General features: G+C 61.8%; 118 protein-coding genes and 2 tRNA genes (1 of these 120 only partly in view). 74 read left to right on the plus strand and 46 right to left on the minus strand.

Features of this window, described 5'->3' with window-relative positions; translation table 11 throughout:
* Positions 1-1,151, minus strand: a 1,151-nt coding sequence (locus tag NKI59_RS16810; protein WP_352705479.1) for an acyl-CoA carboxylase subunit beta, incomplete at its 3' end; no start/stop codon positions are given.
* A 388-nt stretch (positions 1,152-1,539) separates the two neighbouring features.
* Here NKI59_RS16810 and NKI59_RS16815 point away from each other — a divergent pair.
* Positions 1,540-2,958: a DEAD/DEAH box helicase gene (locus NKI59_RS16815; RefSeq protein ID WP_352705481.1), complete on the plus strand. Its 1,419-nt coding sequence runs from the start codon at positions 1,540-1,542 to the stop codon at positions 2,956-2,958.
* 280 nt (positions 2,959-3,238) lie between these two features.
* Here NKI59_RS16815 and NKI59_RS16825 read toward each other — a convergent pair whose 3' ends face one another.
* Positions 3,239-4,060 (minus strand): SDR family oxidoreductase, encoded by an 822-nt coding sequence (locus NKI59_RS16825; protein ID WP_352457508.1) that lies wholly within the window; start codon positions 4,058-4,060, stop codon positions 3,239-3,241.
* A 215-nt stretch (positions 4,061-4,275) separates the two neighbouring features.
* Between NKI59_RS16825 and NKI59_RS16830 the strand changes: the two genes are divergently transcribed.
* The 6 genes from NKI59_RS16830 (at position 4,276) to NKI59_RS16855 (ending at position 9,011) form a co-directional block, all read left to right on the plus strand.
* A complete protein-coding gene (locus tag NKI59_RS16830) occupies positions 4,276-5,310 on the plus strand; it encodes a cysteine synthase A (protein ID WP_352705483.1) in 1,035 nt (344 codons plus the stop codon).
* Positions 5,310-6,053: an alanyl-tRNA editing protein gene (locus NKI59_RS16835; protein ID WP_352705485.1), complete on the plus strand. Its 744-nt coding sequence runs from the start codon at positions 5,310-5,312 to the stop codon at positions 6,051-6,053. The genes NKI59_RS16830 and NKI59_RS16835 overlap by 1 nt, the downstream gene beginning before the upstream one ends.
* 35 nt (positions 6,054-6,088) lie before the next feature.
* Positions 6,089-6,940 carry a 3-mercaptopyruvate sulfurtransferase gene (gene sseA, locus NKI59_RS16840; RefSeq protein WP_352705487.1) on the plus strand — a complete coding sequence of 284 codons (852 nt, stop codon included), beginning with the start codon at positions 6,089-6,091 and terminating at the stop codon, positions 6,938-6,940.
* A 5-nt stretch (positions 6,941-6,945) separates the two neighbouring features.
* A complete protein-coding gene (locus NKI59_RS16845; protein WP_352448953.1) occupies positions 6,946-7,509 on the plus strand; it encodes a GNAT family N-acetyltransferase in 564 nt (187 codons plus the stop codon).
* 150 nt (positions 7,510-7,659) lie between these two features.
* Complete coding sequence (gene dapB, locus NKI59_RS16850) at positions 7,660-8,466, plus strand: 4-hydroxy-tetrahydrodipicolinate reductase (protein WP_352448952.1); 807 nt, start codon at positions 7,660-7,662, stop codon at positions 8,464-8,466.
* A gap of 77 nt (positions 8,467-8,543) precedes the next feature.
* Positions 8,544-9,011: a DUF1203 domain-containing protein gene (locus NKI59_RS16855; RefSeq protein ID WP_352705489.1), complete on the plus strand. Its 468-nt coding sequence runs from the start codon at positions 8,544-8,546 to the stop codon at positions 9,009-9,011.
* 248 nt (positions 9,012-9,259) lie between these two features.
* On the opposite strand, the gene ald is transcribed toward NKI59_RS16855, so the two are convergent.
* On the minus strand, positions 9,260-10,375 hold the full coding sequence (gene ald, locus NKI59_RS16860) for an alanine dehydrogenase (protein WP_352705491.1): 1,116 nt from the start codon (positions 10,373-10,375) through the stop codon (positions 9,260-9,262).
* Between the two features lie 157 nt (positions 10,376-10,532).
* Here ald and NKI59_RS16865 point away from each other — a divergent pair, with 157 nt between their 5' ends.
* Entirely contained in the window at positions 10,533-11,006 is a 474-nt protein-coding gene (locus tag NKI59_RS16865; protein ID WP_023675099.1) for an Lrp/AsnC family transcriptional regulator, read from the plus strand.
* Between the two features lie 13 nt (positions 11,007-11,019).
* On the opposite strand, the gene NKI59_RS16870 is transcribed toward NKI59_RS16865, so the two are convergent.
* Positions 11,020-11,676: a 5-formyltetrahydrofolate cyclo-ligase gene (locus NKI59_RS16870; RefSeq protein WP_352705493.1), complete on the minus strand. Its 657-nt coding sequence runs from the start codon at positions 11,674-11,676 to the stop codon at positions 11,020-11,022.
* Positions 11,677-11,856: 180 nt separating this feature from the next.
* On the opposite strand from NKI59_RS16870, the gene NKI59_RS16875 reads away from it, so the two are divergent.
* The 7 genes from NKI59_RS16875 to NKI59_RS16905 all read left to right on the plus strand — a co-directional run bounded on the left by NKI59_RS16875 (position 11,857) and on the right by NKI59_RS16905 (position 18,449).
* Entirely contained in the window at positions 11,857-13,122 is a 1,266-nt protein-coding gene (locus NKI59_RS16875) for an NAD(P)/FAD-dependent oxidoreductase (protein WP_352705495.1), read from the plus strand.
* Between the two features lie 131 nt (positions 13,123-13,253).
* Positions 13,254-15,233 (plus strand): bifunctional 2',3'-cyclic-nucleotide 2'-phosphodiesterase/3'-nucleotidase, encoded by a 1,980-nt coding sequence (locus NKI59_RS16880; RefSeq protein ID WP_352705497.1) that lies wholly within the window; start codon positions 13,254-13,256, stop codon positions 15,231-15,233.
* 170 nt (positions 15,234-15,403) lie between these two features.
* A complete protein-coding gene (locus NKI59_RS16885) occupies positions 15,404-15,739 on the plus strand; it encodes a hypothetical protein (RefSeq protein WP_352705499.1) in 336 nt (111 codons plus the stop codon).
* Between the two features lie 102 nt (positions 15,740-15,841).
* Complete coding sequence (locus NKI59_RS16890) at positions 15,842-16,129, plus strand: Dabb family protein (protein WP_352577846.1); 288 nt, start codon at positions 15,842-15,844, stop codon at positions 16,127-16,129.
* A 96-nt stretch (positions 16,130-16,225) separates the two neighbouring features.
* On the plus strand, positions 16,226-17,113 hold the full coding sequence (locus NKI59_RS16895) for a VOC family protein (protein ID WP_352705501.1): 888 nt from the start codon (positions 16,226-16,228) through the stop codon (positions 17,111-17,113).
* Positions 17,110-17,961, plus strand: coding sequence for a 3-deoxy-8-phosphooctulonate synthase (gene kdsA, locus NKI59_RS16900; RefSeq protein ID WP_352705503.1), 852 nt, complete (start codon positions 17,110-17,112; stop codon positions 17,959-17,961). The genes NKI59_RS16895 and kdsA overlap by 4 nt, the downstream gene beginning before the upstream one ends.
* 122 nt (positions 17,962-18,083) lie before the next feature.
* Complete coding sequence (locus NKI59_RS16905) at positions 18,084-18,449, plus strand: PRC-barrel domain-containing protein (RefSeq protein ID WP_023675091.1); 366 nt, start codon at positions 18,084-18,086, stop codon at positions 18,447-18,449.
* 77 nt (positions 18,450-18,526) lie between these two features.
* On the opposite strand, the gene NKI59_RS16910 is transcribed toward NKI59_RS16905, so the two are convergent.
* The gene (locus NKI59_RS16910; protein WP_084642452.1) at positions 18,527-18,649 is read right to left on the minus strand and encodes a hypothetical protein; all 123 of its coding nucleotides are present in this window, start codon (positions 18,647-18,649) and stop codon (positions 18,527-18,529) included.
* Positions 18,650-18,851: 202 nt separating this feature from the next.
* Between NKI59_RS16910 and eno the strand changes: the two genes are divergently transcribed.
* The 11 genes from eno (at position 18,852) to NKI59_RS16965 (ending at position 29,069) form a co-directional block, all read left to right on the plus strand.
* Positions 18,852-20,126 (plus strand): phosphopyruvate hydratase, encoded by a 1,275-nt coding sequence (gene eno, locus NKI59_RS16915; protein ID WP_352705505.1) that lies wholly within the window; start codon positions 18,852-18,854, stop codon positions 20,124-20,126.
* 134 nt (positions 20,127-20,260) lie between these two features.
* Entirely contained in the window at positions 20,261-20,581 is a 321-nt protein-coding gene (locus tag NKI59_RS16920) for an FtsB family cell division protein (protein WP_023675088.1), read from the plus strand.
* A gap of 222 nt (positions 20,582-20,803) precedes the next feature.
* Positions 20,804-21,793, plus strand: coding sequence for a pyruvate dehydrogenase (acetyl-transferring) E1 component subunit alpha (pdhA, locus tag NKI59_RS16925; protein WP_245274631.1), 990 nt, complete (start codon positions 20,804-20,806; stop codon positions 21,791-21,793).
* A 15-nt stretch (positions 21,794-21,808) separates the two neighbouring features.
* On the plus strand, positions 21,809-23,212 hold the full coding sequence (locus tag NKI59_RS16930; RefSeq protein ID WP_352705507.1) for a pyruvate dehydrogenase complex E1 component subunit beta: 1,404 nt from the start codon (positions 21,809-21,811) through the stop codon (positions 23,210-23,212).
* 18 nt (positions 23,213-23,230) lie between these two features.
* Complete coding sequence (locus tag NKI59_RS16935; protein ID WP_352705509.1) at positions 23,231-24,607, plus strand: pyruvate dehydrogenase complex dihydrolipoamide acetyltransferase; 1,377 nt, start codon at positions 23,231-23,233, stop codon at positions 24,605-24,607.
* A gap of 17 nt (positions 24,608-24,624) precedes the next feature.
* Positions 24,625-25,044, plus strand: coding sequence for a hypothetical protein (locus NKI59_RS16940; RefSeq protein WP_352705511.1), 420 nt, complete (start codon positions 24,625-24,627; stop codon positions 25,042-25,044).
* Entirely contained in the window at positions 25,041-25,679 is a 639-nt protein-coding gene (locus NKI59_RS16945; protein ID WP_352705513.1) for an SGNH/GDSL hydrolase family protein, read from the plus strand. The genes NKI59_RS16940 and NKI59_RS16945 overlap by 4 nt, the downstream gene beginning before the upstream one ends.
* An 11-nt stretch (positions 25,680-25,690) precedes the next feature.
* Positions 25,691-27,136 (plus strand): dihydrolipoyl dehydrogenase, encoded by a 1,446-nt coding sequence (gene lpdA / locus NKI59_RS16950; protein WP_352507415.1) that lies wholly within the window; start codon positions 25,691-25,693, stop codon positions 27,134-27,136.
* A gap of 98 nt (positions 27,137-27,234) precedes the next feature.
* Positions 27,235-27,492 carry a GlsB/YeaQ/YmgE family stress response membrane protein gene (locus NKI59_RS16955; RefSeq protein ID WP_352448939.1) on the plus strand — a complete coding sequence of 86 codons (258 nt, stop codon included), beginning with the start codon at positions 27,235-27,237 and terminating at the stop codon, positions 27,490-27,492.
* 137 nt (positions 27,493-27,629) lie between these two features.
* Positions 27,630-28,595, plus strand: coding sequence for a lipoyl synthase (lipA, locus tag NKI59_RS16960; protein WP_352705515.1), 966 nt, complete (start codon positions 27,630-27,632; stop codon positions 28,593-28,595).
* Positions 28,596-28,607: 12 nt separating this feature from the next.
* Complete coding sequence (locus NKI59_RS16965; RefSeq protein WP_352457493.1) at positions 28,608-29,069, plus strand: type II toxin-antitoxin system RatA family toxin; 462 nt, start codon at positions 28,608-28,610, stop codon at positions 29,067-29,069.
* Here the strand turns inward: NKI59_RS16965 and NKI59_RS16970 are convergent.
* A complete protein-coding gene (locus NKI59_RS16970; protein WP_352615751.1) occupies positions 29,045-29,554 on the minus strand; it encodes a CinA family protein in 510 nt (169 codons plus the stop codon). The genes NKI59_RS16965 and NKI59_RS16970 overlap by 25 nt on opposite strands.
* A complete protein-coding gene (locus NKI59_RS16975) occupies positions 29,551-30,771 on the minus strand; it encodes a bifunctional 2-C-methyl-D-erythritol 4-phosphate cytidylyltransferase/2-C-methyl-D-erythritol 2,4-cyclodiphosphate synthase (protein ID WP_352615754.1) in 1,221 nt (406 codons plus the stop codon). Before NKI59_RS16975 ends, NKI59_RS16970 begins: the two co-directional genes overlap by 4 nt.
* 180 nt (positions 30,772-30,951) lie before the next feature.
* On the opposite strand from NKI59_RS16975, the gene dusB reads away from it, so the two are divergent.
* From dusB to hflX, 8 genes are all read left to right on the plus strand, one after another.
* A complete protein-coding gene (gene dusB / locus NKI59_RS16980) occupies positions 30,952-31,980 on the plus strand; it encodes a tRNA dihydrouridine synthase DusB (protein ID WP_352705518.1) in 1,029 nt (342 codons plus the stop codon).
* Entirely contained in the window at positions 31,977-33,122 is a 1,146-nt protein-coding gene (locus NKI59_RS16985; protein WP_352705520.1) for a two-component system sensor histidine kinase NtrB, read from the plus strand. The genes dusB and NKI59_RS16985 overlap by 4 nt, the downstream gene beginning before the upstream one ends.
* A complete protein-coding gene (gene ntrC, locus NKI59_RS16990) occupies positions 33,119-34,579 on the plus strand; it encodes a nitrogen regulation protein NR(I) (protein WP_352705522.1) in 1,461 nt (486 codons plus the stop codon). The genes NKI59_RS16985 and ntrC overlap by 4 nt, the downstream gene beginning before the upstream one ends.
* 128 nt (positions 34,580-34,707) lie before the next feature.
* Positions 34,708-36,993 carry a sensor histidine kinase NtrY-like gene (locus NKI59_RS16995; RefSeq protein ID WP_352502927.1) on the plus strand — a complete coding sequence of 762 codons (2,286 nt, stop codon included), beginning with the start codon at positions 34,708-34,710 and terminating at the stop codon, positions 36,991-36,993.
* Positions 36,983-38,344, plus strand: coding sequence for a nitrogen assimilation response regulator NtrX (gene ntrX, locus NKI59_RS17000; protein ID WP_023675072.1), 1,362 nt, complete (start codon positions 36,983-36,985; stop codon positions 38,342-38,344). The genes NKI59_RS16995 and ntrX overlap by 11 nt, the downstream gene beginning before the upstream one ends.
* A gap of 88 nt (positions 38,345-38,432) precedes the next feature.
* Positions 38,433-39,296, plus strand: a complete 864-nt coding sequence (locus NKI59_RS17005; protein WP_352615763.1) for a D-amino-acid transaminase — start codon at positions 38,433-38,435, stop codon at positions 39,294-39,296.
* Positions 39,297-39,441: 145 nt separating this feature from the next.
* Positions 39,442-39,687: an RNA chaperone Hfq gene (hfq, locus tag NKI59_RS17010; protein ID WP_006202172.1), complete on the plus strand. Its 246-nt coding sequence runs from the start codon at positions 39,442-39,444 to the stop codon at positions 39,685-39,687.
* Positions 39,688-41,079 carry a GTPase HflX gene (gene hflX / locus NKI59_RS17015; protein ID WP_352705524.1) on the plus strand — a complete coding sequence of 464 codons (1,392 nt, stop codon included), beginning with the start codon at positions 39,688-39,690 and terminating at the stop codon, positions 41,077-41,079.
* 6 nt (positions 41,080-41,085) lie between these two features.
* Here hflX and mazG read toward each other — a convergent pair whose 3' ends face one another.
* The gene (mazG, locus tag NKI59_RS17020; RefSeq protein WP_352705526.1) at positions 41,086-41,910 is read right to left on the minus strand and encodes a nucleoside triphosphate pyrophosphohydrolase; all 825 of its coding nucleotides are present in this window, start codon (positions 41,908-41,910) and stop codon (positions 41,086-41,088) included.
* Between the two features lie 136 nt (positions 41,911-42,046).
* The gene (locus NKI59_RS17025) at positions 42,047-43,231 is read right to left on the minus strand and encodes an amino acid aminotransferase (protein ID WP_352681275.1); all 1,185 of its coding nucleotides are present in this window, start codon (positions 43,229-43,231) and stop codon (positions 42,047-42,049) included.
* A gap of 218 nt (positions 43,232-43,449) precedes the next feature.
* Here NKI59_RS17025 and NKI59_RS17030 point away from each other — a divergent pair, with 218 nt between their 5' ends.
* Genes NKI59_RS17030 through NKI59_RS17045 form a run of 4 tightly spaced genes read left to right on the plus strand, consistent with a single transcriptional unit; the run spans position 43,450 to position 46,072 of the window.
* Complete coding sequence (locus NKI59_RS17030) at positions 43,450-43,983, plus strand: sigma-70 family RNA polymerase sigma factor (RefSeq protein WP_502901071.1); 534 nt, start codon at positions 43,450-43,452, stop codon at positions 43,981-43,983.
* Positions 43,980-44,753, plus strand: coding sequence for an anti-sigma factor family protein (locus NKI59_RS17035; RefSeq protein WP_352705528.1), 774 nt, complete (start codon positions 43,980-43,982; stop codon positions 44,751-44,753). Before NKI59_RS17030 ends, NKI59_RS17035 begins: the two co-directional genes overlap by 4 nt.
* A 24-nt stretch (positions 44,754-44,777) precedes the next feature.
* Complete coding sequence (locus NKI59_RS17040; RefSeq protein ID WP_352705530.1) at positions 44,778-45,485, plus strand: Bax inhibitor-1/YccA family protein; 708 nt, start codon at positions 44,778-44,780, stop codon at positions 45,483-45,485.
* A gap of 32 nt (positions 45,486-45,517) precedes the next feature.
* Positions 45,518-46,072: a DUF2076 domain-containing protein gene (locus tag NKI59_RS17045; protein WP_352542012.1), complete on the plus strand. Its 555-nt coding sequence runs from the start codon at positions 45,518-45,520 to the stop codon at positions 46,070-46,072.
* A 63-nt stretch (positions 46,073-46,135) separates the two neighbouring features.
* Here the strand turns inward: NKI59_RS17045 and NKI59_RS17050 are convergent, their stop codons facing one another.
* The 9 genes from NKI59_RS17050 to NKI59_RS17090 form a co-directional block, all read right to left on the minus strand.
* A complete protein-coding gene (locus NKI59_RS17050) occupies positions 46,136-46,726 on the minus strand; it encodes a hypothetical protein (protein ID WP_352705533.1) in 591 nt (196 codons plus the stop codon).
* A 203-nt stretch (positions 46,727-46,929) separates the two neighbouring features.
* A complete protein-coding gene (locus NKI59_RS17055; protein ID WP_352705535.1) occupies positions 46,930-47,748 on the minus strand; it encodes an MBL fold metallo-hydrolase in 819 nt (272 codons plus the stop codon).
* 3 nt (positions 47,749-47,751) lie between these two features.
* Positions 47,752-48,546, minus strand: coding sequence for a TatD family hydrolase (locus tag NKI59_RS17060; protein WP_352646059.1), 795 nt, complete (start codon positions 48,544-48,546; stop codon positions 47,752-47,754).
* The gene (gene metG / locus NKI59_RS17065; RefSeq protein ID WP_352705537.1) at positions 48,546-50,096 is read right to left on the minus strand and encodes a methionine--tRNA ligase; all 1,551 of its coding nucleotides are present in this window, start codon (positions 50,094-50,096) and stop codon (positions 48,546-48,548) included. Before metG ends, NKI59_RS17060 begins: the two co-directional genes overlap by 1 nt.
* Positions 50,097-50,249: 153 nt before the next feature.
* Complete coding sequence (locus tag NKI59_RS17070; protein WP_352705539.1) at positions 50,250-51,305, minus strand: DNA polymerase III subunit delta'; 1,056 nt, start codon at positions 51,303-51,305, stop codon at positions 50,250-50,252.
* Complete coding sequence (gene tmk, locus NKI59_RS17075; protein ID WP_352448921.1) at positions 51,302-51,976, minus strand: dTMP kinase; 675 nt, start codon at positions 51,974-51,976, stop codon at positions 51,302-51,304. The genes NKI59_RS17070 and tmk overlap by 4 nt, the downstream gene beginning before the upstream one ends.
* Before the next feature lie 64 nt (positions 51,977-52,040).
* Entirely contained in the window at positions 52,041-53,171 is a 1,131-nt protein-coding gene (locus tag NKI59_RS17080) for a D-alanyl-D-alanine carboxypeptidase family protein (RefSeq protein ID WP_352705675.1), read from the minus strand.
* A gap of 131 nt (positions 53,172-53,302) precedes the next feature.
* A complete protein-coding gene (locus tag NKI59_RS17085) occupies positions 53,303-54,526 on the minus strand; it encodes a septal ring lytic transglycosylase RlpA family protein (protein ID WP_352705541.1) in 1,224 nt (407 codons plus the stop codon).
* Positions 54,527-54,796: 270 nt separating this feature from the next.
* Positions 54,797-55,528: a hypothetical protein gene (locus NKI59_RS17090; RefSeq protein ID WP_352705543.1), complete on the minus strand. Its 732-nt coding sequence runs from the start codon at positions 55,526-55,528 to the stop codon at positions 54,797-54,799.
* Positions 55,529-55,988: 460 nt separating this feature from the next.
* Between NKI59_RS17090 and NKI59_RS17095 the strand changes: the two genes are divergently transcribed.
* The 4 genes from NKI59_RS17095 to rimO all read left to right on the plus strand — a co-directional run bounded on the left by NKI59_RS17095 (position 55,989) and on the right by rimO (position 59,083).
* A tRNA-Ser gene (locus NKI59_RS17095) sits at positions 55,989-56,078 on the plus strand.
* A 282-nt stretch (positions 56,079-56,360) separates the two neighbouring features.
* Positions 56,361-56,768, plus strand: coding sequence for a DUF930 domain-containing protein (locus NKI59_RS17100; RefSeq protein ID WP_352456770.1), 408 nt, complete (start codon positions 56,361-56,363; stop codon positions 56,766-56,768).
* 190 nt (positions 56,769-56,958) lie between these two features.
* Positions 56,959-57,618 (plus strand): TerC family protein, encoded by a 660-nt coding sequence (locus tag NKI59_RS17105; protein ID WP_352705545.1) that lies wholly within the window; start codon positions 56,959-56,961, stop codon positions 57,616-57,618.
* Positions 57,619-57,769: 151 nt separating this feature from the next.
* Positions 57,770-59,083 (plus strand): 30S ribosomal protein S12 methylthiotransferase RimO, encoded by a 1,314-nt coding sequence (gene rimO, locus NKI59_RS17110; protein ID WP_352705547.1) that lies wholly within the window; start codon positions 57,770-57,772, stop codon positions 59,081-59,083.
* A gap of 63 nt (positions 59,084-59,146) precedes the next feature.
* Here rimO and NKI59_RS17115 read toward each other — a convergent pair whose 3' ends face one another.
* The 8 genes from NKI59_RS17115 to NKI59_RS17150 form a co-directional block, all read right to left on the minus strand.
* Positions 59,147-60,214: a BMP family ABC transporter substrate-binding protein gene (locus NKI59_RS17115; RefSeq protein ID WP_352705549.1), complete on the minus strand. Its 1,068-nt coding sequence runs from the start codon at positions 60,212-60,214 to the stop codon at positions 59,147-59,149.
* A 47-nt stretch (positions 60,215-60,261) separates the two neighbouring features.
* Positions 60,262-61,236, minus strand: coding sequence for an ABC transporter permease (locus NKI59_RS17120; RefSeq protein ID WP_352705550.1), 975 nt, complete (start codon positions 61,234-61,236; stop codon positions 60,262-60,264).
* Complete coding sequence (locus NKI59_RS17125) at positions 61,236-62,348, minus strand: ABC transporter permease (protein ID WP_352636755.1); 1,113 nt, start codon at positions 62,346-62,348, stop codon at positions 61,236-61,238. The genes NKI59_RS17120 and NKI59_RS17125 overlap by 1 nt, the downstream gene beginning before the upstream one ends.
* Entirely contained in the window at positions 62,345-63,937 is a 1,593-nt protein-coding gene (locus NKI59_RS17130) for an ABC transporter ATP-binding protein (protein WP_502893792.1), read from the minus strand. The genes NKI59_RS17125 and NKI59_RS17130 overlap by 4 nt, the downstream gene beginning before the upstream one ends.
* A gap of 152 nt (positions 63,938-64,089) precedes the next feature.
* Positions 64,090-65,067, minus strand: a complete 978-nt coding sequence (locus NKI59_RS17135; RefSeq protein ID WP_352448914.1) for a quinone oxidoreductase family protein — start codon at positions 65,065-65,067, stop codon at positions 64,090-64,092.
* 18 nt (positions 65,068-65,085) lie between these two features.
* Positions 65,086-65,862 (minus strand): phosphatidylcholine synthase, encoded by a 777-nt coding sequence (gene pcsA / locus NKI59_RS17140; RefSeq protein ID WP_502896505.1) that lies wholly within the window; start codon positions 65,860-65,862, stop codon positions 65,086-65,088.
* 35 nt (positions 65,863-65,897) lie between these two features.
* The gene (locus tag NKI59_RS17145; RefSeq protein WP_352471871.1) at positions 65,898-66,512 is read right to left on the minus strand and encodes a DUF1326 domain-containing protein; all 615 of its coding nucleotides are present in this window, start codon (positions 66,510-66,512) and stop codon (positions 65,898-65,900) included.
* 13 nt (positions 66,513-66,525) lie between these two features.
* The gene (locus NKI59_RS17150; RefSeq protein WP_352705552.1) at positions 66,526-67,422 is read right to left on the minus strand and encodes a DUF2182 domain-containing protein; all 897 of its coding nucleotides are present in this window, start codon (positions 67,420-67,422) and stop codon (positions 66,526-66,528) included.
* A gap of 103 nt (positions 67,423-67,525) precedes the next feature.
* Here NKI59_RS17150 and NKI59_RS17155 point away from each other — a divergent pair, with 103 nt between their 5' ends.
* Together NKI59_RS17155 and hspQ are read left to right on the plus strand one after the other, a co-directional pair.
* Positions 67,526-68,734 carry a UbiH/UbiF family hydroxylase gene (locus NKI59_RS17155; RefSeq protein ID WP_352705554.1) on the plus strand — a complete coding sequence of 403 codons (1,209 nt, stop codon included), beginning with the start codon at positions 67,526-67,528 and terminating at the stop codon, positions 68,732-68,734.
* Between the two features lie 221 nt (positions 68,735-68,955).
* A complete protein-coding gene (gene hspQ / locus NKI59_RS17160) occupies positions 68,956-69,279 on the plus strand; it encodes a heat shock protein HspQ (RefSeq protein WP_023675043.1) in 324 nt (107 codons plus the stop codon).
* A gap of 125 nt (positions 69,280-69,404) precedes the next feature.
* On the opposite strand, the gene NKI59_RS17165 is transcribed toward hspQ, so the two are convergent.
* Positions 69,405-70,034 (minus strand): invasion associated locus B family protein, encoded by a 630-nt coding sequence (locus tag NKI59_RS17165; RefSeq protein WP_352448908.1) that lies wholly within the window; start codon positions 70,032-70,034, stop codon positions 69,405-69,407.
* 263 nt (positions 70,035-70,297) lie between these two features.
* Between NKI59_RS17165 and NKI59_RS17170 the strand changes: the two genes are divergently transcribed.
* Together NKI59_RS17170 and NKI59_RS17175 are read left to right on the plus strand one after the other, a co-directional pair.
* Positions 70,298-72,085, plus strand: a complete 1,788-nt coding sequence (locus NKI59_RS17170) for an extracellular solute-binding protein (RefSeq protein ID WP_502901074.1) — start codon at positions 70,298-70,300, stop codon at positions 72,083-72,085.
* A gap of 23 nt (positions 72,086-72,108) precedes the next feature.
* The gene (locus tag NKI59_RS17175) at positions 72,109-72,786 is read left to right on the plus strand and encodes a DsbA family oxidoreductase (RefSeq protein ID WP_352471875.1); all 678 of its coding nucleotides are present in this window, start codon (positions 72,109-72,111) and stop codon (positions 72,784-72,786) included.
* 6 nt (positions 72,787-72,792) lie between these two features.
* Here the strand turns inward: NKI59_RS17175 and NKI59_RS17180 are convergent, their stop codons facing one another.
* Positions 72,793-73,227, minus strand: a complete 435-nt coding sequence (locus NKI59_RS17180; protein ID WP_352448905.1) for a hypothetical protein — start codon at positions 73,225-73,227, stop codon at positions 72,793-72,795.
* 629 nt (positions 73,228-73,856) lie between these two features.
* Here NKI59_RS17180 and NKI59_RS17185 point away from each other — a divergent pair.
* Positions 73,857-75,746, plus strand: a complete 1,890-nt coding sequence (locus NKI59_RS17185) for an ABC transporter ATP-binding protein/permease (RefSeq protein WP_352448904.1) — start codon at positions 73,857-73,859, stop codon at positions 75,744-75,746.
* 271 nt (positions 75,747-76,017) lie between these two features.
* Complete coding sequence (mgtE, locus tag NKI59_RS17190; RefSeq protein ID WP_352705558.1) at positions 76,018-77,382, plus strand: magnesium transporter; 1,365 nt, start codon at positions 76,018-76,020, stop codon at positions 77,380-77,382.
* Positions 77,383-77,439: 57 nt separating this feature from the next.
* Here mgtE and gor read toward each other — a convergent pair whose 3' ends face one another.
* From gor to rpiA, 3 genes are all read right to left on the minus strand, one after another.
* Positions 77,440-78,828: a glutathione-disulfide reductase gene (gene gor, locus NKI59_RS17195; protein ID WP_352448902.1), complete on the minus strand. Its 1,389-nt coding sequence runs from the start codon at positions 78,826-78,828 to the stop codon at positions 77,440-77,442.
* A gap of 117 nt (positions 78,829-78,945) precedes the next feature.
* Positions 78,946-79,524 carry a DUF2059 domain-containing protein gene (locus NKI59_RS17200; protein ID WP_352448901.1) on the minus strand — a complete coding sequence of 193 codons (579 nt, stop codon included), beginning with the start codon at positions 79,522-79,524 and terminating at the stop codon, positions 78,946-78,948.
* On the minus strand, positions 79,511-80,242 hold the full coding sequence (gene rpiA, locus NKI59_RS17205) for a ribose-5-phosphate isomerase RpiA (protein WP_352456755.1): 732 nt from the start codon (positions 80,240-80,242) through the stop codon (positions 79,511-79,513). The genes NKI59_RS17200 and rpiA overlap by 14 nt, the downstream gene beginning before the upstream one ends.
* Before the next feature lie 144 nt (positions 80,243-80,386).
* On the opposite strand from rpiA, the gene NKI59_RS17210 reads away from it, so the two are divergent.
* Positions 80,387-81,070, plus strand: coding sequence for a phosphoglycolate phosphatase (locus NKI59_RS17210; protein ID WP_352705561.1), 684 nt, complete (start codon positions 80,387-80,389; stop codon positions 81,068-81,070).
* A gap of 100 nt (positions 81,071-81,170) precedes the next feature.
* Positions 81,171-81,245, plus strand: a tRNA-Val gene (locus NKI59_RS17215).
* A 277-nt stretch (positions 81,246-81,522) separates the two neighbouring features.
* Here NKI59_RS17215 and NKI59_RS17220 read toward each other — a convergent pair.
* Together NKI59_RS17220 and NKI59_RS17225 are read right to left on the minus strand one after the other, a co-directional pair.
* Positions 81,523-82,188 (minus strand): hypothetical protein, encoded by a 666-nt coding sequence (locus NKI59_RS17220; protein ID WP_156948025.1) that lies wholly within the window; start codon positions 82,186-82,188, stop codon positions 81,523-81,525.
* Between the two features lie 175 nt (positions 82,189-82,363).
* Entirely contained in the window at positions 82,364-82,636 is a 273-nt protein-coding gene (locus NKI59_RS17225; protein WP_352705563.1) for a hypothetical protein, read from the minus strand.
* A gap of 199 nt (positions 82,637-82,835) precedes the next feature.
* On the opposite strand from NKI59_RS17225, the gene NKI59_RS17230 reads away from it, so the two are divergent.
* Positions 82,836-83,087, plus strand: coding sequence for a PepSY domain-containing protein (locus NKI59_RS17230; RefSeq protein WP_023675031.1), 252 nt, complete (start codon positions 82,836-82,838; stop codon positions 83,085-83,087).
* A gap of 125 nt (positions 83,088-83,212) precedes the next feature.
* Positions 83,213-83,689, plus strand: a complete 477-nt coding sequence (locus NKI59_RS17235) for a hypothetical protein (RefSeq protein ID WP_352705565.1) — start codon at positions 83,213-83,215, stop codon at positions 83,687-83,689.
* 11 nt (positions 83,690-83,700) lie between these two features.
* Here NKI59_RS17235 and NKI59_RS17240 read toward each other — a convergent pair whose 3' ends face one another.
* Entirely contained in the window at positions 83,701-85,605 is a 1,905-nt protein-coding gene (locus NKI59_RS17240) for a L,D-transpeptidase family protein (RefSeq protein ID WP_352705567.1), read from the minus strand.
* 219 nt (positions 85,606-85,824) lie between these two features.
* A complete protein-coding gene (locus NKI59_RS17245) occupies positions 85,825-86,571 on the minus strand; it encodes a 3-oxoacyl-ACP reductase family protein (protein WP_352705570.1) in 747 nt (248 codons plus the stop codon).
* A 98-nt stretch (positions 86,572-86,669) separates the two neighbouring features.
* Between NKI59_RS17245 and NKI59_RS17250 the strand changes: the two genes are divergently transcribed.
* Positions 86,670-87,284, plus strand: a complete 615-nt coding sequence (locus NKI59_RS17250) for a TetR/AcrR family transcriptional regulator (protein WP_352705572.1) — start codon at positions 86,670-86,672, stop codon at positions 87,282-87,284.
* Positions 87,285-87,316: 32 nt separating this feature from the next.
* Here the strand turns inward: NKI59_RS17250 and NKI59_RS17255 are convergent, their stop codons facing one another.
* A complete protein-coding gene (locus tag NKI59_RS17255; protein ID WP_352456749.1) occupies positions 87,317-88,225 on the minus strand; it encodes an alpha/beta hydrolase in 909 nt (302 codons plus the stop codon).
* Positions 88,226-88,272: 47 nt separating this feature from the next.
* Here NKI59_RS17255 and NKI59_RS17260 point away from each other — a divergent pair, with 47 nt between their 5' ends.
* Positions 88,273-88,725, plus strand: a complete 453-nt coding sequence (locus NKI59_RS17260) for a MarR family winged helix-turn-helix transcriptional regulator (protein WP_352448891.1) — start codon at positions 88,273-88,275, stop codon at positions 88,723-88,725.
* A gap of 27 nt (positions 88,726-88,752) precedes the next feature.
* Here the strand turns inward: NKI59_RS17260 and NKI59_RS17265 are convergent, their stop codons facing one another.
* Positions 88,753-89,364 (minus strand): pyridoxamine 5'-phosphate oxidase family protein, encoded by a 612-nt coding sequence (locus tag NKI59_RS17265; RefSeq protein WP_023675024.1) that lies wholly within the window; start codon positions 89,362-89,364, stop codon positions 88,753-88,755.
* A 159-nt stretch (positions 89,365-89,523) separates the two neighbouring features.
* On the opposite strand from NKI59_RS17265, the gene NKI59_RS17270 reads away from it, so the two are divergent.
* A complete protein-coding gene (locus NKI59_RS17270; protein ID WP_352705574.1) occupies positions 89,524-89,952 on the plus strand; it encodes a nuclear transport factor 2 family protein in 429 nt (142 codons plus the stop codon).
* Positions 89,953-89,975: 23 nt separating this feature from the next.
* On the opposite strand, the gene NKI59_RS17275 is transcribed toward NKI59_RS17270, so the two are convergent.
* Positions 89,976-90,329 (minus strand): gamma-butyrobetaine hydroxylase family protein, encoded by a 354-nt coding sequence (locus NKI59_RS17275; RefSeq protein WP_023717628.1) that lies wholly within the window; start codon positions 90,327-90,329, stop codon positions 89,976-89,978.
* A gap of 198 nt (positions 90,330-90,527) precedes the next feature.
* Here NKI59_RS17275 and moaA point away from each other — a divergent pair, with 198 nt between their 5' ends.
* Positions 90,528-91,523: a GTP 3',8-cyclase MoaA gene (gene moaA / locus NKI59_RS17280; protein ID WP_352705577.1), complete on the plus strand. Its 996-nt coding sequence runs from the start codon at positions 90,528-90,530 to the stop codon at positions 91,521-91,523.
* A 55-nt stretch (positions 91,524-91,578) separates the two neighbouring features.
* A complete protein-coding gene (locus NKI59_RS17285; RefSeq protein ID WP_352705579.1) occupies positions 91,579-92,052 on the plus strand; it encodes a hypothetical protein in 474 nt (157 codons plus the stop codon).
* 51 nt (positions 92,053-92,103) lie between these two features.
* On the opposite strand, the gene NKI59_RS17290 is transcribed toward NKI59_RS17285, so the two are convergent.
* Positions 92,104-92,832 (minus strand): DUF1579 family protein, encoded by a 729-nt coding sequence (locus NKI59_RS17290; protein ID WP_352705582.1) that lies wholly within the window; start codon positions 92,830-92,832, stop codon positions 92,104-92,106.
* A 198-nt stretch (positions 92,833-93,030) separates the two neighbouring features.
* Between NKI59_RS17290 and NKI59_RS17295 the strand changes: the two genes are divergently transcribed.
* The 11 genes from NKI59_RS17295 (at position 93,031) to NKI59_RS17345 (ending at position 101,107) form a co-directional block, all read left to right on the plus strand.
* Positions 93,031-93,387 carry a hypothetical protein gene (locus NKI59_RS17295; protein ID WP_352681218.1) on the plus strand — a complete coding sequence of 119 codons (357 nt, stop codon included), beginning with the start codon at positions 93,031-93,033 and terminating at the stop codon, positions 93,385-93,387.
* A gap of 122 nt (positions 93,388-93,509) precedes the next feature.
* On the plus strand, positions 93,510-94,430 hold the full coding sequence (locus tag NKI59_RS17300) for a DMT family transporter (RefSeq protein ID WP_352681216.1): 921 nt from the start codon (positions 93,510-93,512) through the stop codon (positions 94,428-94,430).
* Positions 94,431-94,488: 58 nt separating this feature from the next.
* A complete protein-coding gene (gene mobA, locus NKI59_RS17305; RefSeq protein ID WP_352705585.1) occupies positions 94,489-95,118 on the plus strand; it encodes a molybdenum cofactor guanylyltransferase MobA in 630 nt (209 codons plus the stop codon).
* A complete protein-coding gene (gene mobB, locus NKI59_RS17310; RefSeq protein WP_352705587.1) occupies positions 95,115-95,624 on the plus strand; it encodes a molybdopterin-guanine dinucleotide biosynthesis protein B in 510 nt (169 codons plus the stop codon). Before mobA ends, mobB begins: the two co-directional genes overlap by 4 nt.
* A 213-nt stretch (positions 95,625-95,837) precedes the next feature.
* The gene (locus NKI59_RS17315) at positions 95,838-96,620 is read left to right on the plus strand and encodes an ABC transporter substrate-binding protein (RefSeq protein ID WP_023717637.1); all 783 of its coding nucleotides are present in this window, start codon (positions 95,838-95,840) and stop codon (positions 96,618-96,620) included.
* A 118-nt stretch (positions 96,621-96,738) separates the two neighbouring features.
* The gene (locus NKI59_RS17320; RefSeq protein WP_023675013.1) at positions 96,739-97,452 is read left to right on the plus strand and encodes an ABC transporter permease; all 714 of its coding nucleotides are present in this window, start codon (positions 96,739-96,741) and stop codon (positions 97,450-97,452) included.
* Complete coding sequence (locus NKI59_RS17325) at positions 97,449-98,276, plus strand: ABC transporter permease (protein ID WP_352456737.1); 828 nt, start codon at positions 97,449-97,451, stop codon at positions 98,274-98,276. The genes NKI59_RS17320 and NKI59_RS17325 overlap by 4 nt, the downstream gene beginning before the upstream one ends.
* Entirely contained in the window at positions 98,237-99,211 is a 975-nt protein-coding gene (locus NKI59_RS17330; RefSeq protein WP_352456736.1) for an NAD(P)-dependent oxidoreductase, read from the plus strand. Before NKI59_RS17325 ends, NKI59_RS17330 begins: the two co-directional genes overlap by 40 nt.
* A gap of 9 nt (positions 99,212-99,220) precedes the next feature.
* Entirely contained in the window at positions 99,221-99,925 is a 705-nt protein-coding gene (locus tag NKI59_RS17335) for a DNA alkylation repair protein (RefSeq protein ID WP_352456735.1), read from the plus strand.
* Positions 99,885-100,466 (plus strand): GNAT family N-acetyltransferase, encoded by a 582-nt coding sequence (locus NKI59_RS17340; RefSeq protein WP_352456734.1) that lies wholly within the window; start codon positions 99,885-99,887, stop codon positions 100,464-100,466. The genes NKI59_RS17335 and NKI59_RS17340 overlap by 41 nt, the downstream gene beginning before the upstream one ends.
* A 68-nt stretch (positions 100,467-100,534) precedes the next feature.
* The gene (locus NKI59_RS17345; protein ID WP_352705591.1) at positions 100,535-101,107 is read left to right on the plus strand and encodes a DUF3299 domain-containing protein; all 573 of its coding nucleotides are present in this window, start codon (positions 100,535-100,537) and stop codon (positions 101,105-101,107) included.
* 11 nt (positions 101,108-101,118) lie between these two features.
* Here NKI59_RS17345 and NKI59_RS17350 read toward each other — a convergent pair whose 3' ends face one another.
* The 4 genes from NKI59_RS17350 to NKI59_RS17365 all read right to left on the minus strand — a co-directional run bounded on the left by NKI59_RS17350 (position 101,119) and on the right by NKI59_RS17365 (position 103,719).
* Entirely contained in the window at positions 101,119-101,610 is a 492-nt protein-coding gene (locus NKI59_RS17350; RefSeq protein ID WP_023675006.1) for an Lrp/AsnC family transcriptional regulator, read from the minus strand.
* Between the two features lie 201 nt (positions 101,611-101,811).
* Positions 101,812-102,429, minus strand: a complete 618-nt coding sequence (locus NKI59_RS17355; RefSeq protein ID WP_502898253.1) for a uracil-DNA glycosylase family protein — start codon at positions 102,427-102,429, stop codon at positions 101,812-101,814.
* Positions 102,430-102,442: 13 nt separating this feature from the next.
* Entirely contained in the window at positions 102,443-103,054 is a 612-nt protein-coding gene (locus NKI59_RS17360; protein WP_352705593.1) for a glutathione S-transferase, read from the minus strand.
* A 41-nt stretch (positions 103,055-103,095) separates the two neighbouring features.
* Complete coding sequence (locus NKI59_RS17365) at positions 103,096-103,719, minus strand: thermonuclease family protein (protein WP_352681210.1); 624 nt, start codon at positions 103,717-103,719, stop codon at positions 103,096-103,098.
* A gap of 75 nt (positions 103,720-103,794) precedes the next feature.
* Here NKI59_RS17365 and NKI59_RS17370 point away from each other — a divergent pair, with 75 nt between their 5' ends.
* On the plus strand, positions 103,795-105,309 hold the full coding sequence (locus NKI59_RS17370; RefSeq protein ID WP_352705596.1) for a sensor histidine kinase: 1,515 nt from the start codon (positions 103,795-103,797) through the stop codon (positions 105,307-105,309).
* Between the two features lie 4 nt (positions 105,310-105,313).
* Here the strand turns inward: NKI59_RS17370 and NKI59_RS17375 are convergent, their stop codons facing one another.
* Entirely contained in the window at positions 105,314-106,312 is a 999-nt protein-coding gene (locus NKI59_RS17375; RefSeq protein WP_352705677.1) for a nicotinate-nucleotide--dimethylbenzimidazole phosphoribosyltransferase, read from the minus strand.
* Positions 106,313-106,509: 197 nt separating this feature from the next.
* Between NKI59_RS17375 and NKI59_RS17380 the strand changes: the two genes are divergently transcribed.
* Together NKI59_RS17380 and NKI59_RS17385 are read left to right on the plus strand one after the other, a co-directional pair.
* Positions 106,510-106,743, plus strand: coding sequence for a DUF1289 domain-containing protein (locus NKI59_RS17380; protein ID WP_031193575.1), 234 nt, complete (start codon positions 106,510-106,512; stop codon positions 106,741-106,743).
* 13 nt (positions 106,744-106,756) lie between these two features.
* The gene (locus NKI59_RS17385) at positions 106,757-107,461 is read left to right on the plus strand and encodes a TIGR02281 family clan AA aspartic protease (RefSeq protein ID WP_352705598.1); all 705 of its coding nucleotides are present in this window, start codon (positions 106,757-106,759) and stop codon (positions 107,459-107,461) included.
* Positions 107,462-107,469: 8 nt separating this feature from the next.
* Here NKI59_RS17385 and dusA read toward each other — a convergent pair whose 3' ends face one another.
* On the minus strand, positions 107,470-108,462 hold the full coding sequence (gene dusA / locus NKI59_RS17390; protein ID WP_352705600.1) for a tRNA dihydrouridine(20/20a) synthase DusA: 993 nt from the start codon (positions 108,460-108,462) through the stop codon (positions 107,470-107,472).
* A 196-nt stretch (positions 108,463-108,658) separates the two neighbouring features.
* Positions 108,659-109,330 carry a GntR family transcriptional regulator gene (locus tag NKI59_RS17395; protein ID WP_352705603.1) on the minus strand — a complete coding sequence of 224 codons (672 nt, stop codon included), beginning with the start codon at positions 109,328-109,330 and terminating at the stop codon, positions 108,659-108,661.
* A gap of 139 nt (positions 109,331-109,469) precedes the next feature.
* On the opposite strand from NKI59_RS17395, the gene NKI59_RS17400 reads away from it, so the two are divergent.
* The 3 genes in view from NKI59_RS17400 to NKI59_RS17410 are tightly spaced (at most 5 nt apart) and all read left to right on the plus strand, a layout consistent with a single transcriptional unit that may run on beyond the window.
* Positions 109,470-110,057 (plus strand): amino acid synthesis family protein, encoded by a 588-nt coding sequence (locus tag NKI59_RS17400; protein ID WP_352448870.1) that lies wholly within the window; start codon positions 109,470-109,472, stop codon positions 110,055-110,057.
* On the plus strand, positions 110,050-111,849 hold the full coding sequence (locus NKI59_RS17405; protein WP_352705605.1) for an alpha/beta fold hydrolase: 1,800 nt from the start codon (positions 110,050-110,052) through the stop codon (positions 111,847-111,849). Before NKI59_RS17400 ends, NKI59_RS17405 begins: the two co-directional genes overlap by 8 nt.
* Before the next feature lie 5 nt (positions 111,850-111,854).
* Positions 111,855-111,897, plus strand: the start of a protein-coding gene (locus NKI59_RS17410; RefSeq protein WP_352705607.1) for an LLM class flavin-dependent oxidoreductase. 1,016 nt of this gene lie beyond the right edge of the window; only the first 43 of its 1,059 coding nucleotides appear in the window; its start codon is at positions 111,855-111,857; its stop codon lies off the right edge, out of view.

Here is a 111,897-nt window from a genome sequence, read left to right on the forward strand (position 1 = left end):
AACATAAGGTTGGCGCCGTGGTTTATCACCCCCCAATATTCCTGCGGGGGGCGGGGCTGTATGCCCGCCACGTCGACGAAGGTGACGATCGGGATCGCGAAGCAGTCGCAGAAGCGCACGAAACGAGCCGCCTTGCGGCTGGCATCCGAATCGAGCACGCCGGCCAGCACCATCGGCTGGTTGGCGACGAAGCCGACGGTGCGGCCCTCGACACGGCCGAAGCCGGTGACGATGTTTTTCGCAAAATTCTGCTGGATCTCGAAGAAGTCACCCTCGTCGGCAACTTTAAGGATCAACTCTTTGATGTCGTAGGGTTTGTTGGCATTGTCGGGGATCAGCCTGTCGAGCGACAGATCGTGATCAGTAACCGACTGGTAGCATTCGATCTCGGGAATTTCCGCCGTGTTGGAGGCGGGCAGCAGATCGACCAGCCGGCGCATCTGCAGCAGCGCCTCGACGTCATTGTCGTAGGCTCCGTCGGCGATCGAGGACCTCGTCGTGTGGACGGAAGCGCCGCCGAGGCTTTCGGCGGTCACCGTCTCGTTGGTGACGGTCTTCACCACATCCGGCCCGGTGACGAACATGTAGGAGGTGTCGCGCACCATGAAGATGAAGTCAGTCATGGCGGGCGAATAGACGTCGCCGCCGGCGCAAGGCCCCATGATCACCGAGATCTGCGGGATGACGCCGGAGGCCAGCACATTACGCTGGAAGATCTCGGCATAGCCACCGAGCGCCGCCACGCCTTCCTGAATACGGGCGCCGCCGGCGTCGTAGAGACCGATGATCGGCGCGCGATTGCGCAGCGCCATCTCCTGGACCTTGACCACCTTTTCGGCATGGGCCTCGGACAGCGAGCCGCCGAACACGGTGAAATCCTTGGCGAAAAGATAGACCGGGCGACCGTTGACGGTGCCCCAGCCGGTAACGATGCCGTCGCCGGCGATCTTGGTTTTCTCCATGCCGAAATCGGTCGAGCGGTGCTCGACATACATGTCGAACTCCTCGAACGAGCCCTCGTCGAGAAAGACGTCTATGCGTTCGCGGGCGGTCAGCTTGCCCTTCTTGTGCTGGGCGTCGATGCGGGCCTGGCCGCCGCCCATGCGGGCGATCTCGCGGCGGCGCTCGAGTTCCTTCAGCACGTCCTTCATGACCGGTCCCCGAAACGGAAAGCTGCATTGTGGTAATCATGCCCGCGAGAGAGCGCAAGCGCCGCTTCCTCATGGCTTTTGCTGCGCTGCAGCATCGGGCCCCTTGCATTTCGATGGGAACTGGGCCATATGCGGCGGCATAGGCGCTTGGGCCGGGATAATCCGGCCTTCTCGACGAATGAGACTGGTTGCGTCTGTTTTCCCTCTTCCCGACAGATCGGCAAGGTGGCGAAAAAGCCCCGTGGCATGATGCCTGCGGGCACGACAGCGCAGCCGTGCGGACGATAATGTCCGCCCGCCTTGTCGTTTCATGACAATTTTCGACGGCAGGTTGCGCCCTGCCGCCCATTGATGTTTGCGGCCAGGAGCCGCATGAAAGAAGAATATTTTGACCAATGAAAACACTTTGACCGGTAAGGACACTGGGGAACTGAACGGTTTCGCCGCACTTGGAATTACCGGCGCACTGCTCAAGGCCACCAATGCCGCCGGCTTTACCGATCCGAAGCCGATCCAGGCCCAGGCGATCCCGCCGCAGCTCGAAGGCCGCGACATTTTCGGCATCGCCCAGACCGGCTCGGGCAAGACGGCGGCGTTCGCGCTGCCGATCCTGTCGAAGATCATCGCACTTGGCACCAAGCGCCGGCCGAAGACGGCCCGCGCGCTGATCCTGGCGCCGACACGTGAACTCGCGGTGCAGATCGAGGAGATGATCAAGCTGCTCGCCAAGGGCGCGCATGTATCGACCGCGCTCGTGCTGGGCGGCGTCTCGCGCTTCAGCCAGGTGAAGAAGGTTGCGCCCGGCGTCGACATCCTGATCGCAACGCCCGGTCGGCTGACCGACCTTGTGCGTGAAGGCGACCTGATGCTTGCCGACACCAAATGGCTGGTGCTCGACGAAGGCGACCGCATGCTCGACATGGGCTTCATCAACGACGTGAAGCGCATCGCCAAGGCAACGGCGCCGGACCGTCAGACGGTGCTGTTCTCGGCGACTATGCCGGCCGAGATCGCCGAACTGGCGAAAGGCCTGCTGAAGAACCCGATCCGCGTCGAAGTCGCTCCTCACAGCACCGCGGCAGCCGAAATCGTGCAGGGTGTCGTCTTTGCCCGCACCAAGCAGAAGCGCCAGGTGCTGGCCAACATGCTTGCCGGTGAGGCGATGAAGTCCGTCATCATCTTCTCGCGCACCAAGCATGGCGCCGACAGGGTGACCAAGGATCTCGAGCGCGACGGCTTCAAGGCCGCTGTCATCCACGGCAACAAGTCGCAGAATGCCCGTCAGAAGGCACTCAACGATTTCCGTGAGGGTTCGGTGCGCATTCTCGTGGCGACCGACATTGCGGCACGCGGCATCGACGTGCCCGGCATCAGCCATGTGGTGAATTTCGACCTGCCGGACGAGGCGGAGAGCTATGTCCACCGGATCGGCCGCACCGGCCGCAACGGCATGGACGGCATCGCCATCACACTCTGCGACCCGTCTGAAAACAGCAAGCTGCGTCAGGTCGAGCGCATCATCCGCACCAAGCTGCCGATCGTTGCCGACCATCTCGGCAGCCCCGATCCGCAGCGCAATCCCGCCGAGAAGAACGAGCGCAGCTTCGAACCGGCCAATGATCGCAACGACCACAATGGCCGTCGCGACGGCAGGCGGCCCAGCGGCGCAAACAACGGCTTCGGCAAGAAGCGGTTCGGCGACAAGCCGGCCTTTGCGGGCGAGCGCAAGCCGGAAGGCGCCAAGCCCTTCAAGGGCAATAACAAGCGCCGCTTCGGCGGCAAGCGGCCAGCAGCGCGGGCCGCATAATCTGACCGTGTTGCGGTCGGCCAAGCCTGGCTTGGTCACACACGATTGAAGAGGGCGACCGGAGCGATGCTTCGGTCGCCCTTGCTTGGGGGCCTTTGGGTCACCTTACCACCGCCTCGATCGACACGACGATCCGCTGCGCGAGGAAAGCCGTGGTCGATGCGACAGCGCGTCGCCGGCAATGAGGTGGTTGTCCGGGTCGCCGGTATCGTCGACCGGCACCAATTCATGTGCGGCGCCCCAGCGACCCGCAAACACGATCGCTCGCCCATCACCGATCCTACTCGACTGGCGGCTTGCGGTCGAAATTCAATGGCCGCGCATTCCAGCGGGTGACCGTGCTGATCACCCATCGGCAGAACGGCCTCGGCAGCATCCTGAGCAACTTCAGCGTCCAACTCAGGCGGCGTGGGAAAGTGACTTCGAAGCCGCCGTATTCGATGCCTTGCGCGATGCGGCGCGAGGCCAGATTGACCGGCATCAAGCCCGGCATCGGCAGGAAGTTCTTTTCGGTCAGCCGCGTGTCGACAAAGCCCGGATTAATCACCTGGATGCGGACGTTCATCTTGTCGAAATCGTATTTCAGCGACTCGGCCAGGATATTGACCGCCGCCTTGGTGCCGCCATAGGCGGCGGTGGTGGGCCAGCCGAAATAGGCGGTGACCGAACCGATCAGCACGACATGGCCGCGCGAGCGCACGCGCATGCGTTCGATGACCGGCAGCAGGCCATTGATGATGCCAAAATAATTGACTTCGAAAGACCGACGGAAATTGCGCGCCACAAGATCCTCGCCCGGCGTTGCGATATAGCTTCCAGCGTTGAACACTGCCAACACGATCGGACCGAGATCTTTCTCGATCGCTGCAACCGTCTTCGCCATGCGTTTTTCGTCGGTCACGTCGCAAGGATAGGCTGCGACACGGCCCGCCATCTGCGCCGTTTCGACGATGAGCGTATCGATCGGATGGTCATCTGGCGCAGTCACCGCGACGACATAGCCCCGAGCGGCAAGATCCTTGGCCAGCGAACGGCCGATACCGCTGCTGCCGCCCGTAATCCAGGCGACGCCATGCTTCGGATTGGCCCGATAGAGTGTCATGTTGCGCCCCGCCGGCTCTTCTTAGCCTGTGCTCTACCGGTGAAGAAATCGAATGAAAAGAGTGCTTTTCGGTACATGGTTGAAATGAATACCGGTCGGGCGCTCCTGGCTGCAGGAATTGCAGTGTGCGAAATGCGACTGGACCAGGCAAATTCTTGCCTTGAAACCGAAGCTTCGGGTTTCTAGGGTTTCGCCGCACCCACAAAGGAATCTCCATGCCCCGTTCTGTGATCGACGTGATCGGCAACACGCCCCTGATCCGCCTCAACAAGGCCTCGGAAGCAACCGGCTGCGAGATCCTGGGCAAGGCCGAATTCATGAATCCCGGGCAGTCGGTAAAGGACCGCGCCGGCCTGTTTATCATCCGCGATGCGGAACAGCGCGGGCTGCTGCGGCCCGGCGGCGTCGTCGTCGAGGGGACGGCTGGCAACACCGGCATCGGATTGACACTGGTTGCCAAGGCGCTCGGCTACCGCACGGTGATCGTCATTCCCGACACCCAGAGCCAGGAGAAGAAGGATACAATCAAACTGCTCGGCGCCGAGCTGATCGAAGTGCCCGCCGTGCCTTACAAGAACCCGAACAATTACGTGAAGCTGTCGGGCCGGCTGGCCGAGCAGATGGCGAAGAGCGAGCCGAACGGCGCGATCTGGGCCAACCAGTTCGACAATGTCGCCAACCGTGACGGCCATATCCGCACCACGGCCGAAGAAATCTGGAACCAGACCGACGGCAAGGTGGATGGTTTCGTGTCGGCGGTCGGTTCCGGCGGCACTCTGGCAGGCGTCGGTTTCGGGCTGAAGGCCAGAAACAACCAGGTCAAGATCGCGCTGGCCGATCCGCTGGGGGCAGCGCTCTATTCCTTCTACACCAGCGGCGAGCTGAAATCCGAGGGCAGTTCGATCACCGAAGGCATCGGGCAGGGGCGGATCACCGCCAACCTCCAAGGCTTTACACCCGATTTTGCCTTCCAGATCCCCGACGAGGACGCGCTGCCGATCGTATTCGACCTGATCCAGGAGGAGGGGCTTTGCGTTGGCGGTTCGACGGGCATCAACATTGCCGGCACCATTCGCCTGGCGCGCGAGCTAGGCCCCGGCCACACCATCGTGACCATGCTTTGCGACTACGGCACGCGCTACCAGTCGAAGCTGTTCAATCCTGAATTCCTGCGCGAAAAGAAGCTGCCGGTGCCGGGCTGGATGGAGCAACAGAGCACGATTTCGGTACCGTTCGAAAGGGTTACGTGATGGCGCACAAGACCGAAGCGCTGTTTCGTGACGACGCCTATCTGGGAACGGCCGACGCCACCGTCGTCGCAGTCAATGATCGCGGCGGCATCATTCTGGACCGGACGGTGTTTTACGCCACATCGGGCGGGCAGCCGGGCGACACCGGCAGCCTCGAACGCGCCGACGGCACCGGCATAGCGATTGCCGCTACGATCACCGGCGAAACCAAGGACGAGATCATCCATGTGCCGGCGCCGGAGCAGGCAGTTCCAAAGGTGGGCGAGCGCATGAGGCTCGCCATCGACTGGCCGCGGCGGCAGTTGCTGATGCGCATGCATTCTGCCTGCCACCTGCTTACCGTCGTCTGTCCGTTCCCGATCACCGGCGCCGCGGTTTCCGAGGACGACAGCCGTATTGATTTCGACATCCCGGACGCCGGCTTTACCAAGGAAGACGTGACGGCCAGACTGATGGAGCTGGTGCGAGCCGACCACCCGATCTTCACCCGGCTCATTTCCGACGAGGAACTGGCATCCAATCCGGGCCTGGTGAAATCCAAGAATGTGCGGCCCCCGGCCGGCACGGGAAGGATCCGATTGGTCTGCATCGGCGAGAACGCTTCGATCGACAGCCAGCCTTGCGGCGGCACCCATGTAAAGAGCACCAGCGAAATCGGCGAGATCCATGTCGGCAAGATCGAGAAGAAGGGCCGCGAGAACCGGCGCTTCCGCATTCGCTTTGGTCCTATGCCGCCAGCCTGATATAGGACTGCGACGGGCGGGACAGGAGAGAAGAGATGGCCGACGACAGTCCTTTCACCATCGATGCCGATTGGTTACAGAAGCGGCTCGGCGAACCCGGCCTGACGATTGTCGACGCGTCTTGGTATCTGCCGGCGCAAAAGCGTGACGCGCGCGCCGAGTACGACGTAGCGCATATTCCAGGCGCCCGCTTCCTCGACCAGGATGCGGTTTCGGACCCCGACGCGGCTCTGCCGCACACGCTGCCGTCGCCGCAGCATTTCGCGCAATATGTCGGCTCGATGGGTATTTCGGCCGATGACACGATTGTTGTCTATGACGGGCCAGGGTTCTTTTCTGCACCGCGCGCCTGGTGGTTGTTTCGCGTCATGGGCGTGTTCCAGGTCTATATACTCGACGGCGGCTTCGATCGTTGGAAAGCCGCCGGACGGCCGGTGACGGCGGAGCCGACGAAGATCGCGCCTTGCGTGTTTTATGCCAACTTCGATGCCGCCCGCGTCGCCAGCCTTGCCGACATGCGCCGGATCGTCGAGACGGGGGAGAGCCAGATCGCCGACGCGCGCTCGCCTGGCCGTTTTGCCGGCACCGAGCCGGAGCCGCGCCCCGGCATCCGCTCGGGCCATATGCCGGGCGCGCACAACGTGCCGTTTTCGGCGCTTTCGGAAAACGGCGAATTGTTGCCGAAGGACAGGCTGCGCAAAGTGATCGAAGGAGCCGGCATCGACCTGTCGAAGCCGGTCGTCACCTCCTGCGGGTCGGGCGTCACCGCGGCAGCCGTCACGCTAGCTTTGGAGACGCTTGGCCATGCCGACAACAGGCTTTATGACGGTTCATGGACCGAATGGGGCGGGCTTTCCGACACGCCCGTCGTGACGGGCAAGGACTGACGGTGATGGAAGACGGATCGCTGGAAGACATCGATGTCACCGTGACGTTTCTCGAAATGCATGTGCCGCCTGCCTATTCGCCGCCGCTGCCGTACAACCGCCAGATCGCGCTGCTCAAGACCAAAGACATTCCCCTGCATTTCTACCGCTATTTGATGGATCGGGTCGGGCGCAAATGGCACTGGGTCAATGTGTTGAGGCTGAGCGACGAGGAGCTTGCGGCGGGCATCCACCGCGAGGACCGCGACATCAGGGTGCTTTATCTGGATGGTGCGCCGGCCGGCTTCTTCGACCTCAAGCCGCATTTGCCGGAGGAAGTGGAACTCGCTTATTTCGGAATGATGGAGCACGCGACCGGGCAAGGCATCGGCCGCTGGTTCCTCGGTGCGGCAATCGCCGCGGCATGGTCGCACGGGCCAAAGCGGGTGACGGTGCAGACCTGCACCCTCGATCACCCAGCAGCACTGCCGCTCTATCAAAAACTCGGCTTTACGCCAGTGGCGCAAAAAAAGGAGGTCGTACATCCGATGTCTTTTGCCGAGCGCGCGGCCAGCGTCATGCGGCCCTGATTTTCAGGCCCGTTCATCCGAGCTTCAGCTTGTCTTTGCAATGTCCCAGAGTCTCTGGATCAACACTCAAAGGCGAGCCTGACTTGAATGAGCTTGGCTCTTTCCATATCGCTATCGTCTAAAAACCGATGGGTGATGGAGGATCGCACGATGGCAATACGCGTGGTAATGGCCGGCGCGACCGGCTGGGTCGGCAAAGCGCTGGTTCCGGCGATCGGGGCGCAAGGCGACATGGCGCTGGCCGGGGCTGTATCACGCAGCGGCGCGGGGCAGGATTCCGGTCTGCTGGTTGGTATGCCGGCTAATGGTATTGCCGTTTCGGCCTCGCTGGCCGAGGCGCTGGAGGCGCCGTCGGACGTGCTGGTCGACTTCACCAAGCCGCATGTCGTGAAAGACCATGTGCTGCTCGCCATCGACAACGGGCGGCACACGGTGATCGGCACGTCGGGACTGGGAGCTGCCGACTATGCCGAGATCGACGCCGCGGCGCGCGCCAATGGCGTCGGCGTTGTTGCCGCCGGCAACTTTTCCATCACCGCCACGCTGATGAAGCGGTTTGCACTTATGGCGGCAAAATACGTGCCGGATGTCGAGGTCATCGATTATGCTAGTGCAAAAAAGCCCGACGCGCCCTCCGGAACCGCACGAGAGCTTGCTGAAGCGCTGGCCGACATCCGCAAGGCCTCAACGGCAAAGCCGGTCTCCGAGGTCTCCGGCGTGCCGGCCACACGCGGTGGTGCGGTCGGCGCAGGCGAGGGGGTGCAAGTGCACGCGCTTCGCCTGCCGTCCTACATCCTGTCCTGCGAGGCGCTGTTCGGTCTGCCAGACGAGCGGCTGACCATACGCCACGACGCCGGCTCGTCCGCGGCGCCTTACGTGGCGGGCACGCTGCTCGCCATCAGACGGGTACAGCAGATCAAAGGTCTGGTTCGTGGTCTCGACGCGCTGATGGATTGATCCATTTCGGCAGGAATCGGGTGGGAAACTCTGTCTTGCGAGCATAATTTCCGGTCGACGACACCGGAGATTTTGCCATGACGCTAAAATTCAAACCCTTGCCAACCAATGCTGTCCGGGCACTTCAGCGCGGCGGGCCGGATGCTTATGGCTTGAAGCCAGAGCGGCAAGTTTCGGATGGCGACGGCGTGCCTTGCCGTCATTGCTTGAAAAATATTGCTGTGGGAGAAGCCTATCTTGTTTTGGCCTATCGGCCTTTTCCGGAGCTGCAGCCTTATGCCGAAACGGGGCCGATCTTTCTGCATGCGAAAGAATGCGAACGCGCCGCCGAGGGGAAAACGCTTCCCGAAATGCTCGAAAGCAGCGATTACATTGTGCGCGGTTATGGCAAGGACGACCGCATCGTTTACGGCAGCGGCGGCGTCATTCCGACCGACGCCATTGCCGCACGGGCAGAGACGTTGTTCGAACGCGACGACATCGCTTACGTCCACATCCGCTCGGCGCGCAACAATTGCTATCAGTGCCGGATCGACCGCGCGTAACCGGACAGGCTGCACCGGCTTGGGGCTGTCGCACTCCCGTCGCATACAAGCGGTAGAAAGACACTGTCGATCGATTTGCCGACCGCGGATGAACCGGCGGGAATTTTCGACAACCGAGGAAGCGGGGCTTTGGCTCCGCTTTTTTGTTGTCCGATTATTCCGCGCGCCCGACACTTTTCAGTCTTTCGACATAAGAAAAAACCCGTCGGACGAATCCGACGGGCACTGGAGAGGCAGATTCGGACAGCTCAGGCGGCGAGAACGGCCTTCGGCTCGACCAGCTCGTAACCGAGCGCGTCGGCCACTGCGCGATTCGTGATCTTGCCCTTGTGGACGTTCAGCCCGTTGCGCAGATGGTGGTCGTCTACCAGCGCCTTGAGGCCCCTGTCGGCGAGCTGCAGGCCATAATGCAGCGTCGCATTATTGAGCGCGTGGGCCGAGGTGACCGGCACCGCACCCGGCATGTTGGCGACGCAATAGTGGATGACGCCGTCGACCTCATAGGTCGGCTCGGCATGGGTGGTGGCGTGCGAGGTCTCGAAGCAGCCGCCCTGGTCGATGGCGACGTCGACCAGCACGGCGCCTTTTTTCATGCCCGACAGCATTTCGCGCGTCACCAGCTTGGGCGCTGCTGCCCCTGGGATCAGCACGGCGCCGACGACGATGTCAGCCGAAAAACATTCTTCCTCCAGCGCCTCGACGGTCGAGTAGCGGGTGTGGACGCGGCCGCCAAAGATGTCGTCGAGCTGACGCAGGCGCGGGATCGAGCGGTCAATGATGGTGACGTCGGCGCCAAGGCCGGCGGCCATCCGTGCAGCATGCAGGCCGACTACGCCGCCGCCGAGCACGGTTACCTTGCCGGGGAGCACGCCGGGCACGCCGCCAAGCAGCACGCCGCGGCCGCCATTGGCCTTTTGCAGCGCCGTTGCGCCCGCCTGGATCGACAGGCGGCCGGCAACTTCCGACATCGGCGCCAAGAGCGGCAGGCCGCCGCGCTCGTCGGTGACGGTCTCGTAAGCTATTGCGGTCACGCCGGAGGCCAGCAGACCCTTGGTCTGCTCCGGATCCGGAGCAAGATGCAGATAGGTATAGAGGATCTGGCCGTCGCGGAGCTGAGCCCATTCGTTGGGCTGCGGCTCTTTGACCTTCACGATCATGTCAGACTTGGCAAAAACGTCGGCGGCCGTTTTGGCAATCGTGGCGCCGGCGGCACGATACGCGTTGTCGTCGGCGCCGATGCCGGCGCCGGCGCCGGTCTCGACCAGCACTTCATGGCCATGCGCGACATATTCACGGACCGAACCCGGTGTCAGGCCGACGCGGTATTCATGGTTCTTGATTTCCCGGGGGCAACCGACGCGCATCTTTTTTCTCCTGATCCGGCCCTTTGGGGCTCGTTCCCTGTCTAGAGATAGTGAACCACGAATCGTTCGGTAAGTGTTTGCGAATGCGCTTGCCAGAGAGGCCACTGTTCGATAATCGTTGCGCAAAACACTAGAATTCTCGCAGGAACCCGCAAAAATGCCGCTCGACAGGATTGATATCGCCATTCTCGAGACGTTGCAGAAAGACGGGCGAATACCCAACGCAGCGCTCGCCGAGAAGGTTGGCCTGTCGCAGTCGGCCTGTTCGCGGCGGCTGGACAATCTGGAGAAATCCGGAACCATCCGCGGCTATCACGCACGGCTGTCCAACGCTGCACTTGGGCACCAGATGACGGCGATCGTGCATATATCGCTGTCCGGGCAATTCGAGAAGACGCTGTCGGATTTCGAGGCAGCGATAAAGCGCTGCCCGAACGTCCTGTCCTGCCATTTGATGTCGGGCGAATATGACTACATCCTGCGCATCGCGGCAAAGGATCTCGTCGACTACGAACGCATCCACAAGGAGTGGCTGTCGGCAATGCCGCATGTGACGAAGATCAATTCGTCTTTTGCCTTGCGCGAAATCGTCGATCGCACGGCTGTGGGAATGAAGCCTGAACTCGCCTAGGCCCCGAACTCGCCTAGGTGTTGACTGCCTCGGTCACCACACGGTCCATCGGAATGTCGTGCGGCTGCGGGTAGATGGTGACGATGCGCTGCAGTTCGTAGCCGACGCCGACGACCAGCGGTTTGAAGGGCATCGCGGCAAGCGTGCGATCGAAGAAGCCGCCGCCATAACCCAGGCGAAACTGCCCGGGATCGATGCCGACGATCGGCGAAATGACGATGTCGGGCAACACCGGATCGCCGTCAGCCGGTATCGGGATATTCCAGACGCCCTTCTCCAGCCGGTCTCCGTGGGTATAGGCGCGAAAGACAAGCGGCCGGTCTTTCTCGACGACGACGGGCAACGCCGTGCGCCCGCCCCGCGCGTTAACGGTTTCCATCCACGGGCGCAGGTCCGGCTCGCCGCGAAACGGCCAGTAGAGGCTGACCATGCGGCCGGCGATGTCGCCGATCACCGCGTCGAGCCCTTCGGCAATGCGCTGCGACATGGCTGCGCGCGTGTCGGCCGAAACGGCAAGGCGGGATACGATCAACCGCTCGCGCTCGGCCTTGCGCCAGCGCCTTACGTCGGTCCAGTCGGATAGCGGCGCTTGGAACTCCGGATCGAGCTCGTGCATAAAACAAGGCGGCGAGGCGTACTGCGCTGGGTCTTCATCTTCATTCCTAGCCATGCTTCACCTACAATATACTGTTCCAACCAAGTCGTATCCGGGACGTAAGCTATATCCGGGAATGAGTCTGCAGCATGCGTATTCACGACATCAAGAGACGAGTCCCAGGCAGTTGCAGCGCAGGCATTGCTGCACTGCACAAGGATACTTACATCAGCCTTGGCGAGAGGGATGAGTGAGATGAACATAGCCAACCATCACGTCGTCGTCGTAGGCGCCGGTTTCGGCGGCCTCGAATTCACCCGCGCACTTGCCGGCGCGCCGGTGCGCATCACCATGATCGACAGGCGCAATCATCACCTCTTTCAGCCGCTGCTCTACCAGGTGGCGACGACGGCCCTGGCCACCTCCGAAGTGGCTTGGCCGATCCGCCATCTCCTGCGCAGGCGCAAGGACGTGACGACGCTGCTTGCCACTGTGACTGGCATCGACCGCACCGGCAAGCGGGTGCTGCTGCAGGACGGCGGCACGGTCGCTTACGACACGCTGGTGCTGGCCACCGGTGCGCGGCACGCCTATTTCGGCCATGACGAATGGGAGCCATTCGCGCCGGGCCTGAAGACGCTGGAGGACGCCACGACCATTCGACGGCGTATTCTTTTGGCTTTCGAGCAGGCCGAGCGGGAAACCGATCCCGCCCAGCGCCAGGCATTGCTGACGCTGGCGATCGTCGGCGGCGGGCCGACCGGCGTGGAATTGGCCGGCACCATTGCCGAACTGGCGCACGACACGCTGCGCGGCGAGTTCCGCAACATCGACACGCGGCAGACGCGTGTGGTGCTGATTGAGGCCGGCGACCGCGTCCTTGCCAATTTTGCGCCGGAACTCTCCGATTATGCAACGAAGGCGCTCGAACGGCTCGGCGTGACCGTCGAACTCGGCCGGGCGGTTACGCGCTGCGATGCCGAGAGTGTCGTCTTCGGCGACACACATTTGCCGGCCAGGACAATCCTGTGGGCGGCGGGCGTCGCCGCTTCGCCGGCCGGCGAATGGCTCGGCGCGGCAGCGGACCGCGCGGGCAGAGTGCTTGTCGAGCCCGACCTCACTGTACCGGGAAACCCGGAGATTTTCGTCATCGGTGACGCAGCGCACGTCCTGCGACCGGATGGCCGGCTGGTGCCGGGCGTCGCGCCCGCCGCCAAGCAGCAGGGACGGCACGTCGCCACGGCGATCAAGGCAAGGCTTGCCGGTGACGCGACACCGCGTCCTTTCAGCTACAGGCATGACGGCGATTTGGCGACGATAGGCAAGCGCGCGGCGGCCATCGATTTTGGCTGGATCAAGCTTACCGGCCGGCTTGCCTGGTGGCTATGGGGCTTGGCGCATATTTACTTCCTGATCGGCTTTCGTAACCGGCTTGCGGTTTCCCTGAGTTGGCTATGGATCTACTTCACCGGTCAGCGCAGCGCGCGGCTGATCACGCAGGGCGACGACGATAAGGGCTGATTGTTCGCTGCCGGACATTCATCGGCGCGTCACCTCCTCTTGATGGAATCGGCTTCTGGACTCGGCTGGATTTCGGCGCGAAGCTTTGCTTCGGGCAGGACTTGTCACGTCGTGGAAGAAAGAGAAAACGAATGTCCCAATTGCGCCACCTCGTCTCACGCCGCGATTTCCTCGCCGGCGTTGCCGCCAGCGGAGCGCTGATCATGCTGCACCCGTTCTCCGCCCGGGCTCAAGCCAATCAGGCGCATCTGAGGATTATGGAGACGACCGACATCCACGTGAATGTGCTGCCTTACGACTACTACGCCGACAAAGCTAACGACACGATGGGGCTGTCGCGAACGGCATCGTTGATTGAAGCCGTGCGCAAGGAAGCAACCAACGCGATGCTGATCGATAATGGCGACCTTCTGCAAGGCAACCCGATGGGCGACTACATCGCCTACGAGAGGGGGATGAAGGATGGCGATCTGCATCCGGTCATGAAGGGCATGAACCTGCTCGGCTACGAATGCTCGACGCTCGGCAATCACGAGTTCAACTACGGCCTGTCGTTCATGGACAAGGTGCTGGCCGGTGCCAATTTCCCGTTTGTCTGCGCGAACCTGATCCGCGGCACGGAGCTCGCCGCGAACCCGCGCGACGACAAGCTTTATCTCAAGCCTTACGTCATCCTCGACAGGCAGATCAAAGACGGGTCGGGCGCCGAGCAACCGATCAGGATCGGCATCATCGGCTTCGTGCCGCCGCAGATCATGGTCTGGGACCTGAAAAATCTCGAGGGCAGCGTCAAGACGCGCGACATCGTCGAGGCGGCCAAAGCGTGGGTGCCGCAAATGAAGGAAGAAGGCGCCGACATCGTCATTGCGCTCTCCCATTCCGGCATCGACGTGAAGCAGGACGACATGATGGAGAATGCCTCCTTCTTCGTTGCTGGTGTCGAAGGTATCGACGCGGTGTTCACCGGCCACCAGCATCTGGTCTTCCCCGGTAAGAAGGACTTTCAGTCGCTGGAAGCCGTCGATACGGCGAAAGGCACGTTGCAAGGCAAGCCCGCCGTCATGGCCGGCTTCTGGGGCTCGCATATGGGGCTGATCGATCTGTTGCTGGAGCGCGACGGATCGACATGGAAAATCGTCTCGGCGACCTCTGAGGCCAGGCCTATCTTTGAGCGGGTCGACAAGACGAACAAGCCGACCGTCGCGGACGACCAGCGCATCGTCGAAGCGCTCAAACAGGACCACGAGGCGACGCTCGCCTATGTGCGTCGGCCGGTCGGCAAAACCTCGGCGCCGCTCTATTCCTATTTTGCGCTGGTCGCCGACGATCCATCGGTGCAGATCGTCAGTCAGGCGCAGACCTGGTACTTGAAGGACATCCTGAAGAACACCGAGTGGAAGGATATGCCGCTGCTGTCGGCGGCGGCACCGTTCAAGGCGGGCGGGCGCAACGGCGCCGACTATTACACCGACGTGCCGGTGGGCGATATCGCCATAAAGAACGTCGCCGACCTCTATCTCTATCCAAACACGGTGCGCGCCGTCGAAATCACCGGGGCAGAGGTGAAGGAATGGCTGGAAATGTCGGCCGGCATCTTCAACCGGATCGAACCGGGCAAAGCCGACCAGGCGCTCATCAACACCGACTTCCCGTCTTATAATTTCGACGTGATCGACGGCGTCACCTACCGGATCGACCTGTCGCAGCCACCGAAATATGATTCGAAGGGCGGGCTGGTGAATGCTGGCTCGACCCGCATCATTGACTTGATGTTCGACGGCAAACCAATTGGTCCCAAGCGGAAATTCGTCGTCGCCACCAACAACTACCGAGCCGGCGGCGGCGGCAATTTCCCGGAGATCAATGCCTCGAAGATCATCTACGAAGCGCCCGACACCAACCGCGACGTGATCGTGCGCTATATCGTCAGCGAAGGCACCATCAACCCGTCGGCGGATGCCAACTGGTCGTTTGCGCCACTACCGGGAACCAGCGTCGTATTCGAGACCGGCGCCAAGGCGAGAGAGTTTATTGCGCAAGTGAAGTCGCTGACGATCGAGCCGGCGGGCGAGGGCGAAGCGGGGTTTTCCAAGTACCGCATCACGCTTTGAGGCAAGGATTTGAGCGTCGGCTCGAAACTGTCTCAGCGTTAAGATACTGTCCCGATACGGCCAATCCGTTTGAGACAGGGGGCCTCTTCAAGCAGGTGGTGCGAAACGCCGCTTGACGGCAGGCATGACCAGATCCACCGCGTCCGTCGAAATCCCACCGGAATAATCGTGTGGCAGTTGGTCGATCGAGGCGGGAAGCGGTCGTCGAAGCCGAGCGGGGTTATCTTTCCAAGCCGCCCTGCAGCGGTAGCGCCATTCTGGCCAGCAAGCATCGCAGCAGACAGACCACAGAGGCCGTTAAAATTCGGGGAGGTTCCCAGCAGGGCCGGAATCACTATGGTTGCAACCACCCATATGCGCTAGTTTTAGCCATGCGTTATGTCATCATCATCACTGCCGTCACCTTTTTCCTGATCTGGGACGGCATTTACAACCAAGGCCGCTACCTCGACAGGACCATCAGGGAGGTGACCCGCGTCGTGCACTATGTAACCAGTATGGTGTAGTTTCTCTTCCTCGCCACGGTTCGCCGACGCGACATCCTGCCGATTGACGGCACGCTCCCGCTGACACAAAAGAACGCCGGTCCAACGGTCCAGGAGGCTGGGTTGATCCGGCATATCGTTTTCTTCAGCGCGCGGCGTAAAGTGGACGTCGAGGCAGTGCGTACGGGTCTGCTGGCGCTCGGCAAGATACCCCACTCGCGCCATTTCGAGGTGATGCTCAACACCAAGGTCGACCCACTCTCGGATGAAATCGATGTGGTCGTCTATGCCGAGTTCGAGGACGAGGCAGCGCTCGCCGCCTACAAGGCGCATCCGCTCTATGCAGAGACGACCAGCCGGGTAAAACCGCTGCGCGAATTGCGTTATTCGGCCGACATCGTTGCAAGTTGACGAGCCGCCGTCCCCTACGCGCTGATGTGGTCTTTCCGCTGAGGCGCCGGCTAGGCCCTTGAACGATTTTCAGGAATGAGGCACATCGCGCGGGACATGACCGAGAACACCCCCGCAAGGCCTCATCCGCTCGATCACCTGGTGCTGCCGACAGTGAGCCTCGATGTTGCGCGGGCGCGCTTGACCCTGCTCGGCTTTACCGTTGCGCCGACAGGTATCCACCCTTTCGGAACCGAAAACTGCTGTGTCTTTCTCACCGACGGCACCTATCTCGAGCCGCTCGCGGTCGCTGACCGGCAGGCCGTGGCAACGGCGATCGCGAACCGCAATGTCTTTGTCGTGCGTGATCGCACGTATCGCGAAGAAAACGGCGATGAAGGATTTTCTGCCGTGGCGCTGGGCACCGAAAGCGCCGCCGCGGACCACGCGCGCTACATGGAAGCCGGTCTGTCGGCGGGAGACGCGCTAAGCTTTTCGCGCGCCTTCACCGATGCGACGGGAAAGAGCGACACCGCATCGTTCAAACTGGCCTTCGCGGCTACAGGCAAGACAGCGGACGCTTTTCTCTTCGCCTGCGAGCGGATCAATGCGCCGAACGTCGACCGCACTGCGTTGCAGGCCCACGCTAATGGCGCAACCGGCATTGTCGAAGTCGTGGCAGTCACTGGCGAACCTTTCGAACAAGGCCATTTGATTTCGATCGCAGCCGGAATCGAGGCGCAGGGCGGCGGCACTGTCTATGAGCTGCCGAATGCCGTCGTGACCGTTCTGGATCCTGCAGCCTATTCGGCACGCTTCGGCATTCCTGCCGGCGCGCCATCTGAACTCCGCTTTGCTGGGATCGTCTTTTCGGTTAGGCACGGCGACACCGTCGCAAAGCTGCTTGCAGCCAATTCCGTCGAACACGACATACGCGGCGGTGATATCATCGTGCCGCCGGCGCCAGGGCAGCGCGCAGCCTTCATCTTCCGGGAGATCGCATGAACAAGCTCAATCCACTGATGCCAAACTCCTCCGTTGCGGTCGGCAAGGTCATTTTCGGCAACAGCACGCCCCTGTCGCTGATCGCCGGTCCATGCCAGCTGGAATCGCGGCAGCACGCTTTCGACATGGCTGGTGCGCTAAAGGAATTGACTGAAAGGCTCGGCATCGGGCTCGTCTACAAGACCAGCTACGACAAGGCCAATCGCACATCGCTTGGCGGCACGCGCGGTGCGGGACTTGAAGCGGCAATGCCGATCTTCGACGACTTGCGCAAGAATTTTTCGCTGCCGATCCTGACCGACATCCACACTGAGGAACAATGCGCGATCGTCGCTCCGCATGCCGATATCCTGCAGATTCCTGCCTTCCTCAGCCGCCAGACCGATTTGCTGATCGCTGCGGCAAGAACCGGCAAGGTGGTGAATGTGAAGAAGGGGCAATTCCTCGCGCCGTGGGACATGAAGAACGTCGTCGCCAAGATCATCGGCTCCGGCAACGCCAATGTCTTGGTCACCGAGCGCGGCGCATCCTTTGGTTACAACACCCTGGTGTCCGACATGCGGGCGCTGCCGATCATGGCCGAGATCGGCGCGCCGGTGATTTTCGATGCCACCCATTCCGTGCAGCAGCCGGGTGGGCAGGGCGGTTCGTCTGGAGGCGACCGGCGCTTTGTCGAGACGCTGGCGCGCGCGGCCGTCGCGGTTGGCGTCGCCGGCGTCTTCATCGAGACGCACCAGGACCCCGACAACGCGCCTTCCGACGGTCCCAACATGGTGCCGCTAAAGGATCTTCCCGCATTGCTTGAACGGCTGATGGCGTTCGATCGCATTGCCAAAAGCGTGGGTTGAACCAGCAGTTGCGCCACAGCAGCGCCGCCAAGAAAACTTTGAAGAATTTCGAACCCGCCTGGAACCTTAGCCCGCGGCCCTCATTGTCAAAATCTAATGTCAACGACGACGAGGAGCACACCATGACGACCCAGACGGGACACACCGAAGCCATCGCCGCTTCGCGGGTTATCGGCACATCGGTCTACAATACGGAAGGCACTCATATCGGCGACATCGAGGACGTCATGCTCGACAAACTGTCGAACGGAATCATGTTTGCCGTGATCGGTTTTGGCGGATTTCTCGGCATCGGCGAGAAATACCACGCCATTCCGTGGGCGAGCCTTGACTATGATGAGAACAAGGGCGGCTATGTCGTGCCGTTCACCAAAGACCAGCTGATGGCCGCTCCTTCCTATTCGATCAACGAGCTGACCGGCGCCGACGGCGAGGCCGCGCGTGACGCCTCATACAACTACTACAAGGTCGAGCCTTACTGGCACTGACCTTACTGGCACTGACTAAGTCTCCTGGAATCAAAAAGGCCCCCGGGAAATCGGGGGCCTTTCGATGTGGCGGGATGCTACTGCGCAATCTGCAGGGCCGGCAAAGGCGACGATCCCTGCGGGGGTTGCTGATTGTCGCACGACGTCAGGAACGCAGCCGCGATCAGGAACAAACTCACAATACCGCTCAACTGGGACATGGCGAAACTCCTCCTGTTTCGCCCCGCGCGACAACAGCCATAAACCAGAAACCGGCATGCCGCGTATGACAAATGATGACAGCGCTTCGTGCTTCGTGAATCCGTAGCGCACGGGCAATATTTGCAAGTGCCCCGATTGCGTTTTGCGGCGCTTTGGCTAAGAGGTGCGCGACGCTTCAATCGATCAATCGGGGACATCGCAATGACGGCCATCATCGACATTGTCGGGCGTGAAATCCTGGACAGCCGCGGAAATCCGACCGTGGAGGTCGACGTCGTGCTCGAAGACGGCTCGATGGGTCGCGCCGCGGTGCCGTCCGGCGCCTCGACCGGCGCGCATGAGGCGGTCGAACTGCGCGATGGCGGCCCCCGCTATCTCGGCAAGGGCGTGCTCACGGCGGTCGAGGCGGTGAACGGCGAGCTGTTCGAGGCGATCGGCGGCATGGAGGCAGAGAATCAGATCCATATCGACCAGACCATGATCGAGCTCGATGGTACGCCCAACAAGAGCCGGCTCGGCGCCAATGCCGTCCTCGGCGTGTCGCTGGCTGTGGCCAAGGCCGCGGCCGAAGCGGCCGACCTGCCGCTCTATCGTTATGTCGGCGGCACCAAGGCCCATGTGCTGCCGGTGCCTATGATGAACATCATCAATGGCGGCGCGCATGCCGACAACCCGATCGATTTCCAGGAATTCATGATCCTGCCGATCGGCGCGCCGACGCTGCGCGACGGCGTGCGCTGGGGCTCGGAGATCTTTCATACGCTGCGAAAGAAGCTGAAGGACGCCGGCCATAACACCAATGTCGGCGACGAGGGCGGCTTTGCCCCCAACCTGAAGAGCGCGCCGGCCGCGCTCGACTTCATCATGGAATCGATCGAGCAGGCTGGCTTCAAGCCCGGCGAGGAGGTTGCGCTAGGCCTCGACTGCGCGGCGACCGAATTCTTCAAGGATGGCAACTACGTCTATGAAGGCGAGAGGAAAACCCGCGACCCGAAGGCGCAGGCCAAATATCTAGCCAAACTCGCTGCCGACTACCCGATCATCACCATTGAGGACGGCCTGGCCGAGGATGACTGGGACGGTTGGAAAACACTGACTGATCTCATCGGCAAGCAAACGCAGCTGGTTGGCGACGATCTGTTCGTCACCAACACGGCGCGGCTGCGCGACGGCATCCGCATGGGTGTCGCCAATTCGATCCTGGTCAAGGTCAACCAGATCGGCTCGCTTACCGAAACGCTCGACGCCGTCGAGACCGCGCACAAGGCCGGCTATACCGCGGTGATGTCGCACCGCTCGGGCGAGACCGAGGATTCGACCATCGCCGACCTCGCCGTTGCCACCAATTGCGGGCAGATCAAGACGGGCTCGCTGTCGCGCTCGGATCGCATGGCCAAGTACAACCAGCTCATCCGCATTGAGGAGGAGCTCGGCAAGCAGGCGCGATATGCCGGCAAGTCGATCGTGAAAAGCTGATTTCGAGAGAAAATCCGTGGCGACGAGGGCGGGGACATTCCCGCCCTTTTTTGCTTCCAGGCTCTGAATCCAACAGGCTGTAACCATCCATTAAGCACAATCGGGCGACAAAGGCGGCGTAGAGGATTCGGACCATGTGGACACGCCAGCACAAGCAAAGAAACACCGGCCGGCTGATCATCCCCTCGCTCTGCGTGGTGTTCCTGACTTATTTCGGTTTCCATGCCTATCATGGCGAGTTCGGCATCTATTCCAAGTATCAGCTCGAAGCTGAGACTGCCGAATTGCAGGGCAGGCTCGATGCCGTCAGGGCGCGCCGGATCGATCTCGAGCGCCGCGTTCAGCTGATGCATGAGGGCACGCTGGAGAAGGACATGCTGGACGAGCAGGCGCGCAAGGCACTTAATCTGTCCCACGCCGACGAGATCACCATCATGCTGCCGGTCGCAAGATAACCTGATCTCAGTTAATCAGCAATATTTGCAATGATTTTAATTGCTTAGATGCATGACAGCCATGCGTTTTCGGCATGGCGAAAGCCTTCCCTGCATGTTAGCCTGCCTCAAATCGGTGGGAGAACTGATCTCCCTCGCTGTCCGCCAAGAGACGCCAACAGGGAGTGATGCATGGCCACCGCCACCAGAAAAGCGCCTGCCAAATCCAAATCAGACGGCAAGATGCCGGGCCTTTCCACCCCGAAGCCTGTTGAATTCACCAAAGACCAGGAGCTTGCCGCCTACCGGCACATGCTGCTCATCCGCCGCTTCGAGGAAAAGGCCGGCCAGCTTTACGGCATGGGCTTCATCGGCGGTTTCTGCCACCTCTACATCGGCCAGGAAGCGGTCGTTACCGGCATGAAGATGGCGCTGATCGACGGCGACCAGATGATCACCGCCTATCGCGACCATGGTCATATGCTGGCCATGGAGTTGTCGCCGCGCGGCGTCATGGCCGAACTGACCGGGCGCCGTAGCGGCCTGTCGAGAGGCAAGGGCGGCTCCATGCACATGTTCTCCAAGGAGAAGCATTTTTACGGCGGCCACGGCATCGTCGGCGCGCAAGTGTCGCTCGGCACCGGCATTGCCTTCGCCAACCGCTATCGCGGCAACAACAATGTGACGCTGACCTATTTCGGCGATGGCGCGGCGAACCAGGGCCAGGTCTACGAAAGCTTCAACATGGCCTCGCTGTGGAAGCTTCCGGTGATCTACATTATCGAGAACAACCGCTACGCCATGGGCACCTCGGTCTCGCGCTCGTCGGCCGAGACGGATTTCTCGCACCGCGGCGCGTCCTTCAAGATTCCAGGCATCCAGGTCGACGGCATGGATGTGCGCGCTGTAAAGGCAGCCGGCGACCTCGCCGCCGAATGGTGCCGCGCCGGCAACGGGCCGCTCATTCTCGAAATGCAGACCTATCGTTACCGCGGCCATTCGATGTCGGATCCGGCAAAATACCGCTCCAAGGAAGAAGTGCAGAAAATGCGCTCCGAACGTGACCCGATCGAGCAGGTCAAAGCGCGGCTGCTCGACAAGAAATGGGCAAGCGAGGACGAACTCAAGGCCATCGACAAGGAAGTCCGCGACGTTGTCGCCGACGCCGCAGAATTTGCCCAGAACGACGCGGAGCCGGATCCGTCCGAGCTCTGGACCGACATCGTACTTTAACGAGAGGGCAAGGACATGCCGATCGAAATTCTCATGCCCGCCCTCTCGCCGACCATGGAAGAGGGTAACGTTTCCAAGTGGTTGAAGAAAGAGGGCGACAAGGTTGCGGCCGGTGACGCCATTGCCGAGATCGAGACCGACAAGGCAACGATGGAAGTCGAAGCCGTGGACGACGGCACGCTTGCCAAGATCGTGGTTCCTGCCGGCACTGAGGGTGTCAAGGTCAACACACTGATCGCTGTGCTGGCCGTCAATGGCGAAGACATCGATGAGGCAGGCGAAGGCATCGGCGAGGAGGCTGTTGAGGCGCAAGCGGAAGCGCCCGCGGCTGCTCCGGCCCCCGCGGCTGCTGCGGCCAAGAGCGAAGCGGCAGCACCTGTTGCCGCTGCGCCCAGGTTGGAAATTGCCGCCGATCCGGACATCCCGGCCGGCACCGAAATGATCTCGACCACAGTGCGTGAAGCCTTGCGCGACGCAATGGCGGAGGAAATGCGCCGCGACGGCGACGTCTTCGTCATGGGCGAGGAAGTCGCCGAGTACCAGGGCGCCTACAAGATCACACAGGGCCTGTTGCAGGAATTCGGTCCGAGACGCGTGGTCGACACGCCGATCACCGAGCACGGCTTTGCCGGCGTTGGTGTTGGCGCGGCGATGGCCGGCCTGAAGCCGATCGTCGAATTCATGACCTTCAACTTCGCCATGCAGGCGATCGACCAGATCATCAATTCAGCCGCCAAGACGCTCTACATGTCCGGCGGCCAGATGGGCGCCCCGATCGTCTTTCGCGGTCCGAACGGCGCTGCTGCCCGCGTCGCCGCGCAGCATTCGCAGTGCTATGCCGCCTGGTACAGCCATATTCCTGGATTGAAGGTGGTGATGCCTTATACCGCCGCCGACGCCAAGGGTCTGCTCAAGGCGGCGATCCGCGATCCGAACCCGGTCATCTTCCTCGAAAACGAAATCCTTTACGGCCACTCCTTCGACGTGCCGAAGATGGACGATTTCGTGTTGCCGATCGGCAAGGCGCGCATTCACAAATCCGGCAAGGACGTGACCATCGTCTCGTTCGGCATCGGCATGACCTACGCGCTCAAGGCGGAGGCGGAGTTGCGCGGCATGGGCATCGATGCCGAGATCATCGACTTGCGCACCATCCGCCCGCTCGACTTCGACACGATCATCGCCTCGGTCAAAAAGACCAATCGCCTCGTGGTGGTCGAGGAAGGCTTTCCGCAGAACTCGGTCGGCGACCATATCGCCAATCAGGTCTCGCAGCGCGCCTTCGATTTCCTCGATGCACCGGTCATTACAATTGCCGGCAAGGACGTGCCGATGCCCTATGCGGCGAACCTCGAAAAGCTGGCGCTGCCCAATGTCGGCGAGGTCGTCGAGGCGGTCAAAGCCGTCACGTATCGCTGAGCAGGGCGGGAGGACAAAATGCCGATCAACATCACCATGCCGGCGCTGTCGCCCACAATGGAAGAGGGCAATCTTTCCAAGTGGCTGGTCAAGGAAGGCGATAAGGTCTCGCCGGGCGACGTGATTGCCGAGATCGAGACCGACAAGGCGACGATGGAAGTCGAAGCCGTCGACGAGGGCACGGTCGCCAAGCTGGTGGTTCCGGCCGGCACAGAAGGCGTCAAGGTCAATGCGCTGATCGCGGTGCTGGCTGCCGAGGGCGAGGATGCTGCTTCTGCCGCCAAAAGCGGTGATGGCGCTGCGCCGGCCAAGGCTGAGGCTCCGAAAGCGGAAGCCCCCAAAGCTGAAACATCAAAGCCCGAAGCGTCGAAGCAGGAGCCTGCCGCACCTGCGCCTAAGGCGGAAGCGGTGCCGGTCGCCAACGGCCACGCAAGCGGTGAGCGCATCTTCGCCTCGCCGCTGGCCCGGCGCATTGCCAGGGAAGCCGGCGTCGATGTCGCGGCGCTGACAGGCTCCGGCCCCCGCGGCCGCGTAGTAAAGGCCGATGTCAATGCCGCAATTTCCAGTGGCGGCGCCAAGGCGGCACCAGCAGCAAAAGCGGCGCCCGCCGGCGCTCCGGCACCTGCGGCCGCAGCACCCAAGGCGATGTCGGACGAGCAGGTGCTCAAACTGTTTGCCGAAGGCTCCTACGAGTTGATCCCGCACGACAATATGCGCAAGACCATTGCGAGGCGGCTGGTCGAAGCCAAGACCACCATCCCGCATTTCTATCTGACGCTCGACTGCGAGCTCGACGCACTTCTGGCCCTGCGCACGCAGATCAATGCGGCCGCGCCGGTGAAGAAGACCGAGAAGGGCGAAACGCCGGCCTACAAGCTGTCGGTCAACGACATGGTCATCAAGGCTCTTGCCATGGCGCTGATGGCGGTTCCGGATGCCAATGCGTCATGGACAGAAAACGCCATGATCAAGCACAAGCACGCCGATGTCGGCGTTGCCGTATCGATCCCCGGCGGCCTGATCACCCCGATCATCCGGCGTGCTGACGAAAAGACGATGTCCGTCATCTCCAACGAGATGAAGGATCTTGCCGGCCGCGCCCGCAGCCGCAAGCTGAAGCCGGAAGAATATCAGGGCGGCACCACGGCGGTGTCCAATCTCGGCATGTTCGGCATCAAGGATTTTTCTGCCGTCATCAACCCGCCGCATGCGACGATCCTGGCGGTCGGCGCCGGCGAGCAACGCGCGGTGGTCAAGAACGGCGAGATCAAGATCGCCACGATCATGTCGGTGACGTTGTCGACCGATCACCGCGCCGTCGACGGTGCGCTCGGCGCCGAGCTGCTCGTCGCCTTCAAACGCATGGTCGAAAACCCGATGGGCATGCTGGTTTAAGAGAGGGGAACAGGGCGGTGCGGAAATTCTTCACCAGCCTTTTCGCCTTTTTTCTTTCCGGTTTGGCGGGCGGATTGGTGGCGCAGTGGCTCGCCGTCGCCACCAATGCCGACGTAGAGTACATCCTTGTCTTCATGATCTCGGCTCTCGTCACCGTCCTCGTGACGGTCGCGTTCTTCATCGCACAATTCATGTCGGACCCACGACGGGCAACAAAGCTGACGGCGACCATAGGGGTAGCGTTTTTTGTGCTCGTTGGAGTTGCCCTGATCGGCTGGACTTTCTCCCAGCCCCCAGGCAAGAGCCAGTGGTCGGGCGATCTTCCCGTAGTCGCAGGTCTCGTCCTGCCAGGCATCGCTACGGTGCTGGTCCAGTGGCTTTTCGTGCGCTGGCGATTGGCGCGCTCGCAACCGGGTTTCGGCGGGGCAGGCACATGAAGACGGTCCTCTGCTACGGCGATTCGCTTACCTGGGGCTATGACGCGGCAAACCTCGGCCGGCATCCGCTGGAAGATCGCTGGCCGAGCGTGCTGCAGGCAGCGTTGGGCAGCGGCGTCGAGGTCATCGCCGAAGGCCTGAATGGCCGAACCACCGCCTTCGACGATCACTTGGCCGGGGCGGACCGCAATGGCGCAAGGCTGTTGCCAACAATCCTGACGACGCACGCACCGATCGACTTGATCGTCATCATGCTCGGCGCCAACGATATGAAGCCGTGGATTCATGGTAATCCGGTCGCGGCCAAGCAAGGCATGCAACGCCTGATCGATATCGTGCGCGGTCACGATTACCCATTCGATTGGCCGGCTCCGCAGATCCTGATCGTCGCGCCGCCCGTAGTCAGCCGCACGGAAAACGCCGAGTTCAAGGAAATGTTCGCCGGCGGCGATGACGCGTCAAAGCGGCTGGCGCCGCAATATTCCGCCCTTGCCGGCGAGGCCGGCTGCGGCTTCTTCGATGCCGGCACGGTGGCCAAAACCACGCCGCTCGACGGCGTCCACCTGGACGCGGAAAACACGCGGAACGTCGGGCAAGCGCTGGCGCCGCTCGTGCGCCTCATGTTGGAATTGTGAAGGAGAAAGCCGTGGCTGAGAACTACGACGTCATCATCATCGGCTCCGGCCCCGGCGGCTATGTCACTGCAGTGCGTTCGGCCCAGCTTGGCTTCAAGACGGCGATCGTCGAGCGCGAGCACTTGGGCGGCATCTGCCTCAACTGGGGCTGCATTCCGACCAAAGCGCTGCTGCGCTCCGCCGAGATCATGCACTATTCGGATCATCTGAAGGACTACGGCCTGAAGATCGATGGCAAGGTCGGCGTCGACACAGCCGCCGTCGTCGATCGCTCGCGAAAGGTCTCGCTGCGGCTCAACGGCGGCGTCGGCTTCCTGATGAAGAAGAACAAGGTCGACGTCATCTGGGGCGAAGCCAAGCTGACGAAACCCGGCGAGATCGTCGTGTCGAAATCGTCGAAGAAGCCGATGGAGCCGCAGCCGCCGGCGCCCAAGGGCGTCAAGGGCGAGGGCACCTATAGCGCCAAGCACATCATCCTGGCGACCGGCGCCAGGCCGCGCGCGCTGCCCGGCATCGAGCCTGACGGCAAGTTGATCTGGACCTATTTCGAGGCGATGGTGCCGAAAGAGATGCCGAAATCGCTGCTGGTGATGGGCTCGGGCGCCATCGGCATCGAGTTCGCCTCGTTCTACCGCACCATGGGCGCCGAGGTGACGGTGGTCGAACTGCTGCCGGCTGTGATGCCGGTCGAGGACGCCGAGGTCTCGAAATTCGCGCAGAAGCAGTTCGAGAAGCAGGGCATGAAGATCATCCTAGAAGCCAAGGTGACCAAGGTCGAGAAGGGCACTAACTCGGTCACCGCGCATGTCGAGATGAAGGACGGCAAGGTCGAGAAGATCACCGCCGATCGCATGATCTCGGCCGTCGGCGTACAAGGCAATATCGAGAACCTCGGCCTCGAGACGCTCGGCGTGAAGACGGACCGCGGTTGCGTCGTCGTCGACGGCTACGGCAAGACCAATGTGCCGGGCGTTTACGCCATCGGCGACGTTGCCGGACCGCCGATGCTCGCCCACAAGGCCGAGCATGAGGGCGTGGTCTGTGTGGAAAAGATCGCCAATTTCCCCGGCGTGCATGCCATCGACAAGCTGAAGATCCCGGGCTGCACCTATTGCAATCCGCAAGTCGCCTCGGTCGGACTGACGGAAGCCAAAGCGAAAGCCGACGGAAAGGACATCCGCGTCGGCCGCTTTCAGTTCGCGGCAAACGGCAAGGCGATTGCGCTCGGCGAGGACCAAGGCTTCGTCAAGACCATTTTCGACAAGAAGACCGGCCAGTTGCTGGGTGCCCATATGGTCGGCGCAGAAGTAACCGAACTGATCCAGGGCTTCGTCGTGGCGATGAATCTGGAGACCACCGAGGAAGAGCTGATGCACACGATCTTCCCGCACCCGACGCTGTCGGAGATGATGAAGGAGAGTGTACTCGACGCCTATGGCCGCGCACTGAATGCATGATAAATTAGTTGGGCGAGTCTCACACGGAAGACACAAAGGAACTCGACGGCAGAGCAATTCGTTTCGCAGGCATCATCCATCATACAAGGAGAGGGCATATGGAAATGAACGGCGTGGGCTGGGTTGCAGCCATCATCATCGGCGGCCTGGCGGGATGGCTCGCCGAAATGTTCATGAAGAGCAACACCGGCATCCTCATGAACATCGTTCTCGGCATTGTCGGCGCAATCGTGTTGAACGCCATCCTGCAGGCCCTGAACATCGGCATCTTCGGCGTCGGCTGGATCGCCTATCTGATCACCGGCTTCATCGGTGCCTGCATTCTGATTGCGGTCGGACGACTGGTGCGCCGCTAACCTCTGTCGGCACTTGCTATGCGAAAAAGGCCACCGCGGCATGCGTGATCGCGGCCTTTTTCTTTTCGCCGAAAAGTCCTAGATGACGTGGGTAGAGCGAGCGCTGGACAAGCGCTTGCCAATGAGCCGGGTTTCACATGGTCACCGTCCTCGACACGATTGCCAATGCGCCGCGCCTGCGGCATCCCGAAAAGGCGCACAAGCCGGATCAGGACGTACTGCGCAAGCCTGACTGGATCCGCGTCAAAGCGCCGATGTCGAAAGGCTATGCCGAGACGCGCGAAATCGTGAAGTCTCACAAACTGGTGACGGTTTGCGAAGAGGCGGGCTGCCCCAATATCGGCGAGTGCTGGGAGAAGAAGCACGCCACCTTCATGATCATGGGCGAGATCTGCACGCGGGCCTGCGCCTTTTGCAATGTCGCCACCGGCATCCCGACCGCACTCGATCCCGACGAGCCGGCGCGTGTCGCGCATGCGGTCAAGCAAATGGGCTTGAGCCATGTCGTCATCACCTCCGTCGATCGCGACGATCTCGCCGATGGCGGGGCCCAGCATTTTGCCGATGTCATCCGTGCGATCAGGGCAGCAACCCCGTCGACGACGATCGAAATCCTGACGCCCGATTTCCTGCGCAAGGACGGTGCGCTGGAGATCGTCGTGGCGGCCAAGCCGGATGTTTTCAACCATAATCTCGAGACCGTTCCGTCGAACTATCTGACTGTTCGGCCGGGTGCGCGCTATTTCCACTCGATCAGGCTCTTGCAGCGGGTCAAGGAACTCGACCCCTCGATCTTCACCAAGTCCGGCATCATGGTCGGCCTTGGCGAGGAGCGGAACGAAATCCTGCAACTGATGGACGATCTGCGTTCGGCCAATGTCGATTTCATGACCATCGGCCAATATCTGCAGCCGTCGAAGAAGCACCATCGGGTTATACGCTTCGTCACGCCGGAGGAATTCAAGTCCTTCGAGACGATCGGCAAGACCAAGGGCTTCCTGCTGGTGGCGTCGAGCCCGCTGACGCGCTCGTCGCACCATGCCGGGGACGATTTCGCCAGACTACGCGCGGCGCGCGAAGCGTTTCTCAGGAAGTCCGCCTAACAAACTGGTTTCATGCCACAATTCGAAGCCCATCGCCGCGTCGCGCATACGCCGGAGCAGATGTTCGCTCTGGTTGCCGATATCGAATCCTATCCGCAATTCCTGCCGCTTTGCGAGGCACTTACGGTTCGTTCGCGCAAGGAACGCAACGGACGCACCCTGCTCATCGCGGACATGAGCATCGGCTACAAGGCGATCCGCGAGACTTTCACCACGCAGGTGCTGCTGAAGCCTGACGAGAACGCCATCGACGTCAAATATATCGACGGCCCGTTCAAATATCTCAGCAATGTCTGGCGCTTCGACCCGGCGGACGGCGGCGGTTGCAACGTCTGTTTCTTTATCGACTATGAGTTCAAGAGCCGCATTCTGGGTGCGCTCATGGGAACCATGTTCGACCGCGCCTTCCGCATGTTCTCCGAGGCGTTCGAGAAACGTGCCGAAATCATCTACGGCGCGCCATCGGCAGCCTGATCCGCGGCGAGCGCGCGCAGACCCAGTTCAAGCGCATGTTGGACCGTCTCCCGGCGAATGAAATCACGGCCCTTGTCGGCGAACAGCTGGCATTCGCTGACCACCGGCCGGCCAGCCACGGCAACGCCGAACCAGACCAGGCCGACAGGTTTCTCCGCCGAGCCGCCGCCCGGACCGGCGATGCCGGTCACCGCGAGCGCGAGCCCGGCCGGCGAATGGGCCAAGGCCCCGGCCGCCATCTCCACCGCAGTCTCGCGCGAGACCGCGCCGTGCGCTTCGAGCGTAGCGGCCGAGACGCCGAGCATTTCGGTCTTGGCCTGGTTGGAATAGGTGATGAAGCCGCGATCGACCACCGTGGAAGAGCCGGCAATGTCGGTCAGCGCGGCGATGATCATGCCGCCGGTGCAGCTCTCCGCCGTCGCCAGCATGATACCGCGCTGCTGGCAGGCCTGAAGCAGGGCATCTGCGAGATCGCTATTGCTCACTCGGGGACATCCCCTGGAAACACAACGCTGGCGGTCGCGATGGCCGCTATGCCTTCCTCACGGCCGACGAAGCCGAGCTTCTCATTGGTTGTCGCCTTGATCGAGATGCGATTGCGCGAAATTCGCAGCATTGCCGAAAGCGCTTCGGTCATTGCCTCGCGATGTGGGCCGACGCGCGGCGCCTCGCAGATCAGGGTGATGTCGGCGTTGGCGATGCGCCCGCCGCGCGCGCGCACCAGCTTGGCCGCGTGTTCGACGAAGATGCGTGAAGCGGCCCCTTTCCACTGTGGGTCGGAGGGCGGGAAATGCGTGCCGATGTCACCGGCGCCGCAGGTGGCCAGCAGGGCGTCGGTCAAGGCATGGAGACCGACATCGGCATCCGAATGGCCGGATAACTTCCTGTCGTGTGGAATGGCGACGCCGCACAGGGTGACATGGTCGCCGGGCTCGAACGCATGCACGTCATAGCCATTGCCGGTTCGGATGTCGGGAAAACGTGGGGCGCTGGAAAGCCGCTGATCCGCCATTGCAATATCCCGTGCCCAGGTCAGTTTGACATTGTCCGGCGAGCCGGGAACGATCTTCACCGGAATATGCGCCCATTCGGCGATAGCCGCATCGTCGGTGAAATCCGCCTTGCCCAGATGATGAGCCTTTTCGTGCGCAGCCAGGATCGGCCAGAAGGGAAAGCCTTGTGGTGTTTGTGCGGCATGGAGCCCGGCCCTGGACACTGTTTCGCCGATCATGCCTTCGGCCGTTTCGCGCTTCAGCGTATCGGCAACGGGCAAAGCAGGCAGCGCTCCCTGGCGCTCTTCAATGGCGGCGATCGTACGGTCTATCAGTTCCGCATCGACAAACGGCCGAGCCGCATCATGGATCAGGACCCGGCCCGGCGCATGGCTTCTCAACGCCAGCAGTCCAAGCCGGACGGACTCCTGGCGTGACGTACCGCCGATCACAGCGACGACACGGTCGGCGTTCGCGCCGGCGGCGCGGCGGAAAAGCGCGTCGTCTTCGGCATGTATAGCAACGACGACAGCTCCAATTTTCGGATGCGTCAGAAAGGCGTCGAGTGTGCGTGCAATAACGGCGCCGCCGCCAATCTGCTGATATTGCTTCGGTCCATTGGCCTGTCCGGCGCGCGCGCCGCGACCGGCAGCAACGATGACCACGGCGACCTTGTCGTCGGCAGCATGCTTTTCGCTCACGTCTCTCATGCCGAGACGCTTAGCGCATGATCCAGAAAAGTGGTATCGCTTTCAGAAGACCCAGGATTGATGCGGTGCGGCGATCCTTTTTTTCCCAAATGCGCCTTAATGTCACGACATTGCGCGTTGCACATTGCCGTCGTTCTGGCTAGAGAATGTGCAGCAACCGAAGGTGCTTGGTTTTTGTGCATGCCTGATGTGACCAAATTGGCTTCGCCGCTGGATGTGGGAGGCGTGAGAATCCGCAACCGCGTGTTTCTCGCGCCGATGTCGGGCATCACCGACGAACCGTTCCGGCAGCGCGCCCATGCGCATGGCGCCGGGCTGGTCGTTTCGGAAATGGTGGCGAGCGGTGAGCTTGCAAAGGGCAGGGCTGGCTCGGGCCTGCGCATCCGTCATTCCGGGCTGCCTGTCCACATGGTCCAGCTTGCCGGCCGCGAGGCGATGCACATGGCCGAGGGCGCGCGAATCGCGGTCGGCGAAGGCGCCGACATCATCGACATCAACATGGGCTGTCCGGCCAAGAAGGTGACGGGCGGCTATGCCGGTTCGGCACTGATGCGAGACCTCGACCACGCGCTGTCGCTGATCGAAGCGGTAGTCGGCGCGGTCGACGTGCCGGTCACGGTCAAGATGCGGCTCGGCTGGGACGAAGGCGCGCTCAACGCGCCGATGCTGGCGCGACGCGCTGAGCAGGCCGGGGTGATGATGGTGACGGTGCACGGCCGCACGCGTTGCCAGTTCTATCAGGGCACGGCCGACTGGCGTGCCATCGCACGCGTCAAGCAGGCCGTCTCGATCCCGGTCGTTGCCAATGGCGATGTCGGCTCGCCGGCAGAGGCCGTGTCGATCCTTGAGCAGTCTGGCGCCGACGCGGTGATGGTCGGCCGCGCGCACTATGGCGCGCCGTGGACTGCCGGCAGCATTGTAGCGACCGCGCTGGCCGAGCCGGTATCTGGCATGCCGGAAAGCCCGCAAGCGCTGTCCGAATACGTCATTGCCCATTACGAAGATATGCTGGCGCTCTATGGCGTGGAAAGCGGAGTGCGCCAGGCGCGCAAGCATCTCGGCTGGTATCTCGACCGCGACGCCGGCGGCACAAGCGACGACCGGCGCAAGGCCATACTCACGTCTTTGGAGCCTGGGCGTGTCATTGCGTTGCTGCGCGACATGTTTTCAACCGCTCCCGAAGCGGCGAACCTGCGGAGTGCGGCATGAACGCCACCGTCGTCACACAGAGCACGGATATGGCGGACGCCGCGCATATTGTGCTCAACACCATTCGTCGGCCGGTGATCATGGTCGATCCGCAAGGCTTCATCACCTTCGCCAATGCCGATGCCGAGGACTTTTTCCGTTCGAGCGCCACGATGCTCGCGCGCAACACGCTGCACAAGCTCATTCCTTTCGGCAGTCCGCTGCTGACGCTTGTCGACCAGGTGCGCGAGCGCCGGGCGCCGGTCAACGAATACCGGGTCGACGTGTCGTCGCCACGTCTCGGCATCGAGAAGGTGGTCGACCTCTACGTCGCACCAGTGACGGAATTTCCAGGCTCGGTCGTGGTGATGTTCCAGGAACGCTCAATGGCCGACAAAATCGACCGGCAGATGACGCATCGCGGCGCGGCACGCTCGGTTACCGGCCTCGCCGCGATGCTTGCCCATGAGATCAAGAACCCGCTGTCCGGCATTCGTGGAGCCGCGCAGCTGCTTGAGCTGTCGGCGTCCGACGAGGATCGCGCACTGACCAGGCTGATCACCGACGAGACCGACCGCATTGTCTCGCTGGTCGACCGCATGGAGGTGTTTTCGGACGAGCGGCCGATCGACCGCTACCCCGTCAACATCCATGTCGTGCTCGACCATGTCAAGGCAATCGCCAAGAACGGTTTTGCCAAGCGGATCAAGATATTGGAGGACTATGATCCATCATTGCCTCCGGTTTTTGCCAATCGCGACCAGCTCATCCAGGTCTTCCTCAATCTGGTAAAAAATGCCGCCGAGGCGATCGGCAGCGATCCACAGGGCGAGATCATGCTATCGACCGCCTTCCGCCCGGGCATTCGCGTTTCTGTGCCGGGAACACAGGACCGCGTGTCGCTGCCATTGGAATTCTGCGTGCGCGACAACGGTTCGGGTGTCTCCGAAGATATCCTGCCGATCCTGTTCGATCCTTTCATCACCACCAAGCCGAACGGCTCCGGTCTCGGTCTGGCGCTGGTCGCAAAGATCGTCGGCGAGCATGGCGGCATCATTGAATGCGAATCGACGCCGCGCGGCACCACTTTCCGCATCCTGATGCCGGCGTGGAAAGAAACCCAGTTTGGCACCGACGACGACGGTGAAGGAGACCGCAAATGACCGTTCGCGGCAATATTCTCGTCGCTGACGACGATGCGGCCATCCGCACAGTTCTCAACCAGGCGCTTTCGCGCGTCGGTCACGACGTGCGCGTCACCTCCAATGCCTCGACGCTGTGGCGCTGGGTGGCGGCGGGCGAGGGCGATCTGGTCATCACCGACGTTGTCATGCCCGACGAGAACGCCTTCGACATGCTACCGCGCATCAAGAAGGCGCGACCGGAACTGCCGGTCATCGTCATGAGTGCGCAGAACACGTTCATGACTGCGATCCGGGCCTCCGAAACCGGAGCCTATGAATATCTGCCGAAACCGTTCGACCTGACGGAGCTGCTCAACATCGTCAACCGCGCGCTTTCCGAGCCGCGGCGGCCCAAGATCGATACGCGTGCCGACGAGCCGCCTGAAACGATGCCGCTGGTCGGCCGCTCGGCGGCCATGCAGGACATCTACCGCATGCTGGCGCGCATGATGCAGACCGACCTGACGGTGATGATCTCGGGCGAATCGGGTACCGGCAAGGAGCTGGTGGCGCGCGCGCTGCATGAATACGGCCGCCGCCGAGGCGGTCCCTTCGTCGCCATCAACATGGCGGCGATCCCGCGCGACCTGATCGAATCGGAGTTGTTCGGGCACGAGAAGGGCGCCTTTACCGGCGCGCAGAACCGATCCACCGGCCGTTTCGAGCAGGCCGAAGGCGGCACGCTCTTCCTCGACGAGATCGGTGATATGCCGATGGAAGCGCAGACGCGGCTGCTGCGTGTGTTGCAGCAGGGCGAATACACCACGGTCGGCGGCCGCACGCCGATCAAGACCGACGTGCGCATCGTCGCTGCCACCAACAAGGACCTGCGCACACTGATCAATCAGGGGCTTTTCCGCGAGGACCTGTTCTACCGCTTGAACGTTGTGCCGCTCAGGCTGCCGGCGCTGCGCGAGCGGTCGGAGGACATTCCGGACCTCGTCCGCCACTTCTTCAAGCTCGGCGCCAGTGAAGGCTTGCAGACCAAGCGCATTTCCACCGGCGGCATCGAGCTGATGAAGCGCTACCCATGGCCCGGCAACGTGCGCGAACTCGAAAACCTCATCCGCAGGCTGGCCGCACTGTATTCGCAGGACGAGATTTCGGCCGAGATCATCGAGGCGGAGTTGAAGACCGGCGAAAGGCCTGTCGTTCCAGGTGGCGGCAACCTCATTCCCGATGACCTTTCCATCGGCCAGGCGGTGGAGCATTTCCTGCAACGCTATTTTGCCTCGTTTGCCGGCGACTTGCCCCCGGCCGGGCTCTATCAGCGAATCCTCTCCGAGGTCGAGTATCCCCTGGTCCTCGCCTCGATGACCGCAACGCGCGGTAACCAGATCAAGGCCGCCGACTTGCTCGGACTCAACCGCAACACGCTGCGCAAGAAGATTCGCGAACTCGGCGTCAACGTCTACAAGTCCTCCAGGCAGGTCTAGACGAACCCCTTTACGAGCGCTTTCCAGGGGATCGATTGCCGAAAGATTTCCGTCTCGGCCACACTTGTTGCATAATCGCCACAATGCGTTGCATACATCCGACGCAATCACTGGCTCTAGACGGCGACATGGCCCTGCACGCACCGACACTGAGCAAATCGCTTTTCAGCAATACGGGCGCGCGAGACGGTCGCCGGCTGCTTGCGCTGCCGGGCGTGATCGCCGTTGCCGGTGCGCTGGTGACGGCGGCGATCTCCTTCGCCATTCTGGTCGGCGCGACGCCGATCACGCCCGACGCGAGGACGACGCTGGCGCTGATTGCGCTTAATGCGGCGTTCGTCCTGTTTCTGATCTTGCTGGTCGGCCGCGAGGTGCATCGCATCCTAATGGCACGACGGCATGGCAAGGCTGCGTCGCGCCTGCATGTGCGCATAGTGGCGATGTTTGCGCTAGTCGCCGCCATCCCCGCGATCATGGTGGCGATCATCGCGTCGATCACGCTCGACATCGGCCTCGACCGCTGGTTCGAGATCCGCACCAAGACGATCGTCAATTCGTCATTGTCGATCGCTGACGCCTATGTGCAGGAAAACGCGCGAAATCTTCAGGGCACGACGTTGTCGATGGCTTACGACCTCGACGCTTCGCGCACGCTTTACGGCCTCGATCGTACCGGTTTTCTCGACCTCATGAACAAGGAGGCGGTGGGACGTTCGCTGGCGCACGCAGCACTCATCAAGCCCGATGGTTCCTTCGTTATGAGCGCCAAGACCGACGCGGACTTTGCCATGCCGGAGCCGCCTGAGGGCGCCGTGGCAAGCGCTGCCGACGGCAAGCCGGTGCTGATAGAACCGCGCACCCGCAACATCATGGGTGCCATCGTCAAGCTGCGCGAGATCGACGGCCTCTATCTCTACACCATCCGCCTCGTCGATCCCGAGGTGATCAAGGCGCGGCAGATCGTCAAATCCAACACCGCCGAATATCGCGGTCTCGAAGACAATCGCCGCACCTCGCAAGTGGCTTTCGCGCTTCCCTATCTGTCGCTGACGCTGATCATCATTCTGTCCGCCATCTGGACCGGCATTGCGGTGGCCGACCGCCTGGTGCGGCCGATTCGTCAGCTCATCGGCGCGGCCGATGAGGTCGCTACCGGCAATCTCGACGTAGCCGTGCCTGTCCGCCCCTCCGACGGTGACGTCGCCTCGCTCGGCGACACCTTCAACAAGATGCTGATGGAGCTGAAATCGCAGCGCAACGAGATCCTGTCGGCCAAGGATTTGATCGACGAGCGGCGGCGCTTTTCGGAGGCGGTGCTTGCCGGCGTCACCGCCGGGGTCATCGGCGTCGATCCATATGGCATCGTCACCATCGTCAACCGTTCGGCCGAAACGATGCTGGCCATATCCGCCACGGCAGCGCTTGGGCAGAACCTTTCCGCCGTGCTGCCGCATGTCGGCCGCGTCTTCGAGATCGGCCGCAAATCGGGCAAGCCGGTCTATCGCGAACAAGTCACCTTCTATCGTGCCGGCACCGAACGGACCTTCAACGTGCAGATCACGATTGAAGCCGGCGACGACGGTTCGGAGGATAAATCCTACGTCGTGACAGTCGACGACATTACCGATCTGGTCCAGGCCCAGCGTTCCTCTGCATGGGCCGACGTGGCGCGGCGCATCGCCCACGAGATCAAGAACCCGTTGACGCCGATCCAGCTTTCGGCCGAGCGCATCAAGCGCCGTTACGGCAAGGTCATCACCGAGGACCGTGAGGTTTTCGATCAATGCACCGACACCATCATCCGGCAAGTAGAGGACATCGGCCGCATGGTCGACGAGTTCTCGGCGTTCGCCCGCATGCCGAAACCGGAAATGAAGGCAATCGATCTGCGCGATTCGTTGCGCGAGGCCTCGTTCCTGGTCGAAGTGAGCCGCGCCGACATCACCTTCGAGCGCGTCTTCGGCAATGAGCCGCTCAAAGGCACGTTCGACAGCCGCCTGATGGCGCAGGCGTTCGGCAACGTCATCAAGAACGCTGCCGAAGCCATCGACGGACTTGATGCAGAGGATCGTCCGCACGGCATAATCCGGATTCAAGCCGGGCGTCAGAATGGCGCGATTCGAATCGACGTCATCGACAACGGCAGGGGCTTGCCGCGCGAAAACCGGCAGCGCTTGCTCGAGCCTTACATGACGACACGCGAGAAAGGCACCGGGCTTGGCCTCGCTATCGTCAAGAAGATCGTGGAGGACCATGGCGGGCGACTCGAATTGCACGATGCACCAGCGGACTTCCACGATGGGCGGGGCGCAATGATCAGCATCATCCTGCCGGTTGCCGCCACCGTTCCGGTACGCGGCGAGGGCAAGACGGAACACGAAAAAGAAACTGAAAAGGTCGGTAATGGCGTCTGATATTCTCATCGTCGATGACGAGGAAGACATCCGCGAACTCGTCGCCGGTATCCTGAGCGACGAAGGTCACGAAACACGCACGGCGTTTGACGCCGACAGCGCGCTTGCGGCGGTTGCCGACCGGGCACCCAGGCTGGTTTTCCTCGACATCTGGCTGCAGGGCTCGCGGCTCGATGGCCTTGCCTTGCTTGACGAGATCAAGACGATGCACCCGAACTTGCCGGTGGTGATGATCTCGGGCCACGGCAATATCGAAACGGCAGTCTCGGCCATCCGCCGCGGCGCCTATGATTTCATCGAAAAGCCATTCAAGGCCGACAGGCTGATCCTCATTGCCGAACGGGCGCTCGAAACCTCCAAATTGAGACGCGAGGTTTCGGATCTCAAGCTGCGCAGCGGCGAGACTTTCGACCTCATCGGCATGTCATCGGCAATGAGCCAATTGCGCCAGACCATCGAGCGCGTCGCGCCGACCAACAGCCGCGTCATGATTATCGGCCCCTCCGGCTCGGGCAAGGAACTGGCGGCGCGCGCCATCCACGCGCTCTCAGCGCGCAAGAGTGCACCGTTTGTGACGCTGAGCGCCGCCAACATCACGCCTGAGCGTATGGAGATCGAGTTGTTCGGCACCGAATCGAACGGCGTCGAACGCAAGGTCGGCGCGCTGGAGGAAGCCCATCGCGGCATTCTCTACATCGATGAAGTGGCCGACATGCCGCGCGAGACGCAAAACAAGATCCTGCGCGTGCTGGTCGAACAGCAGTTCGAGCGGGTAGGGGGCACCAAGCGGGTCAAGGTCGACGTGCGCATCGTCTCGTCGACCTCGCAGAACCTGGAAGCCATGATCGCCGACGGCCGTTTCCGTGAGGACCTTTATCATCGCCTGGCCGTGGTTCCGGTCATGGTGCCGGGACTGGCCGAGCGTCGCGAGGACATTCCTTATCTGGTCGACAATTTCATGAAGCAGATCGCTCGCCAGGCCGGCATCAAGCCGCGCCGCATCGGCGACGACGCGCTGGCGGTGCTGCAGGCGCATAACTGGCCGGGCAACGTTCGCCAGTTGCGCAACAATGTCGAGCGGCTGATGATCCTGGCGCGCGGCGACGATGTCGATGCGCCGATCACCGCCGATCTCCTGCCTGCCGAGATCGGCGACGTCATGCCGCGCACTCCAAACAAATCCGATCAGCACATAATGGCGCTGCCGCTGCGGGAAGCGCGCGAACAATTCGAGAAGGACTATCTGATCGCCCAGATCAACCGTTTTGGCGGCAATATCTCGAAGACGGCAGAGTTTATCGGCATGGAACGCTCTGCATTGCACCGCAAGCTGAAGTCGCTGGGCGTCTGACAGCCAAACCAGTCGTGGCCCACCCAATTATCGGTTACGGCGGTCTTGGAATCGCATAAGAAAGCTGGACTTTTTTCAGGGATTAGCCATGCCGCGCATTGCGTATGTGAACGGGCGCTACGTCGCTCACGCCGAAGCTTCCGTGCATATCGAGGACCGTGGCTATCAATTCGCCGACGGCGTCTACGAGGTCTGCGAGGTGGCACGAGGCTTCATCGTCGACATGCCGCGCCATCTCGCCCGATTGAACCGCTCACTTGCCGAACTCTCGATCGATTGGCCGATCACGCGCGGCGTGCTGCCGCTCGTCATGCGCGAGGTGGTGCGCCGCAACCATGTCGTCGACGGCCTGGTCTATGTCCAGGTGACACGCGGCGTCGCCAGCCGCGAGTTTTTCTTCCCGCCGGCGGACACGAAGCCGTCGCTGGTGGTGACTGCCAAAAAAGCCGATCCTGCAGCTGCCGCGAAGCGGGCCGAGAGCGGGATCCGGGTTATCACGGTGCCGGAGAACCGGTGGGATCGGGTCGATATCAAGTCGGTCGGCCTGCTGCCGAACGTGCTGGCCAAGCAGAAAGCCAAGGAAGCCGGCGCTCAGGAGGCCTGGTTCGTCGATGTCGACGGCACCGTCAAGGAAGGTGGATCGTCGAACGCCTGGATCATCACCGGGGATGGCGTGCTGGTGACGCGGCCGGCCGACCACGGCATCCTGCGCGGCATCACCCGTACGACGCTGTTCGACGTGGCCGCCAAGCTCGGCCTGAAGATCGAGGAGCGCGGTTTTTCGGTGGCTGAAGCCAAGGCCGCGCGCGAGGTTTTCATCAGCTCCGCGACCACGATTGCCATGCCGGTGGTGGCGATCGATGGCGCTCCCGTCGCCAACGGCCACCCGGGCTCGATAACAGTTTCATTACGGCAGGCCTTTTTTGACGTTGCGGAAAAAAGTCCAGCCTGATAACCGCACAGATGGAATGAACATCAATATATCTCGTTCTGCTTGTCGTTACTGACGGCAAGATGGTGTTTGCGTGCTTGACATGTGCCGGCTAATTTGGCGCATTGGCCTGCAAACCGAAGGGGATCGGCGAAAGACAAGAACAATGGCGGAACGATCGCAAAATCTTCAGGACCTGTTCCTGAATTCAGTTCGCAAGAGCAAAAATCCACTCACCATCTTTCTCATCAACGGCGTGAAGCTGACCGGCGTGGTCACTTCGTTCGACAATTTCTGCGTTCTGCTGCGTCGCGACGGCCATTCCCAGCTTGTCTACAAGCACGCTATTTCCACGATCATGCCGAGCCAGCCGGTTCAGATGTTCGATGGTGAGGAAAGCCAGGGCGCCTGATTGGCACGTGAGAAAGACGCGGACCGCAGCGTTCGCGGAAAACCTGCACATCAGACCGGGACAGAGGCCAACGGCCCGACCCGGGCGGTGGTTATCGTGCCGGTGCTTACCCGGCAGCCGCGTGGCGACGACGACACCAACCGCCCCCGCCTGACCCGTTCCGCGGAGGCTCGTCGCGACGAGGCCGTCGGCCTCGCCAGCGCAATCGACCTCGACCTGGTCCACACGGCGGTGGTGACCGTCAACGATCCACGCCCGGCGACCTTGCTCGGCAGCGGCAAGGTGGCGGAGTTCGCTGAGATCGTCAAAGAGGGCCACGCGGAAGTGGTCATTGTCGATCATCCGCTGACCCCGGTACAGCAGCGCAACCTCGAAAAAGAGTTGAACGCCAAGGTGCTCGACCGCACCGGGCTGATCCTGGAGATTTTCGGCGAGCGCGCCCGCACCAAGGAAGGCACGCTGCAGGTCGATCTTGCCCATCTCAACTACCAGAAAGGCCGCCTTGTGCGGAGCTGGACCCACCTCGAGCGCCAGCGTGGCGGCGCCGGCTTTCTCGGCGGCCCTGGCGAGACCCAGATCGAGTCGGATCGGCGTGTGCTGCAGGACAAGATCACCAAGCTGAAGCACGAGCTCGAAACTGTGCGCCGCACCCGCGACCTGCACCGCGCCAAGCGCAAGAAGGTGCCATTTCCGGTGGTGGCGATCGTCGGCTACACCAATGCCGGCAAGTCGACTCTGTTCAACCGGCTGACCGGAGCAGGGGTGCTGGCCGAAGACATGCTGTTTGCCACGCTCGACCCGACGCTGCGCCGCGTGCGTCTGCCGCACGGCACGCCGATCATCCTTTCCGATACGGTCGGCTTCATTTCCGACCTGCCAACGCATCTGGTCGCGGCCTTCAGGGCGACGCTGGAGGAAGTGGTCGAGGCAGACCTCGTCATTCATCTGCGCGACATCTCCGATCTCGATACGGCCGCGCAGGCCGAAGATGTCGAGCGCATCCTTGCCGATCTCGGCGTCGATGCCCGCGATAGCAAGCGCGTCATCGAAGTATGGAACAAGATCGACCGGCTCGACGAGGGCAACCGGGCGCGGCTGCTTGCCGATGGTGCTGACGGCAAGAAGGCACCGCCGATCGCCATATCGGCGGTAACCGGCGAGGGCATCGATGCGCTGAAGGCGATCATCGAGACGATGATGTCGGGCGAACTGGAGACGTTCACCGTCACACTCAAGCCCGACCAACTCGGCGTCGTCGACTGGCTTTACCGCAACGGCGACATCATCTCGCGCGACGACAATGAGGATGGCAGCGTAACCGTCGCGCTCAAGGCTACACACAGCGCTCGGCAGGAGATCGAAAGCCGATTGCGCCGTCAAAACAACGGGTAGAGGCGTTTACTTCGCGCTTTTTGCCTGCTGCCAGAGCGCTTCCATCCCGTCCAGCGTCGCCTCTTCGAGGCTGTTTCCCGACGCTTGCAGCGTCCGCTCGACATAGTGGAAGCGCGATCGGAATTTTTCGTTGGTGCCGCTGAGTGCCGCTTCGGAATCAATTTTGAGGTGCCGGCCGAGATTGACGACCGCAAACAGCATGTCGCCGAACTCATCCTTGATCGGCGCGCTGTCGCCTTTGGCCAGCGCTTCTCGCAATTCGCCGATCTCCTCCTCAATCTTTTCGAGGATCGGTGCCGCCTCGCTCCAGTCGAAGCCGACGCGGGCGGCCTTTTCCTGCAGTTTGAGCGCTCGGGTCAGTGCGGGCAGGGCGACCGGCACGCTGTCGAGAAAGCCCTTGCCATGGTCTTCCGGGTCGAGCCCACGGGTGAGGCGAGCACTGCGCTTCTCCGCCTTTTCCTCTGCCTTGATCTTTTCCCACATGCCCTTGGCCATGCCGGCGCTGCGCGCCTTGTTGTCGCCGAAGACATGGGGGTGGCGGCGGATCATTTTTGTGGTGATGGCCTGGACTACATCGCCGAATGAAAATTCGCCGGCCTCCTCGGCCATTTGCGCGTGGTAGACCACTTGCAGCAGGAGATCGCCAAGTTCATCCCGCAGATCGTCGAGGTCGCCGCGCGCAATGGCGTCCGCCACTTCGTAGGCTTCCTCGATCGTGTATGGCGCGATTGTCGAAAAGTCCTGCTCGATATCCCACGGGCAACCGGTTTCCGGCGCCCGCAGCGCGGCCATGATCTCGATCAGTCGGGAAATGTCTTTCGAGGGTTTCATCTGGGAAACGCTATCCTGTACACGGCTGTGCGGCCAACGGCTTCAGCCGGTGAGGGCGCCTTGTCCACAGATGGGCCGCCAGACCATGATACGAAAGTGGAAGCCGGTTTCCGGAAGATCCTAGTTAGCAAAAGCATCAGTCGAGCACGGAGACTATCGCCTTGGCGAGCGCATCCATGCCGTCCTCGGGCAGGCCGGCAACGTTGATGCGGCTGTCGCCGACCATGTAGATGGCATGCTCGGCGCGCAGCCGCTCGACTTGCGCTTCCGACAGGCCAAGCCGGGAAAACATGCCGCGATGGCTGGCGACGAAATCGAAACGGTCGGAGTTGGACTGCCGCCGCAGCGCCTCGGCGAACTGGACGCGCAGCCGCAGCATGCGCAGCCGCATCTCTTCAAGCTCTGCCTCCCAGTCGGAACGTAATGCGGGGTCTTCAAGCACGATGCGCACCGCCGCCGCGCCGTGGTCCGGCGGCATCGAATACATGGCGCGCGCCGCCGACAGCATCTGGCCCATCGCCAAATCCGCCTGCGCGCCGTCTTTCGCCATGATCAGCGCTGCACCGACTCGGTCGCGATAGACGGCAAAGTTCTTCGAGCAGCTGGAGGCAACGACCATTTCCGGAACTTTTGCCGCCAGAAGGCGCAAGCCGGCGGCATCCGCATCAAGTCCCTCGCCAAAGCCCTGATAGGCGATGTCGACAAAGGGCAGCAGGCCGCGCTCAACGACAAGATCGGCAATGGCAGCCCATTGCGAGATGTCTAGATTGGCGCCTGTCGGGTTATGGCAACAGCCATGCAACAATACGACGTCGCCGGGATTCGCGGTTCTCAATGCATTCAGCATGTCGTCGAAGCGAACCGCACCAGAAGCAGCGTCGAAATAGGGATATTCGCGTGTCTGCAGGCCAGCGCCGCGCATCACCGGCATGTGGTTCGGCCATGTCGGATCCGACAGCCAGACCATCGCGTCGGTGCGGGTCCTTTTCAGCAGCTCTGCAACCAGCCGCAGCGCGCCGGAGCCGCCTGGCGCCTGCGCCGCACGAATGCGCGTCATGTCGGCGGCTGGGCCGAACACCAACCTGGCCATCGCCGCGTTGAAGGCGGTATCGCCGGCAAGGCCGAGATAGGTCTTGGTATCCTGGCCCTGCAGCAGCCGCTTTTCGGCTTCGCGCACCGCGCGCATCACCGGCGTCTTGCCGTCGCGATCCCTATAAACGCCGACCCCAAGATCGACCTTGTCGGGACGCGGGTCGGCGCGATAGAGACCGATCAAGGCCAGGATCTTGTCGGCAGGCGCGGGCTGGAGATTTTCGAACATCGATAAGGTTCCGTTGGCGGCGGAGTGATACGCAAACCGGCCGTACTTTGCCAGCAGTTTCATATGCGCCAACTCGGCGCCGGTTTGCCTCGAGGGCGGCCGATACTATCTGGCGGGCGAGAGCGGGCCCGATATCTCCCAGGACGAGAACGCGGCGAGCCGTAAGAAAATTTCGGGGAGAGCGGGATTAACATCCCGACCTGCTCCGTAAACAGGACATGAAACGGCCGATGCCACGCTTCGATATTCTGGGACAGCTCGGTTCGCTGCGCCGCTATGCACGCTCGCTGACGCGCGACAGCGCCGATGCAGAGGATCTGCTGCATGATGCGCTGGTGCGTGCCTATGAGCGACGCGGCAGCTTCCACTCCGGCGGAAATCTTCGCGTATGGCTGCTGTCGATCGTCCATAATGCATTCATCGACGGTCTGCGGTCCCGCAAATCCGAAGCAATGCGCATCGAACAGGCCGGCTATCTCGCCGAGGCGAATGTCCAGGCTCCGCAGGAACATTCGGTCCGTCTGGCGCAGGTGCGCGAAGCGTTTTTCGAATTGCCGGAGGAGCAGCGTTCGGCGTTGCATCTCGTCGCCATCGAGGGGCTTAGCTACAGCCAGGCCGCTGAGGTGAGTGGCGTGCCGCTTGGCACGCTGATGTCGCGCATCGGCAGGGCGCGTGCGGCCCTGCGCGAGATGGAGGACGCGGTGCCGGCACGCGCGAAAGGCCATCTGAAGATCGTCGGAGGTGGATCATGAACCAACAGCGCGATCCCGTAACCGGCGCCGATCTCGACGCCTATGTCGACGATCAGCTGGACGTGGCTCGTCGCATCGAGGTCGAGGCGTTCCTTTCGGCCCGCCCGGACGCGGCCGCGCGGGTGATGTCCGACTTACGGATGCGTGACGAATTGCGCGTGGCGCTTGCCGGATCGAAAGGCATGGCGCGGCCCGCGACGGCCGATGCTGCACGGCGGCTGGAGCGGGGATTGGCGCGCGGCCGCGTCCTTGGTGCTTTGCAGCGAGTTGCGGCAGTCGCTGTCTTCGTCGCTGCCGGCTGGCTTGCGAACGGGCTCATCGGACCGATATCGGTGACGGAAGTCGTCGCTTCGACCCATCCGCCGGCCTATGTGGAGGACGCGGTCCGGGCGCACCGCACGACGCTCGTGCGCGAGGCGATGTCGTCGCAACCCGAAGCACCCGGCTACAATGCCGACGAAATCCGCGCCGCGACGGCGATCGTGATGCCATCGCTGCCAGCGGACTGGACGGTCCGTGACGTGCAGATCTATCCATCGCAATTCGGACCGAGCGTCGAGATGGCTGTCGAGACGAAAGAGATGGGGCTGGTCTCGTTGTTCGCGATCAGGCCCGGAACATTCGACGTCGTCAAGCCGACCGTCGTTCCCTCAGGCGAAGTTTCCTCGGCTTATTTCCAGATCGGCGAGGTCGCCTACGCGGTCGTCGGACACAGCGATGTCGGCGGTCTCGATCGCACGGCCGAAGCGCTCGCCAAAACGCTTTACTGATCGACCTGCAAGAAGGAGAACCACATGAACAATCTCGGATATATCGGGGCCGGAGCCCGAGCCGGAGCCGTCTACGATGAAGGCCTGCGCCGGCACATGCTGCGCGTCTATAACTATATGGGCCTTGGCCTCGTCGTTACGGGCGTGATCGCGTTCGTGGTGGCTTCCACGCCCGCCCTTTACGTGCCGATCTTCTCCACACCGCTGAAATGGGTGGTGATGCTGGCCCCGCTGGCCTCTGTGCTCTTGTTCTCGTTTCGGATGCAGGCAATGTCGGCAGCCGGCGCCCAGGCGATGTTCTGGGCATTCTGCGCGGTCATGGGCCTGTCGCTGGCTTCCGTGTTCCTGGTCTTTACCGGCACCAGCATCGCACGCACCTTCTTCATCGCCGCCACCATGTTCGGCGCGACCAGCCTTTACGGGTACACGACCAAACGCGACCTGACGCAGTTTTCGTCGTTCCTGATCATGGGCCTGATCGGCGTGGTGATCGCCAGCATCGTCAATATCTTCCTGGGCTCGACCGCGCTCCAATTCGCGATCTCTGTGATCGGCATCGCCGTCTTCATCGGCCTCACCGCCTGGGATACCCAGACGATCAAGGAGCAGTATGCGGAAAACTTCGGCGCGGAATCACAGCAGAAACTCGCTGTCTTCGGTGCATTCTCGCTCTATCTGAACTTCATCAACATCTTCCAACTGCTGTTGAACTTCACCGGCGAGCGCGAATAGCCGGCGTTGAACCAAGACCGGAGTTGGACATCATGGACAGAAACGATCAGCAAGCGATCGGACAGCTCTTCGAGAAGTTGGCAAGCGCCGAGCGCCAGGCGCCGCCGCGCGATGCCGAAGCAGAGCGCTTCATCCAGGACCAGATCACCCAGCAGCCTGGGGCGCCATATTACATGGCCCAGACGATCGTGGTGCAGGAGCAGGCCCTGAACGCAGCTCAGGCGCGCATAGAAGAACTGGAGGAGCAGGCGCGGCAGCCGGCCGGCGGTGGACCGCTCAGCGGCTTCTTCGGCCGCAGCGGCGGCAGGCGCTCAGGCTCGGTTCCGCGGGTAGGGCGCACCGCCTCCGTTGCAACTGAAGGGCCGCAGGACACGCCACAGCGGGCAGGCGGCGGTTTTCTTGCCGGCGCCGCGCAGACCGCGATGGGCGTGGCGGGCGGCGTGCTGCTCGGCAACGCGATCGCCGGCGTGTTTGGCGGCAGCGAAGCGAAGGCAGCTGAACAGCCGACGCCGCAGCCGGACGAAGCCGATCAGGCAGGCGATGCCAGCTCCGACAATGGCGGTGACTTCGGTGATATGGAGTTCTGACGAGCGGGTAAGCATAGGCGAGATGGCGAGGGCAACATCCGGGAAGCGAGCCCTCGCCGGCGGCTAATAACCCAGGCGCTTCAGTTCAGCCTTGACCGCTGCGATCGTCTTGAAGCGGAAGTGCTTCGTTGTGCCGTCGCGCCAATGGCAGTCGCATGTGGCGTCGAACTTCCGGCTCGCTTTCAATTGAGTCAGCGCCTTCTGGCCTGGCTTGGGGCCATCGAAGATGCGAACTTCGTAGAGCGTCCCTTCGACATCGTAGTGCATCTGAGCCCAGGAAAGTATCACGATCAGTTCCTTCGCCGGGTCGTGGTCGGCGTTGGCGAGGCCGAGCGCTATGTCCGGTGTGTCGCCCTCTTGTTCACCGATCGTGACCTGGATTGCGCGATATCTGTTGTCGGCTAGCCGTTGCAGCGCGACGAGCGGGCGTTCCGGATAGTCCTCAGCGGTCTGGTAATCGACGAAGAGTGTCTGGAGGCCGTTCCAGCTCACGGCTGTGGTGTGCGGATCAGCATTGTCGGCGAACCCAACAACACGTTTGGCGAAAGCCAGGTCGGTCTCGCCTGGCTCACGATCAAGGTCCTGCGCTCGCGCGCCAGTGAGCGCGCAGGCGAGGGTGAGGGCAAGACTTGCAAGCAGCGGAAGCGCCTTCATGATTCGCAACCCTAGCATGCCCGTTGCCCCACAGCGCTGTTGCGAATGTCTAAGAGTGACCGGCCTGATCTCGCCGCCAACGGATGCTATAGGCGTAGTCGCATAAGATAGGTTATGGAACTAGCTTGGCCGATTGGATGTGACGTGAAGATAGCACCTCGCGAGATCCAACTCGGGAACCCAGGCCGTAAAAACTTAGTCTTTCACTCTGATTCGTAAGGGATTTCGATCGTCATGCCGTCATAAGCAGGCTCGACGTTGGCCGGCGTCTCGGCCATTACCGTAGCGTAGTCGAGTGGCACATGCATGTGCGTCAGCACCGCGTTCTCCGGCGCCAGTCTTTCGATCCAGCCAAGCGCCTGGCCAAGCGACAGATGGCTCGGATGGACGGTGTATTGCAGCGCGTCGATGACCAGCATGTCCAGCCCGCGCAAACGCTTGGCGGTCGCCTCCGGAAAGTCGCTGACGTCAGGGCAATAGGCCAGCCCGCCGATGCGGAAACCCAGCGAGGTGATGTCGCCATGGAGCTGCAGCAGCGGTTCGAGGGTGAGGGCGCCGCCCTCGCCTGCGATCACCACCGGCCTGTGGTGGTCGATGATATGGGCGTTGACGATCGGCGGATACGAACTGCCTTGCGGTGTTTCGAAACAGTAGCGGAACGCCTCGCGTAGGCGCAGCATGGTAGCCTGATCCGCATGGATGTCGATCCGGTGGCGCTGCTCGAGCACGAAGCCGCGCAAATCGTCGATGCCGTGGATATGGTCGGCATGCGGATGTGTATAGACCACCGCATCGATGCGCTTGACCGATGCCAGCAGCATCTGCTCGCGGAAATCCGGGCCGGTGTCGATGACGACCGTGGTCCGAGCGCCACTCGCTGCGATCCGCTCGACGAGCGCTGCGGTGCGCGTGCGCCGGTTCCGGGGGTTCGCGGGATCGCAATTGCCCCAGTCGCCGGTGATGCGTGGCGTGCCCGGCGATGAGCCGCAGCCGAGGACGGTAAGACGTAACCGGTCGCTCATGCGTCAGGCGCCCGGCGCGCTCGGGCGCGGCATTTTCCTGAACAGCCGGAAGAAATTATCCGTGGTGATATTAGCAATCTCGGCCTCGCTGAAGCCGATCGTCTCGGCCAGCACCTTGGCTGTATGCGCGACATAGGCGGGCTCATTACGCTTGCCGCGAAACGGGATCGGCGCAAGGTATGGCGCGTCGGTTTCGACCAGCAGACGGTCGCGCGGCACATCGGCGGCGACGGCGCGCAGCTCGGCGGAGTTCTTGAAGGTCAGGATGCCGGAAAACGAGACGTAGCCGCCGAGCGCCACGCCGATCTCGGCCAGCCGGCGCCCCGACGAAAAACAGTGCAGGATGAAGGGGAAGGCGCCCTTCCCCGTTTCTTCTTCGAGGATATCAGCCATGTCGTCGTCGGCGTCGCGCGAATGGATGACCAGCGGCAGACCGGTCACGCGCGCCGCGGCGATGTGGGTGCGAAAGCCCTGCGCCTGTGCGTCGCGCGGCGCATGATCGTAGAAATAGTCGAGTCCGGCCTCGCCGATCGCCACCACTTTGCGATGAGCAGAGAGCCGCACCAGATCATCGACAGTGACATCAAGCTCTTCGGCCGCATTATGCGGATGGGTGCCGACCGAGCAATAGACCTCATCGAAAGTCTCTGCAATCTCAAGCACTTGGTTAAATCGCTTCACCCTCGTCGAGATCGTCACCATTCGGCCGATGCCGGCCGCTAGGGCGCGGGCGACAATGGCCGCCCGCTCTTCGGCGAAATCCGGAAAGTCGAGGTGGCAGTGACTGTCGACCAGCATCAGGCGTTCGCGTCCTGCTTTTCGTAACGCGGAAAGACCGCCTCCGGCGCGGGCAATGCCGTGCCGGGCACCAGCGCATAGTCGGCGTGGACATGCGCAAAGTCACGGTTGTCTGCCGGCACCGCCAGCAGGTCGAGCAGCTTAGCAGCCGACGCCGGAACAAAGGGCTGGCAGAGCAGCGTCACGCGCCGGACGACTTCGATCGTCGTCCACAGAACTGTCTTCATACGCTCTGGATCGCTTTTGCTTAGCGCCCAGGGTTGCTGAGAGGCGAAATAGCGGTCAGCTTCGGCCACCACTCCGAAGATCGCCGCCAGCGCCAAATGGATGCCCTGATCCGCCATCGCCTTTCGCGCGACGGCGAGTGCCCCCACCGCTTGGTCGAGGATGGCGCTGTCGGCTTCGGTCAGTTCGCCGCGCTTTGGCACCGCGCCGCTGCAGTTCTTGGCGATCATCTTCAGCGAGCGCTGCGCCAGATTGCCGAGGCCATTGGCAAGGTCGGCATTGGTGCGGTTGACGATCGCATCATGGCTGTAGCTGCCGTCCTGGCCGAACGGCACTTCGCGCAGCAAGAAATAGCGCACCTGGTCAAGGCCGTAGTGCTCGATCATCGCGAACGGGTCGATGACGTTGCCGACCGACTTGGACATTTTCTCGCCGCGGTTGAACAAAAAACCATGCGCGAACACGCGCTTCGGCAATTCGATGCCAGCCGACATCAGGAAAGCCGGCCAGTAGACCGCGTGGAAGCGGACGATGTCCTTGCCGATGACGTGCGCGTTTGCCGGCCAGAACGACCATCTCTCATTGGCCGGATCCGGATAGCCGGCGGCGGTGATGTAGTTGGTCAAGGCGTCGACCCAGACATACATCACATGCTTCTCGTCGCCCGGCACCGGGATGCCCCAGTCGAACGTGGTGCGCGAGATCGATAGGTCCTTCAGGCCGGACCTGACGAAGCTCATCACCTCATTGCGCCTCTCGGCAGGACCGACGAAATCGGGCTGGTTTTCGTAAAGTGCAAGGAGCCTGTCCTGATAAGCCGACAGCCGGAAGAAGTAGCTCTCTTCCTCGACCCATTCGACCGGCGTCCCCTGCGGCCCATAGCGGACATTGTCGGCACGCACCTCGGTCTCTTCTTCGCCGTAATAGGCTTCGTCACGCACCGAGTACCAGCCGGCATAGCCGCCTTTATAGACGTCGCCGTTGGCGGCCATCGCCTTCCAGATCGCCTGCGAGGCCTTGTAGTGCCGCTTTTCCGTGGTGCGGATGAAATCGTCATTGGAGGCATCGAGCGCGACGGCCATGCGCTCGAAATCGGCCGAGTTGCGGTCTGCCAGCTCGCGCGCTGAAATACCTTCTCTCTTCGCCGTCTGCAGCATCTTGATGCCGTGCTCGTCGGTGCCGGTGAGAAAGAGCACGTCCTTACCGTCGAGCCGCTGGAAGCGGGCCAGCGCGTCGGTGGCAATCAACTCGTAGGCATGGCCGATATGCGGTTTGCCGTTCGGATAGGAAATAGCCGTTGTGACGTAGTATTTTTCGCGTGCCATGGATGAGCCGTCATGAATGTCTGAATGAAAGATGTCGCGGTGAGATATCGCATCGAAACGGCAATTGCCATCCGACGCCAATGTGGTGGCTTCGAAGTTCCTGCGATTGATTGGGATCAATACTCGGGGGCTTCAAAGCCACGCCAGCGGCCGTCACATTCGCATTGCAGAATTCAGGCGGTAGATCATGGTCAGGGCGTGCTGCTTTTTGTCGAGATTGTAGGTCTCGGTTTCAGATATAGCGTTCAAAGCCTCGTGCCAAGTATCCGACAGCGTTTTGGCCCGCGCGAGATCGCCGGCGAGCGCGGCCTGGCTGGCGCCGGCCGACAGCAGATCAAGCGCGCGGCGATTGAATATCTCGAACGGGATTGCCTGGTCCCGGCCGGCGACCGCCTCGGCAAGACGGTAGGCGCCTGCGACATCTATCTTCTTGGACATCACCAGGGCGTCGAGGGTGGCGGCGATTTCGAGCCCTCCATACTGCGTCAACAGGATCGCATTGCGCGCGCTGCCCCCTGCCCGCTCCGCCAGCGCCGCGCGCGCCCCAGGATCCTCCGGTGGCGGCGGCTCGATGCTTTCCAGAACCGTCATCAAGCTCTCGGCATCGAGCGGCGCCAACCGCACCATCTGGCAGCGCGACCGGATCGTCGGCAGCAGACTGCCCGGCGCATGGACGATGAGGATGAACAAGGTGCGCGCGGGTGGCTCTTCAAGATTCTTCAGCAAGGCATTGGCAGCATTGGTGTTCATGTCGTCGGCGGGATCGACGATAACCACCCGGTAGCTGCCGTCGTGCGAGGTCAGCGACAGAAAACGGCTGACCTTGCGGATTTCGTCGACCGTGACCACTGTCTTGAAGCTCTTGGTCTTGTCGTTCGCCGGGCGTGTAAGATGCAGCACCGAAGGATGCGCGCCGGTGGCGATCTGTCGAAACAGCGACGAAGCCGGATCTGGAACGGCAAGGCTTTCCGGCGCCTGCTCGAAGGCCGGGTGCTTCAACAGATGATGCGCCAGGTGAAAGGCCAGCGTCGCCTTGCCGATGCCAACCGGTCCGGCAAAGATCAGTGCGTGCGGCAGCTTTCCCGAGCGGTAAGCGGTGGCGAGCATGTTGGCCGCCTGCAGGTGACCGACAAGACGCGGCGTCTCGGATGGCTCGGGCACCCCGTCCAGCGTATCGTGCTGTTCGGGCGCGATGCGTTCGAAAATCATGCTGGCGCCGCCTGCCTTCTTTGCGCCGGCATCATCCTCTCGAGAGCCGCGAAGACCGCGGCGGTAACGACATCCTCCACCGCATCTAGGTCGGCTGAGGCATCGACGACAACGCAGCGTTCGGGTTCAGCTGAGGCGATCGCGAGAAACGCCTCGCGCCGGCGTTGGTGGATGGCCAATGTTTCTTTCTCGAAGCGGTCCGGTCCGTCACTGCTGCCCCGCCGGGCGGTAGCGCGCCTCAGGCCCTCGGCGGGGTCGATGTCGAAGATCAGTGTCATGTCCGGCACCATGCCGTTGATGGCGACCTTCTCCAATGCGTCCATGAATGCCGGGTCGAGGCCGCCGGTGACGCCCTGGTAGACGCGCGAGGAATCCATGAAACGATCGCAAAGCACGACCGAACCGCGCTCGACTGCCGGCCGGATGACCTGTTCGACATGGTCGGAACGCGCAGCGGCGAAAAGCAGCGCTTCCATCTTGGGGCCGAACGGCTCGGCTGCGCCTGAAAGCAGGACATGCCTGACCGCCTCCGCGCCCGGCGAGCCACCCGGCTCACGTGTCACCAGCACATCGTATTTCTTGGCGCGCATCTTCTTTGCCAGCCGCTCGATCTGCGTCGACTTGCCTGCTCCTTCGCCGCCTTCAAAAGTGATGAAAAATCCGCGCGCCAAAGCCTTTGTCCATACTTCGGGGACCGTATAGTCCCGGCGGGAAAAAAGGTCCACCGCGACGGTGCTAACGCAGCCAGCCGACGGCCAGTTCCTTGGCGGCGTCGAGCGCGCGCTGCGGCAGCGAACCGACACCGATCGACTCGGCGGCAAACAGCGGCGTCTCCTGGCTCAGCGTATCGCCGATCCAGACGCGCAGCGTACCCACCGGCTGCCCCTCCTCCACCGGCGCTGCCACCGGTCCGTCATAGACGATCCTGGCGGTGAGCTTGTCGCGGTTGGTGATCGGCAGGAAGATCTGCACCGGTCCTTTTGCCTTTAACGCGACACCGGACTTGGCGCCGCCAAAGACCTGGGCTTCGCCAACCACTTCGTCCTTGGCGAATACTTCAGTCTTCTCGAAGGAGCGAACGCCCCAGTCGAGCAGCTTTCGCGCTTCCTCAGAACGCTCACGGTCGTTTGCCAGGCCGCTCATCGCCGCGATCACCCTTGTGCCGTTGTGGCTGACCGAGCCGACAATGCCGAACCCGGATCGCTCGCTGGCACCGACCGCGAGCCCGTCGGCGCCTATGTCCATGGCCAGTAGCGGATTGCGGTTCCTCTGGGAAATCTTGTTCCAAGTAAAATCCTTCTGGCCGTAATAGCGGTAGAGATCCGGGTAGTTGCGCCAGATATGCAGCGCCAGAAGCGCGAGTTCGCGAACGCTCGTTTGCTGCCCATCGGCCGGCAGACCGGTGGAATTGACGAAAGTCGATTTCTGCAAGCCGATCTGGCGGGCACGCTCGGTCATCTGCGCCGCGAAGTTTGCTTCGGACCCGGCCATCCCTTCAGCGATGACGATACAGCCGTCATTGGCCGCCTGCACGGTCACGCCCTGGATCAGGTCTTCCAGCCGGATCGTCGACTTGAGCTTGGCGAACATGGTCGATGTCCCCGAAGGAGCGCCGCCTTTGCGCCAGGCGTTCTCGCTCACCACGAAGGTGTCATCGAGCGTCATGCGCCCTGATTTGATGGCGTCGAAAACCACTTCCATCGTCATCAGCTTGGCCAGCGAGGCCGGCGGGATCAACCTGTCGGCGTCCTTGGAAAACAGCACGGTTCCGGTTTCGGCATCGATCATGAAGGCCTGCGCGGCCTTGGTCTCGAAAAGCTGAGCTGAGGCCGGCGCAAGCGAGAGCAGCAGCAGGCCGAGCGCCATAAGCCCGGTGAAAGGGTGAAAAGATTTCATCAGGTTCGACCAGTGAGCCGGCGCTTTTGCAAGTTGGCAGAAGCTATCAGGCTTTTGCCTGGCGGATCAATCGCGCGCGAAAAAACCAGGCAGCCCCGAGCTCAGTTGCGTACAGCAAGCGCATCCGGCGCACCATGCGACCACGCTGCCTGCAGCATCTCGTCCAGGCTGCCACGACCGTCGGCAAAGAGGTTGACCGAGTACCAGTCCTTGCCTTCAAGTTCCGAGCGCTGGATTTCGGTCTTGCCGAAGCTGGAAAGCTGGGCCGCCACACGCTCCGCTTCGGCGGCATTCTCGAATGAACCCGCCGCGACATAGGCGGTGGGCGACCCGGCTGGAGGGGCTTGCCGCTTCCACGATTGAAGAATTTTGGCGGGCGACATGCCGGCGCCATCCAGCTCGGCAAACGCGTTGGAGGCGCGTTGCACGCGCTCGTCCGCGTAAGACAGCGACGCCACGGTGAACGGCGATTGCGCCGGCAGGTTGATCTCCGGGCGCTCCGGCACGATCGGGCCGAAATCGGGCAGTACAATGTCTCCCAAAGCAGATGCTTGCACTGCCATGACAGGTCCTGCATCGGATCCCTGCCCGGAATTCGTCAGCTGACCGGGGAACGGCACGGCAGCAGCGCTCACCGGCAGGCTTGGCGACGGCCCATTCATCGCGACCATGACACCGCTGGGCAGGCCGTCCGACGGATCCGGCGCCCTGTTGCCTGGACGATACGAAGCCATAAGATACTGCCCGTCATTGCCTTCGAGCGGCGCACGGCCGACATATTCGACCTTCACCTCGGCCGTACCGATGTTGGCATAATCGAGCATTTCAGCAGCGCGCTTCGACACATCGATGATGCGTCCATCATGATAGGGTCCGCGGTCGTTGACGCGCACGATCACCGAGCTGCCGGTCTTCATGTTGGTGACCCGCGCATAGCTCGGCAGCGGCATGGTCGGATGCGCCGCCGTCAGATCTGCCATGTCGTAGACTTCGCCGTTGGCGGTCAACCGGCCGTGGAAGGCCTCACCGTACCAGGATGCGAGGCCAACCTTGGCGTAACGTTTGTCTTCCTTCGGATAATACCATTTGCCGCGCACCTGATAGGGCTTGCCGAGCTGGTCGCGTCCGCGAGACGTCTTGAACATGACGCGCGGGCTGGCTTTCACGCCGTATTCGGCTTCGGAAAAATATTCCTTGGAGCGAGGTTTCTTGTTGACCATCGCCTTTTGCTGCGGCCCGGCACATGCTGCAAGAAAGGCTGCCGACAAGGCAAACAGCGCGAAAGCGGAAGCGCGACGAAGACGCGGGCGCGCCGTGGTCTGCATATTTTGATTGTCCCCTATAGCATCGACGAAGGCACCGCAGCATGAACGTCAGCGATGCCAAAGCACCCACTCCAGAAACGCCGGCGACGCCCTACCCCAATCCTTTTTGTGCGCAGGAATTGTTTATCACCGTATTAACCGATTGTGGTCGGAACCGGGCGAGATTGTGGCACGGACCGCCTCGCTGATCGGCATGAAAATCATCGCTGATCGATCAGCAATGCGGTTCGTGGCGCGTTGCCCTTGGCTGGCCTGGCTGCGAGCGCAGATTCAGGGACCGAAGATCACAAGCTCGGTGAACGTCAGATCTCCAGGTGCGGGTGGTCTGGGACCCTTGAAGTATTTCAGCCCCTTGTTGGGCCGGTACCATCCCACCAAACCTGGAATCGGCTCCTTGGCGTCGACAAAGCAAACCAGGATTCCGCTTCGCAAGAGAAAGCGCCCCATCGCACCGGCGCAGCGGCTCAAATCCGCAAGCGAGCGGCAATAGATGACCTGATGGCACTGGATAACACCGTGCAACATTCGGCGCGGCATCAATACCAGGGGGAACGCTGCTCCGTCGCAAATGCAGATCAACGACAGGCAGCCCAGCGCGGCGTGTTCCGAGAGTATGTATCTCTCACTCTCGGGCAGCATAGCCAATTCCGGAAGATCGGGACGCACTTCGACCACGCGACATGACCGCTGCGCCGAACTCAAAGCCGGCAAGAAGGTAAATTGTCCGCTGGAGAAGAGCCGAAAGCCGAGCGCCCGGTTGGCTTTCAATGTCGCTTGTGCAGGCGAAATGTTCGTGTAGGTCACGTCCTTCCGCTTGAGAACCGCCGCAACCAACATGGCGCCATAAGGACGGAATTCTGCATCGACTGACCAGCTTGAAAGATTGCAGCGAATTTCCTCGCTCTCCGACCCCTGATAGCGAGCATAAAGGGTGAGCACAACGCCGACGATCCGACCGGCATGCTCCAAAGCAAAGCCATATTGTGGGAACTCGGCAACCACAGGCCGCTGCGACAAGCGGGTCAGAGCGTGTATCCAGTAACTCCGGTTACGCGCCGGAAAGCCCCTGCACAGGCAATCAACCACTCCCTCCCAGTCGGTTTCGCGGATTGGTCTACAGCGAAGACCGGGCGGGAGAGCGCCAAGTACGGCCAAAATCAACTCCAGAATACGATTTACTTACATGTGCCTAATGCGCTCCACATATCAGCGCTCAACGATTAATAGTCCGTGCGGGTTTTAAAAACGATTTTCCACACTCAGCACAAACACAGCTCGCCATGACGCTGCTCACCGTCCTGGATCGCGCCGAAAGGTGCGGCCGCCACGGTTGACTTGGCGTTGAATGCGGCTTTACAGGAATGGAGCGCGAACCGGTCGGGGAACGTCCTGGTGCCAATCCGGTACCGACAGCTCGAACCCGCTCCTCTCGCGATATCCTAAGTGATTGAAAAATCACCTTGGAGGGATGGCCGAGCGGTTTAAGGCACCGGTCTTGAAAACCGGCGTGGGTGCAAGCCCACCGTGGGTTCGAATCCCACTCCCTCCGCCATATCCGTCCAATTTCTTCAATCCTGCAGGCATGACGTCGAGTTTTCCGCTCGTCGGATTCTCGACTGCCTGGGTTTAACAGGCCGGTCCGGTTAGGGGAGAACCGCCGCTCTGCCCCATGCCGCGCGCCACCTCTCGCGTCGCTGAAATGCGACAGGTGCTGATCATGGCAACGATACCAAAGTACCGGTGATACTATTGCGTAATCAACAACCTGCCACAAAGCGAAGACTGTCACCCGCCGCGCAGCCGCGCTTCGTCGGGTTGATTTCTCCGCCCGAATATGGTGCTTCTCCCGCCCATGAATAAACTATTTTCTGCGGTCCTCGCATGGACGATAGTGGCTTGGCCGGCCAGCGCAATGGACAGCGCATTGCGCGCCGGCCTGCTGAAACTCGATCCGCAAACCCGGCTGGAGCAGCGATGCGACGCCGAAATTCTCGACCGGATTACCCGCGACGACCACAAATACAAAGCCGATCGTGTCGTCGCCTACGCTTTTGCGACGCCCGAAATGGGCGCCGATGCGATCAAGAGCCCGGGTGCTGCGTTTCGCAGCAAGGGACAGTGGTACCGGCTGAAATTCAAATGCGAAACAGCGCCGGACCATATGGAAGTCCTGCAGCTCCGCTATCGGATCGGTGATGAAATTCCGGAAAGCGACTGGCCCAAATACAATCTCTATAACTAGGCATTCGCGACCTGTGGCCGCATTTTGCCGGTGTTCGGGCCGATCGTCGCAAACTCTGTATATTGCCGCAATAACGGGCGGTTTGCCGACCTTGTTCCAACCAGTCCCTTGACGCGCAGGAACCATACACGTTAGGCCCTCCAGGCATTCGACGCGAACGGTCGGCCAACCAGCAAGGGACTTCCAGTCGATGGAAATTTTCACTGCCGCGGGCTTCTCGGCCCTGCTCCAGGTCATCGCCATCGACCTCGTGCTTGCAGGCGATAACGCCATCGTCATCGGTTTGGCCGCGGCGGGCTTGCCGGTCGAGCAGCGCAAGAGAGCGATTCTCATCGGCGTGGTGGCGGCGACGGTGCTGCGTATCGGTTTTGCTGCGATCACCGTCACCCTGTTACAGATTGTCGGCCTGCTGCTGGCCGGCGGCATCTTGCTGCTGTGGGTGTGCTGGAAGATGTATCGCGAGCTGCGCACGTCGTATGCCGACGAGGTGGAGGCGACCGAAGCGCTGTCCAATTCCGATATCAACGGCGATGATATGGTGGCCGGCAAGGCGCGCAAGAAGACCTTGGGTCAGGCGGCATTGCAGATCGTCATCGCCGACGTGTCGATGTCGCTCGACAACGTACTGGCGGTCGCCGGCGCGGCGCGCGATCACTTCCAGGTGCTGGTGATAGGCCTCGTCCTGTCGATCGCGCTGATGGGCCTTGCCGCGAGCTTCATCGCCAAGCTGCTGCACCGCCATCGCTGGATCGCCTATATCGGCCTTTTGATCATCTTTTATGTCGCACTCGATATGATCTACCGGGGCGCGGTGGAAGTCTTGCCGCATGTCAGCAGTGCGGTGAGCTGACACGCCGACTCGAATTCTCATCGGCCGGCCTTTCAGCTTCGGCGAGCCTTCGGCGACGCTGGCGGTTGCGTTTCGCCGCAGCCGCTGCCCATACCAATGCCGCGACAAGTGTGATACTGCGCCGCCAATCCTGAAAATCCGGAAAGCTTAGATGTCCGCCCCTCGCGTCAGTTTCGTCAGCCTTGGATGCCCGAAAGCCCTTGTGGATTCGGAGCGCATTATCACCCGCCTGCGCGCCGAAGGCTACGAGATCGCCCGCAAGCACGACGGCGCCGACCTGGTCGTCGTCAACACCTGTGGCTTCCTCGATTCGGCTCGCGACGAATCGCTCAACGCCATCGGCTCCGCACTTTCGGAGAATGGCAAAGTTATCGTCACCGGCTGCCTCGGCGCCGAGCCGGACGTCATCCGTGAAAGACATCCGAACGTCCTCGCCATCACCGGACCACAAGCTTATGAAAGCGTGATGGCGGCGGTGCATGAGGCTGCCCCCCCGAGCCATGATCCCCACATCGACCTTTTGCCGCCGCAAGGGGTCAAGCTCACGCCGCGCCACTATGCGTATCTCAAGATTTCGGAAGGCTGCAACAACCGCTGCACCTTCTGCATCATCCCGGCGCTGCGTGGCGACCTCGTATCGCGGCCGGCGGCCGACGTGTTGCGCGAAGCCGAGAAGCTGGCCAAGGCCGGGGTCAAGGAGATCCTCGTCATCTCACAGGATACCAGCGCCTACGGCATCGATATCAAATACCAGACCAGCATGTTCGGCGATCGCGAAGTGCGGGCGAAATTCCTCGATCTATCGCAAGAACTGGGCAAGCTCGGTGTCTGGGTGCGCATGCACTATGTCTATCCCTACCCGCATGTCGCAGACGTCATCCCACTGATGGCCGAAGGCAAGATCGTTCCCTATCTCGATATCCCATTCCAGCACGCCTCGCCGCAGGTGCTGAAGAACATGCGCCGGCCCGCTCATGGCGAAAAGACGCTCGAGCGCATTCGCGGCTGGCGCGACGTCTGCCCGGACCTTGCCATCCGCTCCACCTTCATCGTCGGCTTCCCCGGCGAGACGGATGACGATTTCGACATGCTGCTCGACTGGCTGGACGAGGCCAAGATCGACCGCGCTGGCTGTTTCAAATACGAGCCGGTCAGAGGCGCCCGCTCCAACGAGCTCGGCCTCGAGCAAGTGCCGCAGGAGATCAAGGAAGCGCGCTGGCACCGCTTCATGCAGCGCCAGCAGAAGATTTCGGCAACGCAGCTAACCAAGAAAATTGGCAAGCGCCTGCCGGTCCTGATCGACGAGGCGCATGGCAATTCGGCCAAGGGCCGGACCAAATACGACGCGCCCGAAATCGACGGTTCGGTCCATATCCAGTCGCGGCGGCCACTGCGCGCCGGCGACATCGTCACGGTCAAGATCGAGCGCGCCGACGCTTACGACCTTTACGGCTCAGCAGTCTGATATTCCGTCCAAAATGAAAAGGGCGCCGCGTGGCGCCCTTTCGTTCGATATGTTTCCGACCGCCTACTGCGGCAGCTTGTCGTCGACGCCCTTCACGTAGAAATTCATGCCGAGCAACGTGGCGTCGTCGGCGACCTCGCCCTCCTTCAGCCAAGGTGTGCCGTCCTGCTTGGCGATCGGCCCGGTGAAGGGGTTCCAGCCGTCGGCGATCTTCTTGGTGGTGGCTTCGGCCATCGCCTTGACGTCGTCGGGCATGTTGGTGAACGGCGCCAGCTTGACGGCGCCGTCCTTAATGCCGAGCCAGACATTATCGGGCTTCCAGGTGCCGTCGAGCGCCGCCTTGACGCGGCTGATGTAGTAGGGACCCCACTCGTCGGTCAGCGCGGTCAGCTGCGCGTGCGGCGCGAACTTGATCATGTCGGAGGACTGCCCGAAGCCGTGCAGCTTGCGCTCCTCCGCCACCTGCAAGGCAGCGGTCGAGTCGGTGTGCTGGACGATGATATCGGCGCCCTGGTCGAACAATGCCTTGGCAGCATCGGCCTCCTTGCCCGGATCGAACCAGGAGTTCACCCACACGATCTTCGCCTTGAAGTTCGGGTTGATCGACTGTGCGCCGAGCATAAAGGAATTTATGCCCATCACCACTTCCGGGATCGGGAAGGAAACGATGTAGCCGGCGACGCCCGACTTCGATTGCTTGGCGGCGATCTGGCCAAGCACGTAGCGGCCTTCGTAGAAACGCGCATTGTAGATGCCGAGATTTTCGGCCGTCTTGTAGCCGGTGGCGTGCTCGAACATCACCTTGGGGAATTTCTTGGCGATCTTTACTTCCGGGTCCATGAAGCCGAAGGACGTGCCGAAAATGATCTTGCATCCCTCGCGCGCCAGGCGCTCGAAGGCGCGGTCGGCATCGGGGCCTTCGGAGACGTTTTCGAGATAGGCGGTCTCGACCTTGTCGCCGAGTGCCTTTTCCACCTCGAGGCGGCCTTGGTCGTGCTGGTAGGAGTAGCCGAAATCGCCGATCGGGCCGGTGTAGACCCAGCACGCCTTCAGCTTGTCCGCCGCCTGGGCGGATGCCGCCAGCGACAATGCGGCCGTCGTCGCCATCAGGGCAATAAGCAGTTTTTTCATTGTGTTACCTCTCTGAGTTAAGCCTTGGAGCTTCCGTCTTTTTGTTGTCAACGATCCGGAACGAATGGCTGGCCCAAGGAGGCCGGCGTGTTCATCATCGTCAAACGCTTGTTGCGCGAGATTAGAACGAGAACCACGACGGTTGCCAGATAGGGCAGCGAAGAAAGCAGTTGCGAGGGAAACGATTTTAAGAACGCAATTAACTTGTAGAGCAACCAGGGCGCGTCGACGAAGTCCTGCAGATTAATGGCTTGGACGTGAAGCTGGCCAACCCAGATCGCGCCGAAAATATAGGCGCCGGCCAGCACCCGCCATGGCCGCCAGGAGGCGAAGACGACCAGAGCCAGCGCGATCCAGCCGCGGCCGGCGGTCATGTTCTCCACCCATTGCGGTGTGTAGACCAGCGATAGGTGACCGCCGGCGAGGCCGGCACAAGCGCCGCCGAAAATCACTGAGAGATAGCGGTAGCGGATGACGTGGATGCCAAGCGCATGGGCGGATGCATGGCTGTCGCCGATCGAGCGCAGCGTGAGCCCGGTGCGGGTCTTGAACAGGAACCACATGACGGCGGCGGTCAGCGCGATCGAGATGTAGAAGATTGGATCCTGGCCGAACAGCAGCCTGCCAACGACCGGGATTGCGGTCAGGCCGGGAATATCGAGGTTTGGCAGCCTTTCGCCGGGCTGGCCGACAAAATTCGTTCCCATCATGCCGGAAAGGCCGAGGCCGAGCAGTGTCAGCGACAGGCCGGTGGCCACCTGATTGGTGGCCAGCGACAGCGTCATGACGGCGAACAGAAGCGAGAACACTGCCCCCAGGGTGATTGCCGCCAACAGCCCTATCCAAGGCGAGCCGGTGAGATAGCCGGCGCCGAAACCGCCGACGGCACCCATGATCATCATTCCTTCGACGCCGAGATTGAGTACACCCGAACGTTCGACCACCAGTTCGCCGATCGCCGCGATCAGCAGCGGCGTCGCCGCCGTCGCGATGGTCAAGAGGATGTTGACGGTGATGTCCATCAGCGGGCTTCCTCCAGCTTCGGCGCTGCCTCGAGCTTCGGCGCGGAAAAGCCGGTCAGGCGAATGCGGTAATGGATGAGCGTGTCGCAGCCGAGCACGAAGAACAAAAGCATGCCCTGGAACACGCGCGCCACCTTGTCGGAGATGCCGAGCGCGCTTTGCACTGCCTCGCCGCCCAGATAGGTCAGCGCCAGCACAAGGCCTGCGGCGACGATGCCGAGCGGATTGAGCCGGCCGAGAAATGCCACGATGATAGCGGTAAATCCGTAGCCGGGCGAGATCACCGGCTGCAATTGTCCGATGGCTCCCGAGACCTCCGAAATCCCTGCAAGTCCGGCCAGTGCGCCCGACAGCAGGAAGGCAAAGAAGACCATGCGGTTAAGGCCAAACCCGGCGAAGCGCCCTGCCCTTGGGCTTGAGCCGAGCACGCGGACCTCGAAGCCTTTCAGCATACGGCTCATCAGGATCCAGATCAGTATCGCCGCGATCAGCGCGAAGACAAATCCCCAGTTTGCCCGGCCGGATTCCGGGAGGAGTTCCGGCAGTATGGCCGAGTCGTTGAACTGGATGGTCTGCGGGAAACCGTGGCCCTGCGGATCGCGCCACGGCCCGCGTACGAGCCAATCGAGGAAGAGCTGGGCGACATAGACCAGCATTAGGCTGGTCAGGATCTCGTTGGTGTTGAAGCGCGTCTTCAGCAGTGCCGGGATTGCAGCATAGGCGGCCCCACCGACCATGCCGAGCAGAAGCATCAGCGGCAGCACCAATGGGCCTTCGAACTGCGGAAACAGCACGGGGATGATCGAGCCGACAATGCCGCCCAGGATGAACTGGCCTTCGGCGCCGATGTTCCAGATGTTGGCCTTGTAGCAGACCGACAGTCCGACCGCGATCAGGATCAGGGGGGCGGCCTTGATCGCCAGCTCATGCAACTGCCAGACCTGGCTGATCGGTTCGATGAAGTAGATGCGGAACGCGGTCAACGGGTTGACGCCGAGCAGCGCGAACATGATGGCACCGGCAATGATCGTCAAAACGAAAGCGATGAAAGGCGAGAGTGCCGAAAACAGCATCGAGCGCTGCGGGCGTTTTACAAGTTCGAGGCGCATCAGGCCGTCTCCAGCGTATGTTCGGCATGACCGGGTTCGGCGCCGCCCATCAGCAGCCCGATTTTCTCGAACGTCGCTTCAGCTATCGGCAGCGGCTTCGACAGTTCGCCATTGTGCATGACCGTGATCGCATCGGAAATCTCGAACAGCTCGTCGAGGTCCTGGCTGATCACCAGCACCGCCGAGCCGCTGCGCGCCAGTTCGATCAGCGCCTGGCGGATGTGGGCCGCCGCACCCGCGTCGACCCCCCAGGTCGGCTGATTGACCACCAAGACGCTCGGCCGGCGGTCGAGTTCGCGGCCAACGATGAATTTCTGCAGATTGCCGCCCGAAAGAGCCGCAGCCTCCGGATCCGGCGCGCTCTTGCGCACGTCCATTGCCTTTATGATGCGCTGGGCAGCGGTATGGATCGCATCGCCCTTGACCATTCCACCGGCGCCGACAAACATCTTGCCATCGGTGGCGTGGCGCGACAGAAGCAGGTTCTCCGAAAGCTTCATGCGCGGTGCTGCGCCATGGCCGAGCCGCTCTTCCGGGACGAAGGCAGCGCCCATCAGACGCCTGCCGGTGATGGTGAGGCCGCCGGCATCCTTGCCGCGGATGCGGACCGAGCCGGCATCCTGCTGCAGCACCTCGCCGGAAACGGATTCGAAGAATTCGCCCTGGCCGTTGCCGGCCACACCGGCAATGCCGATCACCTCGCCGGCGCGGACCTCGAGATTGATGTTCCTGAGCGGGATCGAGAACGGGGTCGCTGGCTTGCGGGTGAGTTCGCGGATTTGAAGCAGCACCGGCGCGGTCTCGATACCCTCGGCCGGCGCCCGCACCACGGCCAGCACTTCGTTGCCGACCATCATCCGCGCCAACGAAGACGCGGTTTCCTGGCGCGGATTGCAATGGCCGACCACCTTGCCGTGACGCAGCACGGTGGCGCGGTCGCAGATCCGTTTGACCTCTTCCAGCCGGTGCGAAATGTAGAGGATGGACTTTCCTTCCGAACGCAGCCGTTCGAGCGTCTCGAACAACTTATCGGCCTCCTGCGGCGTCAGCACCGAAGTTGGTTCGTCGAGTATGATGAGTTGCGGCGTCTGCAGCAGGCAGCGGATGATTTCGATACGCTGACGCTCGCCGACCGACAGATCACCGACCAGCGACAGCGGATCGAGAGGCAGGCCGTAACTGTAGGAGAGCGCCCTCGCCTTGGCCGCGATCGTGCTGATCGGCGAGCCATCATCCAGCGACAGCGCGATGTTCTCCGCCGCCGTCAGCGCTTCGAACAGCGAAAAATGCTGGAAAACCATGCCGATGCCGAGCTTTTTTGCGGTACCGGGGCTGGTGATCCTGACCGCCTGGCCATTCCAGAAAATCTCGCCGGAATTCGGTTCCAGCGATCCAAACAGCATTTTCACCAGGGTCGACTTGCCGGCGCCGTTCTCGCCAAGCAACGCGTGGATCTCACCCTTGGCAATGTTGAGATCGACATGGTCGCACGCCGTCAACGTGCCGAATATCTTTGTGAGGCCGCGAACCTCAAGCAAGTTTGCGCCGTCCTGATCTGCACTCACGGTGCCTCCATCTGGTTTGCCAGACATGTTCTGTGTTCCCGCAAGCATCGTATGCGCGGGCTGCTCTCTACGGTAAGCGCCTCACGACTTGAAAGAGCTTCAAGAATTTCAGCGGAAACTCAAGCGGTAAAGAGCAGTTCGCAAGAACGGCGGGGTCGGCGGCCCGAAACGGCGGGCGCCTAAGGGATAAGTATTGTTGTCCCGGTGGTCCGGCGCCCTTCGAGATCGGAATGCGCCTTGCCGGCCTCGCTGAGCGCGTAACGCTGGTTTATCTTGATCTTGACGGCGCCGCTGAGCACCACGTCGAACAAGGCGGCGGCGGAAACCTCGAGGTCTTCGCGCCTGGCATTATAGACGAACAGCGTCGGCCGCGTTGCGAACAGCGAGCCCTTCTGCGCCAGCAACGAGATGCTGAAGGGCGGGATCGGCCCAGACGATTGACCGAAGCTGACGAAAGTGCCGAGCGGCCGCAGGCAATCGAGCGAGGCTGGAAATGTGTCGTTGCCGACTGAATCGTAGACAACGTCGCATTTCTTGCCACCGGTGATAGCGGCAACGCCGGCCACGAAATCCTGTTCGCGATAGTTGATCACGTGGTCGAAGCCATGCGTCTTGGCGAGCTCGATCTTGTCGGTGGAACTCGCCGTGCCGATCACTGTCGCGCCGAGATGCTTGGCCCATTGGCCGAGGATCAGCCCGACACCGCCGGCCGCCGCATGAAACAGGATCGTGTCGCCGGCTTTCACCTTGAATGTACGGCGCAACAGATATTCGGCGGTCATGCCCTTTAGCATCATGGCTGCGGCCTGTTCGTCGCTGATGCCGTCCGGCACCTTCACCACGCGGTCGGCGGGGATCACGCGCTGCCCGGCATAGGCGCCGGTCGTCACGGCGTAGGCGATGCGATCGCCGGGTTTGAGCCAGTCGACATCCGAGCCGACATCCAAGACCACGCCGGCCGCCTCGCCGCCAGGGATCAGCGGAAATCCGCCCTGCGGCGGATAAAGGCCAGAGCGATAATAGACGTCGATGAAATTGAGACCGATCGCGGTATGCTTGACCAGGATCTGTCCCGAGCCCGGCTGCCCGGGATCGGCATCCTCATAGGTCAGGACCTCCGGGCCCCCATGGGCATGGATGCGGATCGCTTTGGACATTTTCTGGCTCTCTTGGGATCAGGCTTTCTTATCCGGCTTGGCGCCGAGATTTGGGAAGAACTGCATGATAGCGCCGATGCAGGCGAGGTAAAGCCCGGTGAACGTAATCCCGAACTTGATGAAATCGCTGACCTGCTCGCCCAGCACGCCGATCTGGTCGTAGAAGGAGGCAAGTGCGGCCTGCGCCAGCGCCAGCGCGCCGAAAGCGCACCAAAGCAGCGTCATGCCGAGATTGATTGGCCGCAGCCGCTTCACCCGCACCGGATGGATGAAATTGATCGGCACGAAGGTGAGAATGCCGGCCACCACGACCACGGCGAAAGAAACCCATTGTCCGGGCTCGATGACGAACAGCGTGAACACCACCATGTTCCAGACGACCGGAAAGCCCTTGAAGAAATTCTCCTTCGTCTTCATGCCGGTATCGGCATAGTAGATTGCGCTCGACACCACGATGATCGCCGCCGACAGGAACGACAGGCGCTCGCCCATGAAACCGCGCTGATAGAGCGCGAAGGCCGGAATCAACACGTAGGTCACGTAGTCGATGATGTTGTCGAGCAGTTCGCCCGACCAAGTCGGCAGGATTTCCTTGACATCGAGCTTCCTGGCGATCGGCCCGTCGATGCCGTCGACGAAAAGCGCCAGCCCCAGCCACCAGAACATCGCCGTCCAGCGCTGCTCGCTTGCTGCCACTAGCGACAGAAACGCCAGGAATGAGCCCGACGCGGTCAAGAGATGGACCGAGAACGCCCGCGCCTGAGGCCATGTGACTTTCTTCTTCGGCCGCGGAATCCGGTCGGCGATTTTCCTGGCCGTCGTCTTCTTGCTCACGGGCCCCGCCAGTCCAGCTTGCAGATTTCGGCCGAACGGCCAGCAAAGTTCCAGTTGCGGCCAAAGGCCCGCATTTTGCTCTTGTCGGATTTGGCGACGATGATTTCCGGCGCAATCCAGTATTCCGAATTGCTGATGACCGTATCCTTATCGCGATCCTTGCCGGTGATTGGCGTCACCGCACCATCGATGATCTTCGGTATCTGAAAGATGCGTGTTTTTTCACGCGTCTCGTAGGTGATCGGCACCTGCTCGGCGCCGAGGAACTGTCCGACCAGGATGGAGAGCAGCGATGTGGTTCCACCGGCCTTGCCGGTGAATATCTTCGTCAGTCCCTTCACAGCGTAAACCGAGGCGCGCTTGTCGATGAACAGGCCCGCCGTCCAGTTGCCGCGGCTCATATAACCGGGGATTTCCATGACCAGCCCAAGATTGAGACCGGACAGGTCGACCTCGCCGAAATGGCCGGCATCGATCCGGAACCCCGCCCAGGTTTGGCAATAGCCTTCCGTAGGCGGATGATTGCCGAGCGACAGAACGCAAGGGCAAAAAACCGTGCAATTGCAGGAAAGGATGAGCTCTCCCTTCATTGCCCAGTTTTGATCTGTCATCGAATTCTCCCCCTCATGCCGAGACTACTAGTAGCGCGGCTGCCCAGACAAGCAGTATCGCACCGCCCAACCGCGTCGGCAGATTGCCTGCCGTCTGTTTTTCGACCAGGCTGAACAAGCCGATCAGCGCCATCCAGAACACGTTGATCACACCGACGGCAAACATTACCAGCATCAGCGCCCAGCAGCATCCAAGGCACCACAGGCCCTGCTCCATACCGAGCCGGAAAATGCGAATGGGCCTGGCGCTCCAGTTGGCGAACAGGACCGAGAACGGATTTCTGCACTTCTCCAGACAGGCTTCCTTCAGCCAGCTGAACTGATAGAGACCAGCGATCGACAGCGCGGCTGCTCCGGCAATTCCAAGCAGCGGATCGAGCATCTGCCCGGATGACACGAATGCATGGACTGCGAGCGTCAGGGCAGCGAATATTGCCGAGGCGGCAAGCCAGACGCTCAAATATCCAGCGACAAGGATCAGCGGATGGGCAACGGGTTCCCCCTTGATCCTGGCGGTATCTGCGATCTCGCAATAGGTGCGGATCATCGGCGCCGCGGAGGGCAGCATGGTCGCGATGGCCATCAACAGCCACATCGCGGTGAGTGCCCCGCCTTGCGCGCCTACGCTTGCGCGAAGCGGCGCCGGCGCAAGGCAAAGGGCGAAGAAACGCGCAAGGAAATCCGGCAACGGCAGTTGCGGCAGGTATTCCAGCACGGCGTCGCCGGGTACATCAGCGCCCGGGAGCCGGCTCACCGCCCCCCGAACTGCCATTGCGCCGAGAAGGAGCCAGGCAAGGGCGATGCCCATGCCGGCAACAACGCTCACGGTCAGTCGAGGGCTGCGCGCAACGCTCGCCATCGCGCGGCCGGTGCCGTCGAGGTGGCTGAAATCGTCTTGTTGGCCGGTCATGGCAACCGAATGGGCCGAATCGCCGCGTTGATCAAGCCGCATCACCTGACCTATATGGACCAGCAGGTCGGACGGGCCTCACCTCGCAATCCGGAAGCCGAATTTGAATCATCGGGAAACAGCACGGATACTGGTCGCCGGCAGCGGCCCTGCGGGGCTGATCGCGGCGCTTGGCTTTGCCGAGGCCGGCTTTCCCGTGACGCTCGTCGGACCCGATGCAGCCGGCCCCGACGGCCGGACGACAGCCTTGATGAACCCTGCCCTGAAGATGTTCGAACGGCTAGGGATCTTCGACGGAATCAGGCCGCACGCAGCGCCGCTCAAGGTGATGCGTATCGTTGACGCAACCAACCGGCTGATCCGCAGCCCGACAGTGACCTTTCGCGCCAGCGAGATCAACGAAGAGCAATTCGGGCTGAACTTGCCCAACAGCGTTCTCAACCGCACGCTAGCCGAGGCTGTCGCGCATTCGGGCATCGAATGGCGAAAGTCGATGGTGGAGGCATGGCGCCTCGATGCCGACCATGCCCATGCCGTTCTCGCCGACGGCAGCGAGGTTGAGGCATCGTTGGCAGTTGCCGCCGATGGCCGTCAGTCGCCGGCCCGCGAGGCAGCCGGCATCCGGACCTCGATCCGATCCTATCCGCAGGCGGCGTTGGTGCTCAATTTCGGTCACCGCAGCGACCATGCCTTCACCTCGACCGAATTCCACACCGAGACCGGTCCGTTCACACAGGTTCCCCTGCCCGGCAACCGGTCCAGCCTTGTCTGGGTGCTCGAACCCGATATCGCCAAGGACCTTGCAGCACTCGACGACGCCGAGCTTTCGACGCGGGTCGAACAGCGAATGCAATCGATGTTGGGCCGCGTGTCGGTTGAGCCCGGCCGGCAGATCTACCCACTTTCAGCGGTGAGCCCGTGGCGGTTTGCGCAGCGCCGCGTGGCACTTGTCGGTGAAGCCGCCCACGTGTTTCCCCCAATCGGCGCGCAAGGCCTCAATCTCGGCATCCGGGACATCGACGACCTGATTGGTGCCGCAAGCAGAAACCGCTCGGACCCGGGCGCCGCCAAGGCGCTTGCAGCCTATGATTTCAAGCGGCGGCCGGACATTCTGGCGCGCAGCAGCGCGGTCAACCTGCTCAACATGTCGTTGCTTTCCGATATGCTGCCGGCCCAGCTGGTGCGCAGCGCTGGCCTGGGCGCGCTTGAGGGGTTTGCGCCGTTACGGGCGTTTTTCATGCGCGAGGGTCTTCGACCCGGCAGCGGTTTTGCGGCGTTTTTTGGCGGATTGCGAAAACCGGCTGAGCGATAGCGATCTTGGCCACCGCCCTTGATCCGCATCTCGCGATGCTCAACCCGGCATCAAGGGGATCGGGATTGAATTGACGCGGCGTCTGCGCCAAATAATGACGATGTCGACCTTAAGGTCTGGGCCAGTCTTTGCCGGACCGGTGCGTAAGAATCTAAAGTCCTGGAGCGTTCCTTGCGTGTTCCAGGATGCGTGGCGTTCAAGAAGTTCAAGTGGTGAGTGCGATGAAGACAGCCAAATTCTCGATCGGACAGGTGGTTCGGCACCGGCTGTTTCCGTTCCGCGGCGTCATTTTCGACGTCGATCCCCAATTCGCCAATACTGACGAATGGTACGAGGCGATCCCCGCTGACGTGCGGCCGCGCAAGGACCAGCCTTTCTATCATCTGCTCGCCGAGAATTCCGAAACGGAATACATCGCCTATGTGTCCGAGCAGAATTTACTCGAGGACCGGTCGGGCGAACCGGTCCGGCATCCGCAGATTGGTGAAATGTTCGACAAGAAGCCGGACGGGCGCTACGAGCCGAAGCACCAATTGAGACATTGACTTAGCCGGGATCTGGCTGGGCTGGGACTGGCTTGAGACTTGGCTGAACGCGACAAACGGCCGGTCCAAACGAAAAAAGCGGGGTATGAGCCCCCCGCTTTTTTGTTGGTTCGAAAACCCGTCGATCAGTTGGCGGCCTTCGCCTTTTCCTGCTCTTCCTTGAGCTTCTTGGCAAAGTCCTGATTGTTCTTGGCGACGAACTCCTGGAGCTTCTTCTGCCGGTCCTCGATGTCCGACTGCTGCAGCGGCGGGCCGTCGAAGGCGCCGCTGAAGCCGGTCAGCGCAATCTTGATCGGGTTCGGCTGGTTCTGGAAATTGACCGAGGTGAGCGTCAGCGCCGATCCCTTCTTGAAGGATGCGACAAGCTGATCACTCAGCGGCACTTCCGCCACGCAGCGATCCGGAAAACAAATCACATAGTCGAGCTTCTGCGCCTTGCCGCCGTCGATCTGGAGGCCGATGCCGGGAGGAACGAGACGGCCGGTCGGAACCGTCACCTGGAACACCTTGCGGTTCACCTTGCCCTTCAATTCGATCAGGCTGACGCCAGTGATGAGCTGGCCGTTGCCGGCGGTGGTGATGTTCTGGACATTGCAGATGTCGACGTCTTCCTGCTTGGTGCAGGCCTTGAACCAGCCTTGCGGAATCTGCTGTTGCTGCTGCGCGGAAGCAGCGGGAATCCCGGCGCCCAGAATGCCGACCACGCCAGCGGCCATGACCGACAGGCGGTACGCGTTGCTGTTCAGGCTCGTCATGTCGTGCATTCCTCTCAAATGATCCCGGAACCGGCTTTTTTCATGCCGTGTGGTCCAGCTACCTGTTGCCGAAATGAGGCAACAGAATGACTTCGGACGGCGTGTTACACTGCAAGCGGTGCCGAATCCAGCCCGGGTCTCGCGAATCTTGGCCAAGGGATAGGCTCAAGGGTTGGCCGGTGCACGACCGGCTCATGTATGCTGCGCATCGAATCGGGAAGGAGACGGTCATGGGCCGCGTTGTCGTTTGGCTGATCGCCGCAATGTTGTTTGTCGGCCTTTCCCTGCAGCCGGCCCTGTCGGAACCGGTGCACGCGCTTGCCATGCAGGGCGAGCCGGCGCTGCCGGCCGACTACAAGCATTTCAACTACGTCAATCCCGACGCGCCGAAAGGCGGCAGCATTACCTATTGCGTCGTCGGCAGCTTCGACAATCTCAATCCGTTCATCCTGAGAAGCCTGCGCACCACCGCGCGCGGCATGATGGATCAAGCCTTTGGCAATCTTGTCTTCGAGCCGTTGATGCAGCGCAACTACGACGAGGCCTTCAGTCTCTACGGCCTGCTCGCCGATACCGCCGACATGGATCCCGAGCGCAAGAGCATCGAATTCCACCTCGATCCCAACGCCAAATGGTCGGACGGCGAGCCGGTGACGCCGGAAGACGTGTTGTTTACCTATGACGTCTTCACCGAGAAGGGCCGCCCACCTTACAGCCAGCGAATGAAAGCGATTGCCAAGCTCGAAAAGACCGGCGACCGCAGTGTGCGCTTCACCTTCAACGACAAGGCCGACCGCGAATTTCCTTTGATCATTGCGCTGACGCCGATCATCCCGAAACACGCCTTCAACAAGGACACCTTCGACAGGACGACGCTAAAGCCGGTGATCGGCAGCGGGCCTTACACGGTGGCGCAAGTCGTGCCCGGTCAGCGCATCGTGTTCAAGCGCAATCCGGACTATTGGGGCAAGGACGTGCCGTCCAAGCGCGGCTTCGACAATTACGACCAGATCACCATCGAATATTTCCTCAACGCCAACGCCAAGCAGGAAGCGTTCAAGAAAGGCATCTGCGCCATTGACGACGACAGCGACCCGGTCAAACGCGAGCGCGATCTCGATTTTCCGGCCTTCCACAGGGGCGAGGTCATCGCCGAAACTTTCGATACCGGCATTCCGCCGGTGGTCAACGGTTTCCTGTTCAACACGCGGCTGCCGAAATTTTCCAATCCGGTCGTGCGGCGCGCGCTCGGCATGCTCTACGATTTCGAATGGGCCAACAAGAATCTGTTCGGCGGCAAATACACGCGCACGATGAGCTTTTGGCAGAATTCCGAGCTGTCCGCGCTCGGCCACCCGGCCAGCGAAAAGGAAAACGCCCTGCTGGCCCCCTACCCCGGCCGAGTGCCCGCAGATGTCATGGACGGCACCTACAGGCCGCCCGCTACCGACGGCTCCGGCCAGGACCGCAAGGTGCTGAAGGCGGCATTCGAGCTGCTGAAGAGCGCGGGCTATACGGTGCAGGACGGCGCGATGCTCGATCCCGAGGGAAAGCCGTTCGGTTTCGAGATCCTGACCGCCTCGCAGGACGAAGAGCGACTTGCCGCTATCTATCAGCGCACCCTTGAGAAGCTCGGCATCGATGTCGGCATCCGCAGCCTCGACGGTGATCAGATCCAGTCGCGCAAGCAGCGTTTCGATTTCGAGGTGCTGGTCGGCTCGACCGGTTTCAACAACTCGCTGTCGCCCGGTATCGAGCAAACCGGGCGCTGGGGATCCGCTGCCGCCAAGGCCGAAGGCTCGTTCAACCTGGCGGGTGTCGCCGACCCCGCAGTGGATGCGGCGATCGAGGCGATGCTGAGAGCTCGTTCGAAGGAGGACTATGTAGCGGCCGTCCGCGTTCTCGACCGGCTGCTGATCTCCGGCAATTACATGGTGCCGACGCAGCACAACAACCAGCAATGGCTCGCTTATTGGAACTATCTGGAACATCCGCAAAAGACGCCCATATACGGTTATCAGTTGCCGACCTGGTGGCGCAAACCGAAGTGACCTCTTCACAACAGGAGATCAAGATGAACGACGAGAGCTCGATTACCGTCGATGTGGTCTCCGACGTCGTGTGTCCCTGGTGCTTTATCGGCCAGAAACGGCTCGACAAGGCGATTGCCGCCGTCGATATCGACGTTCACATACGCTGGCGGCCCTTCCAACTCGACCCAACAATCCCGCCCGAAGGCAAGAACCGCCGCGACTATATGGTGGCGAAATTCGGCAGCGAGCAACGCATCCGCGAAATCCATGCCCGGATCGAACCGCTGGGCGAGGCTGAAGGCATCTCCTTCGCATTCGACGCCATCAAGGTCGCGCCCAATACGCTGGATGCGCACCGTCTCATTCGCTGGGCCGGCACGGCCGGCGAGGCCATTCAGAACCGGCTGGTGCGCCGGCTGTTCCAGCTGAATTTCGAGGAAGGCGCCAATCTCGGCGATCATGCCGTGCTGATCGAAGCCGCCCGCGAGGCCGGCATGGATGCGTCCGTGGTCGAAACGCTTCTGCCGACCGACGCCGATGTAGAGGCCGTGCGCACCGAAATCGCCACCGCTTCGCGCATGGGCATATCGGGTGTGCCGTGCTTTCTGCTTGAAGGCAAATATGCGGTGATGGGTGCCCAGGACGCCGATACGCTCGCCGATGCACTCCGCCAGGTCGCCGCGGCCAAGGCACGCGGCGAACTGGAAACAGCGAACTGAGTCGGACTATTTCACGGTCACCTTGGCCTTGCTGACGAAAAAGCCATGGCCATGCTTGCCGGTGCAGGTCAATCCCTTGGTGGATGACTGGCAGGAAAATGGCCCCTTGCTCCACCTGTTGCCGTAGGCCAGCCTGGTGACGCCGCCGCAGCAGCCTTGCTCGCCCGGATTCTTGATCAGCGTCGCCGGGCCTTTCGGGCCGAGGATGATCGTGACGTAGCTGGGCTCGACGCGCGAACAACTCAGTTCCGGTCCGCCATCCTGCGGCTCGTAGGTGCTGGTGCCGCCCTTCGGTGTGTAGATGCAGCCAATATTGCCGGACGGCGTGTTGAACTCGATCTGTCCCTCGGCGTTTGCGGGAACGGCCTGGCTGCCGGCATATGTTTGCGGCAGCCAGGCGAACGTTGCGAGCATCGCCGCAAACAATGTCCGTGCAAGCATGAAGAACTTCCCCCCGGTTCAAACCTGGATGCGTCCGGCAGGTTCGATCCGAAGCGCATCTTTGTCAAACGAGGTTTGGGCGCGCTTTTAAAAAAGCACGGGCCAATTGATATTGATCCGCATCCTGGACTGTGTCGGCAAAGTCATTGCTTGGCCGATTACGGGTTCCTGACAAGGCGGCTTCAAACACGAATCATTACGGTCACGTCCTGGCCGCCGACGAGGCCGGACTGGCCGTGAAGGCGGTTCAGGCTGTGAAGATCGGCCGCTGGAAGGCGCTTCTATGTTCACAAAGCTGTGTGAAGACCTTCCCTTGGGGAAGATCTCTACTTGCTCGGGCGCAGGCAGGTAACTATTTGAAATTGCGTTGGTATTCCGCCCCTCGAAACGTGACGGCACAGCGCCGTGATCATTCATTCTGTTGCTCCACTGCAACGGCCGGCAAGCTAAGCCACCTGCGACTGGTGAAAAGCTAATGGAAAATGATCAATTGGTGTTACTGTCCGTAACAAAAGAAAAATCGTTTGGGCGGGATAGTGATTCGGGTCGATAGACCAACGCGACATTCAATATCGGAAAAATGGCTCCGCGGTGCCGCAAGGCAGTCGCCCCTGACGCCCGTATCTTCGATGCGCAGCTTCTGGGGGCTGATGCGGGTCTACTGGTTCTCGGACCGCTGGAGGGAAGCCTGGACGCTGACGCTGGTGATCGCGCTGATCATCGCGCTGTCCAGCAAAGCCGACGTCTGGTTTACGGTGGCTGGGGCCGAGCTGGCGGCTTCGATCGCTTTTTTCCACGATGCCGCGAACACGACGCCACTTAAGACAATACTGACCAACGCCGGTTGGCTGGTGCTGCTGGTCGTGCTCAAGGACTTGGTTATTGCCGGCATTCGCAACCTTGTTTCCAAGACATTGCATCGCAAATGGCGTGGCTGGCTGGATAGCCGATTCAACGAGGCCTTGCTCGACTCCAATCATTCGCATTTCCATGCCCAGCATGGCTCTTCCGGGAATGCAGCTCCCGACAATATCGACCAGCGCGTGCAGGAATCCATCAAGGCCATGACCGGTGGAGCCATCGGGCTTGCTTCGGGTGTGCTAGGCGTCTTCGCTTCGTTCTACTTTCTCGGCGGCGAATTGCTGAAAAACTCTGTCGAGGTGAAGGGGCTGGAGTTTCTCGGCAGCTACGGCAGCGCCGTCCTTGCTCTCCTGGCAATCGCTGTCTATGTGCCGTTCAACACCTGGATCGCGTTGAAACTCGGCCGAATGCTGGAGTGGCTAAACGTCAGAATGCAGCAGGCCGAAGGCAATTACCGCAGCGAGTTGATCACGTTCCTGCGCCGCAGTTTTCATGTCGCCGCATCGCAGGGCGAGAATGTGCAGAAGACTGTACACAGCCAGCGTTATGCAGACATTGACCGTACCTGGGCCAGACTGAACATCGTCAATACCGGCTACACCTCGTTCGAGCTGATCTATAATTTCATCGGTGCCAAGATTGTCGCTTTCGGGCCCGGGCTGGTGCCTTTCATCCACAACGGCCTCGACCTCAAGGGTTATCTGACAGCTTCCGGCCAGGTCGATAAGCTGATCAGCAACTGTTCGTGGTTCATCCATGTGATGCCGGAGATCGCCACCTTGCGCGCCAACAGCCAGCGCGTCATCGAATTGGCGCAGGCAATCGAAAACGTCCAGCACCCGCAGGAATTCTATCAGCAGACCGGCCGATCCGAGTTCCGCTACGACCACCAGAACCCGGTGTTCGGCCTGACCATCCAGAAGCTCGAACTGGCGCATCAGGGCGAGGACGCAACGCCCTTCCTGAGTGCCGCGAACTTGCGCTTCCGGCGTGGCGAGTGGACTTTCCTCAAGGGCGAATCCGGTTGCGGCAAGACCTCGCTGATCAAGGCGATCAACGGCCTGTGGCCTTATGGCCGCGGCACCATCGTCTTCCCGGAAGGGGTCAGGAGTTTCTACGCCGCTCAGGAGGTGAAGCTGCAGCAGGTTTCGCTGAAGCAACTGGTCTGCCTGCCCGGTTCCGAGCATGATTACGCCGACGTGCAGGTCGCATCCGCCCTGCACAAGGCCGGTCTCGGCGACTTCATCGAGCATCTGGCTGATGAGAGCCGTGAAGGAAAGATCTGGGATCAGGTTCTCTCGGGTGGGCAGAAGCAGAAGCTGGTTGTCGCCCGCATCGTGCTGCAGCAGCCGGGATTGCTGTTCCTCGATGAAGCCACCGGCGCGCTCGATCCCGAAGGACGGATCGCCTTCCATCAGGCGATCAAGGACAATTGCCCTGATGCAACGGTGATCTCGATCATGCATGAGGCGACGCCGCCGAGATCGCTCGCGGGCACCGAATTCTACCACAGCGTGGTTGCGATCGCCGACGGCGTCGCTACCAAGAAGCCGCTGGTTCCGAGCTTGCCGGTCGAGCTCACCACCATCCTCACGCAGCCGACACGGCCGGCCGAGGACAAATGGCTGCGCTTTCCCCGCCGGCTGAAGCAGAGATAGCCGCGGGCACCATTGCCAGTGTCCAGCCAGCCTGCCACGTCGCCCGATCACAGTCTCGCGATCCGCCGGTTTGCCGCCGTTTTAACCCGCTCTCGCGATTGACTCGGCAAGGCGCGCTCCTATGTTGCGCCGGCTTGCAGAATCTCAACTCGAACCCGCGAGCAGAAAGGTCACCGCGCCATGCCTGGCGACAGTCACAGTCGAACGCAACCGCCGTCCGCTTGACGTGGCCTGACAGGCTCACGTCCTGCCGGACGGCAAGGAGTGAGCCATGAACGAGTTTTCCCCTGTCGCGGGCGGCGATGCCATCGCCATCGCTCGCGTACTTGCCAACGAACACGTCGCCGACATCGTCGAGGCCTTGAACCAGGAGCCCCGCGAGACGGCATCGGAGCTGCTTTGCGAAGTGCCGTTCGAGCGGCTGGTCGAGATCTTCGACCAGCCTGAACTCGACGGCGCATCCGAACTGGTCGAGGCGCTGCCCCGCATCAAGGCAGGCAGACTGCTTGCCGCCATGTCGGTCGACCGCGCCGCCGACATACTGCGCGATCTGAACGAGCCGGCTCGTTCCGAACTGCTTGGTGGCCTGGCGCCACCGCTGCGCGCGACGCTGCTTGCCATTCTCGGCTATCCCGAAGGCAGCGCCGCCTCGCTCATGACGACCGAATATGTCAGCGTGCCGCCGGACTGGAGCGTGGCCCGCACGCTGGATTATATCCGCAAGGTGGAGCGGACGCGCGAAACCGTCTACGCGATCTACATCGTCGATCCGCAAACGCATGTCCTGTTGCGCTCGACCAGCCTGCGTCGACTTATCGCTGGCGGGCCCGACGAGCTGATCATGGCAATCGCGCCGGATCGTGCGCCTATCACCGTTTCACCGCTGACCGATAGTGAAAAGGTTGCTCAGTTGATCTCGAAATATGATCTGCTCGCCGTTCCGGTCGTGGACAACGGCAAACTGCTCGGCATCGTTACCATCGACGATATTATCGACACGATGATGGACGAAACGACGGAGGATGTGCATCGTTTCGGCGGCATGGAGGCTCTCGACGAGCCCTATATGAAGATGGGCTTTCTGGCGATGATCCAGAAACGCGCCGGCTGGCTGTGCGCGCTGTTTATCAGCGAGATGCTGACCGCAAACGCGATGCAGAGCTACGAGGGCGAGCTGGAAAAGGCGATCGTGCTGACGTTATTTATTCCATTGATCATGAGCTCCGGCGGCAATTCCGGCTCGCAGGCGACCTCGCTCGTCATCCGGGCGCTGGCGCTGCGCGAGATCGGCCTTGGCGACTGGTGGCGGGTGGCATTGCGCGAGCTGCCCACCGGCCTGGTGCTTGGCTCGATTCTTGGCGTGGTCGGCGTCTGCCGCATCGCGCTCTGGCAGTATCTCGGCTTCTACGACTACGGCCCGCACTGGCCGCTGATCGCAATGACCATCGGCGCCACGCTGGTTGGCATCGTCACCTTCGGCTCGTTGTCTGGATCGATGCTGCCGTTCGCCCTGAAGCGCATGGGCTTCGACCCGGCCAGCGCATCGGCCCCGTTCGTCGCCACGCTGGTCGACGTCACCGGGCTGGTGATCTATTTTTCTGTGGCGCTGGCGATCCTGCGCGGAACGTTGCTGTAAGAAAACTCACGCACTTCCATCGCGGCAATTTCGTTGCCGCGATGGGTTGTCGTCGCGTCAGACGCGCTCACCATCTCTCACCCGGTAAGTCGGCTTGTACATGGTGACGAGTTCTTCCGCGGCAGTCGGATGCACCGCCATGGTGCGATCGAAATCATCCTTGGTCAGGCCGGCCTTCAGCGGTATGCCGAGAAGCTGCGCCATTTCGCCGGCATCCGGCCCGAGAATGTGGGCGCCGAGGACCTTTTTCGAGGCGCCGTCGACGACCAGCTTCATCAGCATCTTTTCGTCGCGGCCGGAAAGTGTGTGCCGCATCGGCCGGAAGGTGGCGCGGTAGATTTCAACATTCGAAAAGCGCTTTGCCGCCTCATCCTCCGACAGGCCGACCGTACCGATCTCGGGCTGCGAAAAGACTGCGGTAGCGATCGTGTCATGGTCGGGCGCCGTCGGCTTGTCCTTGAAGGCGGTCTCGACGAAGCACATCGCCTCGTGGATTGCCACCGGCGTCAATTGCACGCGATGGGTGACGTCACCGATTGCCCAGATGTTGTCGATGTTCGTGCGGGAGTATTCGTCGACGTGGATTGCCCCGGTTTTGGTCATCTCGATGCCGACGCCTTCCAGGCCCATGTTCTCGGTATTGGGAATGCGGCCGATGGCGAGCATGACCTGGTCGACCGTCAGCACCGTGCCGCCGGTGACAAGCGCGTCGAGCCGGCCGTCAGGCCGCTTCCTGACCCACTCGGACACGGCGTGGCAGAGGATTTTTATCCCTTTCTTTTCCATCGTGTCGTGCAGCATGCGTCTGAGGTCCATGTCGAAACGGCTGAGGATCTCCTTGCCGCGGTAGACCAGCGTCGTGTCGACGCCGAGGCCGTGAAAGATGTTGGCGAATTCGACGGCGATATAGCCGCCGCCCTCGATCATGATTGCCTTCGGCAGTTCCTTGAGGTCGAAGGCCTCGTTGGAAAAGATGCAGTGCTCATGGCCGGGCAATGCCGGATGCGGCGCCGGTCGCCCGCCGGTAGCGATCAGGATCTGGTCGGCGGTAACGGTGCGATCCTCACCGAGAAGATGCACCACATGCCGATCGACCAGGGTGGCGCGCGAATGAAAGACCTCGCCGCCGGCGCCCTGCACGTTCTTCTTGTAGATGGCCTCCAGCCGGCTGATTTCGCGGTCCTTGTTGGCGACCAGCGTCTGCCAGTCGAAACGCGCCTCAGGCACCGTCCAGCCATAACCGGCGGCGTCGGCGAAATGCTCGGGGAATTGCGAGGCGTAGACATAGAGCTTCTTCGGCACGCAGCCACGGATCACGCATGTGCCGCCATAGCGGTATTCCTCGGCAATGCCGACACGCTTGCCGAGTGCGGCCGCGACGCGCGCCGCCCTCACCCCGCCGGAGCCGCCGCCGATGACGAAAAGATCGTAGTCGTAACCGGCCATGGCTGAACTCCTTGCCCCTCAAACCCCGAGACAGGTAGGCTGCCGACTATCAAAAGAAAAGCCCGGACTTGCCGGGCTTTTGGTCCAGTGGCGGTCAGGCGGCTCGGAAGTCCGCAATCAATTCGGTGTAGCGTCCGCGGGAGCTGCGCCATCGGCCGGAGCGGTACCGTCGGCAGGTGCAGCCGGCGCCTTGGCATTCGCCGCTGCACCCAGGGTCTCGCCGACCTGCTGGGCGAGATCGCGAGCCAGGCCGTTCTGCCAGATCTCGGCAGCCTTCACCAGTTCGCGCGTCACGATCGGGCCGTTGTCGAGCAGCTTCTTGCCGGAATCGGAATTGTAAAAGGCGGCGATTTCATTGAGTTCCTTTTCCGAGAATACCTTTGCATAGGCGAGCGCCGCTTCCTTTTCCAGGTCGGCGCGGCGCGATGCCAAGGCCATCGCCTTCTCGTTGATCGTCTTGGCGATCAGTTCCTGCATATCCGGGTTCTTCTGAATCAGCTGCTGCTCCAGTGCCGCGGCCGCTTGCGGCAGGATGCTGTCGAACGTATCCGTCGCATGGATCGCCGCGACGGCGGCGCGCGCCGCCTTCAAATGCGCATCGGTGACGTCCTGCGAAAACGCAGGCGACGAAAACGCGAAAACGGCCGAGGCCGCCAGAATGGCAAAAAAGCGGCCAACCCGGTTATGCAACATCATGATCGGTAAAACTCCCTGATTTTCGGGCGGCATGGACGGTTTGGATGCCGTCGCCGCCGGCTATGATGGCCGTTGATGCCAGCCCGATGAAAAGACCATGCTCGACCACGCCCGGAATGGCGTGGAGAGCATTCGAAAGCGCTCTTGTATCCGGAATGCGGCCAAAAGATGCATCGAGGATAAAATGGCCGCCGTCTGTAACAAATGGCTGGCTCCCCGTCATCCTCAATGTAACAGGGCCGGAAAGGCCAAGGTTTGCAGCCGCCGCGCCGACCGCAATTTCGGTGGCGCGCAGGCCAAACCGGTTGACTTCGATGGGCAGCGGAAAACGGCCGATCATCTCGACCATCTTGGAGCTGTCGGCGATGACGATCATGCGGGCGGAGGCCGCCGCGACGATCTTTTCGCGCAGCAGCGCGCCGCCGCCGCCCTTGACCAATGTCAGCGCCGGATCGATCTCGTCGGCGCCGTCGATGGTGAGATCGAGCTCGGGGGTTTCCTCGAGGGTCGACAGCGGCACACCAAGCTCGGTGCAAAGGACGGCGGTGCGCTCCGAGGTCGGCACGCCGATGACAGTCAGGCCGGTGGCGACCTTGTCGGCGAGCAGCCGCACGAACTCGTCCGCCGTCGTGCCGGTGCCGATGCCGAGCCGCATGCCATCCGTGACATGGGCAAGCGCTGCCCGCGCGGCCTCAACCTTCAATTGCCTCGCATCCATGCCGGGTCCCGAGATTTGTTTCGGCGCTCGTAGCATTTTTGCCGGGCTGGTCAAAGGACCTTGCCCGCGGTGGATAAGCCGGCTTGCCTGAACGGGCCGCAGCGGTTATCGCCTGCCGGCAATCAAATCGTCACAGGACAGGCCATGACCCGACCGATCATCGTGTTCGACCTCGACGGGACGCTGATCGACACGGCGCCGGACCTGCTCGACAGTCTCAACCACAGCCTTGCCGCCAGTCAGCTCGCGGCCGTCGACGAAGCCGGCTTCAGGCGCTTCGTCGGCCATGGCGGCCGGGTAATGATCGAGCGCGCCCACGCAGCGCAGCACAGGTCGCTGGCAGTGGAGGAGCACGACCGCCTGCTCAAGCTGTTTCTGGACCATTACACCGTTAACATCCCCGGCAAATCGCGCCCCTACCCCGGCGTCCCCGAGGCGATCGCACGGTTCGAGGCAGCCGGTTACCTGCTGGCCATCTGCACCAATAAATACGAGGCCAATTCGGTGGCGCTGATCGAGGCGCTCGGTATGACCAGGCATTTCGCGGCGATCTGCGGTCAGGATAGTTTTCCGTTCCGCAAGCCCGACCCGCGCCATCTCACGCAGACCATCGCGCGCGCCGGCGGCGACCCGCACCGTGCACTGATGGTCGGTGATTCGCAGACCGACATCGACACGGCGAAAGCCGCCGGGATTCCGGTGGTGGCAGTCGATTTCGGCTACACCGACCGTCATGTGCGGGAGTTCGAACCGTCGGCGGTGATCTCGCATTTCGATTCGTTGACGCTCGATCTGATACAAAGACTGATGGCCGCGGCAGAAGGCTGAAGCCGGACCTCAGGCGGCCGCAGATGCCGACCGACAAGTGGTTGACTTCGCAGGCCGGCCTCCCTTATATCACGGCGCGCTTGGCCTTCGGGCAACGAGCGGGCGATTAGCTCAGCGGGAGAGCACACCCTTCACACGGGTGGGGTCGCAGGTTCAATCCCTGCATCGCCCACCATCTGCTTTCCTGAATCAATTCCAAGTCAGAGCGGCTAGTGGTCAAAATCTGACGCTTGGTGCCGAAGCAGTAGGCCCGCTCTGGGTAAACCTGCCTTTCGCTCCGGCTGCTGAAGCGGCTTTATCGCGCCTACTGCAAGCATATTGCCCATTCGGCAAACTCGCGCGTCGAGGCCGTTTTCAGCGGCGCGAAGCAATCCCCGCCGCCTCGGAGCGGCTGGAGCGCCCGTCGCGGTCATCAAGCGGTCGCTCGCTACGCTCCCGCTACGGATTCGATGTCACCCATTGTGAGGCCGCAGCCCGATCACGGTCCGCGCTAAACCCAACCCGAACCAAAGTGTCCACAGGGACATCACCAGTGATGCCACGACCCAGACGAAGCTGCCCAGGGTGACTCCGAGCCACATGCCCAGGGGCCAACCGAGGAAGGCTCCAATTCCGGCCACGACTGCGATGTACGATGCCCAGACCGGCGTGGCTCGGTGAGTGGTCTGCGCCTCGTTGCCAGCGATCACGGCAACGGCCAACGCCAAAAACATGAAGCCGTTAGCCTTTCCTTCGGAAAATGCCCACCAGGCCTCGAAAGTTGCCGTGTCCCCGGCGGCAGCAGCGGCGGAGACCACGGTGGCCTCGGCCACCGCGGTCGTCATGGTCCAGAGGGCGCCGACAGTCAGCACACCCCAGGCAGACAACGTCCACCACGCCTCGGTGAGGCGCGATCTGGCCGCCAGCACGATCAGACCTGTCAGGACGAACAGTGATAGCGCTACCGCGGAAACCCAATGGATGATCGCCCATCGGACAGGGTCGTCGGTGATGACTCCCATCTGGCGACCCATATCGGGATCGATCGGACCATGGCCGACCAGCGCGCCTGCCAGCAGGATAGAGGCGATCGCAAGCCAAACTCCTGCTACGCGCGTTCCTTCTTCTGTGTTTGCCATAGAGACCTCGCGCAGTAATGGTCCCATGTCCCATCTAGCGCCAGATTTCAAACGGTTGCAAGATGGCCAATGATCGGAACGGGTCAACTGACGCCGTAGCATTGCCACGTCTGTACGACCGGAAAGGGTCGGAACAGATAATCCGCATCGGGCACCAAGCGTCAGATTTTTACCACTAGCAGCTGCAGGTCGCCCCCTCGCCGCCAAAATTCTTTTGGGCGAAATTCAAGGCGCTGCCGTAGCTCGTATAGCTCTGGAACTGGCAAACGTTGGAGCCGGCCCGCACCTTCATCTGCTCGATATCCCAGAACGAAACCTCGATGCGGTCGTCGGCGCAATAGACCGTATAGCGTTCAGGTTCCAGCGCCTCGGCCTTCTGCACAGGCGTCAAAACGGCCGAGATGGAAAGTATGAAAAGTACAGATATGATGGCATGACGCATTTGCATGTAGACCCCCGAATGACCGCCGGCACTACTTATGGCCGCGATGTTGAGGCGACGCATCATGATTTTAAGCAGTCGCCGTGTTCTTTCGGCAGTCATAAATCAGGTACGGACGGCGCCTCCTTGTAGCGCAACGGTCCGCTATCCCGGAACAAACCTACATAGAAACGAGTTTCTGCTCATCGAGATGTGAGGGAAAGCCATGTCCAGACTTGTTTTGGCGGCCGCCGTGCTGCTTGTCGGCGGATCGGCCTTTGCCGCGGACGAAAATCCGGTGCCGCCGCAGAATGCCAAGAAGCTGTCGGAAATCATCGCCAAGGTCGAGCAGCGCGACGACTTCCGCTACATCAAGGAAATCGATTGGGACAGCGATGGCTACACCGTCATTTATTACACGAGCGACAAGGCGAAAGTCGAAATCACCTACGATCCGGTGACAGCCGCGCCGAAATAGTCGCTGCCTGCAAAGGTTAGCATTCGAAAAAGGCGCGCCCGGAGGCACCCGGCATTGGGCATGCACTTGCGCAGATATGACTTTGATGGCTGACTGCGGTGCTATCATTGCGCGCGGGGGTGGGCATGGCGACGGTAAAGCACGTATTGAAGCGCTTCCTGATGATGCTCGCGGGTTATTTCATAGCGGTACTGGTTGGGCTGATCGCGGCGGCGGCGATCTATGGCGGGCTGAGTTCGCTGCCAAATGCGCCGAATTATTTCGACGTCATGGGTGTCACCCCCGTTGCGGTGCTGCTGTTGCCACCGCTCGGCATGTTCATCTATTTTCTGACGATCGTGCTGACCGGCCTGCAGACGCTGATCTTCGCACTAATTGCCGAGTTTTTCTCGCTGCGCAGTTTTTGGCTGCACATGGTCTTCGGCGCGGCGGCCGCGGTTGGCGGCTTCGCCTTGATCTGGCCCAGTGTACCGGATGACACGAACCCGGAGCGCTGGGCCGATATCGGCATCATTGCCGCCGCAGGCGTTGTCGCGGGCTTGGTCTATTGGCTCATCGCCGGACGCGATGCCGGTTTCCGGCGTCCGCTGTTTCAGCGCTAGAACCGCATTCGTCAACTTGCCGGCGAACGCACCGCTTCCGTGCTGTCGAGCGCCTGCTGCAGCCTTGTATCGCGGCCGTAGACGTCGTTGAAGTATTCGACCTTGCCGGACAGGTCCGGCCATGCGGTGAAATAGGCGACGTAGACCGGGATCTTGCGTGTCACGTCCTCGGTCGAATGTCCCTGTTTCAGTTTGTCCTCGATGTAGTCGACCGAGGTGCCGAGCACGGCAGCGGCCATGCCGCGCGGATCCTGCAAGCGAACGCAGCCATGGCTGAGCGCACGCATGTCGCGCTGGAAAAACGACTTTTGCGGCGTGTCGTGCATGTAGATTGCATGCTTGTTGGGGAACAGTATCTTCAGCTCGCCCAGCGCATTGGCCTCGCTTGGCAGCTGGCGCACGCCGTAGGGTATCTTTGCGCCGTAGGCGCCCCAATTGACCGAGGACGAGGGAATGCGCTTGCCGCGGGCATTGACCACCTCGTAGCCGGCGCGGTCGAGATAGCCAGGATCCCGGCGCAGCCGCGGCAGCATCTCGTTGACCAGGATCGATTGCGGCACGCCCCAATAGGGATGGAAGTCGACCTGCTCTATCTGGTCATAGAAGAAAGCAGTCTGGTTGGTGGGCCTGCCAACCACGGCGCGGGTCTTCAGTTTCTCCTCGCCATCATCGATATAGCTCGCGGTGAAAGCCGGCTGGTTGATGAAGACGCGCGGGCTGCCAAGGTCGGAAGGCAACCAGCGCAACTCTTCGAGCGCAACCCGAACCTTCTGAATTTTGTCGGCCTTGGACGTTCCGGCCAACGATGCAACGGTACGCGGGCCGATGACGCCGTCGCCTTTCATGCCGGCCCGTTTCTGCACCGCCTTGATCACCGGCACCAGCTCCGGATCGTAGACCTCGCTGGTAGCGAGCCTCGCCAGGACCTCGCCATAGGCGCCGCCCATCTCGTCATCGAGATTGCGCGCGATCTTTGTCAAAAGCTTCGGCAGCTCGGGGCTGGTCTGCCCCGGCTTCAACAGCAGATTGGGATCGATGGTGATTTCGTCTTCGGCGCTGGCCTGGAGCGCTTCCAGTTCGACGCGCAGCGCCTGATACTCGGAATTCTGTGGATGCCGCGACTCGAGATAAGTGCGCACTTGCTGGGTATGGGCCAGCGTCTTCAGCACCCCTTCCATGTCGAGCGGCTTCGGCGGAAAATCGTAGTAGCCGGTCATGCGGTTGGGATCGACGCGGCCGCCTTGTGCGTCACGGGCGTAGCGCAGGACACGCGCCGACAGCGCCATCTCGAAGCGGACCAGCTCTTTCAGGCGTTCATCGGCATTGCCCGCCGATGTGCCTGCTGCCGGAACTTCGACGGTGTAGTCGGCGGGCGTCAGGCCGTAACTCGCGGCCTCGCCCAGCATCCGCACGGCATCCTGGGCACGGCTGCTGGGACTGGTTCCCGTCACCCAGATGAATTCCGGATTGGCCGAGTAATAGGCGATCAGCGCCTTGGCGATGTCCTTCTCGGCGTAGAGGTCATAGCCGTCGAGGCCGGCAATGGCTTCGCGGAATGCAGCCCCAGTGGCCGCCGGCTCGAAAGCAGCGTCCTGAGGCGTTGCCGGTTCAGGCGCTGCCGACAGTGCCGAAAAATCGACGCGCACCAGCGGATCGCTCTTGTAGGTATAATAGGACGGGCCGCTGATTTGCGCACCACCACCGCCCCCACCACCGGAAGCGGCCGGCGCCCTGGGCTTCGGCTTGTATTTTGACGGTGGCGGCGGAAAGTTACCTTTCGGCGGTGCGTGTTTGACGCCGCCGCCGAAAAGCATGTCGAAGAACCCTTGCGCTTCAGCCTTCGGCGCCCCGAAGGCCAGCATTGCCGCGGCCACCGCAAACGGCAGCACGGTTGCTTTGATTCCAAGGAGTTTCATGGATCACCCGCTCCGGTTGAACCGGCTCCCGTTCCGCACCGCTTTCACGGTCTCGCCCACCCCATGGCGGATGTAAGGCGTGACTACACTGATTCATACTGATTTCGTTAAGCTTCCATAAATTTCGGAACGTCTGTTGCAGAACAGTTTCACAACGTCGTGACGGGGGAGCGAATCCACCGTCGCTCCCGACCAATGGTAGTGCCCGTGAGCCAAGCCTCAAGCGTTGGCGCCGCCGTCGATGGTCAATGCAGCGCCTGTCACGAAGCGCCCTTCGGGGCCGGCAAGCCAGGCGACCATGCCGGCGATCTCGTCGGCCGTGCCGAAGCGAGGCATCGCCATCCTCTGACGCTGATGCTCGGCGTGGGGGCCGGCTGCCGGATTCATGTCGGTATCGGTCGACCCCGGATGGACGACATTGGCGGTGATGCCGCGCGGACCGAGATCGCGTGCAAAGGCCTTGGTCAGGCCAACCAAGGCAGCCTTGCTGGCCGAATAGGCGCTCAGGCCGGTGTCGGTGGCACGCTCGGCCAGATTGCTGCCGATCGAGATGATCCGGCCACCCTCGCCCATATGCGCTGCTGCCGCCTTGGCGGCGACGAACGGGGCTCTGAGGTTGACCTCCATCGTCTCATCGAAGTCGGCAAGCGACAGGGCATCGATCGGCGCAGCGCGCCAGATGCCGGCGCTGTTGACGAGGATGTCGAGCCGTCCGAAGGCTTTTGCTGCCTCATCGACTGCCGCCTCGATCGCCCCAGCATCGCGATTGTCGGCCTTGATGGCAAAGGCCCGGCCGCCGGCCGCCTCGATTTCCCTGACCACCGCACGCGCCCCTTCCTCGCCATTCACATAGGTGATCACCACGCCTGCGCCGTCGGCCGCGAGCCTTCTTGCAATCGCCGCACCAATGCCGCGGCTGCCGCCGGTGACGAGGGCGGCCTTGCCGTTCAAGCTTCTGGATGACATCTGCTTCTCCATTTTGTAGTGATTGATACATAAATATCTGCCAGCCTTGCTGAACCACGTCAACTGAATTATGTATCGATCAATACAGAAAGGATGCCATGCCGGAACGAGGCCGCCCCCGCACCTTCGATCGAGCCGCCGCCTTGCGGCGCGCAATGGAAGTGTTTTGGGCCAAGGGTTATGAGGGCGCGTCGATAAGCGACCTGACCGCTGCAATGTGCATCAACTCACCCAGCCTCTATGCCGCCTTCGGCAGCAAGGAAGCGCTGTTTCTCGAGGCAACCGAGCTTTACACGCGGGTCGAGGGAACCGAGATCTGGGCCGCGCTGGAAAAGGCGCCAACCGCGCGCCAGGCGGTCGAGCGGTTCCTGCGGCAGACGGCCAGGGCCTATTCACAGACCGGTCGCCCGCAAGGCTGCCTGATCGCGCTCGGCGCTTTGCACCAGGATTCAAGCCGCGGCGCCATCTGCGATGATCTGCGCCGTCGCCGCGCCGAAAACCGCGAAGCCTTGCTGAGACGCCTCGAGCGTGGCGTGGCCGAGGGGGAGTTGCCGGCCGATTTCGACTGCGGTACGGCCGCGACCTTCTACGCGACCGTGCAACACGGCATGTCGATCCAGGCGCGCGACGGCGCGTCGCGCTCGGCTCTTCTGGCGACGGTGGCCGGGGCAATGGCAGCTTGGATAGCGATGGCCAGCACCGGGGCAGCGTGACGGTCGAACCCGGCTGACAAGAACGATTCAGGTCACTGCAGAGACGGCTCCAGCCTGCCGGCAACGAAGCCAACGGCACGCTCCACCACACCCCTGTCGGCGAGAATGCGGCGGTGGCCGAGCCCGTCGGCCCAGTAAAGCCGCACATGGTCTCCGGCGCGCGTGTAGAGCCTTGCATGCTCGGCGGACACTTCGCGGTCGTCCGGCGCGTGGATCACCAGCGTCGGCAGCGGCGTGCTTGCGAGCTGGCGGTCACCGGTGAACTCGTGCAACGGCCGGCCGGCGATGCGCTCGACCCGGTCGGCCATGGCGGCCTGCGAGCGCGAGCCGACATTCAGCATGCGGCTGAAATCAGCGAAGATCGCCGGCAGCGAGCTCGGCGCGGCGATAAGCACCAGCCGCCCGGCCGCCAATCGCGGGATGTTCCTGATCGAACCGGCGACGGCGTTGGCGGCAACGGCACCACCAAAGGAATGGCCGACAATGGCCGCGAACGGGCCGAACCATTCGCCGGCAACCCGTGCCGCATCGACCGCACTGACCAGGGTAAGCCGGCGGCCCTGCGACTGGCCGTGGCCCGGCAGATCAAGCGAGACCACCTTGTAGCCGGCATCGCGATAGGCTTCGATCAGCGTGCGCATGTATTCGGTGCGCGAACGCCAACCATGGATGACGAGCACGGTGCCGGCAGTCGCCCTGCCCGGCTCGGGCCGGAATTCATGCACCATGACGCAGCCGGTTCTGGTCTTTAGCCGGTGATGGCGTGCCTGGGTCATGAAATCGGCGGCGCGATCGATTGCGCGGCGCTCGCCTTTGCTCAAGCTCTTCTCGTGCGGCGTGCGGCAGAACAGCTCGAATGCAGCACGCCCGGTGAGTCGCGGTGCCACATGCTCAGCCACGCCGAACGTGCCGCGGATGACCTTCAGTCCAAATGATGCCATAGTGGCGATCCATTCATTGGTTCAAGCATGAACATAATAGTTCAAACATGAACATTAAGCAAGACCTGCCCTGGGACAACCCGCGTTTTCGCAACTGGGTCGCGGTGGCGCGCGCCTGCCATGTGGTGGAACGCACCCTGGCGGTGAAGCTTGCGCCGCTCGACCTGAAGCCGGCGCAGCTCGACGTGCTGATGAACCTCTACCGTCATCCCGGCATGTCGCAGCACGACCTTGCTCGTCGGCTGCTGGTCGGCCGCTCCAACATCACCATGCTTTTGCCTCAGCTGGAGACCCGTGGCCTGCTGCGCCGCGAGGGCGACGAGAAGGACAAGCGCGTGCTGAGGCTGACGTTGACAGAGGCCGGCGAGGCACTGCTGATGCAAGCGCTGAAGGTCCATATGGCGCTGATCGAGAAGGCGATGAGCCAGTCGACGCCGGAACAATGTGACATGATCGGCGAACAGATGCGTAGGATTGCCGAGGTTTTGAAGACCGCCTGACAGCCCGGTGCTCCACCACCAAATGCTTCACCACATCGATTTTTTCGCGCGCTCGGGCCATTCCTTGTCGTAGACCTCGCCGTCAATGTTCTTGCGGCTGGTGATTTCCAGGATTTGGCCGGGAGTCGGCAGCGATCTCGGGTCGACATGCCTTGCCGGATTCCACAGTTCCGATCGGTGGATGGCGCGGGCGCACTGGAAATAAACCGCATCGATCTCGATGATCGTCACCGAGCGCGCCGGCTTGCCCTCGACTGCGAACGAGGCGCAGAGCCCGGTATCGGTGGTGATGTGGGCGCGGCCATTGACGCGCAGCGTCGTGCCGGAACCCGGCACCAGGAACAGGAGCGCGACGCGCGGATCGCGAAGGATGTTCCTTAGCGAATCGGCACGGTTGTTGCCGCGCCGGTCCGGCATCATCAGCGTTTTCGGATCATGGATGCGGACGAAGCCGGCGAGATCGCCGCGCGGCGAGCAGTCCAGCCCTTCTGGCCCGCAGGTTGCGAGCGCGGCAAACGGCGAAGCCTCGATGATAGCTGCGTATTCGCGAATCAGCTGGTCGAGTTCCTTGACCACCGACGCCTCGCCGGGCAGGCCATAGAGCGCTTCAAGCTGTTCGATGCTGGTGATCATGGACATGTTTTCGTCTCCAAAGCTTTGCCGGCGCTACTCCAGATGGATGACGTTTTCACGACAAGTGCCCGTTTGCCGGTCATCAGGAAACGGGTGTCGAGGCAACGCAAACAAGGGCAAACCGCTTTACCTGCATGATCGTGCCAACGAATACGGAGGTCAAAAATGGATAAACCGCTCGACCGGCGACGCACCGCCATGGAACTTATTGAAAACATGTTCAATGTTGAAATGCGTTTCCTCCAATCAGGGTCGGAGAGCCTCGATGTGCTTGCCGGCGCATTTCATGCCGAGATTGTCGTGCATGAGCCGCGCTCCCTGCCCTATGCCGGTGACTGGAACGGCCTCGACGGCGTTGGCGCCCTTTTCCGCAAAATGCGGGAAATCTGGAGCGACGTGGCGGTGGAGGACCTTCAGGTCGCCCAAAACGATGACACGGTGTTCATGAGCTGCTCGCTTTCGCTGACATCGCGGGCCAATGGTGCAACCATCAAACAGCCGTTTGCCGAAGTCTTGCGCTTCAAGAATGACCGGCTGATCGAAGGCACGCCGTTTTATTACGACACCAGCGAGATACTGGCGATCCTGCATTGACCTGAGAGTCCTGCGGGATCCATTCAACGGTCGCGGCTCAGCCCCTTCTCTTCCAGTTCGGCGAGATAGGCGGCCCAGCGTGCATCCTTCTCATGACCCAGCGTATGCAGGTAATTCCAGGTGAAGATGCCGGTATCATGGAAATCGTCGAAGGTAATGCGCACGGCATAATTGCCGACCGGCTCGATCTTCAGGATCGCCACATTGCGCTTGCCGGGAACGGTGACGCGCTGTTCGGGCGAATGGCCCTGCACCTCGGCCGATGGCGAAGCGACCCGCAGAAGCTCAGCCGGCAACTCGAACGGCTGATGGCCCGGAAAGGTCACGGAAAGCAGCTTGCGGTCCTTCGAGACCCTGAGTTCCTTTGGCGCTGTCATGGTGGTGGATCCTGCGGAGAACCGCCCTTCCTACGCCGCTTCGCGTCGAGGGAAAAGGCCGCATAGAAAGTTCCGACATGACCTGTCGGCGTCGGAATGTTACCGAAGATTCCGAGCTTCTATCTTGAATGGCAAGTTGGCTCGTATCACATAGCCATATATAACGAAGCCGTTCACGGCCACGGAAAGCGCATACGCATGGATATGATCGATCCTTTCGGTCGCACGATTACCTACCTGCGCGTGTCGGTTACCGACCGCTGCGATTTCCGCTGCACCTATTGCATGGCCGAGGACATGACGTTCCTGCCCAAGAAGGACCTGCTGTCGCTGGAAGAGCTCGACCGGCTCTGCACGGTCTTCATCGAAAAGGGTGTGCGCAAGCTCCGCCTCACCGGCGGTGAGCCGCTTGTGCGCAAGAACATCATGCACTTGGTACGCCAGCTTTCGCGGCATCTCGAGAGTGGTGCACTGGAAGAGCTGACGCTGACCACCAACGGATCGCAGCTTTCCCGCTTTGCCACCGAGCTCGCCGACTGCGGCGTCAAGCGCATTAACGTCTCGCTCGATACCCTCGATGCCGACAAATTCCGCCAGATCACCCGCTGGGGCAATCTGGACAAGGTCATGGACGGCATCGACGCCGCGCAGGCGGCCGGGCTAAAGGTAAAGCTCAACGCCGTGGCGTTGAAGGACTTCAATGACGCCGAATTGCCGGAAATGCTGCGCTGGGCGCATGGCCGCGGTATGGATCTGACGGTCATCGAAACCATGCCGATGGGCGAGATCGACGCCGACCGCACCGACCAGTATTTGCCGCTGTCGCTGCTGCGCGCGGCACTCGAGCGCCAGTTCACGCTAAGCGACATTCCCTACAAGACCGGTGGCCCGGCCCGCTATGTCCAAGTCGCCGAGACCGGCGGACGGCTGGGCTTCATCACGCCGATGACGCATAATTTCTGCGAAAGCTGCAACCGGGTCCGGCTGACCTGCACCGGCACCCTTTACATGTGCCTCGGCCAGGAAGATGCGGCCGACCTGAGCGCGCCGCTGCGTGCGTCGGAAGGCAACGAGCTGGTCGCCGATGCCATCGACGAAGCAATCGGCCGCAAGCCCAAAGGCCACGACTTCATCATCGATCGCCGCACCAACCGTCCGTCGGTGTCGCGGCATATGAGCGTCACCGGCGGCTGATTTTTCGCCGATTTCGTGCAAGAATAATCGCCTTGGTATCGGCGCGAGGCAAGGCGTGCAGCGGTTTTTTGCAGTCCTGACGTTTTTCGGAGTGATGGCGGGGACCACGGCAGTTGCCGCGCCATTTACCTACACGAACGAGCGCTTCGGTACCATCTGCACCTTTCCGGATGAAATCTTCACTCTTCGCCAGCCTGAGCCGGACAATGGCGATGGACAACAATGGCTCACTGCCGATGGCGCCAGCCTGATCTGTTCGGGTATCCTCAACATCGATGATGACACCCCGACAGCCTTCGTCTCCGCCGAGAGGGCCAGCAAGGAACCTGGCTACAGGATCACCTACAGCAAGACCGGCAAGGACTGGGCGGTGCTCTCGGGCATCAAAGGCGGGAACATCTTCTATCAACGCCGCCTGTTCGGAAAAGACGGTGTCATCCGCACGGTCTGGATCGACTACCCGCCAGCCCTGAAATCGAAATACGACCCGCTCGTCGATGCGATCGCCGGCAGCCTCAGGGGACCGTGAGCATCCGGCGACGTCAGAACTTATTGGCAGCCTATTGTTTTTGCTAGCGAGTCACGGTTGTTGGCGCGTGTAGTCATATCGTACGGCAAGCCATTTTTTGCCGCTGCCATTGGCCTGGAGGAAATGTTGCTCGGCCACTTCGTGATTGTCGCCGTCCCTGGAAATGACGAAATCGGAGGCCGTGAACCGCCCTTCGACCTCGGGGCCGAAGCCGACGAAACCAAGCGGCTGGAACAGCAGTGAAATCTTGCCGTCCTCCTCACCACCAAAACTCCAGGCGGGCATGATCCCTGCCGGGAAACGGGTGTCCATGGAGACATACTTCCAGCGGCCCTCCACCCGGTCATAGCTCAAATAGGCTATCCGCTGGAAGTCCGGCATTTTCGATCCGGGCGCCGGGCGCATTACCTCCTGCATGAAGGGACCGATCATCGTGCGCTCGGCCACCAGCCCCGTCATCACGATCGGCTGGGCGCCGGGCGTTGGCCAGATCGTGTTGACGACGGACCATTTCCCGACGCGGCGAGCGAGCTCATCCGCTTCGTGACCCGGCGTGGACATCCGTTCGACTGCCGACGCCGAAGCGCCGTTCTCGGCGAACGCAGGCGCTATCGCCATGAGGATAACCGCCAGGGTAGAAGAGAACCGAAAAGCCGACGAAACATGCCGCCTGCTGCCTGTGCCAAGCCAGTCCGCATTGCCTCGTGCATTCATCATGGACCATCTCCCCAACACGATCAAAAGCTTACAATGACCAATTTGGTGAATCTTGCCGAGCAAATTTGATCTCGTCGAAAAATTTTCCTCGAGCCGCAGTGTGACAAATTTGCCCTCCGAACCTATCCTTTAGAACGGCACCTTTTTTGGGGTCACACCCAGAAAAGGTCTTGTCCGCAAACGGTCACCGGATTTACCGCAAGCCCATTCGGGCCTAGCCTCTGCTCTGGAGCGGTTCTTCGCCCAGTGGGGGAATACGATATGCGCAAACTCATTCTTTCTCTTGCATTGCTCAGCCTCGCGGCCCTGCCCGCGGCGGCTCAGTCGATCGGCGGCACCTATGCCGTGGCCGGCACCAATTTCGATGGGTCGTCCTATGGTGGCGACGCCACGATCACGCTGACCAGCGAGACGACCTGCACGATCCATTGGGAGACAGGCGGCTCGTCCTCGGACGGTATCTGCATGCGCAACGACGATGCCTTCTCCGCCGGCTATGTCATGGGCAAGGCGTTCGGTCTAGTCGTCTACAAGGTGCAGGACGACGGCTCGCTGCGTGGCCTGTGGACGATTGCCGGCAAGGAAGGCAACGGCACCGAGGTACTGACGCCCAAATAAGCCCTGCCGCTCTTGCGCGGCAGATGTCACGGGCCACAGAAAGGCTGTGGCCCAGCCCTTTGACGTTGCTGTCTTGTGGGTGCCTGCTAGACGCTTGCTGCAGGACTCACCCGGTAATCGCCTTGCCTCTTTCGCCAAACCTCCGCGGCGCGTTGTTCATGATGGTGGCCATGGCTGGTTTCACTCTCAACGACGCGATCACCAAATTCTCATCGGAATCGATGAACATGGCGCAGGTCATGCTGATCCGCGGCGCCTTCGCTTCGCTTTTCGTTGGCCTGCTTGCGTGGCAACGGGGCGCGCTTGCCCGGCCAGGTTCGATGCTGCAGCCGACCGTTGCGCTGCGCGTCGCCGGCGAGGCCGGCGCCACGGTGTCGTTCCTGGTTGCTCTGGCGCATCTTCCGATCGCCAATGTCTCCGCCGTGCTGCAGGCGCTGCCGCTGGCGGTGACGATGGGCGCCGCGCTTGTGTTCAACGAGGGCGTCGGCTGGCGGCGCTGGCTGGCTATTGCCGTCGGTTTTGCCGGCGTGCTGATCATCGTGCGGCCCGGCTTCGAAGGGTTCAGCGTCTTTTCTCTGCTGGCGCTGGCCAGCGTCGCATGCTGTGCGGTGCGCGATCTCGCCACCAAGCGGATACCGCAGGCAATTCCGACATTGCTGGTGTCGAGCGCCACCGCGCTTGCCATGACGGTTCTGGGCGCGGCATTGCTTTCACCGATGGGCGGTTGGACACCGATGACAGGACAAAGCACGGCGTTCCTGGCGCTGGCGGCGGTGCTCGTGCTCATCGGCTACCACTTCATCATCACGGCGATGCGGGTGGGCGATATCTCCTTCATCGCGCCGTTTCGCTACACCGCCCTGCTCTGGTCGATCTTGCTTGGCTTCACGATCTTCGGCGATGTCCCCGATCTGCCGATGATCCTCGGTGCCACGATCATCATCGCGTCAGGCCTCTATGCACTCTACCGCGAACGGATCGTCGGACGGCGAAAAACAGCCGCCGAAAGCACTGGACCGGACATGGCGCCGGACGGCATATAGAGTGACTGTCGACGACTGTCTGATTTGAAAACTGGATTTTGGGTCTAGGCAGCAAACCATGGGCCGACATATTGCAGGGATCATTCTGGCCGGCGGCAGGTCGAGTCGGATGGGCGGCGGCGACAAGACGCTGCTTGCGCTTGGCGACGGCACCCTGCTCGACCGTGTCGTTTCGCGCCTTGGCCCGCAAGTTGGACCGCTGGCGCTCAGCGCCAACGGCGATCCGGCACGGTTTGCCGCCACGGGGCTTCCCGTGTTTGCCGACACCGTCAAGGGTTTTGCCGGGCCGCTTGCCGGGATCCTGACCGGCCTCGAATGGGCTTCCGACACGACCTGCCAGGCGCTGGTCACGGCTGCCGGCGATACGCCTTTCCTGCCCAGGGATATGGTCGAGCGGCTGCTCGCGGCAGCCGACGAACGCCCCGGCTCGATTGCGGTCGCCTGTTCCGGCGGCAAACGGCATCCGACCTTTGCACTCTGGCCGCTAGGGTTAGATCAGGTCTTGCGACAATTTCTCGTCGAGGAAGACAACCGGCGCGTTGCGGCGTTCATCGACCGGCACGGTTTTGTCGAGGTGGAATTTCCCATCCTGAAATCCGGCGGGGCCGAGATCGATCCGTTCTTCAACATCAACACTCCCGACGACCTTGCCCAGGCCGTGCATCTGTTGCAGAGCATCGAGCCATGAAAAGACGTATTTTCGGCGTCACCGGCTGGAAGAACTCCGGCAAGACGACATTGACCGAAAAGCTGGTAGCCGAACTCGTCCGGCGCGGCTGGAAAGTGTCGACGGTAAAACACGCCCATCATGATTTCGACATCGACAAACCCGGAGCGGACAGCTTTCGCCACCGGCAGGCGGGAGCGATGGAGGTCGCGGTCGTGTCGGGCAGGCGCTGGGCGCTGATGCACGAATTGCGAGGCGAGGACGAGCCGACGCTAGACGCGATCCTGTCACGGCTGGCACCGTGCGACATCGTGTTGGTCGAGGGTTACAAGCGCGAAGCGCACAAGAAAATCGAGACGAGACGGCTCGAGGCCAAGGACCGGACACCGCTCTCGGCAGGCGATCCACACATTGTCGCCATCGCCTCCGACTTCCCCATTGTCGGCGAAGACCTGCCGGCCTTCGATCTCGACGACACGAATTCGATAGCTGACTTCATCGAGCGCGCCACAAGCCTGTCGCGCTGAAAATGCGGCAGAAGACAGTTTCCGCCCACTTGCTTTCCAATTTAGGCGTCTGACCCGGCGTCATCGCTTTCTGAACATGACCTTCCCTCAAGCGACGGTTTTGCAGTTGCTTTTTCTTGGGAAAGAATGGGAGTATCGCATCAGCGGGCGGTCAAAAGCACCGCCCACAGAGCCGTTCGGGAACGACGGCCGGGACCAACAGAGAGGACCATTATGCGTATTGCACTGCGTATCGCGCTTGCCGCTTCGGCTGCGCTGCTGACGCTTGGCGTTGCCCAGGCCCAGGAAAAGACCTTGAGGATCGGCACCGAGGGAGCCTATCCCCCATTCAACAATCTGACAGCCGACGGCCAGCTCGTAGGCTTCGATATCGACATTGCCAAGGCGCTCTGCGACGAGATGAAGGTGAAGTGCACCTTTGTCGCGCAGGACTGGGACGGCATCATTCCCGCCCTTCAGGCAGGCAAGTTCGACGCCATCGTCGCGTCGATGTCGATCACGCCGGAACGCGCCGAGAAGGTCGACTTCACCCACAAATATTACAATACGCCGCCGGCGATCGCCGCCCCCAAGGACACTGACATCAAGGGTGTAACCAAGGAAGATTTGGCCGGCAAGACGATCGGCGTGCAGGCGTCCACCACGCATTTCAACTATTCGACCAAGACTTATACCGACAGCACCGTCAAGCCGTACCCGACCGCACAGGAATACCAGCTCGATCTGGCCAATGGCCGGCTCGATGCCGCCAATGACGACATCGTCGTGCTGCAGCAATGGCTGGATTCGCCGGACGGCGCCTGCTGCAAGCTGGTCGGCACAATCAAGCCGGTCATCGAAATCCACGGTCCGGGCGCCGGCATTGCCGTGCGCAAGGGCGAGACCGATCTGGTCAACCAGTTCAATGCGGCGATCGACGCCATCCGAGCAAACGGAAAGTACAAGGAAATCAACGACAAATACTTCAAATATGACGTTTATGGCGGCGAGTCCTGATCGACCGACATACGAGGACTTGAACGGCGGGAGATTCCCGCCGTGCTTATAAGGATGCCGCGCACGAGGGGTGACGCGGCACGGGTCTCGAAGAGCCTCAAGGAGAACAGGCAGGCGGATGCAGAGCGCACTGACGCTTCTCAGTTGGGGACCCGAAGGCTGGCTCGACGACATCGCCGCGGGTGTATTTGTCACGGTATGTCTTGCGCTGGCCACTCTGCCCTTCGGGCTGACGCTCGGCTTTTTCGTGGCGCTGGCCAAACAATCGGAAGAGCCGTCGCTGAGACTGGCCGGGAACATCTACACCACGATTTTTCGCGGAATACCCGAGCTGCTCACGCTGTTTCTGATCTTCTTCGGCATCCCATTGATCCTGCAGTACATTGTCCGGCTGGTGAGCCCCGGAACGTCCGCCGACGTCAACAGCTTCGTCGCCGGCATGATCGCGCTCTGCTTCATTTTCTCCTCTTATTCCAGCGAGGTGTTTTTATCCGCCTTCCGCGCCATTCCAAAAGGGCAATATGAGGGAGGCTATTCGGTTGGCCTGTCCAGCGGCCAGACGATGCGGCTGATCGTGCTGCCGCAGTTGATCCGCATCGCATTACCCGGACTTGCCAATCTCTGGCTTATCCTGCTCAAGGACACCGCGCTCGTATCGGCCGTTGGTCTCAACGAGATCCTCAGGCAGAGCGGGGTTGCCGCGCGCGTCACCAAGCATGCCTTCCTGTTTTACGGTTTTGCCGGCCTGATCTATCTCCTGCTGGCGATCGTCTCCTCCTTCGGCATCAATGCGATCGAACGAGCGGTCGGCGGCAGCGAGGTCAAGAGATGAGCCTGGCCACCGACACGCTGAAGGTCGACCGGCCGCCGCCGCCCGCACGCGGCTGGTCGCGTCAACGCATCCTCGGCCATGTCCTGGTCGGCCTGTGGATCGCTCTCGGCATTGGCATGGTCGTCTACCTGGTCGCTGCGTGGAACCCGGAGTTCTTCCAGAAATATGCACCCGGCTACATATCCGGCCTCGGCGTCACGCTGCTGCTGGTTGCCATCTCGATTGTGCTTGGCGCGATCCTGTCGGTGCCGATCGCCTATGCACGCATGTCGAAGAACCCGATCCTTTCGGGGTTCGCTTATGCCTATGTCTATTTCTTTCGCGGCACGCCGCTGTTGGCGCAGACCTTCCTGGTCTACTACGGGGTCGGCTCCTTCCGGCCGGAGCTCGAGATGGTCGGACTGTGGGGCTTCTTCCGCGAAGCGTTCAACTGCGCGATCTTCGCCTTTTCGCTGAATACGGCCGCGTACCAGGCCGAGATTTTGCGTGGCGCAATCGAGAGCGTGCCGAGGGGCCAGTGGGAAGGTGCCGCCTCGCTCGGCCTGCACAAACTGCAGACGATGTGGAAGATCATCCTGCCGCAGGCGCTGATCGTCGCGTTGCGCCCGTATGGCAACGAGATCATCCTGATGATCAAGGGCTCGGCAATCGTCGCCATCATCACGGTCTACGATTTGATGGGCATCACCCGGCTCACCTATGCGCGCACCTTCGACTTTCAGTCGTATATCTGGGCGGCGATCATCTATCTGATCATCGTGGAAACATTGCGCCACGGCGTCGAGTGGATCGAACGCCGCATCACCATCCATCTGCACCGCTGACTCCCATCGCCTTGCCTGATCCGGTAGAGAGGACCGCAAAGCAGGCTTCTAAGGGATTCGAAAACATGGCTTCGGTGGCATTTCTCGGTCTTGGCATCATGGGCTATCCGATGGCCGGACATCTCAAGAACAAGGGCGGTCACGACGTCACCGTCTACAACCGCACCAGGGCCAAGGCCGAGCAGTGGGTTGCCCAGCATGGCGGCAGCTTCGCCGCGACACCAGCAGAGGCGGCCGCGGGCAAGGACTTCGTCTTTTCCTGCGTCGGCAATGACGACGATCTGCGCTCGGTGACGACCGGTGCCGAAGGCGCCTTCAATTCCATGAAGAAAGGCGCCATCTTCATCGACAACACCACGGCATCGGCGGAGGTCGCGCGCGAACTGGCGCAGCAGTCGCACGCGCTCGGGTTTGCGTTCCTCGACGCCCCGGTCTCCGGCGGTCAGGCAGGCGCCGAGAACGGCATGCTGACCGTGATGGTCGGCGGCGAGCCCGACGCCTTCGACAGGGCCAAGCCAGTCATAGATGCTTATGCCCGCATGGTCGGATTGATGGGATCGGCCGGGGCTGGCCAACTCACCAAGATGATCAACCAGATCTGCATCGCCGGCCTCGTTCAGGGCCTGGCGGAGGGCATCCATTTCGGCAAGAAGGCTGGGCTCGACATCGAAAAGGTCATAGAGGTGATTTCCAAGGGTGCGGCCGGTTCCTGGCAGATGGAGAACCGGCACAAGACGATGAATGCCGGCAAATATGATTTCGGCTTCGCCGTCGACTGGATGCGCAAGGATCTTGGCATCTGCCTCGCCGAGGCCGACCGCAACGGCGCCAAACTGCCGGTGACGGCACTCGTCGACCAGTTCTACAAGGACGTGCAGGCGATGGGCGGCAAGCGCTGGGACACGTCCTCGCTGCTGGCAAGGCTGGAGAAATAGGATTTCACCGTGGCCGAGCTTTCGCCTCAATCCAGCGCCGATGAAATCGTCGCTCATCTGCGCTCGATCGCCTCGGAGGAAAATCGACTTGGCATGCTGCGCTACGGCATCAAGATCGAACGTGCGCTAGGTATCTCGCATGGCGTGCAGCGGCAGATTTCCAAGAAAATCAAGCGCAACCATGAGCGTGCCTTTGAGCTTTGGCAGACAGGCATCATGGAGGCGCAGTTCATCGCTTCCGTGACAGCCGATCCGGAGCGGTTCTCCTCCGCGGATGCGAGACGATGGGCGGCGACTTTCGACTCGTGGGATATCGTCGACGGGGTCTCCGATCTCTTTGTCGATACGGATTGCTGGAAGGAATTGATCGCCGAATTCGCGGTCGACGAACGGGAATTCGTTCGACGCACGGCTTTTGCGATGATGGCCTGGTCGGTAGTCCACCGGAAGAAGGAACCCGAGACGACCTTCCTCGAATTCCTGTCGATCATCGAGGCGCATGCGACCGACGGCCGCAATTTTGTGAAGAAGGCCGTGAACTGGGCGCTTCGTTCGATCGGCAAGCGATCGATGAATTTGCACGGCCCTGCCCTTGCCCTGGCGCAAAAATTGGCGGCCTCGACAGACAGGACTGCTCGCTGGATCGGCAAGGATGCCGTGAAGGAACTTTCCGATGCCAAGACGCTCGAACGGCTCGCCGCCAGAAAAGCTTGACCTGAGCGAAGTGCGCTTCACGGAGGTGACGCAATCGACGCGCGCCGATTTCGAAAACCTGTTCGAGCAACCCGGCGGGCCGAAATACTGCTGGTGTATGGCTTGGCGCAATCTCGATCGCCGCGAGCATGTCGAGAACGACGAGAAGAAACGCGCGATGATGACGCTGATCGACGCCGGCACGCCGGTCGGCATTGTCGCCCAGATCGATGGCCGGACCGTCGGCTGGTGCTCGATTGCGCCGCGCGAGACCTACCGCAAGCTGTCACGGCAGCAGAACGATAGCGAGATGGGCATCTGGTCGATCGTCTGCTTCTATGTACCGAAAGCGCTGCGCGGCGGCGGGCTGGCAAGCGCATTACTCGACGCGGCCATCGATCACGCCTTTGCCAAAGGCGCCAGGACGATCGAAGCCTATCCGGTCGACCAGGCGTCGCCGAGCTACAGCTTTATGGGTTTTCGGGACACGTTCGCCGCCCGCGGCTTTCGCGAGATCGGCATGACCGGCTCGCGTCGGCATGTGATGCGGCTTGAACGTTGACCTTGGCGACAGCGGCAGCTTTACTTGCTGGCATAGGCCGCAGATCAAGGCTCAACAATGGTGCAGCAATGAGCAACCGTCTCAAATCAGGAGCGATCCTGGCGGCCGCGGTGTTCGTGTCCATTGTGGCAGACAGCGCTTGCGCCGGGACGATGCATATTTTCTGGAAGGATCTGCGCCCGGCGACCCAGGCAGCCGCCGAAAGCGTCGGACTGCCAATGATTGCGGCCAAAATGCCGGATCATGGCGAGACGCTCTCACTCAACTTGCAGGACAAGACCGTGCAACTCGCAGGCTATGCGCTGCCGGTCGATCGCGACGGCGATCTCGTCTACCAGTTCCTGCTGGTGCCGTGGACGGGAGCCTGCAGCCACATGCCGACGCCGCCGCCCAACCAGATCGTCCTCGTCACGCCTGCACACCCTTACAGGATGTCCGAGGCCTACCAGCCGGTTTCGGTGACCGGCGCATTATGGCCGGGCATGGAGAAGAGCCAGCTTTTCATCCTTGACGGCGTCAGCGTCATCCAGTCGGGCTACACCGTGCGCAAGGCCGAGGTGGTCAATGTCGACACCGTGCCGGACACGGTCACGCTGCCAGTCAACTCGCCCTGGAGTTTCCTCAACAAAAAGAAGAACTAAGCCGAAGAATCTCAGGCGGCGTTGGCGCCGGACTCCTTGTCGAGCATCATGTAATCCAGCGGCATCTCGGTCGTGTATTTGATCTGCTCCATGGCGAAGGAAGACGACACGTCGCGGATCTCGATCTTGGCGATCAGCCGCTTGTAGAATGCATCATAGGCGGCGATATCGGGCACCACGACGCGCAGGAGATAGTCGACGTCACCGCTCATGCGGTAGAATTCGACCACTTCCGGGAATTCCTGGATGACCTCCGAAAAGCGCCGCAGCCATTCATGGCTGTGCGAATTGGTGCGGATCGAGACGAACACCGTGACCCGCACATTGACCTTTTCATGATCGAGGATGGCGACGCGCCGCTTGATGACGCCCTCTTCCTCGAGCTTCTGGATGCGCCGCCAGCACGGCGTCGTCGACAGGCCCACCTTCTTGGCGACGTCGGCGACTGCAAGCGTCGCATCCTCCTGCAGGAGGCGGAGAATTTTTCTATCAAGGCGGTCCATTGGGTGCTCCCCTGATGCAAGTCGTCCAAGTGCGCAGCGGCGTTGGCACAACGACATGCATAAAAACAAGAATTTAACGCGCGTCCCCTCATGCGCGACGCGCTTCGAGGAATGGATTACCATAATCCCTCTTGTCATGGCCTTTTACAAGAAAGAAATTCTGTTGGATAGCGCGAAAGCGAGTGATTTCTTGCTGAATGCCTAGCCGAGGCGATAGCGGATTTCCGATCTCAGAAAGGGCAGCAAATCCATTTCAAACCATGGATTGCGCTTCAGCCAGCCGGTGTTGCGCCAGGACGGGTGCGGCAGCGGCAGGACTTTCGGGTCGGTCGCCGCCGCCCAGATGGCACGCCAATCCATGACCGTTTCCGTCAGCGAGGGACGGCGCGCCGCGCCCATATGCCAGCTTTGCGCGTAGATGCCGATCGTCAGCACCATATCGACTTGCGGCATCAGCGCCATCAGCGATGTGCGCCATGCCGGCGCACATTCGCGGCGCGGCGGCAGGTCGGCGCCCTTGGCGTCCTGACCGGGAAAGCAAAAGCCCATCGGCACGATGGCAAACTTGTCCGTGTCATAGAATTCCTCGCTGCCGACGCCCAGCCAGCTTCGCAGCCGGTCGCCGGAGGCGTCGGTGAACGGCATGCCTGTGATGTGAACCTTGGTACCCGGCGCCTGGCTGGCGATCAGGATACGCGCACTCGACGATGGCCTGAGCACCGGACGCGGCTGGTGCGGCAACGGCCTGCCGGCCGGCTTATCGACGCAAATGCGGCAGGCGCGTACCCTCGCCGCCAAGGCTTCCAGCTCTTTGCTCATTCCGAACTCGTTGTCAGGCGGCGGCACTCGCCCGGCTCGAGATTGCCTGATGCCAGCGCAGCACGTTGGTGCACTCTTCGGGTACCTTGATGCGAGTCGGCTTCATGAAGTCGATGGCGACCAGCCCGGTGATGTCGGCGATCGAATACGCATCGCCGGCGACGAATTCCCTGCCGGCGAGCTCAGTGTCCAGAAATCTCAGGAATTCGATCGCCTTCGGCTTGTTGGCCTCGCCCCATTCGGGGATTTGCGGGATCTCCCATTCCCTCATTGCGGGGTGGATATGCCGGAACGCCGCGGCGACGCAGCCGAACAGATTGAACTCCACACGTCTTTGCCACATCTCGACGATTGCCTTGCCGAGCGCCCCATCCCCGAACAAAGCCGGCTTGGGGTGCAGTTCCTCGAAGTAACGACAGATTGCGACGGATTCGGTGATGATGGTGCCGTCATCGAGCTCGAGCACCGGCAGACGCTTCAGCGGATTGCGCGAGCTGACCGGCTGCTCTTTGTGCTCCAGCGCGCCCATGTCGACGGGCACCAGCGGAACCTGAAGTCCCTTTTCGGCCAGAAAAATCCGAACCCGGCGTGGATTGGGCGCGCGCCCGCCGTCGAACAGCTTCATCTCTATCCTCCTCGTCCGTCCCGACGAACTATAGGCACAACTCACCAGAAGCGAATAATTTCACGCAAGGCATCGCCGATCGACGCCAAGGTGCCGTGCTTTCTTTCGACCAGCTCGTGGCCGTGGCTCTCGCGCCAGTTCTTCGGCTCGTCGAAAGTTCCGCCCCAGATGCCGGCTTTGCCCGCGCGCGCAGCAGCTTCCTCGGTCTCGAAATCGCCAAAGGCGACCGCCCAGCCGGCCTCGACCTGAGCGCGGTTGAGATCCTTGCCGCCGGCCTTGCAGTCGCCGAGCAGCCTGCCGTAGCGGTCGCGCTGCCAGCCGCTGCAGGAAACGGCTTTGCCGGCGATCAACCACACCAGGGACTGCCGCGCGAGCTTGCCGCATGGATAGTCGGCACCGTTCTTGCGGCAGATCTGCGAATATTCCGGCGCATCGATGCCGCGCATGCGGATACGCTCGCCGCCGAGCGTGATGCTATCGCCGTCATTGACGGTGGCCGCGCCCTCCGTCTTGCGCGTCTCGATCCGGTCGAGGCGCGCCGCCAGGAGGATCGCCAGGCCGAGCACGATGAGTGTCAGCCCATAGTCCATTAGTCGGCGCCACAGGCTTCGCGGACGTGGCGCATAGTATCGCTGGCGCGGCCATCGCGACCACGAACGGCTCATATGGCAAACCGTTGGTTAATCATTCGAACGTAGCTTAACGATTTGAAATTGCTGCCCGCGTAAATTGAAGACTTCATGCCCCTGCAACGCTCGACCTCGGCGGACAAGTTTATTGTGGACCGCAGGAAACGCCATCGCAACAGCGATGTCGCGCGCGCGGTGCGCAAGACGCGCGACCGTCTTTCGCAGCAAGCCGGAAATCCCGACTTCGACCGCGAGCTGTTGAAGCTCCACGCGGTTTCGATGACCGGCGGCGTGATCGTCATTCCGCTGCTCGTTCTGGCAACGGCCGCGGCAGGCTTGCTCGCGGGCATCGGCAAGGAGATCGGCGTCTGGGCGCTGTTCACATTCATCTGCTATACCATCGTTGCATTCATGGCCAGACGCGTCACTCAAGCGTCCGAACTCAACCCGCTGGAAACGCATAGAGATTTCCTGATCGGCCATTTTCTGTGCGGGCTTGGCTGGGCTTGGTTCGCATGGCTCGGCTGCGAAACTTGCCAAACGGATCAGTTCCAGGTCGCCAAGGCGGTGGTGCTGCTGCTCGCCATGTCGGCAACCGCGATCCTGGCCTCGTCCCTGCGCGGTGCGCTGTTGGCGACCTTCGCCCTCCCGGTCGCCATCTATGCCTATGCCAGTGCGAAATTATGGATGCCGGTCGAGGCGATCATGGCAGGCTTGCTGATCGCCTCGTTGCCTTTCTTCGCCTATGTAGCGCGCCAGCTCAACCGTTCCTCGCTGATGCTGCTGTCGTTCCGCTCCGAAAAGGATGCGCTGATCGCCGAACTGGAGACGGCGAAATCGATGTCGGACGAGGCACGGCGGCGGGCGGAAGACGCCAATCTGGCGAAATCGCGTTTCCTGGCCTCGATGAGCCACGAACTGCGCACACCGCTCAACGCCATTCTCGGCTTTTCCGAAGTGATGGCCAACGAGGTGCTCGGCCCGATGAGCAACCCGACCTATCGCGACTATGCCCGTGACGTGCACGACTCCGGACAGCATCTGCTCGACCTGATCAACGAAATTCTCGATTTGTCGCGCATCGAAGCGGGCCGCTACCAGCTCAACGAGGAGCCGATGATGCTGCTCTCCGTCGTCGAGGATTGCTGCCACATGATGGAGCTGAAGGCGCGCAACAAGGACATCCGCATCGTCCAGGATTTCGAAAACGCCTTGCCGCGCTTGTTCGCCGACGAACGCGCGGTGCGGCAGATTGCGCTCAACCTGTTGTCCAATGCCATCAAGTTCACCGCCACCGGCGGCGAAATCCGCGTGCGCGTCGGCTGGACGGCGGGCGGCGGGCAATATCTCTCCGTCAAGGACAATGGGCCGGGTATACCGGAAGACGAGATTCCGATCGTGCTTTCGGCCTTCGGCCAGGGCTCGATCGCCATCAAGAGCGCCGAACAGGGCACCGGGCTTGGCCTGCCGATCGTGCAAGGCTTGCTGGCCATGCATGGCGGCGAATTCCAGCTCCATTCCAGGCTGCGCGAAGGCACCGAGGCGATCGCCATCTTCCCGCTGAGCCGGGTGATGGAGGAACTGCCGGCGCTGCCGACCAAGGCGGTTGCCTCGCGCCGGCGCTGAATGCTTAACTGCGGACCGCGGCTGCCATGCCGGAGTTGGTCAGCGCGGCCGCCTTGACCAGGCCGGCGGCAAGAGCCGCCCCTACCCCCTCGCCTTGACTGACGCCCAGATCGAGCAGCGGGCGAAGGCCGAGGCGCTCGGCGGCCTTGGCATGACCAGGCTCCGGCGACAGGCTTGCGAGGAGACAATGATCGAGCGCGGCGGGGTTGGCGGCATGTAGGACACCAGCGGCGGCAGTCACCGCAAACCCATCGAGCAGCACCGGGATCTTCTGCATCCGCGCCGCCAGAATGGCGCCGCAGATCGCGGCGAATTCCCGCCCGCCGACCCGGCGCAGCGCTTCCAGCGGGTCCTTGAGGCTCGCGCCGTGAAACGCGACCGCGGCTTCGACCACCTCCGCCTTGCGCCTCTGCATCGCCGCGCCCGCCCCTGATCCAGGGCCGACCCAGTCGGCGCCGGTGCCGCCGAACAGTGCCGTGCAAAGGGCCGCGGCGACAGTCGAATTGCCGACGCCGAGGTCGCCAAGGCACAGCAGGTCGGTGCTGCCGGCAATCGCTTCCATGCCGAAGGCCATGGTAGCGGCACAACCGCGCTCGTCCAGTGCCGCATCCTCGGTAATGTCGGCTGTCGGAATGTGCAGAGCCAGATCGAACACCTTCAAGCCGAGATCGTTGGCGATGCAGATCTGGTTGATTGCTGCACCGCCGGCGGCGCAGAGCTCGACTGCATTTGCCGTGGCGGCGGCCGGGCGCGGCGAAATGCCGTGGCGGGTGACGCCATGATTGCCGGCAAAGATCGCCACCAATGGCCGCGTCACCACCGGCGGCGCGCGGCCGCTCCAGCCGGCGAGCCAGGCGGCAATGTCCTCGATGCGGCCAAGCGAGCCTTCGGGCTTGTCTGCCTTGGCAAACAACTGGCGCACGCGGGCCTTGGCCGCCATATCTGCCGGCGGCAGGCTCACCAGGAGGTCGCGAAAATCGTCGAAAGGCAGCGCGCTGGTCATGTCGATGGCAATCGTCCGTGTGAATTGGTGAGCGGCATAGCCGCCTTGGCCAGCCGGCACAACCTCAAGCCGGCACAACCTCCAGGCCTGGTACAACTTGGCGGTATTGACGCGAAAGCATTCGTTGGCGGCGCTTCCCGGAGGGCTTGCATTGACTTTGTCGTTGCACCATGTGGAGGCTAGCCAAGGAAATCCTTATGACGGCCATTGAATCCCCGTGCATCCTGGTCTGCTCGATCGATATGAAAACCGGCTTCTGTTTCGGTTGCGGGCGCACGCGCGAGGAAATCGCTGCCTGGATCGACATGACCCCGCAAACCCGCCGCAGCGTCATGGCCGAGCTGCCGGCAAGGCTGGAAACGGTCGAGCGACGCCCCCGCCGGGAAACCCGTCGCAGCCGCATGGCACGCGAACGCGACGCCCTCTCGTGAACCGGCCGCAGAGATGAACCGACTGCTGTGGATTCTGATCGTCGCGATCGGGGCGGGTGTATTCCTGCTCATGCTCAACGATTCCGCCGGCAGTACATTCGGCATTGAGAATTACGATTTCAGCCAGCTGATCTGGCTTGGCGCTTTAGCGGCGCTCGTCGGCGCCGGCCTGCTCAGATCGGGCAGGCCGTTAGGCACCATGGCCCGCAGCCTCGGCGCCTGGGGTGCCATCGTGCTGGCGCTGATCGCCGGCTATCAGTACCGCTATGAGTTGCAGGATTTCGCCAGCCGCGTCACCGCCGGCCTTGTTCCCGGCAGTCCGCTGGCACTGGGCGTGGAAGAAGGCCATGCTACCGTCACCTTGGACAAGGCCGGCAGCGGCCATTTCGAAGCGCGCGTCACGATCAATGGCACGCCGATCCTGACGGTTGTCGATACCGGCGCGACCAGCACCGTTCTGACCGCCGAGGACGCTCTGGCGGTCGGGTTCAATTCGGCGGCTCTCCGCTTCACCATACCGATCTCTACCGCCAACGGCATGACACGCGCGGCGGCGGTGCGAACCGACGAACTGTCGATCGGCGGCATCGTGCGCAGGGACATGCCCATCATGATCGCCGCACCCGGCACGCTCGGCCAGAGCCTACTCGGCATGAATTTCATCGGCTCGCTGTCGGGCTTCGACGTCCGTGGCGATCGCATGATCTTGCGGGATTAAGTTTTTCCTCAGGCCGCCTCTGCGGTCCGGCCGAAATCGACCTCTGCGAAAGCCGTCTTGATCACCTCCGCTCCGGCACCCGGCCGTGTCGCCTCGGTGGAGAGGATCTGCCGGTAGCGGCGTGCACCGGGCAGGCCGTGAAACAGCCCGACCATGTGCCGGGTGACATGCCCGAGGCGTCCGCCCTGCTCGATATGGCGTGACGCGTAATCCGCCATGGCATCGATCAGTGCGGCAAAATCGAACGACTCAGCTGTGCTGCCGTAAAACGCGGCATCGATGCCGGTCAGTATCCCTGGCGTGTGATAGGCGGCGCGGCCGAGCATGGCGCCATCGACATGGTCGAGATGCGTCAGCGCCTCTGCGAGAGATTGAATACCGCCATTGATGCCGATGAATTTGTTTTGTTTTCTGGCTTTCAGCCGATAGCCGCGGTCATAGTCGAGCGGTGGGATGTCACGATTTTCCTTTGGGCTCAGTCCTTCCAGCCAGGCCTTGCGGGCGTGCACCCACAGCGCGTCGGCGCCGGCCGCGAAAACACCATCGGCCAACGCATCGAGTGCCGGTTCCGGATCCTGCTCATCGACGCCGATGCGGCACTTGACGGTGACCGGTATTTTCACCGCCGCCTTCATTGCCGCGACGCAATCCGCGACGAGCACAGGCGTCTTCATCAGGCACGCGCCGAAGGTGCCCGACTGGACGCGGTCGGACGGGCAGCCGACATTGAGGTTGATTTCATCATAGCCGAAGGCTTCGCCGATGCGCGCCGCCTCGGCCAGCTTTCCCGGATCGGCGCCGCCGAGTTGCAGCGCCACCGGATGTTCGCTGTCGTCGAAGCCGAGCAGCCGCTCGCGTGCGCCGTGGATGACCGCATCGGCCACCACCATCTCGGTATAGAGCAGCGCCTCGCGCGTCAGCTGGCGATGGAAGAACCGGCAGTGCCGGTCCGTCCAGTCCATCATCGGCGCCACGGCAACTTTGTGGCGTAACATATTCATTTTACTATTTTTTCTGTCTCAGTCCGTCCGATACTCCGTTCGAATGACAGAGCAATTTGGCAAGAGATGCACACCTAACTGACCCGATATATGATTTTGCCGCCGCAACTGAAAGCAAATTGGCATGTCACACATGTCACTGTACGCACCAGTTAGATGCCTGCCGTGGAACGATGGACCGCCGGCGGCATACCAGTCAGCCAAGGCGAAGCGTGTTGCGGGCGATCTGCCACGCGGATTCGACATGCCGCCGCGCCGCCTCCTCCGCCTCGTCCGGCTTGCGCGACCGGATTGCATCCATGATTTCGGTCATTTCGGCGATCGCCGGCTCGCGGCGGTTCTCCGACGCGATCGTCATTGAGCGGAGCTGGTTGATGCGGACATTCAGCCCCGTCACGATTTCCCAGGCAATGCGCTTGTCCGCCGCCTCGAACAGCGTTTCGTAGAACTTGGTCGTTGCCCGCATCACCTCGACAGGCGCACCGGACGCCCACGCCTCAAGCAGGTTCGTCAAGGCGGCATCGAGCAAAGCGATCTGCGCGTCCGTGGCCGTTAGGGCGCAAGCCCGCGCCGCGATGCCCTCGAGCAGCGCCCGCAATTCATAGATTTCGTCGGTGCGGCCGAGATCCGGCTTGGCCACGGCGGGTCCGTGGCCCGGTATCATCTGCACCAGGCCTTCCGCCTCCAGCTGCCGCAGGACCTCGCGCACGACGGAACGGCTCACCCCGAGCTGATCGCATAGCGGCCGCTCGACCAGCCTTTCACCAGGCTGGAAATGGAAGCCCATGATCGCTTCACGCATGCGCTCCAGCGCCAGCGTCCTCAGCGTCTTGGCAGAGCGGTCGATCCGCAGCGTATCGCCTGACATTTTCTCTCCCTACCCCGATCCGGCCACAAAACAGATTCCATAGCCGATTGACAAGGCTTCTGGTGCTCCATAGTATGGTATACCATAAGATGACGTAAAGATTTCGGCGTTGCACAGCCCCATGGCGACCGAGGACTTCATGAAACCAGCCATTCGAAAGATCGTCACCTACATCGAGAACACGCTAATCGAGGGCGGCAAGGAAGCCCCAAAACCGTTGCGCCTGATCGGCGTCGCCGCCGTGCTGACAAACCCTTGGGCGGGCCGCGGTTTCACCGACGACCTGTCGCCGGAGATCCGCGTCATTGCTCCCGTCCTCGGCGAACTGCTGACCCGCGAGATTATCGCCGTTGCCGGTTCCGGCGAGGCAATAGAAGGTTATGGCAAAGCCGCGGTCTGCGGCACGGCGGGCGAGATCGAGCATGCATCGGCGCTGATCCATACGCTGCATTTCGGCAACCATTACCGTCGCGCGGTCGGCGCCAAGACCTATCTCGCCTTCACCAATCTGCGCGGAGGGCCGAACACCCCGATCATGATCCCGCTGATGGACAAGAACGACGAAGGCCGCCGCTCCCACTATCTGACCGTACATTTCCAAATCGGCGACGCGCCCGCGCCCGACGAGCTGGTGGTGGCGCTTGGCGCTTCGATTGGTGGCCGCCCGCACCATCGTATCGGCGACCGCTATCAGGACCTCAAGGAGGTCGGAGACCTGCATGGCTGACGTCGCTGCCGCCGCATGGGTCCGGGACACGGCTCCGGACGGCACCGGCTTCATCCGCGCCGGCTCCGGCGCGCCGGTTCTGCTCATTCACGGTGTCGGCATGAACGCCGCGATCTGGCACGATCAGATCGCGGCGATGAAAGACCATCATGACCTGATCGCCATCGACATGCTCGGCCACGGCGTTTCACCGCTGCCGCCGGAAGAAGCCAGCCTGTCGGATTTCGCTGATCAGGCGGTTCGCCTTCTCGACCATCTTGGCGTGGCGTCGGTGTCGATCGTTGGCCATTCGATGGGCGCGCTGGTCGCTCTGGAGATCGCCCTTCGCACCCCTTCGCGCGTTCGCTCCAGCGTCTGTCTCAATGCGGTATTCCGCCGGCCCGCGGCCTTGGCGCAGGCCGTACGCGAGCGCGCGGCCGCGCTCGGCACCCATGGCAACCCTTCCGCCATTGCGGCTACGCTTGCCCGCTGGTTCGGCGACCCGCTGCCGGCGAACCTTATCGGGGCGGCCTCTACCGCGCGCGCCGCCCTTGAAAGGGTCGACCCCGAAGGCTACGCGCGCACCTATCGCCTCTTTGCCCATGCCGATGCCGAGCATGCCGATGCCCTCCCCGGTCTTGCCGCACCGGCCCTGTTCATGACCGGGTCGCAGGACAGCAATTCGACCCCGGCCATGTCGGCGGCGATGGCGAGGCTTGCGCCGCACGGCCAATGCCTCGTGCTCAATGGAGAAAGGCACATGATGGCAATGGCTTCGCCTGAAAAAGTGACCAAACACATCATGGAATTTCTCGACACGGCAGGAGACGCTGGCGTGAAGCCGGAGACGGATGCAGTCTTTGATAGAGGCGAATTCCGGCGCGCGCTCGGCTCGTTCCTGACCGGCGTCACCATCGTCACCACGATCAGCGCGGAAGGCGAACCGCGCGGCTTCACCGCCAACTCCTTCACCTCGGTCTCGCTCGAGCCGCCGCTGGTGCTTGTCTGCATCGCCAAGAGGGCGCTGGGGCACAGTGCTTTTTCGACGTCGAGAGGTTTCGCCATCAACATCCTGTCAGAGGACCAGAAGGCCCATTCCGGTATCTTCGCTTCCAAAGCAGCGGACAAGTTCGCGGCCGTGAGCTGGCAACCGGGCCGGACCGGCAATCCGCTGATCGACGGCTCCGTTGCGATGTTCGATTGCGGCATGGAGCAGCTGGTCGATGCTGGCGATCACTCGATCCTCATCGGCCGCGTCCGCGACTTCAGCCACAACGGAGCCCAGCCCCTCGGTTATTGCAGAGGCACCTACGTCACGCCTGGCCTCAGCCAGGAGGCGCTGGCGGCGGCGCCCCCCGATACGGAGGTCGGCGCCATTCTCGAGAACGAGGGCCGTGTGCTGTTCTTCGCAACGGCCGATGGGTTTCATGAATTGCCTGCCGGACGCGGACTGGGCACGCCCAACGATGCGCGCAGCCTCAAGGGGTGCCTTGCCGCCAGGGCCATAGACGCTCAGCTCGGCTTCCTGTTCGCGGTGTGGGACGACGCCGCCGAACCCTGGCGCACGCATGTTTATTATCGCGGAACGGTCGAGGGATCCTATTCCGACGATCGCCAGATGCGGCTTGTCGACATCGAGAAGATCGCAGATCTGAAGATCGCCGATCCCGCAATGCGTTCGATGCTTGCCCGCTATGCGCGCGAACGTACGGAAGATGCATTCGGCGTCTATGTCGGCAACGAGGTCGAAGGCGAAGTCCGGCCGCTCGCCAAGCCCTCGCCTTCTCAAATTCCTCTTTCCGGCCGCGGGTGAAACCGATGAAGTTTTCGCTTTTCGTGCACATGGAGCGATCGGATCTGA

It is taken from the genome of Mesorhizobium sp. M0598, from assembly GCF_040320865.1.
GTDB lineage: Bacteria > Pseudomonadota > Alphaproteobacteria > Rhizobiales > Rhizobiaceae > Mesorhizobium.

Bases quoted from the DNA above. Each gene is read 5' to 3' on its own strand.
- NKI59_RS16825 (WP_352457508.1), bottom strand. From the start codon at position 4,060: ATGACACTCTATCGGGCCAATCCGAAGCATGGCGTCGCCTGGATTACG.
- NKI59_RS16830 (WP_352705483.1), top strand. From the start codon at position 4,276: ATGCCCCGTTCTGTGATCGACGTGATCGGCAACACGCCCCTGATCCGC.
- NKI59_RS16835 (WP_352705485.1), top strand. From the start codon at position 5,310: ATGGCGCACAAGACCGAAGCGCTGTTTCGTGACGACGCCTATCTGGGA.
- sseA (WP_352705487.1), top strand. From the start codon at position 6,089: ATGGCCGACGACAGTCCTTTCACCATCGATGCCGATTGGTTACAGAAG.
- NKI59_RS16845 (WP_352448953.1), top strand. From the start codon at position 6,946: ATGGAAGACGGATCGCTGGAAGACATCGATGTCACCGTGACGTTTCTC.
- dapB (WP_352448952.1), top strand. From the start codon at position 7,660: ATGGCAATACGCGTGGTAATGGCCGGCGCGACCGGCTGGGTCGGCAAA.
- NKI59_RS16855 (WP_352705489.1), top strand. From the start codon at position 8,544: ATGACGCTAAAATTCAAACCCTTGCCAACCAATGCTGTCCGGGCACTT.
- ald (WP_352705491.1), bottom strand. From the start codon at position 10,375: ATGCGCGTCGGTTGCCCCCGGGAAATCAAGAACCATGAATACCGCGTC.
- NKI59_RS16865 (WP_023675099.1), top strand. From the start codon at position 10,533: ATGCCGCTCGACAGGATTGATATCGCCATTCTCGAGACGTTGCAGAAA.
- NKI59_RS16870 (WP_352705493.1), bottom strand. From the start codon at position 11,676: ATGGCTAGGAATGAAGATGAAGACCCAGCGCAGTACGCCTCGCCGCCT.
- NKI59_RS16875 (WP_352705495.1), top strand. From the start codon at position 11,857: ATGAACATAGCCAACCATCACGTCGTCGTCGTAGGCGCCGGTTTCGGC.
- NKI59_RS16880 (WP_352705497.1), top strand. From the start codon at position 13,254: ATGTCCCAATTGCGCCACCTCGTCTCACGCCGCGATTTCCTCGCCGGC.
- NKI59_RS16895 (WP_352705501.1), top strand. From the start codon at position 16,226: ATGACCGAGAACACCCCCGCAAGGCCTCATCCGCTCGATCACCTGGTG.
- kdsA (WP_352705503.1), top strand. From the start codon at position 17,110: ATGAACAAGCTCAATCCACTGATGCCAAACTCCTCCGTTGCGGTCGGC.
- NKI59_RS16905 (WP_023675091.1), top strand. From the start codon at position 18,084: ATGACGACCCAGACGGGACACACCGAAGCCATCGCCGCTTCGCGGGTT.
- NKI59_RS16910 (WP_084642452.1), bottom strand. From the start codon at position 18,649: ATGTCCCAGTTGAGCGGTATTGTGAGTTTGTTCCTGATCGCGGCTGCG.
- eno (WP_352705505.1), top strand. From the start codon at position 18,852: ATGACGGCCATCATCGACATTGTCGGGCGTGAAATCCTGGACAGCCGC.
- NKI59_RS16920 (WP_023675088.1), top strand. From the start codon at position 20,261: ATGTGGACACGCCAGCACAAGCAAAGAAACACCGGCCGGCTGATCATC.
- pdhA (WP_245274631.1), top strand. From the start codon at position 20,804: ATGCCGGGCCTTTCCACCCCGAAGCCTGTTGAATTCACCAAAGACCAG.
- NKI59_RS16930 (WP_352705507.1), top strand. From the start codon at position 21,809: ATGCCGATCGAAATTCTCATGCCCGCCCTCTCGCCGACCATGGAAGAG.
- NKI59_RS16935 (WP_352705509.1), top strand. From the start codon at position 23,231: ATGCCGATCAACATCACCATGCCGGCGCTGTCGCCCACAATGGAAGAG.
- NKI59_RS16945 (WP_352705513.1), top strand. From the start codon at position 25,041: ATGAAGACGGTCCTCTGCTACGGCGATTCGCTTACCTGGGGCTATGAC.
- NKI59_RS16955 (WP_352448939.1), top strand. From the start codon at position 27,235: ATGGAAATGAACGGCGTGGGCTGGGTTGCAGCCATCATCATCGGCGGC.
- lipA (WP_352705515.1), top strand. From the start codon at position 27,630: ATGGTCACCGTCCTCGACACGATTGCCAATGCGCCGCGCCTGCGGCAT.
- NKI59_RS16965 (WP_352457493.1), top strand. From the start codon at position 28,608: ATGCCACAATTCGAAGCCCATCGCCGCGTCGCGCATACGCCGGAGCAG.
- NKI59_RS16975 (WP_352615754.1), bottom strand. From the start codon at position 30,771: ATGAGAGACGTGAGCGAAAAGCATGCTGCCGACGACAAGGTCGCCGTG.
- dusB (WP_352705518.1), top strand. From the start codon at position 30,952: ATGCCTGATGTGACCAAATTGGCTTCGCCGCTGGATGTGGGAGGCGTG.
- NKI59_RS16985 (WP_352705520.1), top strand. From the start codon at position 31,977: ATGAACGCCACCGTCGTCACACAGAGCACGGATATGGCGGACGCCGCG.
- ntrC (WP_352705522.1), top strand. From the start codon at position 33,119: ATGACCGTTCGCGGCAATATTCTCGTCGCTGACGACGATGCGGCCATC.
- NKI59_RS16995 (WP_352502927.1), top strand. From the start codon at position 34,708: ATGGCCCTGCACGCACCGACACTGAGCAAATCGCTTTTCAGCAATACG.
- ntrX (WP_023675072.1), top strand. From the start codon at position 36,983: ATGGCGTCTGATATTCTCATCGTCGATGACGAGGAAGACATCCGCGAA.
- NKI59_RS17005 (WP_352615763.1), top strand. From the start codon at position 38,433: ATGCCGCGCATTGCGTATGTGAACGGGCGCTACGTCGCTCACGCCGAA.
- hfq (WP_006202172.1), top strand. From the start codon at position 39,442: ATGGCGGAACGATCGCAAAATCTTCAGGACCTGTTCCTGAATTCAGTT.
- mazG (WP_352705526.1), bottom strand. From the start codon at position 41,910: ATGAAACCCTCGAAAGACATTTCCCGACTGATCGAGATCATGGCCGCG.
- NKI59_RS17025 (WP_352681275.1), bottom strand. From the start codon at position 43,231: ATGTTCGAAAATCTCCAGCCCGCGCCTGCCGACAAGATCCTGGCCTTG.
- NKI59_RS17030 (WP_502901071.1), top strand. From the start codon at position 43,450: ATGAAACGGCCGATGCCACGCTTCGATATTCTGGGACAGCTCGGTTCG.
- NKI59_RS17035 (WP_352705528.1), top strand. From the start codon at position 43,980: ATGAACCAACAGCGCGATCCCGTAACCGGCGCCGATCTCGACGCCTAT.
- NKI59_RS17040 (WP_352705530.1), top strand. From the start codon at position 44,778: ATGAACAATCTCGGATATATCGGGGCCGGAGCCCGAGCCGGAGCCGTC.
- NKI59_RS17045 (WP_352542012.1), top strand. From the start codon at position 45,518: ATGGACAGAAACGATCAGCAAGCGATCGGACAGCTCTTCGAGAAGTTG.
- NKI59_RS17050 (WP_352705533.1), bottom strand. From the start codon at position 46,726: ATGAAGGCGCTTCCGCTGCTTGCAAGTCTTGCCCTCACCCTCGCCTGC.
- NKI59_RS17055 (WP_352705535.1), bottom strand. From the start codon at position 47,748: ATGAGCGACCGGTTACGTCTTACCGTCCTCGGCTGCGGCTCATCGCCG.
- NKI59_RS17060 (WP_352646059.1), bottom strand. From the start codon at position 48,546: ATGCTGGTCGACAGTCACTGCCACCTCGACTTTCCGGATTTCGCCGAA.
- metG (WP_352705537.1), bottom strand. From the start codon at position 50,096: ATGGCACGCGAAAAATACTACGTCACAACGGCTATTTCCTATCCGAAC.
- NKI59_RS17070 (WP_352705539.1), bottom strand. From the start codon at position 51,305: ATGATTTTCGAACGCATCGCGCCCGAACAGCACGATACGCTGGACGGG.
- NKI59_RS17080 (WP_352705675.1), bottom strand. From the start codon at position 53,171: ATGGCGCTCGGCCTGCTGCTGCTCTCGCTTGCGCCGGCCTCAGCTCAG.
- NKI59_RS17085 (WP_352705541.1), bottom strand. From the start codon at position 54,526: ATGCAGACCACGGCGCGCCCGCGTCTTCGTCGCGCTTCCGCTTTCGCG.
- NKI59_RS17100 (WP_352456770.1), top strand. From the start codon at position 56,361: ATGGTGCTTCTCCCGCCCATGAATAAACTATTTTCTGCGGTCCTCGCA.
- NKI59_RS17105 (WP_352705545.1), top strand. From the start codon at position 56,959: ATGGAAATTTTCACTGCCGCGGGCTTCTCGGCCCTGCTCCAGGTCATC.
- rimO (WP_352705547.1), top strand. From the start codon at position 57,770: ATGTCCGCCCCTCGCGTCAGTTTCGTCAGCCTTGGATGCCCGAAAGCC.
- NKI59_RS17115 (WP_352705549.1), bottom strand. From the start codon at position 60,214: ATGAAAAAACTGCTTATTGCCCTGATGGCGACGACGGCCGCATTGTCG.
- NKI59_RS17120 (WP_352705550.1), bottom strand. From the start codon at position 61,236: ATGGACATCACCGTCAACATCCTCTTGACCATCGCGACGGCGGCGACG.
- NKI59_RS17130 (WP_502893792.1), bottom strand. From the start codon at position 63,937: ATGTCTGGCAAACCAGATGGAGGCACCGTGAGTGCAGATCAGGACGGC.
- NKI59_RS17135 (WP_352448914.1), bottom strand. From the start codon at position 65,067: ATGTCCAAAGCGATCCGCATCCATGCCCATGGGGGCCCGGAGGTCCTG.
- NKI59_RS17145 (WP_352471871.1), bottom strand. From the start codon at position 66,512: ATGACAGATCAAAACTGGGCAATGAAGGGAGAGCTCATCCTTTCCTGC.
- NKI59_RS17150 (WP_352705552.1), bottom strand. From the start codon at position 67,422: ATGACCGGCCAACAAGACGATTTCAGCCACCTCGACGGCACCGGCCGC.
- hspQ (WP_023675043.1), top strand. From the start codon at position 68,956: ATGAAGACAGCCAAATTCTCGATCGGACAGGTGGTTCGGCACCGGCTG.
- NKI59_RS17165 (WP_352448908.1), bottom strand. From the start codon at position 70,034: ATGACGAGCCTGAACAGCAACGCGTACCGCCTGTCGGTCATGGCCGCT.
- NKI59_RS17170 (WP_502901074.1), top strand. From the start codon at position 70,298: ATGTTGTTTGTCGGCCTTTCCCTGCAGCCGGCCCTGTCGGAACCGGTG.
- NKI59_RS17175 (WP_352471875.1), top strand. From the start codon at position 72,109: ATGAACGACGAGAGCTCGATTACCGTCGATGTGGTCTCCGACGTCGTG.
- NKI59_RS17180 (WP_352448905.1), bottom strand. From the start codon at position 73,227: ATGCTTGCACGGACATTGTTTGCGGCGATGCTCGCAACGTTCGCCTGG.
- NKI59_RS17185 (WP_352448904.1), top strand. From the start codon at position 73,857: ATGCGCAGCTTCTGGGGGCTGATGCGGGTCTACTGGTTCTCGGACCGC.
- mgtE (WP_352705558.1), top strand. From the start codon at position 76,018: ATGAACGAGTTTTCCCCTGTCGCGGGCGGCGATGCCATCGCCATCGCT.
- gor (WP_352448902.1), bottom strand. From the start codon at position 78,828: ATGGCCGGTTACGACTACGATCTTTTCGTCATCGGCGGCGGCTCCGGC.
- NKI59_RS17200 (WP_352448901.1), bottom strand. From the start codon at position 79,524: ATGATGTTGCATAACCGGGTTGGCCGCTTTTTTGCCATTCTGGCGGCC.
- rpiA (WP_352456755.1), bottom strand. From the start codon at position 80,242: ATGGATGCGAGGCAATTGAAGGTTGAGGCCGCGCGGGCAGCGCTTGCC.
- NKI59_RS17210 (WP_352705561.1), top strand. From the start codon at position 80,387: ATGACCCGACCGATCATCGTGTTCGACCTCGACGGGACGCTGATCGAC.
- NKI59_RS17220 (WP_156948025.1), bottom strand. From the start codon at position 82,188: ATGGCAAACACAGAAGAAGGAACGCGCGTAGCAGGAGTTTGGCTTGCG.
- NKI59_RS17225 (WP_352705563.1), bottom strand. From the start codon at position 82,636: ATGCAAATGCGTCATGCCATCATATCTGTACTTTTCATACTTTCCATC.
- NKI59_RS17230 (WP_023675031.1), top strand. From the start codon at position 82,836: ATGTCCAGACTTGTTTTGGCGGCCGCCGTGCTGCTTGTCGGCGGATCG.
- NKI59_RS17235 (WP_352705565.1), top strand. From the start codon at position 83,213: ATGGCGACGGTAAAGCACGTATTGAAGCGCTTCCTGATGATGCTCGCG.
- NKI59_RS17240 (WP_352705567.1), bottom strand. From the start codon at position 85,605: ATGAAACTCCTTGGAATCAAAGCAACCGTGCTGCCGTTTGCGGTGGCC.
- NKI59_RS17245 (WP_352705570.1), bottom strand. From the start codon at position 86,571: ATGTCATCCAGAAGCTTGAACGGCAAGGCCGCCCTCGTCACCGGCGGC.
- NKI59_RS17250 (WP_352705572.1), top strand. From the start codon at position 86,670: ATGCCGGAACGAGGCCGCCCCCGCACCTTCGATCGAGCCGCCGCCTTG.
- NKI59_RS17255 (WP_352456749.1), bottom strand. From the start codon at position 88,225: ATGGCATCATTTGGACTGAAGGTCATCCGCGGCACGTTCGGCGTGGCT.
- NKI59_RS17260 (WP_352448891.1), top strand. From the start codon at position 88,273: ATGAACATTAAGCAAGACCTGCCCTGGGACAACCCGCGTTTTCGCAAC.
- NKI59_RS17265 (WP_023675024.1), bottom strand. From the start codon at position 89,364: ATGTCCATGATCACCAGCATCGAACAGCTTGAAGCGCTCTATGGCCTG.
- NKI59_RS17270 (WP_352705574.1), top strand. From the start codon at position 89,524: ATGGATAAACCGCTCGACCGGCGACGCACCGCCATGGAACTTATTGAA.
- NKI59_RS17275 (WP_023717628.1), bottom strand. From the start codon at position 90,329: ATGACAGCGCCAAAGGAACTCAGGGTCTCGAAGGACCGCAAGCTGCTT.
- moaA (WP_352705577.1), top strand. From the start codon at position 90,528: ATGGATATGATCGATCCTTTCGGTCGCACGATTACCTACCTGCGCGTG.
- NKI59_RS17295 (WP_352681218.1), top strand. From the start codon at position 93,031: ATGCGCAAACTCATTCTTTCTCTTGCATTGCTCAGCCTCGCGGCCCTG.
- mobA (WP_352705585.1), top strand. From the start codon at position 94,489: ATGGGCCGACATATTGCAGGGATCATTCTGGCCGGCGGCAGGTCGAGT.
- mobB (WP_352705587.1), top strand. From the start codon at position 95,115: ATGAAAAGACGTATTTTCGGCGTCACCGGCTGGAAGAACTCCGGCAAG.
- NKI59_RS17315 (WP_023717637.1), top strand. From the start codon at position 95,838: ATGCGTATTGCACTGCGTATCGCGCTTGCCGCTTCGGCTGCGCTGCTG.
- NKI59_RS17320 (WP_023675013.1), top strand. From the start codon at position 96,739: ATGCAGAGCGCACTGACGCTTCTCAGTTGGGGACCCGAAGGCTGGCTC.
- NKI59_RS17325 (WP_352456737.1), top strand. From the start codon at position 97,449: ATGAGCCTGGCCACCGACACGCTGAAGGTCGACCGGCCGCCGCCGCCC.
- NKI59_RS17340 (WP_352456734.1), top strand. From the start codon at position 99,885: ATGCCAAGACGCTCGAACGGCTCGCCGCCAGAAAAGCTTGACCTGAGC.
- NKI59_RS17345 (WP_352705591.1), top strand. From the start codon at position 100,535: ATGAGCAACCGTCTCAAATCAGGAGCGATCCTGGCGGCCGCGGTGTTC.
- NKI59_RS17350 (WP_023675006.1), bottom strand. From the start codon at position 101,610: ATGGACCGCCTTGATAGAAAAATTCTCCGCCTCCTGCAGGAGGATGCG.
- NKI59_RS17355 (WP_502898253.1), bottom strand. From the start codon at position 102,429: ATGAGCAAAGAGCTGGAAGCCTTGGCGGCGAGGGTACGCGCCTGCCGC.
- NKI59_RS17360 (WP_352705593.1), bottom strand. From the start codon at position 103,054: ATGAAGCTGTTCGACGGCGGGCGCGCGCCCAATCCACGCCGGGTTCGG.
- NKI59_RS17365 (WP_352681210.1), bottom strand. From the start codon at position 103,719: ATGAGCCGTTCGTGGTCGCGATGGCCGCGCCAGCGATACTATGCGCCA.
- NKI59_RS17370 (WP_352705596.1), top strand. From the start codon at position 103,795: ATGCCCCTGCAACGCTCGACCTCGGCGGACAAGTTTATTGTGGACCGC.
- NKI59_RS17375 (WP_352705677.1), bottom strand. From the start codon at position 106,312: ATGACCAGCGCGCTGCCTTTCGACGATTTTCGCGACCTCCTGGTGAGC.
- NKI59_RS17380 (WP_031193575.1), top strand. From the start codon at position 106,510: ATGACGGCCATTGAATCCCCGTGCATCCTGGTCTGCTCGATCGATATG.
- NKI59_RS17385 (WP_352705598.1), top strand. From the start codon at position 106,757: ATGAACCGACTGCTGTGGATTCTGATCGTCGCGATCGGGGCGGGTGTA.
- dusA (WP_352705600.1), bottom strand. From the start codon at position 108,462: ATGAATATGTTACGCCACAAAGTTGCCGTGGCGCCGATGATGGACTGG.
- NKI59_RS17395 (WP_352705603.1), bottom strand. From the start codon at position 109,330: ATGTCAGGCGATACGCTGCGGATCGACCGCTCTGCCAAGACGCTGAGG.
- NKI59_RS17400 (WP_352448870.1), top strand. From the start codon at position 109,470: ATGAAACCAGCCATTCGAAAGATCGTCACCTACATCGAGAACACGCTA.
- NKI59_RS17405 (WP_352705605.1), top strand. From the start codon at position 110,050: ATGGCTGACGTCGCTGCCGCCGCATGGGTCCGGGACACGGCTCCGGAC.